The organism is Streptomyces sp. NPDC001480 (assembly GCF_042894725.1).
Classification (GTDB): domain Bacteria; phylum Actinomycetota; class Actinomycetes; order Streptomycetales; family Streptomycetaceae; genus Streptomyces.
This window is the reverse complement of the sequence record NZ_JBIAVX010000019.1, coordinates 1-112,555: the sequence shown is the minus strand read 5'-3', so window position 1 is coordinate 112,555 and position 112,555 is coordinate 1. Positions and strand designations below refer to the sequence as shown.

Here is a 112,555-nt window from a genome sequence, read left to right as displayed (position 1 = left end):
GGCTGTGGGGAGGTGTGCACGGGGCTCGCCTCGGTGACGGCCTGCGCCGCCGAGACCTTGGCGGTGCTGGGGGTGTCCGTGCTCGGGGTGTCCGTGCTCGGGGTGTCGGCGGCCGTGTCCGGTGCGGAGAGGGCCGAGGTGGGCAGTTCGTCGGCGCTGGCGACGGCCGAGCCGAGCGCCCACGCGCCGGTGACACCGGCGGCTATGACGATGGAGCGGCGGATGTTCTTGTTCATTGCGTGCGTCAGTTCCTTCAGGTTCAGGGTTCCGGGATGTCTTGAGCGGCTTCCGTCCGGAGGACTGGGGGATGTCCGGACGGGCGGGCAGACCTGTTCCGCCCCCGCGCGGCAGGTCCACGGCGGAGAAATGGCCGTTTCTGCCTCGGGGAGGGAGCCCTAGCCGGGGAAGACGGGAATGTCCCGGTACCTGTCCCGGGTCCCGGGCGCGTCGGCGCGCGCGATGGCACCGGGCGTCAGACGCAGCGGCGCCCGGTGGTCAGGGGTGACGGCATACGCGTCGGCATGGGGTGACGTGCCGCCGCCGACTACCGCCCGGTTGGCGAGCGCCCCGTCCGGGTCACCGGCGGGCGCGGGGCGGGAGGGGGCGCCGACCCGGTCCGCGGTGCGCAGGCCGCCGGCGTACGCACGAGCGACCGGCGTGCCGAAGCCCGGGGCGACGCGCGGCCCCTGTGGCCCGGTCACCGTCGTACGGGGTTCGGTACGGCGCTCGGTACGGGAGTCCGTACGGGCCGCCGTACCGACGTGGCCGGTGGAGGAGGTCGCCGGGGGCGGCGACGCCATCTCCGGGCCGCCCGTCTGCTGCGGCCCGGGCACCTCGACGACCGGCGGCGCGGGCAGCGAGGGCTGCGCGGGCAGCTTCGGCAGGGTGGACAGGGCGGGCAGCTTCGGCAACGCCGGTGCCTCGGCCTGCGCCTCGCCCAGGTCCCGGGTCGCCGTGCCGACCACGTCACCGACCGGTCGGGTGACGTGAGCGCTGACGGTCCGTACGACATCCTCGGTGGTCACGGTGGTCGCCGACGACACCGGCGACACCGACGACACCGGCGACACCGCGGAAACCGCGGACACCGAAGCAACCGACGGCGTCCCCTCCGCCGCATGTGCCTGCTCGCCGCAGACGAAGCCGAGTGCGAACAAGCCGCCGACCAGCAGCACCAGTTGCAGCGCACGCCGTCCGGCCGCCGTGCGCAACACGCGCACAGCGGCGCCGGGCAGGGCTGCTGGCCAGGTCAAGAGCGGAGGGTCCTCGGTGCGACGGAACGTGCGACGGAACGACTGTCGGGTCGACGGGATACGGCGTCGATCCTCGCACGAAACGCCCGAGGTTGCGCAAGCCCCCTGTTACCGATGGGTAGTCATGTCCCTTTTCACTGCTCCGGTATGGGAATCGGCCGCTTCTCGATCGCCGCCGCCATCACCTCCGGGAACAGATCCGGCGTACAGGCGAACGCCGGTGCGCCCAGCGCGGCGAGCGCGGCCGCGTGCTCCCGGTCGTAGGCCGGCGCCCCCTCGTCCGACAGCGCGAGCAGCGCCACGAACTGCACCCCCGACGCCTTCATCGCCGCGACCCGCTTGAGCATCTCGTCGCGTATGCCCCCCTCGTAGAGGTCGCTGATCAGCACGACCACCGTCTCCGCGGGCCGGGTGATCCGCGACTGGCAGTAGGCGAGCGCGCGGTTGATGTCCGTACCCCCGCCGAGCTGGGTGCCGAAGAGGACGTCGACCGGGTCGTCCAGCTGGTCGGTGAGGTCGACGACGGCCGTGTCGAACACGACGAGCCGTGTGCTGATCGACCGCATGGAGGCGAGCACCGCCCCGAACACGGACGCGTGGACGACGGACGCCGCCATCGAACCGGACTGGTCGACGCAGAGGATCACTTCCTTCTTCACCGACTGCGAGGCGCGCCCGTAGCCGACGAGCCGCTCCGGCACGACCGTCCGGTACTCCGACAGGTAGTGCTTGAGGTTGGCCGCGATCGTGCGGTTCCAGTCGATGTCGTGGTGGCGCGGCCGGCTGACCCGCGCGCTGCGGTCGAGGGCGCCGGTGAGGGTGGACCGGGTACGGGTGGCCAGCCGCTTCTCCAGGTCCTCGACGACCTTGCGCACGACCGCCCGCGCCGTCTCCCTCGTCGTCTCCGGCATGGCCTTGTTGAGCGAGAGCAGCGTGCCGACGAGGTGCACGTCGGCCTCGACCGCTTCCAGCATCTCCGGCTCCAGCAGCAGGGTGGCCAGCCCGAGCCGGTCGATGGCGTCCCGCTGCATGACCTGGACGACGGAGGAGGGGAAGTACGTGCGGATGTCCCCGAGCCAGCGCGCCACGGACGGCGCCGACGCCCCGAGCCCCGCCGCCCGGTCCCGGCCCGTCCGCGGCCGGTCGCCCTTGCCGTAGAGCGCGGTCAGCGCCCCGTCCATCGCCGCGTCCCGCCCGGACAGGGCGTGTCCCGTGCCGTCGGCCGTGTCTCCCCCGAGGACCAGCCGCCAGCGCCGCAGCCGCTCCCGGGCCGGGTCGTCGGCGTACGCCGGCTCGTTCGTCATGTGCCCACCCCCACCGGGTCGTTGTCGTCGGCGTACGCGCCGCCCGCGTCGGCCGTGCCGTCTTCGCGCAGGCCCAGCAGCAGCCGCACCACCGGCAGCACCGCGTCCGCGCGGTCCGGGTCGAGGTCGGCCGCGAAGCCGGGTATGCCCGCGCCGCCGGCCGTCGCGCTCCCCACGGCGCCCGGCCCGCGCCGCACCAGCTCCCCGAGTGTCCTGCGCACCCCCGCCTCGTACGCGGAGAACGTGCGCCGCAGCAAAGGCAGTACGTCCGTGAACGCCTCCGCGGACACCCCGGTCAGCCAGGCGTCGACCAGGCCGAGCAGCCGCTCGTCGTGCACCAGCAGCATCCCGCCCCCGCCGCCGACGAAGCCCTCGATCCACGCGGCGGCGTCCGCGGGTGGCGTCCCCGGTGACAGCACGAGACCCATCAGCCGGGCCGCCGCGTCCTGCCCCAACTCGCCGTCGTCGAGCAGGAGGCGCACCGCGCGACCCCGTATCACCCCGGGCACGGCATCTCGTGCGGACAGGGTCCGCAGCACCGCGCGCCACCGCGGGCGCAGGTCGCCGTGGCCGGGCACGGCCGCCTCGGCGAGCAGGGCCACCGCCCCGTGCACGGCGTCCACATGGCCGCGCATCTCCTCGGCCGCGTCGGCGTCCAGTGCGGCGCAGGCCGGGGGCAGACCGACGAAGACCCGCTCGGCGAGGCCCGCCGCGACCCCGGCGAGGGCCTCGGTGCCGGTGCCTCGCACGTCGCCGTAGCGCAGGGAGCGGACCAGGGCGGGCAGGGCCTGCGCCAGGTGACCGACGTCGGTGTCCAGCGCGGCCCGGTCGGCGAGCACGCGCATCACCACGGGCAGGGCGTCGGGCAGTTCGGCGAGCAGGCAGTGCTCGGCGAGGGCGGTGACGTCGGCGAGGGACGGCACGGCCAGGGCGTCCGCCTCCACCCTGGCCGTCGCGGCGGCGGCCACGGTCGTACCCCACACCCCGGCCTCGGCGACCCGCACGGACAGCTCCGGTTCCCAGCGCAGCCGCCAGGTCTCCCGGAACGTGCCCGTGCTGCCCCGGGAGTCGGCCGGCTCGCCCCAGTCGACGCCGAGCAGCCGCAGCCGGTGCAGCAGCCGGCTCCGTCCGGCGTCGGTCTCCTTGCGCAGGTCGAGCTCCAGCTCCCGCTCCAGCGCCTCGGGTCTGAGCCGCAGCCGGCGCTGCTCCCGGGCCAGGTCGCGCTGCAACGGCACCGCGGGCGCCCCCTCGGGCACCTCGCCCAGCACATCCCCGACCACCAGCCGGTCGCGCACCAGCGCCAGCGGCACGTCCGAGCCCTCGCACATCACCGCGCGCACCGCGTCGGTGGTCTCGCCCAGGCCCGCCAGCGGGCGGCCGCGCATCGCGGCGAGCGTCTCGGCCAGCCGCACCGCCTCTATGACATGGGCCGAGGAGACGATCCGGTCCTCCTCGCGCAACAGCCCCGCGACCTTGGTCAGCCACCGCTCCACCGGCCGGTCGGGGGCGGTGAACAGGTGCCCGTACCAGCCCGGCGAGTCGATGCCCGCGCCGTACCCGCCGGCCCGGGCCATTCTGCGGTGCGTCCACGGCACCCAGGTCATGTCCGCCTTGACCTTGGGCAGTCCTTTCAGCAGGGCCCGGTCCGCGCTGACGGCGGACCTCTCCCGCAGTGCGGGCACATGCCACGCCCCGCAGACCACGGCCACCTCGTCCCCGAACTCCCGCCGGGCGGCCCGCACCTGGAGGCGCATGTACGCCTCCCGCACGGGGTCCCGGGCGTGCCCGCCGGTGCCGTAGCGCTCCCGCAGCGCCCCCATGGCCTCCTCCAGCGCGGCGAACGGCGCGAACGGGTCCCGGTCGCCCCCGCCCCGGTGCTCCACGGCGTCCTCCCACCAGCGCTCGGGGTCGTCGTGGCCGCCTGCCTCGGCGAGGACGGCGAGGGGATCGAGGCGGACGTCATCCACCTCTCCTTCTTCTCCTGCGTCTTCTCCCGCTTCTTCTCCCTCTTCGCCCCCTTCTCTTCCCTCTTCTCTCTCCCACGCGAGCGTGTGGGCGGCGGGCAGGTCGATGAAGCGGGCCGGTACTCCGTGTGCCAGGGCCCAGCGGATCGCCACCCACTCCGGGGAGAACTCGGCCATCGGCCAGAACGCCGAGCGGCCGGGCTCGTCCACGGCGTGGGCGAGGAGCGCGACCGGGGGCCGCATGTGGTCGTCGGCGGCCAGCGGGATGAGGTCGTCGGCCTCGGGCGGCCCCTCGATCAGCACCACCTCCGGCCGGGCCGCCTCCAGCGCGGCCCGCACCGCCCGCGCCGAGCCCGGCCCGTGGTGCCGCACGCCGAGCAGCAGCGGTCCGGCGGCCGATGCCCTCGGCCATGGGGCGTCCTTCACGCGCTCACCTCCCGGCAGGCCCGGTAGAAGTCCTTCCAGCCGTCCCGCTCGCGGACGACCGTCTCCAGGTACTCCTGCCAGATGACGCGGTCTGCCGCCGGGTCGCGGACGACGGCACCGAGGATGCCCGCGGCCACGTCGGCCGGCCGCAGCACGCCGTCGCCGAAGTGCGCGGCCAGCGCGAGGCCGTTGGTGACGACCGAGATGGCCTCGGCGGTGGACAGGGTGCCACTGGGCGACTTCAGCTTCGTCCGGCCGTCGGCGGTGATCCCGTCGCGCAGTTCGCGGAAGACGGTCACGACGCGGCGGATCTCGTCGATGGCGTCGGGCGCGGCCGGCAGGTCGAGGGAGCGGCCGAGCTGGTCGACGCGGCGGGAGACGATGTCGACCTCGGCGTCGGCGCTCTCCGGCAGCGGCAGCACCACCGTGTTGAAACGGCGGCGCAGGGCGCTGGACAGGTCGTTGACCCCCCGGTCGCGGTCGTTGGCCGTGGCGATGAGGTTGAACCCGCGGACCGCCTGCACCTCCTGCCCAAGCTCCGGTATCGGCAGCGTCTTCTCCGACAGGATCGTGATCAGCGTGTCCTGCACGTCGGCCGGGATGCGGGTCAGCTCCTCGACGCGGGCCGTCATGCCCTCGGCCATGGCCCGCATGACGGGGCTGGGCACCAGGGCGTTCCGGCTGGGTCCGTGGGCGAGCAGCTGCGCGTAGTTCCAGCCGTAGCGGATGGCCTCCTCCGGGGTGCCCGCCGTGCCCTGCACCAGCAGGGTCGAGTCGCCGCTGACGGCGGCGGCCAGGTGCTCGGACACCCAGGTCTTGGCGGTGCCGGGCACGCCGAGCAGCAGCAGCGCGCGGTCGGTGGCGAGCGTGGTGACGGCGACCTCGACGATGCGGCGCGGGCCCACGTACTTCGGTGTGATCACCGTGCCGTCCGGCAGCGTGCCGCCGAGCAGATACGTGGCGACCGCCCACGGCGACAGCTTCCAGCGGGCCGGGCGAGGGCGGTCGTCCTGCGCGGCCAGCGCGGTGAGTTCGGCCGCGAAGGCGTCCTCCGCGTGCGGCCTGAGCGCCTCGGCCGGCTGCTCCCCGTGCTTCTGCACGGACTGCACCTGCACGGACTGGGTCTGCACGGACGTCGGTTCCACGGACACAGACATGGCTGAGGCCCCCTCCAGCTCGGCCGGTTCGGATCTGTCACCAACCCTGCACCACACCACTGACAATCGCTCTGACCTGCGCGGACGTGCTCGCAGGGCCGATTGTCAGTGGCGGGATCTACCTTCGGTGGCATGACTGAGCAGGGGGTGCGCTGGACCGCGGAGCAGGTGCTGGCACTGGCGCCTGACGCCGCGTCACGCAAGGCGGGGAGCAGGCTCGGCGTGGCCGGGCCGTGGTCCGGGACGGGCAGTGCCGACGAGGGGACGGTGTGGGGGCTGTGCAAGGGCAGTGGCAGCAGGCCGTATCAGACGGTCGTCGACATCGCGGACGCGGCCGGGCCCGCGTACAAGTGCAGTTGCCCGAGCCGGAAGTTCCCGTGCAAGCACGCGCTCGGTCTGCTGCTGCTGTGGGCGGGTGGGGACGGCGCGGTGCCCAGGGCGGCGGGGGCGCCGGACTGGGCGGAGCAGTGGATCTCCGGCAGACGTAAGCGCTCGGAGGACAAGCGGGCTGGTGACGGCGGCGGTTCCGGTTCGGGGGCCGCCGATCCGGAGGCGGCCCGGCGCCGGGCGGAGCGCCGGGCCGAGCGGGTCACCGCGGGCGCGACGGAGCTGGAGCAGCGGCTGGCGGATCTGCTGCGCGGCGGCCTGGCCTCGGCGGAGTCGGCGGGGTACGGGCTGTGGGAGGAGACCGCGGCCCGCATGGTCGACGCCCAGGCGCCTGGGCTGGCCGCGCGGGTGCGGGAGCTGGGGGCGATACCGGCGTCCGGACCGGGCTGGCCGGTGCGGCTGTTGGAGGAGTGCGCGCTGCTGCACCTGCTCGACCAGGGCTGGTTGCGCCGGGAGCGGCTCCCGGACGGCCTCGCGGCGACGGTCCGCTCCCGCGTCGGCCTGCCCGCCGCCGCGGACGGCCCGCCGGTGCGCGACCGCTGGCTCGTCCTCGCCCAGTACGACACGTCCGACCCGAAGCTGACCACGCGCCGGATATGGCTGTACGGCGCCGAGTCGGGCCGTACGGCCCTGCTGCTGTCGTACGGTGCGGCCGGCCGTGCCCCTGAGCTGGCGCTGCCGGTCGGACTGGTCCTGGACGCCGAGGTGTCCGTGTATCCGGGCGCGGGGCAGTTGCGGGCGGCGCTGGGCGAGCGGTTCGCCGCGCCCGTGTCCGCGGGGGTCCGGCCGCCGGGTCTGACCACGGCCGAGGCTGCCGCGCGGTACGGCGAGGCCCTGCGGGCCGATCCCTGGCTGGACGCGGTTCCGGTCACGCTGGACCGGGTCGTGCCGGCCGCGGCCGGTGATTCCTGGCAACTGGCGGACGCCGACACCGACTCGGCGCTCCCCCTCACCCCCGGCGCGCACTCCCGCCCGGGCCTGTGGCGCCTCGTCGCCCTCTCCGGCGGCGCTCCCGTCAAGGTGTTCGGCGAGTGCGGCCACCGGGGTTTCACTCCCCTGACGGCCTGGCCGGCGGGGGCGGGCGAGGCGGTGGCGCTTTGCTGACGGGGCGAACGCACGCATATCGCCCGCCCCAGGGGACACCCGACGTGGGTAACCCTTCAACCACTTCGCCGGGCCGCCCACCGACCGAGAGGCACGTCATGAACAGCACTCCCGCTGCGACGGGCACTCCCGCTCCAACGGACGCGCCCGTCGCGGGTGTCTGGGAGGAGCTCGTCACCGCGGCCCTGCTCGGTACCGACCGGCGTCCACCGGCCGGGGGCGCGCCGGGGCGGGAGGCGCCGGTGGCGCTGTTGGACGCGGCGGCCGTGGAGACCGTACGGCGGCGGGCCGGGCTGCGTCCGGCACCGGCGGCCGAGCGGCCGGAACCGGCGCCCGAGGATCCGCGCCCCGTACTGCCCGACCCGGCGGCGCGCAGGCTGGCGATGCTGCTGGCCGACCGCCCCGGCACGGGCGGGGGCGGCCGCCGGGGCACCTCGCCCGACCTCATGGAGCTGCTGCCCCAGTGGCTGGCGGCGGCGAACAGGCGCGGATACGCCCCGCCCCCGCAGGCGCTGCCCGCGCTGCTGGACGCGGCCCGGGGCCGTACGGACCTGCGCCCGGCGGTGCTGGAGTTCGCGGGGTCGCGGGCGCTGTGGCTGGCCCGGCTGAACCCGGACTGGCGGTTCGCCCTGCGCGCGGCGCCCGGTGGCGGCGCGGCGCTGCCGGACCCCGACGACGCCGACGGGGTGCGCCGGCTCTGGGAGGAGGGGCTGTTCGCCGAGCGGGTCGCGCTGCTCGCGGCGGTCCGGGCGCACCGACCGGCGGTCGCGCGCGAGTTGCTGGCGGGCACGTGGGCGACGGAGCGCGCGGAGGACCGGCTGATGTTCCTCGACTCGCTGCGCGCGGGGCTCGCCGCGGACGACGAGCCCTTCCTGGAGCAGGCGCTGGCCGACCGCAGCCGCAACGTACGGGCGACGGCCGCGGAGTTGCTGTCCGCGCTGCCCGGGTCGGCGCTCGCCGCACGGATGGCGGTGCGGGCCGGGGCCTGTGTGGCCGTCGATCACACACGGGACAGGGCGACGATCGTGGTCGAAGCACCGCTTGAGTGCGACACGAGGATGGAGAGAGACGGTGTAGTGCCCAAACCTCCTACGGGTAGAGGAGAAAGGTCGTGGTGGCTGGGTCAGTTGGTGGAAGCGGCACCGCTCGGGACCTGGTCGGCACGGCTCGGCGGGCGCACACCTCAGGAGATCGTGGCGCTGCCGGTCGCGGACGACTGGCTGGGCGAGTTGCACGCGGCCTGGTGCCGCGCGGCGGTGCGGCAGCGGGACGCCGAGTGGTCCCGGGCCCTGCTCGGCCGGCCGTCGGCACCCGAGGCGGGTGGGCCCGGGGCGGTCTCGCTGGCCGAGCGGGCCAAGCTGCTGGGCACGCTGGGCGCGGAGGAACGCGCCGCGTGGGTGGCGGGGTTCATCGCGACGCACGGGCTGTCGGAGGCGTTCCAGCTGCTCGGGATGTGCACGGTGCCGTGGGCCGCTCCGCTCGGGCGGGCGGTGGTGGACGCCTTGAACATCGCTCGGGACGCGGGGAGTTACCCATGGAGTTTCAGTGGAGTGATGGGCCTGGCCGAGCGGTGCCTGGACCCGGCGGAGGCCGCACGGCTGGACGGGCTGCTGGCGGTGCCGGACGAGCGGGAGGACGCGTCGCCGGGGGCCGGAGGGTACTGGGCGGAGGCGTTCCAACGGCTCGTCACGACACTGCGCCTGCGCGCGGCGATGGCGGACGAGCTGGGTGCGGGCTAGTGCCCCGGCCGGGCGCCGCGGCGCGGCGAGCATTGCCTGCCGGGGCGCTGCGTCGCCTGGCCGGCGCGCCGCCCCGCCCGGGTCTGCCGTCCGAGGCGCTACGCCTCCGCGGGCTGGCGCACGTTCTCCCGGACCCACTCCACGATCGACGCCGTGGTGGCGCCGGGTGTGAAGATCTCCGCGACGCCCTTCTCCTTCAGGGGGGCGATGTCCGCCTCGGGGATGATGCCGCCGCCGAAGACCAGGATGTCCTCGGCGTCGCGCTCCTTGAGGAGGTCGATGACCGCCGCGAAGAGGGTGTTGTGGGCGCCGGAGAGGATGGACAGGCCGATCGCGTCGGCGTCCTCCTGGATCGCGGTGTCGACGATCTGCTCCGGTGTCTGGTGGAGGCCGGTGTAGATGACCTCCATGCCGGCGTCGCGCAGCGCCCGCGCGATCACCTTGGCGCCGCGGTCGTGGCCGTCGAGCCCCGGCTTGGCGACCACCACGCGGATCGGACCGGCTGCCACACCCATGACTGCCTCCATGAAGCGAGAAGTGAACGAACGTTATCTACAGGATCCCGCAACCGCCAGTTTCACGGCGTGGACCGAGGGGGAAATCACACGGTGGGACACGTTCGGGAGCCGCGGCGTGGTCCACGGGGTCACGAAAGGCACGTTGGACAGGCAGGGCAGGACGCCGCGGGCGCCGCGTGCCCCACGTCTCTCACGCGGGCCACTCGCGCCCCGTCGACCGCGCTTCTCGTGGCATCCCATGAGGGCACACGGGGGGCGGAGCCGTCCTCCGGCGTGCCGACAGGAGGCCGGCCATGATGGTCACCAGGGCACTGGACCCCATACTTCCGCTCTGCCGCCGTCTCGTGCCGGACAGAATCGCCGGCCTGTCCCTGGCGCTCCTGAAGGCGACCGCCCTGGAAGCCGCGATCCTCGCGGGGCATGTGCTGCTGTATCCGACCGGCATCCTCCCGGAGCGCCGCTCCCCCGTCGTGGCGGTGCCGGACGGCGGCGCGAAGCTGCCGGTGCAGGAGCGGCCGCCGGTCGTCCTGCTGCACGGCTTCGTCGACAACCGCTCGGTCTTCTTGCTGCTGCGCCGCAATCTCCTCCAGCACGGCAGGCAGCGGATCGAGTCGCTCAACTACTCGCCGCTGACCCGGGACATCCGTGCCGCGGCGGAGCTGCTGGGCCGGCACATAGAGGAGGTCTGCGAGCGGACCGGCAGTCCGCAGGTCGACGTGGTGGGCCACAGCCTCGGCGGGCTGATCGCGCGCTACTACGTGCAGCGGCTCGGCGGTGACCGCCGGGTCCGCACGCTCGTGACGCTGGGCAGCCCGCACGGCGGCACCCGGGTCGTGCCGCTGGCGAACGCGCACCCGATCGTGCGCCAGATGCGCCCCGAGTCCGAGCTGATCGAGGAGCTCACCCGGCCGGCGCCCGGCTGCCGTACGCACTTCGTCAGCTTCTGGAGCGATCTGGACTCCCTGATGGACCCGCTGGAAACCGCCCGTATCGACCATCCCGACCTGATGGCGCTGAATGTGCCGGTGACGGGGATCGGGCATCTCGCCCTGCCGGTGCATCCGGCCGTCGCGTCCGGGATACGGCAGGCCCTCGACAGCGAGCGGCCGGCGGCACACTCCGGGAAACGAAGGAAGGGACTCACGGTCGCGTCCTGAACCCGGCTCGCCCCGCTCGATCACGGGCGTGCGGGGCGGTGCGACAGCCGTCCGGAGCGGCCCGTCCACCGGGCGGACACCCGTCCGGCTTCGAACGTCCTTCGAACACAAAGCCAAACCCGCGCCCATCGTCCCCCGAAACACGGCCGAATGCCCGTTTCCTACGAACGTGAAACCGGCCGAAGATTGTCGCGCCCGCGTACCGCCGGGTACAGTCGCCGCACTGCTCTGCCAGCCCCTGTTGTCGAGGCGAAAGAGAAGTTGGTGAACGACCGTCACCCGTCGGGGACCATGACCACCCCGGCTCCGGCTTCCGACGCCGCCTCCGCGCACTGTGCGCCCCACGGCGGCCAGGAAACCCAGTACGGCGACTTCACCACGTACGACGGGTACGGCGCCACCGGTTTCGAGACCGGCGCCCACGCCACCACGGCCTACGACTCCGATCCGCTCTTCGGCAGTCTCCCGGGCAACGGCCACACCACCGGCGCCTACGACGCCACGCAGTGGACGACCGGCGCCGGCCAGAACGCGCACTACGACCCGTACGCGGCCCAGCACCACAGCGCTTACGACTCCGGCACCTACGACGCCACCGCTTGGACGACCGGCCAGCAGCAGTTCGTCGGCATCCCGCACCAGGCGACGTCCCCGGACGTCAGCGGCCAGTGGGAAGCGAACGCCTGGCTCCAGCCCGACCAGTCCGGGGCCACGCCCGACCTCACCCAGCAGTGGGAGTGGGGCACGCAGGCCTTCGACACCGGCGCGTACGACGCCACGCAGTGGAACTCCGACGGCACCGCCACGGCCACCGAGCCCGAGTCCTACGAGCAGCCCTTCGACCAGCAGGGGACCGCCACCTTCGAGCAGGTCTCCTACGAGGGGTACGAGGAACAGGTCTCCTACGAGGAGAACGCCGAGGCGGAACAGGTCACGGACGGCGACGAGTTGACCGCGACCGGCGAGCTGCCCGCCGTCGCCACCCTGCTCGACGACCAGGAAGAGGTCACCCCGGCGCCGCCCCGGCCGGGCTCCCGCAGCGCGGCCCGCTCCCGTCGCCGTACACCTCCCAAGCGCTCCGCCCTGCTGACCGTCGCCGTGCCGTCGGTCTGTGTGATGGGGGTCGCCGGGATCGCCGCCGCTTCCGTCGGCAGCCTGACCGACGACGGCGGCAAGGACACCACGGCCAGCGCTTCGGACGCGCATGCGGTGAAACCGTCCATCGCCAACAGCAAGCTGGACTCCCAGCTCAGGACCCTCTCCGCCGGCGCCGACGATTTCGCCGACCGGGCCAGCCGGACGCAGGAGCGCATCGACCTCAAGGCCCAGCAGGCGGCCGACAAGAAGGCGGCGGCCGCGGAGGCGGCCCGCAAGGAGCGGCTGCGCCCCAAGTACGTCCTTCCGGTCGCGCAGAAAGGGCTCAGCGCCTATTTCGGCCAGGCGGGCGTGAACTGGATGTCGGTGCACACCGGCATCGACTTCCCCGTCTCGTACGGCACGACGGTGATGGCGGCGACCGACGGCACCGTCTCGACGAAGTGGAACAGCGCCTACGGCAACATGCTGATCCTGACGGCGAAGGACGGCACCCAGACCTGGTACTGCCACCTCTCCAGTTACCGGGTTCCCGCCGGCACGACCGTCAAAGCCGGGACTCCGATCGCGTACTCCGGGAACTCCGGCAACTCGACCGGCCCGCACCTGCACTTCGAGGTCCGGCCGGGCGGCGGAGCGGCCATAGACCCGCTGCCGTGGCTGCGCAGCCACGGGCTCGACCCGACGTAGGACCCCGGGGGCGCCGAGCCCCCGGAACCCCGGGCCTCGCCCCTACAGCTTCTCCACCGGCGCGTACCGCAGCAGCAGCCGCTTCGGCTTGGTGTCGCCGAAGTCGATCGTCGCCTCGGCGTTCGCGCCCGTGCCCTTCACCCCGACGACCGTGCCCAGCCCGAACTGGTCGTGCGTCACCCGGTCCCCGACGGCCAGCGCCACCACCGGCTTCTCCGAGGACCTGCGGGTGGCGAAGCCGGAGGCGCCCGACGCCGAGGAGCGCGAGCGGCTGGAGGACAGCGAGGCCGCCACTGCGGACGCCGGTCCGGAGGGCGTCGGGGCCGCAGCTCCCTTCCGCTTCCACTCCACGTGGGCGGGCGGGATCTCCTCCAGGAAACGGGAGGGCGGGTTGTAGGAGGGCTGGCCCCACGCGCTGCGCAGCGCCGACCGGGTCAGATACAGCCGCTCCCGCGCACGCGTGATGCCGACGTACGCCAGCCGCCGCTCCTCCTCCAGTTCCTTGGTCTGACCGAGGGCCCGCATGTGCGGGAAGACGCCGTCCTCCATGCCGGTCAGGAAGACCACCGGGAACTCCAGACCCTTGGCGGTGTGCAGGGTCATCAGCGTGATGACGCCGTCGCCGTCCTCCTCGTCCGGGATCTGGTCGGAGTCGGCGACCAGCGCGACCTGCTCCAGGAAGTCGGACAGGCCCACCGACTCGCCCTCGCCGCGCTCCTGCTCGAACTCCAGCGCCACTGCCGCGAGTTCCTGGAGGTTCTCGATGCGGGTCTCGTCCTGCGGGTCGGTGGATGCCTGCAACTCGGCCAGGTATCCGGTGCGTTCGAGTATGGCTTCCAGGACGGTGGCCGGGCCCGCGCCGGACTCGACGATCGTACGGAGCTCTTCCATCAGCACGTTGAACCGCTTGACCGCGTTCGTCGACCGCGCCGCCATGCCGTACGCCTCGTCGACCCGCTTCAGCGCCTGCGGGAAGCTGATCTTCTCCCGCTGGGCGAGGGCGTCGATCATCGCCTCGGCGCGCTCACCGATGCCACGCTTGGGCACGTTGAGGATGCGGCGCAGCGGGACGGAGTCCTCCGGGTTGGCGAGGACACGCAGGTAGGCCAGGACGTCCCGGACCTCCTTGCGCTCGTAGAAGCGGACACCGCCGACGACCTTGTAGGGCAGGCCGACGCGGATGAAGACCTCTTCGAAGACACGGGACTGGGCGTTGGTGCGGTAGAAGACGGCGACGTCCGAGGCCTTCGCCTCGCCCGCGTCCGTGAGGCGGTCTATCTCGTCGGCGACGAACTGCGCCTCGTCGTGCTCGGTGTCGGCGACGTAGCCGGTGATGCGCGCGCCCGCGCCCGCGTTGGTCCACAGGTTCTTGGGGCGGCGGGACTCGTTGCGCTCGATGACCGCGTTGGCCGCGGAGAGGATCGTCTGGGTGGAGCGGTAGTTCTGCTCCAGCAGGATCGTCGTCGCGTCCGGGTAGTCCTCCTCGAACTGGAGGATGTTGCGGATGGTCGCGCCGCGGAAGGCGTAGATCGACTGGTCGGCGTCGCCCACCACGCACAGCTCGGCGGGCGTCAGGTCGTCCGGGCCGGGCGGCACGTCCGCCGGGTGCTCGGAGGTGCCGACGAGCTCGCGCACGAGCGCGTACTGGGCGTGGTTGGTGTCCTGGTACTCGTCGACCAGGACGTGGCGGAAGCGGCGGCGGTAGTGCTCGGCGACGTCCGGGAAGGCGCGCAGCAGGTTGACCGTCGTCATGATCAGGTCGTCGAAGTCGAGGGCGTTGGCCTCGCGCAGCCGCGACTGGTACAGGGCGTAGGCCTGGGCGAGGGTCTTCTCGAAGCCGTCGGCGGCCTGGGCGGCGAAGTCCTCCTCGTCGATCAGCTCGTTCTTCAGGTTGGAGATCTTGGCGCTGAAGGACTTCGGCGGGTAGCGCTTCGGGTCGAGCTCCAGGTCGCGGCAGACCAGGGCCATCAGGCGCTTGGAGTCGGCGGCGTCGTAGATCGAGAACGACGAGGTGAAGCCGAGCTTCTTGCTCTCCCGGCGCAGGATGCGCACGCACGCGCTGTGGAAGGTCATCACCCACATCGCGTTCGCGCGCGGGCCGACGAGCTGCTCGACGCGCTCCTTCATCTCGCCGGCGGCCTTGTTGGTGAAGGTGATCGCCAGGATCTGGCCCGGGTGGACGCCCCGCTCGCCGAGCAGGTGGGCGATGCGGTGGGTGAGCACGCGCGTCTTGCCGGAGCCGGCGCCGGCCACGATGAGCAGCGGGGAGCCGGCGTGGACCACTGCCGCGCGCTGGTTCTCGTTCAGCCCCTCCAGGAGCGCGGCCGCGTCGATCGCCGGGCGCGGGGCACCGTCGCGGTAGTACGCGTCCCGGTCCGGCGGCACGTCGAACTTCCCGCCGAACAGATCGTCCGGAACCGGCTCCGGAGCGTGATCGTCCTCGGGCGGCGGCGGGGGTTCCTCGTCGTGCCCGCGAGGGGCCTGGAGGTCCGCCAGGAAGCTGTCGTCAAAGAGGCTGCTCATCGCTCTCCGAGTCTAGGGCGCCCCACCGACAACCGGCCGCCGCCCTCGGAACTTGGCCGGGGAACGATCTCCTCACCCTGCGGAACCACATGGTCACGACAACGACACACCCGTCTCGTGTCACGAAAATGTATCGGACATATAGTGCACCAACCTTCACATGAGTCACACGAGTTGGCTAGCGTTCCGCCAGGCCGTACGACCCCCACCGGCGAACCCCGCCGGGCCGCGCGGCCTCCGCCGAGTCCGGTGCGCCCCTCGCGGCAGCCGGAGCCGGGGACCCACCGAGACCTTGGGGTGAATCGGCCCGACATCCCCACCGGGGACGACGGCCGTAGGGCAACCCTTCCGAACCACCCGCCCGAACCCGACAGCTAACCCGGTAGGCGGAACATTGGAAGGAGTCGCCTCCCTTGGCGTCGCACCGCAAGCGCCCCTCGGGTGGGGCAGGCATACGCAAGCCCGCCCTCGCCACCGCCGCCCTCACCTCCGTCGCCCTGCTCTCCCAGACGGCCAACGCCGCCCCCTCCACCCCCTCCACCGACGGCAAGCCGAGCATGGAAGAGGTCGAGAAGAAGGTCGACGACCTGTACCGGCAGGCGGGGTCGGCGACCGAGAAGTACAACGCGGCCAAGGAGACGACCGGCAAGCAGCGCCGGCGCGTCGACTCGCTCCTCGACGAGGTGGCCAAGCGCACGGAGAGGCTGAACAAGGCGCGCGAGAAGCTGGGTTCGTTCGCCGCCGCCCAGTACCGGACCGGGGCCGCCGCTCCCGACACCGCCACCTTCCTGCTCGCGGACACCCCGCAGGACTACTTCGACCAGGCCCAGCTGATGAGCCGGCTGACCAAGCGGCAGAAGAACGCGGTCGACGACTACGTCACCGAGCAGTCCGCGACCATGAAGAAGCGGCAGGAGGCCACCGAGAGCCTCCAGACGCTGACCGACTCCCAGCACGACCTCCAGGCCGCCAAGGCGACCGTCCAGAAGAAGCTCGCGACGGCGCGCGAGCTGCTGTCCACACTGACGGCGCAGGAGAAGGCGCGGCTCGCGGCGATCGAGCAGCAGAAGCGGGAGGAGGCCGCGCGCAAGGCGGCGGAGCTCGCGAAGGAGCAGGCGGCGGCGCAGGCGAAGGCGCAGCAGCAGAGCAGCGCCTCGTCGGACACCTCGACCTCGACGGGCTCCGCGTCGGACTCGTCCACGTCGACCTCGCCGTCCTCGCCGACCTCCTCGTCCTCCGCCAAGGCCGCGAACGCGATCGCGTTCGCCCGCGCGCAGATCGGCAAGCCGTACGTCTGGGGCGCCACCGGCCCCGGCTCCTACGACTGCTCCGGCCTCACCCAGGCCGCCTGGAAGGCCGCCGGCGTCAGCCTGCCGCGCACCACCTACGACCAGGTCAACGCCGGAACCACGGTCTCCCTCGCCAACGCCCAGCCCGGTGATCTGGTCTTCTTCTACGACGACGTGAGCCACGTCGGCATCTACATCGGCAACGGCATGATGATCCACGCCCCCAAGCCCGGCGCGTACGTCCGTGAAGAGTCGATCTACTACGGCGGCGAATCGATCATCCACAGCGTGGTGCGTCCGGCCTGAGCCGGCGGGCGCCTAGCATCGGGCTCATGCCGGGCTCCCTCTCACCATTACGCGTCTGGTGGGCCCGGCGTTCACCGGCAGCCGGTGCCGCTGTCATGGCGACCGGGATCGTGTCGGTGGGGTTGCAGCCGGCCGGTCACGAGGTGCTGTCCCGGGCCGCCCTGGGGCTGGCCTGCGCCGCCTGGCTGGGGTTCGCGGCCGGTTTCACCCTGCGGCTGCTGCACGAGCGGGAGCGGTGGGCGGCGGAGGCGGAGACGCCGAGCTCGCTCACCGCGGTGGCCGCCACGGCGGTGCTGGGCACCCGGTTCTCGCTGCTGGGCCGGCCGGTCCTGGCCGAGGCGCTGCTCGCGCTGGCGGTCGTGCTCTGGCCGGTGCTGCTCGTCCACGTCCTGCGGCGGTGGGAGCGGCGCATGCCGGGGGCGGTGTTCCTGGGCTGTGTGGCCACGGAGTCGATCGCCGTACTGGGAGCCGTGCTGGCCGCCGCGACGGCCACGGCGTGGCTCGCGCACACCGCGCTCGTGCTGTTCTGGCTGGGACTGGTGTTCTACGGGTTCGCCCTCGCCCGGTTCGATCCGCGGCAGCTGCTCGAAGGCGCCGGGGACCAGTGGATCAGCGGCGGCGCGCTCGCCGTCTCGGCGCTGGCCGGCGCGCGGCTGGTCGCCGCCGACGGTGGGCGCCTGTACCTGTGGAGCGGCGACGACCAGGGCGTCCTGCGCACCGTGACCGTCGCGCTGCTCGTGCTGGACTGGGCCTGCTATGTCGTCCTGCTGGTCACGGAGGCGGTGCGGCCGCGGCCGGGCTACGACGTGCGGCGCTGGTCGACGGTGTTCCCCATGGGCATGACCGCGGCGGCCACGCTGTCGGTCGGCACCGCCCTGGGGATCCCGTGGCTGCGCGGGCCCGGGGTCGTGCTGGTGTGGATCTCGGTGGCGGCGTGGCTCGTGGTCGGCGTGGGCGCGGTCAGGTCCACAGCACGGCGATGAAGATGTTCGCCGTGGTCAGCAGGCCGACCAGTCCGAAGAGGTTCTTGTCCACCCGCTCCTCGTCCCGCTTCACGTAGACCAGTCCGAGGATCACGATCAGCAGGGCCAGCTTCACACCGATCTTGACGGTGTTGACATGGTGGTCGTCGGCCTCGTTGAGCCCGACCAGGATCACGCCGGTCGCCAGCATGGTGAAGGCGCCGTGCAGCATGGCCGGGACGAAGCGGGCCTCGCCGCGTCCCATCGCCTTCATCTGGGTCAGGAAGCCGCCGAGGAGCGCGGCGATGCCGACGATGTGCAGGCCGACGAAGAGATGGATGAGTACGTCCATGAAGCCGGAGCCTAATGGGCCGCATATATGCGCCCCATAGCACCCCATGGTCGGCACGCGCCCGGGAAACCGCCGCATCGGTCAGCGCATCGCCCGAAGGCGGCGACTGTGGGCCCGGGGCTCGGTCAGGTGCGGACATCCGACGGTCCGGTGGGTTCAGTTGCGTACATCGCGTTACCACCCCGTCACAGTCGGGTTTAGCGTCCTCCACCAGGTGACCGGCTCCCCACCGCCGCCCGGGCCAGGGGCGGCAGTCGGACACCACCGCCGAGAAAGGTCCGGCGGCGGCCCGTTGCCCCTGTGCGGGCCGCCGCCGGGCGCGTGAACCGCTCCCCACGGCGGTCCTACGAGAGGACGTGACGGTCCAGGTGGCAGCGCACCGCAAGCCCAGACAGCGCCCGCTCAGCGGCAACACCGCCCGGACGGCGGTCACCATCGCCCTGGCGGGCGCGGCGACCGCGACGGGCTTCGACGGCACCGGGCACGCCGCGCCGCAGCTGACACCGGCCGAGGTCAAGGCCAAGGTGGACAAGCTGTACCAGGAGGCGGAGGTCGCCACCGAGAAGTACAACGGCGCGCAGGAGCAGGCGGACACGGCCCAGCGACGACTGAACACGCTGCGGGACCAGGCCGCCCGCAAACAGGAGAAGCTGAACTCGGCCCGCGACGCGCTCGGTTCGATCGCCACGGCGCAGTACCGCGGCGGCGGCATCGACCCCGCACTGCAACTGGCCCTGTCCGACGACCCCGACCAGTACCTGGACGGGGCCGCGTTCGCCGAACGGGCCGGCGACCGCCAGGCGCACGCCGTGGCGCGGGTACGGAAGCGGATGCGGGAGATCGAGCAGCTGCGGGGCGCCGCCCACGTCGAGCTGCGGTCACTCAGGTCCCGGCAGGCGGAGCTGAAGCGGCAGAAGAAGTCCGTCACCGAGAAGCTGGCCGAGGCGCGCCGGCTGCTGTCCCAACTGCCCTCGCAGGACCGCGCGTCAGCCCCTCCGGCCGCGGACGAGGCCACCCCGGCGGCGGCCCCCAACTCACGCGCCGCGGCGGCCGTCGCCTACGCCTACCGGGCCCTCGGCAGCCCCTACGTCTGGGGCGCCACAGGCCCCAACGCCTTCGACTGCTCAGGCCTGGCCCAGGCCGCGTACCGCTCCGCGGGCATCTCTCTGCCCCGCACGACCTACGCCCAGATCAACGCGGGCCGCCGTGTCTCACGGTCCGAACTCGCCCCGGGTGACCTGGTCTTCTTCTACTCCGGCATAAGCCACGTCGGCATCTACGTGGGCAACGGCCAGATGATCCACGCCCCGAACCCGTCCGCGCCGGTGCGGTTGGCGCCTGTCGACGAGATGCCGTTCGCGGGGGCTACGCGGGTGGCGTGAGGGCCGCCGAGGCGATGAACGCGGCCCAGGCGGGTCCGGTCACCGTGAACTGGGGGCTGTCGGGGCCGAGCTTCGAGTCCCGGACATGGATGGTGTGGGGGCAGGGGGCGACTTCGAGGCAGTTGCCGCCCTGATCATCGCTGTAGCTGGACTTTCGCCAGTCGAGGGCGGCTTCGAGGCAATTGCCACCTTCGGTGCCGCTGTAGCTTGACTTGAACCACTGCAGGTCCATGTTCATTGCCCCTCCGCCACCTTGCCGATGAATCGCGCGGATTCCAAAAGACTCAGCGCCTGCCGAAGGATCATCGCATGGCGCTGGGTGGCGACGCTGACGCGATCTGGGTCCGAGTAGAGCACGCCGGTCGTCTGCCCCTCTTCGTATCCAAGGTGCTCGTGTTCCGATGTCTCCAGCAAGACGAGCGGCCCGTTGAGCCCCGGATGCGCACCCACGATCGGCAGCACCTGCACGGTCACGTTCCGCTGCTCGGCCACGGCCAGTAGGTGCCGCAACTGACGCAAGTGCGCATCCGTCCCTCCGACCTTGTTCCGCAGCGCCGACTCACCGATGACAAAGCTGAAAGATCGGGTCTGCTTCGCCAGAAGATCCTGCCGCTTGAGCCGGGCTGTCACACGCTCCTCGACCGTTTCGTCATCCAGGGGCGGCCAGTGAGCCTTGAGCAGGGAGCGGGCGGTGTCCTCCGTCTGCAGAAGTCCGGGAATGAGCAACGGCTCGTACGAGCTCAGCGAGATGGCCTCGGACTCATACCGGATGAAGTCCTGCGAGAACGTTGGAAACGGCTCCGGCTTCAGGTACTCCTGCGCGGCAACGAGCTTCCCACCCGCCCCGCACACCTGATCAGCGACCTGCAAGAACCGGAGCGTGGGCCGACGGCGGCCGTTCTCCATCGACTTGACGTACTCATAGTCGTAACCGGCCTCCTTGGCCAGCGCCTCCCGCCCGACGCCTGCCTCCGCACGCCACATCTTGATCTGGCTGCCGCAGTACCGCCAGGCGATCGGCGGCTGGGAGTTCACCTCTGTCGACACGCACACCTCCGCCGGGTCCACGCCGGGTACGTCGCTCGCCGTACCCATGCCGCTACTCGTGAGGCTAGGCACAACCCGAGACCGTGATCTGGCAGAACGTCAGAACTTCCACGCAAGGGATGAACAGCGCATGCAGACCCCGTGGCCCCCACTCCCCACGACGGCCGCCCCGAAGGACATCGAGTGGCGACTGCCGCGTCACGCCCGAAGCGTGGGCAGGGCACGCGCGCTGTTCCGCGAACAGGCAGCGTCCTGGGGGCTCCCTCAGGACGTGACGGACACGGCGGTACTCCTCCTGAGCGAGCTGATGACGAACGCGTACCGCCACGCGAAGGCCCCGGCCGGCCGCGAGATCTGGGCCCGCTGCGTGGTCACGGAGGACCGCCTCCGCGTAACGGTGACGGACGCGAGCGCAACCCTCCCAACCCCGGGCACGGCCTCCCCCGACGACGAGTCGGGCCGGGGGCTCACGCTGGTGGCGGCCCTGGCGGGCGGCTGGGGCGCAGCAGGCAGGGAGTGCGGCGTCGGCAAGGAGGTGTGGTTCGAACTCGACATCGGTCCGGGCTGTTAGGCCGGGGACGCGCCGAGGAATCTCAGCACGGCGAGGACGCGTCGATGGTCGGCGTCGGCGGTGGGCAGGTCGAGTTTGGCGAAGATGTTGTTGATGTGTTTGGCGACCGCGCTGTCGCTGACCACCAGGGCCTCGGCGATCCCGGCGTTGGAGCGTCCCTCGGCCATCAGCGCCAGCACCTCCCGTTCACGCGGTGTCAGCCGCTCCAACGGGTCGCTGTGGCGGCGCAGCAGCAACTGGGCGACGACCTCGGGGTCCAGCGCCGTGCCACCGTCAGCGACCCGCCGCACGGCGGTGATGAACTCCTCCACGTCGGCGACTCGTTGCTTGAGCAGGTAGCCGACCCCGCTGGTGTTGGCGGTCAGCAGATCGGCCGCGTACCGCTCCTCCACGTACTGCGAGAGCAGGACCACCGCCGTCCCGGGCCATTGGCGGCGGATCACCAGCGCGGCACGCACTCCCTCGTCGGTGAAGCCCGGTGGCATCCGGACGTCGACCAGGGCGAGTTCGGGCCGGTGCTGCTCGACCGCGGTCAACAGCGCGTCCGCGTCATCCACGTCGGCTGCGATCTCGAATCCGGCCATCTCGAGCACCTTGACGAGCCCGACGCGCAGCAGCACCGAGTCCTCGGCGATCACGGCTCGCACGGCAGCTCCACGGCGATGGTGGTCGGGCCCCCGGCGGGGCTGCTGATGCGGAACGATCCGTCGACGGAGCCGACGCGTTTGGCCAGTCCGCTCAGCCCGCTGCCGGCGGAGGCGTCGGCACCGCCGATCCCGTCGTCGGTGACGTTCACGCGCAGCACCTTCCTGATCCGTTCGACGGTCACCTCCGCACGCGTGGCGCGGGCGTGCTTGGTGACGTTGGTCAGCGCCTCGGAGACCACGAAGTAGGCGATCGACTCCACGGTGGGCGCTGCGCGCTCCTCGATGTCGACTCGTAGGCGTACCGGCAACGGTATCCGGGCAGCCAGGCCGGAGAGCGCCGCGTCCAGCCCGCGGTCTTCGAGGACCGCGGGATGCAACCCGCGGACGAGTTCGTTGAGTTCGGCGATGGCCTCCTTCGCCTCCCGGTGCGCCTCGTCGATCACGGTGCGGGCATCGTCCGGCAGGTCGGTGAGGGTGGCCTTGGCCAGGCCGAGATTGACCGCGAGGGAGACCAGGCGCTGCTGGGTGCCGTCGTGGAGATCGCGTTCGATGCGGCGGCGCTCGGTGTCGACGGCTTCGATCAGATCCGTGCGGCTTTCAGCCAGGCGTTCGACACGCTGCTGAAGCCGCTGGTTCCGGCTGGGCCCCAGCAGCGCGAGCGCGAGTCGGGCCTCGGCCCGGGCCGTCGCACCGGCCAGCCAGGGCGCGCCGCACAGCAGCACGACGCCACCGACGGTGCAGTACAAACCGAACCACATCAGAGGTACTTGCCCTACTTGCTTCGGCAGCACCCAGCTCCACCCGTACACGGTGGTGCCAGCCACGCCTACGGCCCACGCCGCAAGCGCCAGCAGCTCGAGTACCGCCAGCAACGGCCCGAGCAGGAGGTGGTATCCGGCCTGCCGCCAGGTCTGGGTCGACGACAGCCACCGCAGGGCACGCTTCGGCCACCATCGTTCCGGCGTCGGCGTCAGCCGGGGGACGTCCACACCGAGTAACGCTCGATAACGGTGTCGTTGAACAACGGTGAGCGTCGGGACGCCGACGAGGAACAGCGCGAACGGCATCGGGACCACGGCCCACGCGTTCGCCTCCACGACGGCGGTCACGCCCCAGGACCACAGCGGCACCAGGGCAAGGTGCAGCGGAATCCCGACTGCCACGAAACCGGTGTCCCGCCGCGCTCGAAGAGAGGCGCGTCGCAGCGTCCGGGAAATCCTCATGGCTCGACGGTAAAGCGCCAGGTTATGGACATGCCATGCACCGTGCTACCGGATCGATGGTGAAGCTGGTGCCACCCCCAAGTCGGACCTTCGCGTTACCGACTCGGGCGCGCACCGCAGGAAGGCTTGTCCATGTAAGGCACGCAGCCGGTATCAGGAGGAGACGCATCCCCATGGCCCTTGTCGATTCGGCAGTCCGCGACGCTGCGGACGCACCGGCCGTCGGCCTCGCGGACGTGCTCTCCTTCCCGCGCACCGCTGGTCCGCGTGAGCAAGGGATGAGCGGCAGGACGCGGTGGTCCGGCATCGCGTTGATCGGGTGCGGCATCGCGATGCTGCCCTGGCTTCTGGTGCTGGCGATCTCGCTGCCCGCCACGACCAGCGTCCCTCACTGGTCGGCCGCATGGGTCGGGCTGGATGCGCTGGAGGCCCTGGGGCTGGCCGCCACCGGGGTACTGCTGCTGCGCCGGGATCCTCGGCGCTCGCTCACCGCGGCGGCGACCGCCGCGCTGCTGGTCGTCGACGCCTGGTTCGACGTCGTCACCGCGGCCCCCGGGGCCGAACTCGCCGCGGCGATCGCGATGGCCGCTGTCGCGGAACTACCGATGGCGGCCCTGTGCGTCGCGCTGGCCGCCGCTCCCTTCCACCCCGGATTCCCCCCGCCCACATCACAGGAGGAGACCACCATGCCCCAGCAACCCCCGGCGCCGGCCGAGCACCCCAAGCGCGCCGAGACCCCGGAAGGCGACAGCGAGAACACCATCATGGACCTGTTCGTCGAACGGCTCGGGGACCGGATCGACGATCATGTCGCCGCGTCGTTCGACGAGTTGTACGCCGAGCGGCTGGCGGAGCCCGGCCCCCTCCAGCGGGCTGCGGCCCGCGACCGCAGGGCCGAGCTCAGAGTCGTACTCGCCTCGCTGGTCCTCGGCACCGTCGCGACGATCTTCACTTCCGGCGGGACCACGGTGCTGGTCTCCTGGGCTGGGCTGGTGGTCCTCAACCTCGCCTATCTCTTCCGCCCACGCTGACACCCTCTTCTCGGGGCAACGAGACGCTCACACCAGCCGCCGCGCCGTAGCCCAGCGGGTCAGCTCGTGGCGGTTGGACAGCTGGAGTTTGCGCAGGACCGCCGAGACATGGGACTCGACCGTCTTGACGGAGATGAAGAGCTGCTTGGCGATCTCCTTGTAGGCGTAGCCGCGGGCGATGAGGCGGAGTACCTCTCGCTCGCGCTGGGTGAGGCGGTCGAGGTCCTCGTCGACGGGTGGGGCGTCGGTGGAGGCGAAGGCGTCGAGGACGAAGCCGGCCAGTCGCGGGGAGAAGACCGCGTCGCCCTCCTGGACCCGGAAGATGGAGTTGATCAGATCCGTGCCGGTGATCGTCTTGGTGACGTAGCCCCGGGCGCCGCCGCGGATCACGCCGATCACGTCCTCGGCCGCGTCCGAGACGGACAGGGCGAGGAAGCGGACCGGCTGCTCGGCGTCGGCCATCAACGCGGCGCAGCGGCGCAGCACTTCGACCCCGCCGCCGCCGGGGAGGTGGACGTCGAGGAGGACCACCTCGGGCCGGGTCGCGGTGATCACCGTGACCGCCTGGTCGACGTCGGCGGCCTCGCCGACGACCTCGACGCCGGTCTCCTCGGTCCGGCCGATCTCGGCCTGGACGCCCGTACGGAACATACGGTGGTCGTCGACGAGGACCACGCGCACCCGGCGCTCCCCCGCCGCCCCCGCCGTGCCGTTCGCCTCGGTCGCGTCGCTCATGACGTCTTCTCCGCCCTCTCCATCTCCAGCTCGACCTCCGTGCCGCCGTCCGGCACCGCCCGCAGCCGGGCCGTGCCGCCGTTGCGCTCCATGCGGCCGATGATCGATTCTCTGACACCCATGCGGTCGGCGGGTATCGAGTCGAGGTCGAAGCCCGGGCCGCGGTCGCGGACGGACACGAAGACCGTCCTGCCCTCGACTTCGGCGTAGACCTGCACGGCACCGCCCTCGCCACCGTACTTGGCCGCGTTCACCATCGCTTCGCGCGCGGCCTGCATCTGCGGGCCGATCCGTTCGTCGAGCGGACAGTCGCCGACCACGACGACTTCGATGGGGACGCCGTGCTTGTCCTCCACCTCGGCGGCGTTGCGCTTGACCGCCTCGGCGAGGGTGGCCGGTTCGTCGGCCTCGTCCTTGCCGTTGCCCTCGGGCTTGTAGAGCCAGGCGCGCAGGTCGCGCTCCTGGGCGCGGGCCAGGCGGCGCACCTCGCCCGCGTTCTCCGCGTTGCGCTGGATCAGGGTCAGGGTGTGCAGCACGGAGTCGTGGACGTGCGCGGCGACCTCGGCGCGCTCCTGGGCGCGGATGCGCATCAGGCGTTCCTCGGAGAGGTCCTGCGTCATGCGGACGAGGTAGGGACCGGCGAGCAGCGTTATGCCGACGAGGACCGCGAGGGCGGCCTGGAGGACGGAGCCGAGGTGGGCGGCGGAGCCCTGGAGCACGAACATGCCGGAGACGCCGGCGGTGACGAGCAGGACACCGGCGACCGCGCGCAGGAGTGTGAGGGTGCGGCGGCGTCTGCCGACCTCGACCCAACGGGCCCGGCGGGCGTTGTCCGCCTGGCGCCAGACGAGGGCGACACCCCCGCCGACCAGGACGGCGGGGATGAGGTACGCCTTGGCCGCGCTGCCGAGGTTGACGCTGCCCACGAAGACCACGGCCACGGCGACCATGAGGAGCAGGGCGACGATCTGTCCCCGGTCCGGTCTGCGGGCGACGAGTCTGCGCCGGCCGTCCGGCGCGGTCTCCGTACCGACCAGGGACGGGGGCCGCTGGTCGCCGACGCCGCCGACACCGAGCGGGACGAAGAACCAGAACGCCGCGTACAGCAGCGCACCGAGGCCGTCGGCCAGGAACAGGCCCGCGAACACGAGCCGCACCCAGATGACGGGCAGCCCGAGATGCCCGGCGAGGCCCCGCGCCACACCACCGAGCCAGCGGCCGTCGCTGCTGCGGTAGAGCTTGCGCAGGGGCCGCGGGTCGTCGTGGGGCACTGCTGCGGCTTCCGGCATGCCAACGATGGTCACACGGCCGGAGCAGCGGGGCATCAGGGTCCAGCCCCGAGACAGCCCTGATCTTCGGAAATCTGTCCGTCGAACACCTCACGGGCGCCGTCTCAGGGCCGATATCAGGGTTCGTCCAGGGTCGTACCGACTGCCGCCGCGGCGGCCCGCCCGTCACCATGGACGCATGACGCAACACCACCACGCCGCGACGGGTCCGGGACCCGGCCCCGGCCCGAGCCCCAGCCAGGGCGCCGGGCCGACGGATGCCGCGCCCGCCGCGGCCGAGGCGCCCCGCAGGTTCCGGCGCGACCGGCGGGCCAAGTTGATCTCGGGTGTGTGCGCGGGGCTCGGCCGGCACACCGACATGGATCCCGTGATCTTCCGGATCACCCTCGCGGTGCTGGCCGCGTCCGGCGGCATCGGACTCATCTTCTACGGCTTCGCCTGGCTCTTCGTGCCGTACGAGGACGACGAGGAGAACGAGGTCCGCAAGCTGCTGACCGGCCGGGTGGACGGACAGGCGCTGGCCGCCGTGCTGTTCGCCCTGGTCGGGTGCGGGGTCTTCCTGACCATGCTGAAGAACGGCGCGGTGCTCACCTTCGCCGTGGTCCTCTCCCTGCTCCTGGCCGGCGCCGGGTACTGGTCGCGGCGGCGCGACGCCCCCGATCCCGATCCGCTGGCCGCGCAGGCCGTCGCCGACGCCCCCCCGGAGGCCCAGGCCCCACCGGTCGCCGTCGCGTACCCGTCGTGGTGGCGCGACCCGATCGTCAAGGACGGCACGCACGTCGGCGGCACCGGCTATCTGTGGGGCCCCGGTGACGCGCGGGACCGCGATGTCGCGGCGGCGGTCAACATCGCCCGCGGCGACTCCCCGCTCGCCTACGACGACACACGCGCTCGGCACACCCCGCCCGCCAGGCCGCGCGGCCCCCGCTGGATCGGCGGCTGGGTCTTCCTGCTCGCTCTGCTGGCCGGGGGCCTGGGCACCGGCGCGACATGGGAGGAGCATCCGCTCGCCACCAGCCTCCAGACCGGCCTGGCCTGCGCGCTGGTCGTCTTCGGACTCGGTATAGCGGTCAGCGCCTTCCTGGGGCGGACAGGGGCCGGATCGGTGTTCCTGGCGATCGTGACGGCGGCTCTGCTGGTCGGCACGGCGGCATTGCCGAAGAACATCACCACGCACTGGATACGCACGTCGTGGACGCCCGCCACCGCCGGTGACGTGCAGCGCAAGTACGACCTCGGCACGGGCGTCGGCACCCTCGACCTGAGCCGGGTGCGGCCCGGCAAGGGGCAGACGCTGGAGACGGAGGCCGAGGTCGGTGCGGGACAGCTGAAGGTGATCGCGCCGCCGGACGCGACCGTGAAGATGCACATCGACGTCGGTGTGGGCGACATCCGGCTGCCGGGGGACGACAGGAAGGACGTGGACGTGAAGCCGGACAGGCACAAGGACGTGACGCTGTCGCCGAAGACGGGCGGCAAGAACACCGGCACGCTCGACATCGACGTCCAGGTCGGTGTGGGGCAGGTGGAGGTCACCCGTGCTGCGTCATGAGTTCCAGCCGGGGAAGCTGGTCGCCGGTCTCTTCCTCACCGTCGCGGGCGCGATCTACGCCGGTGACGCGGGCGGCGCCTGGGACGCCCCGTGGTTCGCGGGCATACCCGTCGTCGTGGGCGGCCTGTGCCTGGCGGGCGCGGTGGGCACGCTGACCGGGAGCATACGCAGACGGCGCGCCCGGGGAGCCGCGAAGGCGGCCGAAGCCGCCGGGGCCGACATGCTCGGCTAGACCACGGCTAGACCAGGTCTCCGGTGTTCTGCCGTCGCCTCGCTCGCAGGGCCGCGTCCAGGGAGAGGTACGGTGCGCCGGCGAGGACGAGGGGCAGCCAGGCCATCAGGTAGGCGAGGTCGTTGCCGTAGTAGTAGGGGCTGGAGGTCCAGCTGATCGTCAGCCACAGGCTGAGCGAGATCAGCGCGCCGCCGAGCGCGGCCAGGCGGGCGAGCAGGCCGATCAGGGTGCCGATGCCGACGGCCAGCTCGCCGAGGGCGATGCCGTAGCCGAAGCCGACGGGGTTCTTCAGGGCCAGGTCGACCAGGGCCGGGATGGCCGCGGAGTCCCGGACCGAGCGCATGGTGTCGCCGATCGAGCCGGCGCCGCCGGACTTCATGAAGGCACTGTCGGTGAGTTTGTTCAGCCCGGCATAGATGAAGGTGACGCCGAGGAAGACGCGCAGCGGAAGGAGCGCGTAATGGCCGGCGGCATCCCGCCAGTCCCGACCACCGCCGCCACGATAGGAACTCCGTGTATCGATACGCATGCCGTGAGTCATCGCTCTAGCCGCCTCTCGCCCGCCGTGCCGGGGACCCTCAACAAGACGATACGTACGGCAACTCGGCCCCGTTCAACCCCACCCCGTACAATTTTCCGAATTCCTGCGGAGTGTCTGATGAGCCGGATGGGTCAGATGTGTACCGGTATTCGCGTCACTCGGTCACCTCGACCACGCACCGGTTGGTGGCCACACCGGCCGCCGTCACCACCTGGATCTCCACCGATCCGGGCTCGACCTCGACCGGTACGGGGACGGTCAGCACGGTGTCCGTGGGGTTGCTGAAGCCGCCGGTGACCGGGATCAGGGGGACGTGGACGTTGACCGCGCCGATGCGGACGACCATGCGGGAGAGGCGGTCGGCGGTCTGGGCGCCGGGCGGGACGAAGCCGGTGCCGCGGATCTCGATGTCGTCGCCGGTGCGGATCGGCCCGTCCAGGTCGCCCGCCTCGCGGGCGCGGACCACGGAGTGGATCACCGGACGGCCGCCCTCCGCGTACTTGCCGGCCAGGTAGGTGGCCGCCGACACCAGCACCACCACCGCCAGCCCCCAGGGCAGGTCGGGCAGCTGGTCGGGGCGGCGGGCGAGCCGGACGGCGGCGAACAGCAGGGCGACGGCGCTGATCACGACGTACTGGATGTCGGCGAAGGTGCCCCGCCCGGCGTCGTCGGTGAGCAGGTCGGCCGCCCTCGGCCGGTGCGCGCGCACCTTCTGGAGCCGCTGCCCCGTGACCCGCGTCCCGACCACCCGCCGGACCAGCATCGCGATCCCGCAGACCACGGCGAGCACGGTCACCACGCCCGCCCCGCGCGCGAGGTCGAGGCCGGAGATCAGCGCGTCGCGTTCGGCGTGCCCGGAGGCGACGGCCAGCCGGCCGGCCAGAACCAGTACCGCGTAGGCGACGAACAGCACCCAGGCCGCGGCCACGGTACGGGAGGTGGACATCCGGTTGTCCTCGCCGACGACGGGGGCCAGCGCCCCGCCGCGCGCCCGGTGGAACCAGGACGCGGCGGTCAGCGCCCCGCCCGTCACCAGCGCGGCGAGCAGCCCGGCGGTGCGGGCACTCGTCCAGCCCGTGCCGGTCGCGGTCAGCGACTGGGTCAGCAGCAGCGCGAAGACGGCCGCCCACACCGCGCACGCGGTACGCACCCACAGCCGGGCCAGCCAGGACTCGCCCTCCACCCGGCCGCGCTCGGCGACCACCTCGGCGGACTGCGTCAACTCCTCGGAGACCCACTGCCGGGACGCCGACGCGGAGTGGGCCACCGCCACCGGCAGGCCCTGCCCGGCCGCGAACTCGTCCCGTTTCAGCAGGAATTCCGCGACCGCCCGCCGGTGCCCCTCACGCGCCCCGACCGGACAGTCCCCGCAGGCGCAGCCGCCCGCGTGAACGCCCGCGTCCGCGCCCTGTCTCGCCTCCTGCACCGCCACGCCCGATGCCCGCCTTCCCCACGACCCCACGACACACGACCCCACGACCCCTGCGACGACGCATTGTGCCCTACACCACGCCCTCCCTGTCCGGCAGGTGGTCACCGCGGGTGAAGCGGGTCCCGCACTGTTGACCCGGCTGCGAGAATTCCGATATGGCCGAGATCATCCAGCGCGACGGGACCTGGGCCTTCGACGGCAGCACGGTCCGGATCACGCCGGGACTCCACCGTTCCGTGCCGCTGTTCCGCCAGACCTACGGGGAGATCACGGTTCCCCTGGAAGCCGTCTCGGGCGTCGTCTACGTGCCCGAGCGCAAACGCGGCCGGCTGCGCATGCGGCTGCGCGAGGGCGCCGACCCGCTGCTGCACGCGACGGGCGGGCGGCTGCCGGACGCGGCGGACCCCTACCGGCTGACCGTGGACGCGGACCGCTCCGGGGTGGCGGAGTACGTGGCCGAGGAGATCCGGCACGCCCTGCTGCTGGACCAGGTCCCCAAGGAACCCACCAAGGCCTATCTGCTGGCGGGGCCGCCGGTGCCGGTGTCGGTGCGGTCCTCCGACGGCACGGTCTCCTTCGACGGCGGCCAGGTCCGTATCGACTGGGCGGACACCTCCGACCGGGTCAAGCGGGCCACCGGGCCGCGGATCATCGGCATCGGCGACCTGGCCCAGGTCGAGTGGCTGCCGAACTCGGGGTACGAGGACGGCTTCCTGCGGTTCGTCACCCGGGAGACGGTGTACTCCAAGCTGCCGCCGGAGCGGGACCCCTACACCCTCGACCTGTGGGGCAACGTCCGGCGTGACCTGCTCACCGCCCTGGTCGCGGCCGCCGTCACCGCGCGCCTGCCGCACCCCTCCACCCGTGGCGGCGGTGAGCACACCGACGGGTGGCCGCGGGCGGGGGCGACCGTACCGGCGCCGGCCGACCGGCACGACGTACTGCTGCGCCGGCTCAGGGAGTTGGGTGAGCTGCACCGGGACGGGGTGCTGACGGACGAGGAGTTCGCGATGACCAAGGCGGCGGTGCTGCGGGACTTCAGCTGAGCAGGTCGGGTTCGCTGCGGCTGATGTCCTGCCACAGCGGCTGGTAGTTGATCCAGCCGACCAGGTCGCCGCCGAGCTGCTCACGGGTGGCCACCGCCAGCTTGTGGTCGATGAGCAGCGGTCGGCCCGCCGCCTTCGCCATCAGCTGCACCTGACAGGACCGCTCCATGGACAGGAACCACCAGGCCGCCGCGTCCACCGAGTCGCCGACGGTCAGCAGCCCGTGGTTGCGCAGCACCAGCGCCTTGTGGCTGGCGAGCGCGGACGCGATCCGGCGGCCCTCCTCGGCGTCCACGGCGACGCCCGTGTAGGAGTTGTACAGGGCGTGGTCCTCGTAGAAGGCACAGCTCTCCTGGGTGATCGGGTCGAGCAGGTCGCCGAGCGTGGACAGGGCCCGGCCGTGCACCGAGTGGCAGTGGGCGACGGCGACGACGTCCGGGCGGGCGGCGTGCACCTGGGCGTGCACGGTGAACGCGGCCTGGTTGACGTGGTAGCGGCCCTCGATCACCTGACCGTCCTGGTTGGCCATGACCAGGTCGCTGACGGTGACGTGCTTGAACGGGATCCCGAACGGGTTGACCCAGAAGCAGTTGCTGTACTCGGGGTCGCGGGCGGTGATGTGCCCGGACACCCCGTCCTCGAAGCCTGACCGCCCGAAGATCCGCAGGGCGCCCGCGAGCCTTTCCTTCCGGTGCCGGCGTTCGTCGTCGACCGAGTCGAACATCGGCGGCATGGAGAACCGCAGCTGGTCGGTGGGCAGCGGTGGGGGCGGGGTGGGCCCGTGCAGGGGGCCTGCGGCACTGGGATTGCTCACGGGCCGGAAGTTACCCCCGGTCAGCGCAAAAGGGCAGCGCTGTTCTGTAAAGATGACGCACAGGCTCGAATCCCGACAGAAGACGTCTGGTATCGGCGGAACACTGGCCCGTATGACCTGGGAATCCTTCAGCACCGCCGCGCCCGAGTTCGCCGGGACGGTCCAGGAGTGCTTCGGCGCGCACCGCCATCATGTCCTCGCCACCCTGCGCAAGGACGGCTCCCCCCGCACCTCCGGCCTGGAGGTCCGCTTCCTGGGCGGGGAGCTGTGGCTGGGCATGATGCCGGACTCGCTCAAGGCCCTCGACCTGCGCCGCGACCCGCGTTTCGCGCTCCAGTCGAACCCGGGGCCGGGTACGGACCCGGGTACGGGCGACGTACGGATCAGCGGGCGGGCGATCGAGGTGGAGGCCGGCGCGGCGAAGGACGCGTACGTGAAAGAGGCGGAACCGCCGCAGCCGTTCCACCTCTTCCGCACCGAGCTGACGGAGGTCGTACGGACCTACGTCGAGGACGACACGTATCTGGTCGTCCAGGTCTGGAAGCCCGGTGAGCCCCCGCGCCGCATCAGGCGCAGGTGACCACGCAGGTGACCACGCAGGTGATCACTCCCACTCGATGGTGCCCGGCGGCTTGGAGGTCACGTCGAGGACGACGCGGTTGACGTCGCGGACCTCGTTGGTGATCCGGGTGGAGATGCGGGCGAGCACGTCGTACGGCAGTCGCGACCAGTCGGCCGTCATGGCGTCCTCGGAGGAGACCGGGCGCAGCACGATCGGGTGACCGTAGGTGCGGCCGTCGCCCTGGACACCGACGCTGCGCACGTCCGCGAGCAGGACCACCGGGCACTGCCAGATGTCCCGGTCGAGGCCGGCCGCCGTCAGCTCCTCGCGGGCGATGGCGTCGGCCTCGCGCAGCAGGTCCAGGCGTTCCTTGGTGACCTCGCCGACGATGCGGATGCCGAGGCCGGGGCCGGGGAACGGCTGGCGCTGGACGATCTCCTCGGGCAGGCCGAGCTCCTGGCCGACCATCCGGACCTCGTCCTTGAACAGCTTGCGGAGCGGCTCGATGAGCTTGAACTCCAGGTCCTCGGGGAGGCCGCCGACGTTGTGGTGCGACTTGATGTTGGCGGTGCCGGTGCCGCCGCCGGACTCGACCACGTCGGGGTAGAGGGTGCCCTGGACGAGGAACTCGACCGCCGGGCCCTCGTCCGCGATGATCTCGGCCTGGGCCTGCTCGAAGACGCGGATGAACTCGCGCCCGATGATCTTCCGCTTCTCCTCGGGGTCGGAGACACCCTTGAGCGCGGTGAGGAAGCGCTCCTCGGCGTCGACGACCTTCAGCTGGACGCCGGTGGCCGCGACGAAGTCCTTCTCGACCTGCTCGGTCTCGCCCTTGCGCATCAGGCCGTGGTCGACGTAGACGCAGGTCAGCTGGGAGCCGATGGCCTTCTGGACGAGGGCGGCGGCCACGGCGGAGTCGACACCGCCGGACAGGCCGCAGATGGCCCGCTTGTCGCCGACCTGCTCGCGGATCGCGGCGACCTGCTCCTCGATCACGTTGCCGGTGGTCCAGTCCGGCTTGAGGCCCGCGCCCCGGTACAGGAAGTGCTCCAGCACCTGCTGGCCGTGCGTGGAGTGCATGACCTCGGGGTGGTACTGGACGCCGTACAGCTTCTTCTCGTCGTCCTCGAAGGCGGCGACCGGGACGACGTCGGTGGAGGCCGTGACGGTGAAGCCCTCGGGGGCGGCGGAGCAGGCGTCGCCGTGCGACATCCAGACCGCCTGCTCGGCCGGGGTGCCCTCGAAGAGGGTCGAGGACGACTTCGACACGTGCAGGTCCGTACGGCCGTACTCGCGGGCGCCGGTGTTGTCGACCGTGCCACCGAGGGTCTGCGCCATCAGCTGGAAGCCGTAGCACATGCCGAAGAGGGGGACGCCGGCCTCGAAGAGCTCGCGGTCGAGGCGGGGGGCGCCCTCCTCGTACACGGACGAGGGGCCGCCGGAGAGGATGATCGCCGCGGGGTTCTTGGCGAGCATCTCCTGGACCGGCATGGTGCTCGGCACGATCTCGCTGTAGACCCGCGCCTCGCGGACGCGACGGGCGATGAGCTGGGCGTACTGCGCACCGAAGTCGACGACCAGGACGGTGTCGGGAGCGGCTGCGGGGTTCGCTGATGACACGGGGTGCCTTCCGGCGGTTGGGCGAGGGCTGTACTTCCCGAGTCTACCGGGGTGGCCGTGGACGCCCTCACCGTCTCCGACCGCCGGACGGGCCGGACGGTGCCGGACCCGTGTCATACTGGCCACATGCTCGCGCACACGACCTTCCTCTTTACCTATGGCACCCGGCCCGCCGGCTGCCATGGTCGTGCTGCTTGAGCGAACCGCCAAGCGACTTCCCAGGCGCCCCGGGCCGACAAGGCCCGGGGCGCCTGTCGTTTCCCGGGCACTGCCGCTCCGGGGCACCCCACCCGTACACCTCCGTGAGGAGCCCCGACATGACGACCACCGCCACCACCACAGCGGAACAGACCACCGCAGCGGAACAGACCACCGGCGCGGACCGGACGATCGCGGACGCCCGGGAACGCATCGACGCGCTAGACGACCGGATCATCGGCCTCATCCAGGAGCGGATGGCCGTGTCCGCCGTCGTGCAGCAGACCCGTATCGCCTCCGGCGGGCGGCGCGTGCACCTGTCCCGGGAGATGGAGATCCTCGGCCGTTACAGGGACGCCCTGGGCAAGCCCGGCACCTCCCTCGCCATGACCCTCCTCGAACTGTCCCGGGGTCGCATCTGAGTTCGCCCCGCCTCTCACCCGTACGGCGCGTGACGCCCGGTCGGCCGCTTCGTTGGTCCGGGTGTCCGTGCCAGCCAGGGGCGGCCCCGGTAAGAACCACGCGTGGCTCGCCGGAGCGATGAGGCGTACGGATCGTGCCGTTCGCCGTGGGACCTCGCTCCGGCAAAGTGACCGGACGGCAGGGGACAGCAGACCGGTCACCCAAGAGAACGGCCGGCTCCGGGGACGCCCGGGGCCGGCCGCCGGAACACCCAGAGCACCGGCGCCGCCCTGACGCCGGTGCCGACGGAAGAAGGGCCCCGCGGATCCGTCCCGCGGGGCCCTTCGTCATGCCGTTCCCACGACGGCCCCACAGTTGTGACTCCTGGAGTCGTGCGACTCCCGTGATTCCTGTGACTCAGGCCACATAAAAATTCTGTGAGCAGCGGTGCAACCCTTCACAGACCTCGTGGATCAAACACCACAGCAAAACCAAGGGTCACCCGCGCCCCACACGCGGAGCCACCCTCCGCCAACCGTGCTGCCACCACAGCACCCGGGACTCCCGAGGTCTTCATGAAGCTTCGCCGTGCCATGGCCGCAGCGGCCGCGACGGCTGCCATAGCCCCCCTCGCGCTGCTGTCCGCGCCTGCCGCGTTCGCGGAGGACTCGACGCCGACCCCCACCGACACGGTGACGGCGACCGGCTCTCCCACCGAGACGCCGACGACGGAGACGCCGACCACCCCCACGACGCCGACGGCGCCCACGAGCGAGACCGGCACGCCCACCGGCACCACCGTGCCCACCGACACCACCAGCGCGACGGGCACCCCGACCCAGTCGGTCACGGCCACGCCCACCACGGCCGAGCCCACCACGGCCGAGCCGAGCGAGGACCCGGACCCCGACGTGCCGTACTGCGAGGACCTCGACGAGGACTTCGGCGACGCCAAGGTGTCCGCCGACATCAAGGGCCTGCCGGGCAAGATCGTCGCGGGCGACGGCTTCCACAGCTTCAAGCTGGTCGTCACCAACGAGTCGAAGACCACCGTCGACGGCGTCGCCTTCTACGCCGAGGTGGAGAACTACGAGCTCGACGAGTCCAAGTACCTGAGCCCGTACGTCGACCTGGAGTTCAAGAACCCCGAGGACGGCACCTGGGACCGCATCGGCACCGACGACTGGGCCGGCGACTACTTCTTCTACGTGGAGAGCCTGAAGTCGGGCGCCAGCAAGTCGCTCGACCTGCGCGTCAGCATCGACGCCAAGGCCCCGGCCGGTGACGCCTACTCCTTCGGCTCCGGCGCCTACCTCGACAACGTCGAGGGCCAGGACTGCATCGCCGAGGGCTGGGCGCAGTACGACTTCGAGGTGCTGAAGGCCGGCGCCTCCAACCCCGAGCCCGGTGACGCCACCCCGAGCGACAAGGGCAGCAAGGACCCGGTGAAGAAGCCGCAGGGCAACGTCTCCGACCTGCCGACCGGCAACCTCGCCGAGACCGGCTCCAGCTCCGCCCTGCCCGTCATCGGCCTGGTCGGCGGTATCGCCGTCGTCGCCGGTGCCGGTGCGGTGTACACGGTGCGTCGGCGCAAGGCCCAGGCCGGCGCGTAAGCGAGTACCTGGGTAACACGCCGCAAGGCAAAAGAAGGACCTGCGCTCGGAGGGGGGCGCAGGTCCTTCTTTTACTTCTTCTACGTCTCCCTCTTCTTCTACTTCTCCCGCCTTCTTCTACTTCTTCGGCGGCACCGCCGGTATCCCCAGGAACGGCAGCCGCAGGGCGCCGAACGCGTCGGCCGGGACCACCGGGTTCACCGGCTCCACCGGCTTCAGCCGCTCGTACGGCCGGCCCTGGGCCGGACGCGGGTCCGCCTCGCCCTTGTTGGGCCAGTACGACATCGCCCGCTCGGCCTGCGCGGTGATGGTCAGCGAGGGGTTCACGCCCAGGTTCGCGGAGACCGCCGCGCCGTCGACGACCGAGATGCCGGGGTGGCCGTACAGCCGGTGGTACGGGTCGATCACGCCCGTCTCGCGGGAGTCGCCGATCGGGCAGCCGCCGAGGAAGTGGGCGGTGAGCGGGGTGCCCATCAGCTCGCCGACGTTGCTGCCCGCGAAGCCGTTGATCTCGGCGGCGAGCGCGGAGGCGGCCTCGGAAGCGGCCCTGATCTGCTTGGGGTTGGGCGCGCCGTGGCCCTGGCGTGCGGTCAGCAGGCCCTTGCCGACGCCGTCCGGCTTCAGGTACGTCGTCAGTGAGTTGTCCAGCGACTGCATCACCAGGCCGATGATGGTCCGCTCCGACCAACGGCGGTTGGAGAGCGAGCGGGCGACCAGCAGCGGGTGCCGGGCCGCGTTCGTCAGCCAGGCCAGGACACGGGAGGAGCCCTCCGCGTAGGGCACCTGGAGGATGGACAGGCCGCCCATCGCGTTGGAGCCCTTGCCGTAGCGGACCGGCTCGATGTGCGTGTTCTCGTCCGGGTGGACGGAGGACGTGATCGCCACGCCCCGCGTGAAGTCGGCCCTGGGCGTGCCGTGCGCCTTGCGGTAGCGCCGGTTGTCCGTCTGGGCGCCCACCAGGGCCTCGGAGTTGGTGCGGGTCAGCTCACCCAGCCGGCCGGAGAGGTGGGGCAGCTGGCCGTGGGCCTTCATGCGGTGCAGCAGCGTCTGCGTGCCGTAGGTGCCGGCTGCGAGGACGACCCGGCGGGCCGTGAAGGTGCGGCCCTTGCCCTTCTTCTTCTGGTCCGTCGGCAGGGTGGCGACCGCGTACCCGCCGCGCGAGTCGTCGGTGACGGACATGACGGTCGTCATGGGGTGCACGACCGCGCCCGCCTTCTCGGCGAGGTGGAGGTAGTTCTCGTTGAGGGTGTTCTTGGCGCCGTGCCGGCAGCCCGTCATGCACTCGCCGCACTCGGTGCAGGCTTTGCGGTCCGGACCCGCTCCGCCGAAGTAGGGGTCGGCGACCGGCTCCCCCGGCTTGGCCTTCGCCGTCCCGTCGGCGTCCTCGCCGTCCCCGAAGAACACCCCGACCGGCGCCAGGTGGAAGGTGTCGCCGACGCCCATCCGCTGCGCCGCCGCCTTCAGGTGCACGTCGGAGGGGGTCATCGTCGGGTTGAGCCGCACGCCGAGCATGCGCCGCGCCTGGTCGTAGTACGGCTTCAGCTCCTCCTGCCAGTCGGTGATGTCCCGCCACTGGGGGTCGTCGAAGAAGGCTTTCGGCGGTACGTAGAGGGTGTTGGCGTAGTTGAGGGAGCCGCCGCCGACGCCCGCGCCCGCCAGGACCATGACGTTGCCCAGCAGGTGGATGCGCTGGATGCCGTACATGCCGAGCTTGGGGGCCCAGAGGTAGTTCTTCAGGTCCCAGGAGTTCTTGGGGAGGGACTCCCGGGTGAAGCGGCGTCCTGCCTCCAGGACGCCGACGCGATAGCCCTTCTCGGTGAGGCGGAGGGCGGTCACGGACCCGCCGAATCCCGACCCGACCACGATGACGTCGTAGTCGTACGCGGCGTCGTCCCGCGTGCGGACAGAGTTCTCCTGTGACACGTGCTCTCCTCGTCGAGAACGGGTGCTGTCTGGCGGGCTGGTTGGCGGGGTGGTTGGCGGGTTGGCTAGCGGAAGCGGAACGCCTTCATCAGCTTCAGGCTGGTGCTCATGAACGCCGCGTACTTCTCGTCGTCCATGCCCAGCGACGGCGCCATCGGCAGCAGCCGCTGCTGGGCGATCGTCTGGGCCTCGGTGTACTTGAGGATGCCCTCGGAGCCGTGGCGGCGGCCGAGGCCGGAGTCCTTCATGCCGCCCATCGGGGACTGGACGCTGCCGTAGGCGGGGGCGTAGCCCTCGTTGACGTTGACGGTGCCGGTGCGCAGCCGGGCGGCGATCTCGCGGCCGCGGCGGCCGTCCTTCGTCCAGACCGAGGAGTTCAGTCCGTACGGTGTGGAGTTGGCGAGTTCCACCGCCTCGTCCTCGGTCCTGAAGCGGTAGATGGACACGACGGGGCCGAAGGTCTCCTCCGTGCACACCGACATCGGCTCGGTCACGCCGTCGAGGATGGTCGGCTCGTAGAAGTACGGGCCGATGTCCGGGCGGGCGACCCCGCCGGCGACCACGGTGACGCCCTTGGCGACGGCGTCCTCCACGTGCCGGGTGACGGCCTTCAGTTGCCGGTCGCCGACCAGCGAGCCCATGTCGGCGCCGTAGGCGAGGGACTTGCCCAGCCGCATGGCCTTGGTGCGGGCGGCGAAGCGCTCCAGGAAGGCGTCGGCGACCGACTCGTGGACGTACAGCCGCTCGATGGAGATGCACAGCTGCCCGGCGGAGGAGAAGCAGGCGCGGACGGCGCCCGCGGCGGCCTTGTCCAGGTCGGCGTCCTGAAGGACCAGCATGGCGTTCTTGCCGCCGAGTTCGAGGGAGACGCCGACCAGGCGGGCGGCGGCGCCCTGGGCGACCTCGCGGCCGGTGCGGGTGGAGCCGGTGAAGGAGACGTAGTCGGCGTGCTTGACGACCTCCGGGCCGACGACGGGTCCCTCGCCGAGCACGACCTGGAAGACGTCGGCGGGCAGTCCGGCCTCGATGAGCAGGTCGCGGGCCCACAGGGCGGTCAGGCAGGTCTCGGTGTCCGGCTTCATCACCACCGCGTTGCCCGCGACGAACGCGGGGAGCGCGTCGCCGACCGACAGTTCCAGCGGGTAGTTCCAGGGGGCGATCTGGCCGACGACTCCGCGCGGGTGGCGCAGTTCGGTGACCTTCGTGAGGGTCGGTACGGCGCCGGCGTGCCGCTTCGCCCTCAGGTACGCGGGTGCCTTGCGGCCGTAGTGCCGGGCCGCGACGGCGACGGCCTGGACCTCCTCGTGGGCGTGCAGCCGGGCCTTGCCGGTCTCCAGCTGGATGAGGTCGAGGACCTCGGCCTGGCGTTCCAGCACCAGGTCGTGGAAGCGGAGCAGCACGGCGGCGCGCTGCCGTACCGGGGTCCGGGCCCAGACGGCCTGGGCGGCGCGGGCCCGGTCGAAGGCGTCGGCCACGTCCTCGGGGGTGGACTCGGGCAGGTCGGCCAGCTTGTCACCGGTGAAGGGGGTGTGGCTCTCGGTCTTGCCGGAGCCGACCACGCCCTTGGTGAGCTGCGCTATCAGCTCCGGGGTGACCACGTCGGCGGCGGTACGGGCGCCGTCCGGGGCGGGGGCGAGGGGGTTGGTGCCGGTCTTTTCCGGGGCCTGCGAGTCCGTCATGAGGCGCAGGGTATGCCGGAACCACTCCTTTGGGTACCCGTGGGTAACGGGGATTCACCGACCGCTCACACGACGCCAGTGACCACTGGCAGCGAATGCGCTGATCAGGGCGTTGTGGGGGTGGCGGCCAGCGCCGGCCGGGATTTCCCGGCGCCCTCGACGATCGCGCCCAGCACGGCAGCCACCTCCTCGGCCTCCGGCCGCCCGGCCGGTTCCGGCGTCAGCAGACGGGCCACCAGCGAGTGGAGCCCGGCGGTCTCCCCGGCCGGGACCGGCTCGTCCCCGACGGCGGCGCGCAGCAGTGCGCCGAGGGACCACAGGTCGGAAGCCGGGCCCGCGCCGGGCTCCGCCCTCCGTTCGGGTGCGACGAAGTCGGTGTCGGCCGGGGAGCCGGGGTCGTGGACGTGCCCGACGCCGAAGTCGGTGAGGACGACGCGGTCGGTGCCGGATTCGAGGAGGACGTTGGCCGGTTTGACGTCGCGGTGGACGATGCCGATCGCGTGCGCCGCGCGCAGGGCGCCGAGCACCGCGAGACCGATACGGGCGGCCTCGGGGACCGGCAGCGGCCCCCGCCCCAGGAGCGTGTGCAGGGACTCGCCGAGGACGAACTCCATGACGATCCAGGGAAGCCCGTCCTCCAGGACGACGTCGTGGATGCGCACGGCGGCCGGATGGTCGACGCGGGCGGCGGCGCGGGCCTCGCGGTGCAGCCGGTGGGCGGCCCGCGTGTGCTCCTCGTCCTCCGGGTCGCCTGGCGGCAGGGGCCGCTTGACGGCGACGTACCGCCGGGTGGACTCGTCCAGCGCCCGCCATACGGTGCCGGTGCCCGTGCCGCCGGTGCCGATACGCTCGATCAGCCGGTAGCGCCCACCGAGCAGACGCACGTCGGTCGCACGTTCGCCGTCTTCGCTCATGGTCCCATGAGTACCGTGCGCACCGTGCCCTTGTCGACGCGGGTGGGGTCAGGCCGCCCAGCGACCGAGTGAGAACCGGTCGCCCACCCGTCGCACTTCCACGGCACCGGCCCCCGAAAAGTGCGCCGGGATGACCAACTCCTGCTGATCGGCGGCCCGTTCCAGGACCCGCCGCCTGCTCCGGGCGGCCTGCCGCGGGTCGAGGCAGAAGCAGCTGCTGCACTCCGGATGAAGAACCTGCACCGGATTGTGGAGCAAGTCCCCGACGAACACCGCGCGTTCACCGCGCGAGGCGACCCGGAGCACGGAGGAACCGGGGGTGTGGCCCGGGGCGGCCTCCAGGGTGAGGTGCTCGTCGATACGGTGCTCGCGCTCCCATCGTTCGGCCAGCCCCGCCCGGTGCACGGGCGCCACGCTGTCCTCGTACACGAGCCGGTCGTCCACGCGCACGCCCCCGCCGTACCCGCCGTCCGGCCCGAAGTGGGCGTCGTCGGCAGCCGGCAGGAGGTACCGGGCGCCGGGGAAGGTGGGCACCCACTCGCCGCCCGCGTCGCGGGTGTTCCAGCCGACGTGGTCGGCGTGGATGTGGGTGTTGACGACGACGTCGACGTCTTCGGGGAGCACCCCGGCCCGCTCCAGCCGCCCCGGCAGGTCGCCCTCCCGCCGGTGGAAGAGCGGGTTCCCGGGCCGCTCCCGCCCCCTGCCCACCCCCGTGTCCACCAGCACGGTCCGCCCGCCGCTACGCAGTACCCAGGTCTGCATCGCGGCCACCGCCCGGTCGCTGCCGGGCTCCCAGTGGTCGGGTGCGAGTTGTTCCTCGTACTCCTTCCACAGCTCGGGCGCGACGCCGGGGACGAGGTCGGGCGCGGGCACGAAGGGGCCCTGCCATTCGACGATCCGGAGGACCTCGACATCACCGATCACGAATCTCTGCACGCTGTCTTCAGCCATGACTGGGAGGCTAGGGGCGTGGTGTGAGCGTTCCAATGCCCGCAAGACTCAGGCGGATACGCTTACGTCTCATGGATGTGGTGAGCGACGCGATCTCCGTCGTCCGCACCGGGCGGCCGTCCTCCAACAGGCTGCGGGTGAGCGGGCGCTGGTGCGTGCGCTTGTCGGCATACGAGGGGGCGGGCTTCCACGTGGTCCTCGGTGGCGACTGCGTGCTGCTGCCCGACGGGGGCGGCGAACCGGTGGCGCTGGGCACGGGTGACGTGGTGCTGCTGCCGCACGGGGCGGGGCATGTGCTGGCGGACGGTCCGGTGTCGGCGGGGGATGCGCGGCGGGCGGTGCCGTTCGAGGAGGTGACGGAGGCGGACGTGAGGCAGGTCGGCAACGGACCCCAGGTGGAGCTGCTGTGCGGCAAGTACCGCCTGGACCGGGCCCGGGTGCACCCGCTGATGGCGGAACTGCCCGAGGTGGTCCACCTGCGGAACCGGATCGGCGCCCACCCCGAACTCCGCGCCGCGGTGGACCTCCTGGCCCGCGAACTGACCGGCGACCGCCCGGGCGCGACCCTCGCCCTGCCGAGCCTGCTGGACCTCCTCCTGGTCTACATGGTCCGGGCGTGGCTGACCGAGGCGAGCACCGGCGCCTGGTCGGCGGCCCTGTCCGACCCGGTGACCACAGCGGCCCTGCGCGCCCTGCACGCCGCCCCGTCGGCCCCCTGGACCAACGCCCGCCTGGCCACCGAGGCAGGCGTCTCCCGCGCGACCCTGGCCCGCCGCTTCACCTCCCTCGTGGGCCGCCCGCCCATGGCCTACCTCACCTGGTGGCGCCTGACCCTGGCGGCCACCCGCCTCCGCGACACGGACGCCCCCCTCGCCACCGTGGCCCGCGACGCCGGCTACGCCAGCCCGTACGCCCTTTCGCACGCGTTCAGCCGGGAGTTCGGGGTCACTCCGGGGCGGTATCGGCAGGGCGTTCGGGCTGTCTGAAAACCCCTTGAAGAAGGGCCCTGACAGCCACTCACACTTCCAGGTTGCCCCTGCAAGCGGAGATATGGGTCACAGCCGCTCACCAATTGACAGACATACACCAGGACCGGTCAACAAAACCGCAGGCCAACCGCACTTCCACGCGGCCCGTATCCGCCGATCGCACCCGCCAAATCGGCTTGATATGACCGCTTCGCCGACTCCTCACACTGCAACCATCATTAGTGCATGGTAGGTTCACCTACCGTCAAGTCTCCTCCTGACTCGGATAGTGCCTCCAGGAATATCGGAGCCCCTATCAACTGGAGTACGCCCAGTATTCTCTGGAGAACACCAGATGGCCGAGCCCACCATTTCGGTGATTGTCGCCGCGTACAATGCGATGCCTTATCTCACGCGTTGCGTCACCTCTGTCGCCGAGCAGAGCATCGGCCGTGAGAAGCTCGAGGTCATCGTCGTGAACGACGGCTCGACCGACGGGACGGCGGACGAGCTGGAGCGGCTGAGCGGCCTCTACCCGGGGCTGCTGCGCGTCGTCCACCAGGCGAACTCGGGTGGTCCGTCCGCGCCGCGCAACACCGGGCTGGAGCTGGCCCGCGGTACGTTCGTGTACTTCCTGGACGCCGATGACCACCTCGGCCCCGAGGCCCTGGAACGCATGGTCCGCATGGCCGAGGACAACGGCACGGACGTCGTCCTCGGCAAGATGGTCGGCGTCGGTGGACGCGGCGCACCCAAGTCGATGTTCAAGCGCAACCAGCCCCGCACGGACGTCTTCTCCTCCCGGGTCTACTGGACGCTCAACCCGATGAAGCTCTTCCGCCGGGAGCTGCTGGAGCGGCACGCGCTGCGTTTCCCCACCGACCTGGCCATCGGCGAGGACCAGCTCTTCGTCGGCGCGGCATACCTGCACGCCTCCGGCATCTCCGTGGTGGCGGACTACGACTGCCTGTTCTGGGTGCTGCGCGAGGACGAGGGCAACATCACCCGTCGGCTGAAGGGATCGGAACTCCGGCTGCGGTTCCTGCCACGCATGGTCGACCTGATCCTGGACAACGTGCCGCCGGGCCCTGGACGGGACCACCTGGCCCACCGGCACCTGACCGTGGAGGTCCAGCAGATCCTCGCGGACCAGCTCGTCTTCGAGCCCCGGGAGACCCAGGAGAAGATGCTCGACCAACTGGCTGAGACCATCGAGCCGTTGTGGCATGACGGGCTGAACGACCGGCTCTCGGCGATGGCCCGGCTGCGACTGCACCTCGTCCGCGAGCGCATGCTCGACGAACTGCTGGAAGTCGTCGAGTTCGAGAGGGAGAGCGCCCGGAGCAAGGCTGCCACCCCCCTCCTCGTCGAGAACGGCCGCGCCTACGCCCGCTACCCCTTCCTCCGCGACCCCGCCCACCCCGTCCCCGACAGCTGCTACGACGTCACCGCCCAGCTCGGCACCCGACACCTCGTCACCCGCGCGGAGCTGCACGGCACCACGCTCCACCTGGCCGGCCACGGCTACCTCCACCGCGTCGAGACACGCGAGGTCACCTCCGAGCTGGTCCTGCGGGAGCGGGACAGCAAGGCCGAGTACCGGCTGCCCGTCACGCACACCGCGACGCCCGGGCTGGGGGCGGCGGAGGACCGCGGGCGGTTCGCCTACGACCTCGCCGGTTTCGAGGTCGCCGTCGACATCACCACCGCAGCGGACGGCGAGCCGCTCCCCGACGGGCTGTGGGACGTCTCCCTCGCCATCGGCGCCCAGGGTCTGTCCAAAGAGGTCCGCGTCGGCAGCAAGCGGGCCGAGAATGTCTCCAGCAGGGCCAGCACGCACGTGGTCGCCGGTACCGGCGAGGAGCTGCGCGCCGTCACCCTCTACACCACCAAGCCGTACGGCAACTTCACCCTCGACCTCGGCGAGCGCAAGCACGAGGTGCTGCCCCACCTCGGCCTCGACGGCATCCGCTGGGCCGCCGACGCGCCCACCGAGCTGGAGGTCACCGGGCGGTGCACGCTCGCCTCGTACCCGGAGGGGGCCCTGGTGGTCGGACTGACGGGCGGTGAGAGCGGGGGCACCCTCAACGCCCGTCAGATTTCGTGCGCAGGCGATGACTTCGTGGTGCGGGTACCGGTGGCCGCACTGCCGGCCGGTGTGTGGGGCGGCGAGCTTCGGCTCGGGCCTTGGGTGTTGCCGCTTCCCGAGCTGCCCCAGGGCCTCGCTCCGGCCAAGTGGCGCCGGCATGGCCTGCCCTGGTACGCCAAACCCGTGCCCGACGGCGGCGGACGGTTCGCGCTGGAGGTGGCGAGGACCCAACTCGTGAAGGGGATCGCAAGACGGCTCAGGTAGGCACGACGGGTCAGCCGGAGGGCGTGAACGTGTCGACCGCGACGTCGAAGTACTCCCGCGCCTCCGCGACCTTCCCCACCGGCGCCGACACCCACACGTCGTACATCCGGCCGTCCTCCTCCCAGCACAGGTCGTAGGTGTGCCTGGGGCCCTCCGACGCGCTGAAGCCGTTCCAGGTGAACTCCCAGAGCGCGGCGGGGTTTCCGTCGTGCGTGGTTCGCGTGACCCGGCCGTCGTGGTAACCGGGGTTCGTGCTGCTGCCGCCGGCGGCGGAGCGGCGCATCACCGCCAGCGGGCCGCCGGTCTGCGGGTCGGCCATCTTGATGCCGAGGCGGAAGGTCTCCCACGGCGACATGTAGAAGACGCGCTCGCCCTGCGGGTCCCGGGTGAAGCCGTCCGGCACCGCGAGGGAGAAGCCGGCCGGGTCCCGCACCAGGCGGTAACCGGAAGGCGCGGTGTGGGAGTTCGCGGCGGCCGGGCTGGTGGCGGCGCTCCGGGTCACGGTGACCGTGGGGGTGGGTGAGGCGGACGCACTCGTCGTGGTGCCCGGCGCCGAGCTGGTCGGCGTACCGCCGCCGTCCCCGCCGCCCCCGTGCATCAGCAGCGCCGCCGCCGACACGCCCGCCCCTGCCATCGCGGCGACCAGCAGCGCCGCCACCAGCACGCCCCGCGTGGAGTGCCCGGCCGGAGGCGGCTGCGGCGGGGGCGCGGGCTGCGGGGTGTGGCGGGGGACGTCCCGCTGGGTCGGCGTGTACGCCACCGGAGGCCCCGGTGTGCGGCCCGTCTCCCGGAACGCCCGCAGCATCCGCTCCGCCTCCGCCGCGCCCAGCCGCCGGTCCGGATCACGCTCCAGCAGGCCCCGTACGACGGGCAGCAGCGGCTCGGCCTGCGCGGGCGGGTGGATCTCCGCGGCGACGACGGCGTGCAGGATGCCGCCGAGCGAGTCCCGGCGGAACGGCGACTCGCCACTCAGCGCGGTGCACAGCAGTGCGCCCAGTGACCACAGGTCGGAGGCGGGTCCGGTGCGCGACCCGGACATCCGCTCGGGCGCGGTGTACTCGGGCGAACCCACGAAGGAGCCGGTCTCGGTGAGTGTGGTGGCCCCGGAGACCTGCGCGATCCCGAAGTCGGTGAGGACGACGCGGTCCGTGCCGGACTCGACGAGCACGTTGGCGGGCTTGATGTCCCGGTGCAGGACACCGGCCTCGTGCGCCGTGCGCAGCGCGCTCAGCAGGTCGATGCCGATCCGGGCGGCCTCCGCCGCGTCGACCGGGCCGCGCGCCGCGATCCGGTCGGCGAGCGAACCGCCGTCGATCAACTCCATGACGATGTACGGGCGTTCGCCGTCCTCCACGACGTCGTGCACGACGATGATGTGCGGGTGGCGCAACTGGGCGACCGCCCGCGCCTCGCGCAGGGTGCGGTCGCGCTGCTGCCGTGCCTCGTCGTCCGAGAGGGAGGCCTCCAGGGCGAGTTCCTTGACCGCGACCCGGCGGCCCAGCAACTGGTCGGTCGCCCGCCACACCACACCCATGCCGCCGCGCCCGATCCGTGCCTCCAGACGGTACCGGCCCGCGATCACACGGAAGTCGTCCCCCTCGGTCCCCATGGGCCCATCATGCCCCACACGGACGCGACCGCTCCGGGCCGTACGCCCGGGTGGCCGACAACCGACGCCCGAAAGGTCAGGAGGCGGGCGGCTGCCAGCTCTGGAGCACCCACTTGAACTGCTTGTTCGTCTTCACCCAGTCCTTCTCGGGCGTGGACATGTAGATCGCGTACTCGGTGCCCTCGCGCGAGAAGTACGTCTCCTCGATGGCGTGCCGCGGCCCGGCGACGTACGGGGGGTCCTTCGCCAGCGCGTCCCAGGTGTACTCCCACAGCGAACCCTTGCAGTCGCGGTAGGTGTTGGTCTTCAGGGTGGTCTGCCGGTAGCCGACCAGGTGCTTTTGGAGGTACGCGTCGAGGTCCTTCTGGTGCGAGTTGGCGTCGAGGAAGTCCGGTGAGGTGTCTATGGCGATGCGGACGAAGTGCATGCCGTTGTCGGGCGAGTAGTCGATCTGCTTGATACCGCCGTCCAGGGTGTCCTCCGAGCGCTTCCAACTCCCGGCGGGCAGGGCGATGCTGAAGCCCAGCGGATCGTGTTTGGTGCTCCAGCCGGCCGGGATGCCGCCCTCCGAGGCCGGGGAGGAGGAGGCCGAATCCCCGGGAGCCGGTGCGGCGCCGGAGGCGCTGTCGTCCTGCTGCTGCTCGGAGCCGAACTTCTGCCACGCCACCGCGCCGACCCCGCCGAGGACGGCGGCGAAGGCGACGACGAGGGCGAGCGTACGCAGGCGGCGGCGCCGGGGACGGGCGGCCGCCGGGGGCTGGGCAACGGCCGGGGGCGCGACCGCCGTCGGTGTGGTGACGGGGCCCTGGCCATGACTCTGGCTGTGGCTGTGGTTCTGGCCGTACGGGGGCGCAGCCGCTTCCGGGGAGTACGGCGTCCCCGACCCGCTGGAGTACTGGGACCCCGATCCGGAGGAGTACTGCGGTCCCGTCCGCGTGAACGACCCGTCGTGCTGCGTCGGTACGAACGCCTGAGCCGCGCTCGGCCGTCGCCCCTCCGCGGCCTCCGCGAGCATGTGCTCCGCCTCGTCCGCGCCGGGCCGCTGCGCCGGGTCCTTGCACAGCAGGGCGGTGATGACGGGCCCGAGCGGGCCGGCGTACTGCGGCTCGGTGGCCTCCTCCTCGACGACCGCCTGCATGGTGGTCAGCGGCGAGGTGCGGCGGAACGGAGAGCGGCCCTCGACGGCCGTGTACAGGGTGGCGCCGAGCGCCCACAGGTCGGAGGACGGGCCCGGGTCGTGGCCGCGCACCCGCTCGGGGGCCAGGTAGTCGACCGAGCCGACGACCTCTCCGGTACGGGTGATGGTGGTGTCGCCCTCGATCTGCGCGATGCCGAAGTCGGTGAGCAGGACCCGGCCGTCCCGGCCGAGCAGGACGTTGCCCGGCTTGACGTCACGGTGCAGCACCCCGGCGGCGTGCGCGGCACGCAGCGCGCGCAGCACCCACAGGCCTATGCGGGCCGCCTCCCGCGGCTCCAGGCGCACTTGCTCCTTGACCGCGTCGGCCAGCGAGTTGCCCTCGACCAGCTCCATCACGATCCACGGACGGCCGTCGTGCTCCAGTACGTCGTGCACGGTGACGACGGCCGAGTGGTTGATGCGCGCGGCGGCGCGGGCCTCGGCCCGGGTACGGGCGAGCAGGACCGCCTGGTCGCTCTCGGACACGTAGAGCGCGGCGGTCAACTCCTTGACGGCGACCGTCCGGTGCAGCACCTCGTCGTGGGCGCGCCACACCCGGCCCATGCCGCCGCTGCCGATGGATTCGGCGAGCCGGTAGCGGCCCGCGATGAGCAGGCCCTGCATCTGATTCACGTTGCCCCGCAATGCTCTTGACAGGGTCAGACTAAGGACCTACCTGCCGACAGGGAACAAGCGGGGGGTCATGGAGACAGCACTGTGACGGTTTTCGCTTCGCGGGACCGGAGGCAACCATCGGGCGGTGGTCTCGGCGTCACCCGGTGTACCGGTAGGTGGCCGACGCCTGCTCGTACAGCCGCGTCACCTCGTCACGCTCCGCCTCCGGGCCGCGGACCTGCACGATGTGGTAGCGGCCGTCGATGAGGATCGCGATGTTGCGTACGAACAGGTCGCGTCCGTCGCCGTCGGTCCAGGTGAACTGCCCCTCGGCCATGGTCCGTCCGCCCACCTCGATGGTCCTGAGTCCGGTGGCCGTGGCCCAGCTGGAGTCGCGGTAGGGCTGGAGCTCGCTCTCCTTGTCCCGCTGGTACGCCATCGGGTCGCTGCCGTACTTCGACGCGCCGTCCCGCCCCGATACGACGATGAGCTCGAAGTTCCCGTGGGAGTAGACCACTTCTCCGCGCCCGTTCTTGGGCGTGCGCGTCCATCCCTTGGCGACGGCGACCTGGAAGCCCTCGGAGTCCTTGCTCAGGGTGAATCCGTCGGCGACGTCCGGGTTCGTGGTGGTCTGGGTCTCGGTGGAGGGGGCCGACCGGGAGGAGCCCGGATCCGTGCTCGGCGAGGTCCCGGCCGACGACGGCGAGCCGCTGGGGGTGGGTGCCTGACTCGCGTTCCCCGCGGCTCCCGTGCGGTCGCCGCTCGCCGCTCCGCCGCTGTTCTCGGACTTCGGCATGAAGAGCATGGCGTAGGCGACCGCGCCGGCCAGCAGGAGCAGGATCAGCAACAGCAGGGTGCGGCCGAGGCTGCGGGGCGAGCGCGCCTCCTGCCTGGCCCGCTTGTGCCGGCCGTGCGCGCTGGTCGCGGGCAGCCCGGCGCGCCGCCTGCGCACCAGCTCGCCGCGCCGGCGCACGATCGGCAGCCGGCTGGGGTCGGGGGGCGGCGCCGCTATCACGTGCGTACCGGCCTCCGGCTCGGGCGCGGAGCGCACGAGTGAGCGCAGCCAGCCGCCCAGCTCCTCGAAGTCGAGCCGCTCGGTGGGGTCCTGCCGCAGCAGCGACTCCACCACGGGCCTGAGCGGCCCGCACTCCTCCGCGAAGGCGGGCGGTTCCGCGCACACCAGCTGAACCAGCTCGGCCGTCGACTCCTCCGGGTACGGCGCGTGTCCCTGTACGGCCCGGAAGAGCAGCGCGCCGAGCGCCCACAGGTCGGTGGCCGGGCCGATGGGGGCCGCCAGCTGCCAGTTCTCGTGCACCGGGCCGGCCTGTTCCGGCGCCCACCGCTCGGTCACCGGCCCCACCACGGTCATCCGCACCTGCCGTGCCCGCTCCGCGGCGAGGGGGGTGGCGGGGGCGGAGGGGGTGCGGCGGGCCGGGGCGTCCCAGTGGGGTGCGGTGCCGCCGGTGCCCGTGGTCTCTCCCGTGGTCTCCCCCGGGGGCAGCGCCGTGCGCGGCTGACCGCCGGTCACGGCCGGGGGCACGGCTTCGGGGGCGCTGCGCGGGGCGGCGCCGCGCCAGGGCGCGGCCCGCACACCGTAGGGGTCGGCGATCTGGCCGGGGGGCGTCGTGCCGGTCCGCTGGTCGGTGCCCTGGGCCGGGACGGTGTACGGCGGCTGGGCCGAGCCGTTCGCCTGGGCCGTGACGGCGGTGTCGTCCTCGGTGGGCGGGCGGGCGCCGGGCAGCGCGGCCCGTCCGTTCTGCTGGGCCTCCTGCACGCGCGCCGCGGCCCGCGCGCCCGCGCGGTACGCGGCGATCGCCCCGGCACGCGCGGCCCTGATGTCCCCGCCGCTCTCCAGCTCCCGGCGGGCCGGCGTACCCGGGCCCGGACCGGCGCCCGTCTCCTCCGCGCCGGGAGCGAGCCCCCCGGCAGCGCGTGCCTGGATCGCGGCGCGCCGGGCCGCCTCGGGATCCACCTCTCCGGCGGCCACCCCACCGGGTGCTCCCGGGGGGACGGGACCGGTGAGGCCGTCGGGGCCGTCCCCGGTCGGTCGCTCGGGAAAGCCGTCCTGGGCGGGCACCGGGTCGTACCCGGAGAGCGCCTCCTCCGCCGCGCCGACCGCGAGACCGGTCAGCATCACGCGCCCGTCGTCGCATATCAGTACGGTGCGCGCGGTGATGTTGCGGTGGACCCAGCCGTGGCCGTGCAGCACCCGCAGCGCCATCAGCACGTCGGAGGCGACCTCCGCGGCCCGGTACGGCGTCAGCGGCCGCTCCGCCAGCAGCGCTGCGAGCGGACGCGCCGCCACCAGCTCGCTCACTATCCACAGCGAGCCGCCCTCGGCAAAGACGTCGAAGACCTGGTCGAGCCGCGGGTGGTCGGGGATGCGGGCCGCGGCCTGCGCGGCCTCGACGGCACGCCGCACCGCCGGGTCGGCGGGCTGCCGGGTGGCGGCCCGGGCCGCCGGAGGGCGCCGCGCTCCGCTCTGACGCGCCGTGAAACCGTCGGGCAGCCCTTCCGCGTCGAGCACCTCGGCCTCGACGACCTCCGGCAACGGGACCTGGCGGACCAGGACTTCCTGCCCGCTGTAGGTGTCGAAGGCCCGGGTCTCGGTGAGTTCGTACTCGTCGGAGGGCGGCAGCGGCAGGCGGTAGCGGTCGGCGAGTACCCGACCCGCATAGTCGTCCACAGTGCCTCCCCCGGCCACCCGGTTGGTCAAATCCGCTCGCGGCGCGGCCCGTTCTGTACGCATACGTGGATGCGTACGGTCCGCAACCACTCACGATACGTGCCAGAGGCAACCTGCATTGAGGGATGCCGGATTCTCCCGCCCCGAACCGGCTCCGGATCAGCTCACTTCTTCGGCTGGAAGGACGTCGTCAGGGTCTTCCAGGTGTCCTTGCGCAGCTCGCCGCCCCACTTGGCCGCCTTCGCTGTGTACATGAGCGCGTACGCCTGATGGCTGTTGACGACGAATCCGCGGTCGATCGTCCGGTACTTCGTCCCGCCCTCGGCGTAGGTGAACTCCCAGTCGGCCGTGTTCCACCCGCGGTAGTCCACGGACTCTATGCGGATCCGCTTGTACTGCGCCTTCACCATGTAGCGTTCCTGGTTCTTCCAGTCCGCCACCGGGTCGTTCTTGGGCGTGCTCGTCCAGGCCACGAGCAGCTTCTGCCCGTCGGGCCCGGTGAAACGGTCTCCCGCGGCGTCGCCGGTCTGGAACTTCCAGCCCTTGGGCAGCCCGATCGAGTACCCCTGACCGCCCTTGTAGGTCGACACCGCCGACGCGCTCGATCCGCCGGAACCCGACGAGCCGTTGTCGTCCTCGTTGTCGGCGGTGTTCGCGCTCGCGACCGTGCCCGGCGTCGTGGAGGTGCCGGTCGTGGTGGACCCGGAATCGTCACCGTCCGTACGCGTGCCGCCGCCCTTGTCCTCCTTGGTGCCGGCGCCCGAGCCGCCGCCGGCCCTGCCGCTCGCGCTCGCGCTCGCCACGGCCTTGCCGCCGCCGCTCTTCGCGCCCTTGGAGGAGTCGCTGTCGTCACCGCCGAACACCACGGCCAGCACCGTGCCGAGGACGGCGAGCGCCACGACGACCGCGATGATCACCAGCGTCCGCTTGGGCACCACGTCTGTGAGCGGCGCCCTGGGCACGGTCCTGGGCGGCAGATCCAGGTCCGGCGGCGGCACCACGGGCCACCCCGAACTCGGCTTCTTGGCCCCCTCGCCCGACCGCTGCCCCGGCACGGACGAGGACGGAGACGGGGATGAGGACGAGGGCGAGGGCGACGACGACGCCTTGGCCGCGGCTCCGGCCGCGGCACCGGTCGACTTCCCCGCGGAGGGCTTCCCGGCAGCCGCTCCACCGGTCGCCGCGGCCGCTCCGGACCCGGCACCGGCACCGGCACCCGCGCCGACGGCGCCGCCGTTGCCGCTCTTCGTCCGCGACGCGGAGCCGGAAGTGGCCGTCCCCGACGCCACGGCCTTGCGGACGGAACGCAGCGCCCCGCGCAGCTTCTCACCGGGCTCCTTGCCCGAACCGCCTTCGCCCGCACCACCCTTGTCGTCGGACCCGCCGGGCAGCGCCGGCAGCGGGACGACGCGGGTGGCGTCCAGGACGTCCGGCCCGGGCGCGTTGATCACCGCGTCGAGCAGGGCCCGGGCGCCGGCGTCGGCGAGCCGCTTGTCCGGGTCCTTGTTGAGCAGCCCGTAGATGACGTCCCTGAGCGGGCCGGCGTTCTTGGGCTCTTCCAGCGGCTCGGTCATCACCGCGGTGAGCGTGGCGATGGCCGACCCCTTGTCGTAGGGCGGGGCGCCCTCGACCGCCGCGTACAGCAGGCCGCCGAGCGACCACAGGTCCGCCGCGGGGCCGGGCTTGTGGCCGCGGGCACGCTCCGGGGAGATGTAGGAGGGGGCGCCGACGAGCATGCCGGTCGAGGTGATGGACGGGTCGCCCTCGACCTGCGCGATGCCGAAGTCGGTGAGCACGACCCGGCCGTCCTCGGCGATGAGCACGTTGGACGGCTTCACGTCCCGGTGCAGGATGCCCTCGCGGTGCGCCGAGCGCAGCACGTCGAGGACCGCGAGCCCGACCTCCGCGGCGCGCTTGGGCTTCAGCACGCCGTCCTCGCGGATGACCTCGGCGAGGGACTTGCCCTCGACCAACTCCATCACGATCCAGGGCCGGTCGTCCTCGTCGACCACGTCGAAGACCGTCACCGCGCTGTTGTTGCGGATCCGGGCGATCGCCTTGGCCTCGCGCAGGGTGCGCGTGATCAGGCGCCGCTTCTCCTCCTCGTCGATGTTCGTCGGGAACCGCAGTTCCTTGACGGCGACCGTCCGCCCGAGGGTCTCGTCCTCGGCGCGCCACACCGTGCCCATGCCGCCGCGCCCGAGTACGTCTCCCAGCCGGTACCGACCCGCGAGAAGACGCCCCTCGTTCTTGTCCTGACGAGTCTCCTGACGGGATGTCCCCGCCCGCTCCGCCTCCGACATGCGTCCCCTCATGCAACCCGCCCTGACAGAGCCTCCATTGTCCCTCACCCGACAAGTGCTCGACGCCCAGGGGGCCCCGGACTCGGCCGGAGGCCCGTGGAACGTGCGGGCCGGGTGAGGTGGGGTTCGGCATATCGGGATGAGGGCGGCGACAAAGGGCCGGACGGCACCAGGCCGTACGAATCGCGCGGGCCTCCCGTCGGCCTACAACGGCACGATGTCCGGCGCCCCCAGCCGCGCCGCGTCCGCCGTCAGGTCGTCAGGCTGACGCTGCGACTCCCGCTCGGCCTCGACCCGCTTCTCGTAGTGCTGGACCTCGCGATCGATCTGGTCCTTGTCCCAGCCGAGCACCGGCGCCATCAACTCGGCGGCCTCGCGGGCGCTGCGGGTGCCCCGGTCGAAGGTCTCGATGGAGATGCGGGTGCGGCGGGTGAGTACGTCGTCCAGGTGCCGGGCGCCCTCGTGGGAGGCGGCGTACACCACCTCGGCGCGCAGATAGTCGTCGGCGGCCTGCAACGGCTCGCCGAGGCCGGGGTCGGCGGCGATGAGGTCCAGTACCTCCTCGGCGTTCGAGCCGTACCGGTTCAGCAGGTGCTCCACCCGCACCACGTGCAGCCCGGTCCGCGCGGCCGTGCGGGCACGCGCGTTCCACAGCGCCCGGTAGCCCTCCGCGCCCAGCAGTGGGACGTCCTCGGTGACGCACTCGGCGACCCGCATGTCGAGCCCGTGCACCGCCTCGTCGACGGCGTCCTTCGCCATCACCCGGTACGTCGTGTACTTGCCGCCCGCGACGACCACCAGCCCCGGCGCCGGATGGGCCACGGTGTGCTCCCGCGACAGTTTGCTGGTCGCGTCGGACTCCCCGGCGAGCAGCGGGCGCAGTCCCGCGTACACGCCCTGGACGTCGTCGCGCGACAGGGGCACCGAGAGCACCGAGTTGACGTGTTCCAGCAGGTAGTCGATGTCGGCGCTGGAGGCGGCCGGATGGGCCTTGTCGAGGTCCCAGTCGGTGTCGGTGGTCCCGACGATCCAGTGCCGGCCCCACGGGATGACGAACAGGACCGACTTCTCCGTGCGCAGGATCAGCCCCGTCGTGGAGTGGATGCGGTCCTTGGGGACGACCAGGTGGATGCCCTTGGAGGCGCGGACGTGGAACTGCCCCCGCTCGCCCACCAGTGCCTGGGTGTCGTCGGTCCACACCCCGGTGGCGTTGACGACCTGCTTGGCGCGGACCTCGTACTCGCCGCCGCCCTCGACGTCCTGCACCCGGGCGCCGACGACCCGTTCGCCCTCGCGCAGGAACCCGGTCACGCGCGCGCGGTTGGCGGCAAGGGCGCCGTACGACACCGCCGTGCGCACGAGGGTCGCCACGAAGCGGGCGTCGTCCATCTGGGCGTCGTAGTACTGGAGGGCGCCGACCAGCGCGTCCTTGCGCAGGGCGGGCGCCACCCGCAGGGCGTGACGGCGGCTCAGGTGACGGTGCATGGGCAGGCCCCGGCCGTGGCCGCGGGCCATCGACATCGCGTCGTAGAGGGCGACGCCCGACCCGGCGTACCAGCGCTCCCAGCCCTTGTGCTGGAGCGGGTACAGGAACGGCACCGGCTTGACCAGGTGCGGGGCGAGGCGCTCCAGCAGCAGCCCGCGTTCCTTCAGGGCCTCCCGGACGAGCGCGAAGTCGAGCATCTCCAGATAGCGCAGGCCTCCGTGTATGAGCTTGCTGGACCTGCTGGAGGTGCCCGACGCCCAGTCGCGGGCCTCGACCAGTCCCGTGGACAGGCCGCGGGTGACGGCGTCCAGCGCGGTGCCCGCGCCGACCACTCCGCCACCGACGACCAGTACGTCCAGTTCACGCTCGGCCATGGCCGCCAGGGACTCGGCGCGCTGCGCCGGCCCCAGTGTCGCTGTCCTCACCGCTGCCTCCCGCTACTCCGTCATCGGTTCGCGTAGGCCGCACCCGCTGGGCGAAGCCCGGTTCCTCTCCCCCCCATGCCCAAAATTCTGACCGGCTTGCCCCACTTCAGCCACCACGTACCCCCAGCCTGTGGACAACCGGCGCGTGACCAGCGGAAGACGCGGAAGACACAAGAACGCAATCCCGCATCAAGGTCATATTTACTCCTAGTCTGACATTGCGCCCGTCCATCTTGTCCACCGGGCTTGCGCACCTGTCCCGCTTCGGCTACTGGGAAGGACGGCTCACGCCACATGCCCGCAGACCTCGCCGTCATCGGACTCGGCCCCTACGGACTCCCCCTGGCCCAGGCCGCCGTAGCCGCCGGCATCCCCACGCTCGGATACGCCGCCGGCCCCGACTCCGGCTCCCTCAGCCCCGCCGAACTGCGCCGGATGCTCGCGCGGGGCTTCCGGCCGACCGACGACCCCGCGGCGCTGGGCCGGGTGCGCACCGCCGTGATCTGCGCGCCGACCCCGCGCGGGGCGGACGGCGGGCTCGGCCTCGGCCAGGTCGAGACGGCCGCCCGCACCCTGGCGCAGCGGCTGCGCCCGCACACCACGGTGATCCTGGAGTCGCCCGTGCACCCCGGCACGACCGAGGAGTTCCTCCGCCCCCTGCTGGAGGAGGGCTCGGGACTGCGCGCGGGCCGCGACTTCCACCTCGCCTACTCGCCCAGCCGCGTCGACCCCGGCAGCCGTGACTTCACCCCGGCCAACACACCCAAGGTCATCGGCGGCCTCACCCCCGCCTGCACCGAGTCGGCCGCCGCCTTCTACGGGCGGCTCACCGACAAGGTGGTACGCGCGCGTGGCCCGCGCGAGGCGGAGACGGTGCAGCTGCTCGAGACCAACTACCGGCACGTGAACATCGCCCTCGTCAACGAGATGGCGGTGCTCTGCCACGACCTGGGCGTCGACCTGTGGGACGTCATCCGCTGCGCGGAGACCAAGCCGTTCGGCTTCCAGGCCTTCCGGCCGGGCCCCGGCGTCGGCGGCCACGGGCTCGCACAGGACCTGACCGGGCACACCGGCCGCAATCTGCGCATGGTGGAACTGGCCCAGCAGGTCAACAGCCGGATGCCCCGGTACGTCGTCCAGCGCGCCGCCGCGCTGCTCAACGAGCACGGCAAGTCGGCCCGCGGCGCGCGGGTGCTGCTGCTGGGCGTCACCTACAAGGCCGACCTGGCCGACCAGCAGGAAACGCCCGCGCAGGAGATCGCCGTCCGGCTGATGGGGCTGGGCGCCGCGGTCAGCTACCACGACCCGTACGTGGGCTCCTGGAGCGTCCTGGACCGTCCGGTCCCACGCGCGGACGCCCTCTACGAGGCCGCCGCCGAGGCCGACCTCACGATCCTGCTCCAGCAGCACCGCACGTACGACCTCCAGGGCCTGTCGGTGAAGGCCCAGCTGCTGCTGGACACACGGGGGGCGACACCGGCGGGGACCGCGCACCGGCTCTGAGCGGACCGAGCGGGGATCCCGGGCCGATAACGCCGTCGTTCCGGGCGCATAACGCCGTCGTTCCGGGCGAAAAACGCCGTCGGTGTTGTCGTCGGTGCCTGCTAATGTCCCCACTCGTCGCACAGCCGTGCGCGCCTTACTTCGGGGGGATTCCTGTCATGAGCCAGTCAGCTCCGCCGCCGCACTCCGAGTCGCAGCCCCAGCCGGCCGACGCCAACCCGTACGCCCAGCAGGCCCCCGCCGGGGCCCCGTTCGCCCCGCCGGTGCCGCCCGCGCCGCTCCAGAAGGACAACGTCGCCCTCGGCCTGGCGGCCGCTCTCGGCGCCGCCCTGGTCGCCGCCGCCCTCTACGGCGTGATCATCGGCCTCACCAAGCACGAGATCGGCTGGGCCGCGGTCGGCGTCGGCTTCGTCATCGGCCTCACGGCGGGCAAGGTGGGCGGCCGCAACCCCGCCCTCGGGGTCGTCGGCGCGGCGCTCGCGCTGGGCTCGGTCTACATCGGCCAGCTGGTCGGCGAGGCCATGATCGGCGCCGACCAGGTCGGCGTGAGCTTCTCGAAGCTGTTCTTCCAGCACTTCGGCCTCGTCCAGGAAGCTTGGAAGGCAGACGCCGACCCGCTCACCTTCCTCTTCTTCGCCCTCGCCGCGTTCGCCGCGTTCTCCGGCGCCAAGAAGGCTGCCGCCTGACAGCAGGGCAAACGAAGGGCCCGTCCACCCGAGGTGGACGGGCCCTTCACGTCACACGCGCGCAGCAACCGAGCCCCGAAAGGGGCGCGGGGCTGTTCCGACATGCGGCTGCCGCCGCGTGGGCGCGACCAGCCCCCACCGGCCCGCGCTGAACGAACCGCCAAGCCAGCGCAGCGTCACCGCCGGTGCTGGCTGTCCGCCACCGTCACCTCGACCCGCTGGAACTCCTTCAGCTCGCTGTAGCCGGTCGTGGCCATCGCACGACGCAGCGCGCCGAAGAAGTTCATCGAACCGTCGGGGAAGTGGGACGGGCCGGTGAGGATCTCCTCGATGGTGCCGACCGTGCCGAGGTCGACCTTCTTGCCGCGCGGCAGCTCCTCGTTGACGGCCTCCATGCCCCAGTGGTGGCCCTTTCCGGGCGCGTCCGTCCCGCGGGCCAGCGGGGAGCCCATCATCACCGAGTCCGCGCCGCAGGCGATCGCCTTCGGGAGGTCTCCGGACCAGCCGACGCCACCGTCCGCGATCACGTGCACGTACCGGCCGCCGGACTCGTCCATGTAGTCGCGGCGGGCGGCGGCCACGTCGGCCACGGCCGTGGCCATCGGGACCTGGATGCCCAGCACGTTGCGCGTGGTGTGCGCGGCGCCGCCGCCGAAGCCGACCAGGACGCCGGCCGCGCCGGTGCGCATCAGGTGCAGGGCCGCGGTGTAGGTGGCACAGCCGCCGACGATCACCGGGACGTCGAGTTCGTAGATGAACTGCTTCAGGTTCAGCGGCTCGTGCGAGGACGAGACGTGCTCCGCCGACACCGTGGTGCCGCGGATGACGAAGATGTCCACGCCCGCGTCCACGACCGCCTTGGAGAACTGGGCCGTGCGCTGCGGGGAGAGCGCCGCGGCGGTGACCACGCCGGAGTCGCGCACCTCCTTGATGCGCGCGCCGATCAGCTCCTCCTTGATGGGCGCGGCGTAGATCTCCTGGAGGCGGCGGGTCGCGGCCTCGGCGGGCAGCTCCGCGATCTCGTCGAGCAGCGGCTGCGGGTCCTCGTACCGCGTCCACAGGCCCTCGAGGTTGAGCACGCCCAGACCGCCGAGCTCACCGATGCGGATCGCGGTGGCCGGGGAGACGACGGAGTCCATGGGGGCGGCCAGGAAGGGCAGCTCGAAGCGGTAGGCGTCGATCTGCCAGGCGATCGAGACCTCCTTCGGGTCCCGCGTACGGCGGCTGGGGACGACGGCGATGTCGTCGAAGGCGTACGCCCGGCGGCCGCGCTTGCCGCGCCCGATCTCGATCTCAGTCACGTCTGTGGCCTTTCCACGAAAGCGTTCAGCGCCTTCCAGTATCGCCGACGGGTACGACAAGGGCGGCCCCGGATGCTCCGGGACCGCCCCCGATGCGCCTTACGCCACGCCTCACGCGCGCGTGCGCGTCACTTGCGGCTGTAGTTCGGTGCCTCGACCGTCATCTGGATGTCGTGCGGGTGGCTCTCCTTCAGGCCCGCGGAGGTGATCCGCACGAAGCGGCCGTTCTCCTGGAGGTCGGGCACCGTCCGGCCGCCGACGTAGAACATCGACTGGCGCAGACCGCCGACCAGCTGGTGGACGACCGAGGAGAGCGGGCCGCGGTAGGGCACCTGGCCCTCGATGCCCTCGGGGATCAGCTGCTCGTCGGAGGCGACGCCCTCCTGGAAGTAGCGGTCCTTGGAGAACGACCTGCGGTCGCCGCGGGTCTGCATGGCACCCAGGGAGCCCATGCCGCGGTACGACTTGAACTGCTTGCCGTTGATGAACAGCAACTCGCCCGGCGACTCCTCGCAGCCCGCGAGCAGCGAGCCCAGCATCACCGTGTCGGCGCCCGCGACCAGGGCCTTGGCGATGTCGCCGGAGTACTGGAGACCGCCGTCGCCGATGACCGGGACACCGGCCGCCTTGGCGGCGAGGGCGGCCTCGTAGATGGCGGTGACCTGCGGGACGCCGACGCCGGCGACCACACGGGTCGTACAGATCGAACCCGGGCCGACGCCGACCTTGATGCCGTCGGCGCCCGCGTCGACCAGCGCCTGCGCGCCGTCGCGGGTGGCGATGTTGCCGCCGATGACGTCGACGCCGGAGGAGTTGGACTTGATCTTGGCGATCATGTCGCCGACCAGCCGGGAGTGGCCGTGCGCGGTGTCGACGACGATGAAGTCGACCCCGGCCTCGATCAGGGCCTGGGCGCGCTCGAAGGCGTCACCGGCCACACCGACCGCCGCGCCGACGAGCAGGCGGCCCTCGGCGTCCTTCGCGGCGTTCGGGTACTTCTCCGCCTTGACGAAGTCCTTGACCGTGATCAGACCCTTGAGGACGCCCTCGTCGTCGACCAGCGGCAGCTTCTCGATCTTGTGCTTGCGCAGCAGCTCCATGGCCTCGACGCCGGAGATGCCGACCTTGCCGGTGACCAGCGGCATCGGCGTCATGACCTCGCGCACGCGGCGCGAACGGTCGGTCTCGAAGGCCATGTCACGGTTGGTGACGATGCCGAGCAGCTTCTTGGCCGGGTCGGTGACCGGCACGCCGCTGATCCGGAACTTCGCGCACAGCGCGTCGGCCTCGGCGAGGGTGGCGTCCGGGTGCACCGTGATGGGGTCCGCGACCATGCCGGACTCCGAGCGCTTCACCAGGTCGACCTGGTTGGCCTGGTCCTCGATGGAGAGATTGCGGTGCAGCACGCCGACGCCGCCCTGGCGGGCCATCGCGATCGCCATCCGCGACTCGGTGACCTTGTCCATGGCGGCGGACAGCAGCGGGATGTTGACCCGTACGTTCTTGGAGACGTACGAGGCGGTGTCGATCTCGTCGGGTGCCATGTCCGACGCGCCAGGCAGCAGCAGCACGTCGTCGTAGGTCAGCCCGAGTGTCGCGAATTTACCGGGCACTCCGTCGACGTTTGCAGTCATGACACCTTCCCCAAATGGCCTTGATCGGTGCGGATGTCCATGCTAACGGGAAGCTTGGCTAGCAAATTCCACGGTTCTGTGTGACCGCGGTCTTCGTATGTTCGTACTGAACCAGAGCGGCGCCCGTTCAAAGAACGTACTCGCCGCAGGGCGGTTCACTGCTCGGCGAGCGCCCGCAACCGGCTCAGCGCCCTGTGCTGTGCCACCCGGACCGCGCCGGGTGACATTCCCAACATCTGGCCCGTCTCCTCCGCCGTCAAGCCCACCGCGATGCGCAGCAGCAGCAGCTCGCGCTGGTTCTCGGGGAGGTTGGCCAGCAGTTTCTTCGCCCACTCGGCGTCGCTGCTGAGCAGGGCGCGCTCCTCGGGGCCGAGGGAGTCGTCCGGGCGCTCCGGCATCTCGTCCGAGGGGACGGCCGTGGACCCGGGGTGGCGCATCGCGGCGCGCTGGAGGTCGGCGACCTTGTGCGAGGCGATGGCGAAGACGAAGGCCTCGAAGGGACGGCCGGTGTCCCGGTAGCGCGGCAGGGCGAGCAGGACCGCGACGCAGACCTCCTGCGCGAGGTCCTCCACGAAGTGGCGTGCGTCGCCCGGGAGCCGGGACAGACGGGTGCGGCAGTAGCGCAGCGCGAGGGGGTGGACGTGGGCGAGCAGGTCGTGCGTGGCCTGCTCGTCGCCGTCGACGGCGCGATGCACGAGCGCACCGAACGTCCCCTGAGCCGTGCCCGCCTCGTCGTCGCGCATCGGTCCATGGTGCCTTGCGGCCGTCCGGTCCGTCGCATCGTGCTCGTGGTTGTGCACCGAAGCGTTATGAGCAGGTGCGCCGGCACTCATTCCCTGCGCCCTCCCCTTCCGCTCGACCGACTCGTCCCCGAGGAACTCCACAACTCAAGGATGCGGCATCCGCGACGAAACGAGCGTCGGTCAACCGACAGGCCTCTTCACCGGGCGGCTCGGACAGCCGCCGGGCACCCCCGTCAGAGCCTGTCGCGAAAGTCCCTGCGGGTGCGGGACCTGCACGTCGGCACGCCCCCAGCCGTCGGCCGGGGGCACCCCCGTCGTGACGGGTGCCTCGCCCGCCCTTCGTGCGGGCGACGGGACTTTCGTCACAGGCCCCAGGGCTCACCGTCCTACCGGACCAGTCCCCACCGGAAACCGAGCGCGACCGCGTGCGCCCGGTCCGAGGCGCCGAGCTTCTTGAACAGGCGCCGGGCGTGGGTCTTGACGGTGTCCTCGGAGAGGAACAGCTCGCGGCCGATCTCGGCGTTCGAGCGGCCGTGGCTCATGCCCTCCAGGACCTGGATCTCGCGCGCGGTGAGGGTGGGCGCGGCGCCCATCTCGGCGGAGCGCAGCCGGCGCGGGGCCAGCCGCCAGGTCGGGTCGGCGAGGGCCTGGGTCACCGTGGCCCGCAGCTCCGCACGGGAGGCGTCCTTGTGCAGGTAACCCCGGGCGCCGGCGGCGACGGCGAGGGCCACGCCGTCGAGGTCCTCGGCGACGGTGAGCATGATGATGCGCGCGCCGGGGTCGGCGGACAGCAGCCGGCGCACCGTTTCCACGCCGCCCAGGCCGGGCATGCGCACGTCCATCAGAATGAGGTCCGAGCGGTCCGCTCCCCAGCGGCGGAGGACTTCCTCGCCGTTGGCCGCGGTCGTCACGCGCTCGACGCCGGGCACGGTCGCGACCGCGCGGCGCAGCGCCTCTCGGGCAAGCGGGGAGTCGTCGCAGACGAGGACGGATGTCATGGCCGCCCTCCGCAGCTGATGCGCGTCACCTTGAGCCTCCAGGCTGGTACGGAATCGTCACCTGTGCGGTCGAACGTCTCGGACGCCTGCCCGAGCACTTGTGTTTTCAACCGCCTCCGCACTCTCAACGACGGTCACTCGAAAGAGTTACGGGGCTGCATGCCATCTTCGGCACTCTACGTGAGGGTGCCGACACGGTGCAGACATGCCCGGCGGACCTTCGACTTTTCATCACAACCTATGCCCCATTCAGTCCTTTTTCGTACCGTTTTTCGGTGTCTGGGGCTAGATTCTCAATGAGTCATATTTTCATCTCCTTAGACCGGAGATGTACGGTCGTTGGCACGGTATCCGCCCAGAACGGTTACAAGGGGTCACGCAATGGCAGATTTCTCCCGCCTTCCCGGACCGAACGCGGACCTGTGGGACTGGCAGCTCCTGGCTGCCTGCCGCGGGGTCGACAGCTCGCTCTTCTTCCATCCGGAGGGCGAGCGCGGGGCGGCTCGGAGCGCTCGAGAGAACTCGGCCAAGGAGGTCTGCATGAGGTGCCCGGTCCGCGCGCAGTGCGCGGCACACGCTCTGGCGGTGCGCGAGCCGTACGGCGTGTGGGGCGGCCTGACCGAGGACGAGCGCGAGGAGCTCATGGGGCGGGCACGGAACCGGCTGGTGTCGGCGTCGTCGACCAGCGGGGACACCGCCCCGAACAACTGAAGGAACGTTTCTGCATATTTCTGCCCCAGCCCCATGGGCACGCGGACGCGTGCCCATTTCTCTGCGATTCTCCGCTCAGGGGCGCCTCAGCGACGCGCCGCCCGGGCCAGCTGCTCCAGCGTGGCCGCCACCGCCGGCACCTGTGCCAGGTCGGGCAGGGTGAGGGCGACGATCTCCCGGCGCACCGCCGGTTCCAGCGCGAGGACGCGGGCACCCCTCGGCCGTACGGACTCGATCGCGAGCTGGGGCAGCACGGCGACCCCCAGACCCGCGCCCACCAGTCCGACCACCGCCGGGTAGTCGTCGGTGGCGAAGTCGATGCGGGGCGTGAAGCCCGCGCTCTCGCAGACCTCGACCAGTTGCCCCCGGCAGCGCGGGCAGCCCGCGATCCAGGGTTCCCCGGCCAGTTCGCCGATGGCCACCGACTCCGCGCGCGCGAGGCGGTGCCGTTCGGGTACGAGACCCACCAGGCGGTCCGTCAGCAGCGGCCGTACGACGAGGTCGGCCCACTCGGCCCGCTCCTCGGCGCCCGTGGCCCCCTCGTACCGGAAGGCGAGCGCCACATCACAGTCGCCCTCGCGCAGCAGTTCGACGGACTTCGGGGGCTCGGCCTCCTCCAGGGAGACCCGGGTGCCGGGGTGGGCGGCGCGCAGGGCGGCGAGGGCGGTGGGCACGAGGGTGGAGCTGCCGCTGGGGAAGGAGACCAGCCGTACCCGGCCCGCCCGCAGCCCGGCGATCGCGGCGACCTCCTCCTCGGCGGCGGTGAGCCCCGCCAGGATCCCGGTCGCGTGCCGGACGAGCGCCTCGCCGGCCTGGGTCAGGCGCATCTCCCGGCCGCTGCGGACCAGCAGCGGGGTGCCGACCGACGCCTCCAGGGCCTTCATCTGCTGACTGACCGCGGGCTGGGTGCAGCCCAGTTCACGCCCCGCCGCCGAGAAGGAGCCGGTGGTGGCGACGGCGCGCAGGACGCGGAGATGACGGGCCTCTATCACGCCACGAGCATAAGCCCGCCTTGGGGCAGGCTCCCAATATTGCGTGGACGCTTTGAGGAGCGCTCCCGTACCGTGCGGGCATGAAGCTTCTCTCGGTCAATCTGGGCCGTCCGCGGGCCGTGCCGTACACGGACCAGCCCGAGGGCGTGACGGGCATCGACAAGCGCCCGGCCGACGGGCCGGTGCGGGTGGCGGCCCCGGGCCCCAAGGGGGTGGGCGGGAGCGGCCTCGCCGGGGACACGGTCTGCTCGCTGCGCCACCACGGCGGGGACGACCAGGCGGTGTACGCGTACGCGCGGGAGGACCTCGACGCCTGGGAGCGGGAGCTGGGCCGGTCGCTGGCCGACGGGCGTTTCGGCGAGAACCTCACGACGAGCGGTCTGGACGTCTCCGGGGCGCTGATCGGCGAACGCTGGCGGATCGGTTCCGAGGTGATCCTGGAGGTGACCTCGGGACGGATCCCCTGCCGTACGTTCCAGGGCCACCTGGGCGAACGGGGCTGGGTGAAGAGGTTCACCCGGAAGGGCGCGACGGGTGCCTACCTGCGGGTGATCGAACCGGGTGAGATACGGGCGGGCGATCCGATCGAGATCGTGCACCGGCCGGACCACGAGGTGACGGCGGCGATGCAGTTCCGTGCGGTCACCACGGAGCGGGAGCTGCTGCCGCGCCTGCTCGCCGCCGGCGCGGCGCTGCACCCGGAGTCGCTGGCGGCGGCCCGTAAGTACGTGGCCGGTCAGGGCGGCTGAGGGCCTGTCACCGTAGCGGACGCCGTCAGTCCGGGTAACTACCCTTGGGCCATGACAACGGCTCTGATTACGGGATCGACCGCGGGCATCGGTGCCGCGTTCGCACGGCGGCTGGCGGCGGACGGGCACGATCTGGTCCTGGTGGCACGGGACACCAAGCGGCTGCGCGAACAGGCGACCGAGCTGCACGACCGGCACGGCATCGAGGCGGAGGTGCTGACCGCCGACCTGGCGGCCGACGACGGCATCGAGGCGGTCGCGGCCCGCCTGGGCGACCGGAGGAACCCGGTCGACCTGCTGGTCAACAACGCGGGCTTCGGCAACAAGGGCCGCTATCTCGACGTCTCGATGGCCGACGAGCTGCGGATGCTGAAGGTGCACTGCGAGGCGGTGCTCCGGCTGACCTCGGCGGCGGCCGAGGCGATGCGGGAGCGCGGGCGCGGCGGCGTGGTCAACGTGGCCTCGGTGGCGGCCTTCGTCCCGCGCGGCACGTACGGCGCGTCCAAGGCGTGGGTCGTGCAGTTCACCCAGGGCGCGGCGAAGGACCTGGCGGGCAGCGGCGTACGGCTGATGGCGCTGTGCCCCGGCTTCGTGCGCACGGAGTTCCACGAGCGGGCCGGCATGGGCACGGACAACATCCCGAACTGGATGTGGCTGGACGCCGACAAGCTGGTCGCGGCGGCGCTGGCCGATCTCGCGCGCGGCAAGTCGCTGTCCATCCCCGACCCGCGTTACAAGGCGCTGATGGGTCTGGTGAAGGTGGCGCCGCGCGGGCTGCTGGGCGGGATCAGCTCTCGGACGGGACGCAGGTACGGGCCCCAGTAGCGGACGGGTGGCGCCGTCGGTCCGGTGCGAAAATAGGACATGACGGAACACGGAACCGGACCAGGGGGCCGGAGGCGGCGTCATGACCTTCGTACAGCTCATCGAGTGCAGGACCAGCCGGTTGGACGAGATGAACCGGCTGCTGGACGACTGGGTCGAGCAGACCAAGGGGAAGCGGACCGCGATGCACACGGTCCTCGGCAAGGACCGCTCGGACGCGTCGCACATCGTCGAGGTGGTGGAGTTCCCGTCGTACGAGGAGGCGATGCGGAACTCGAACCTCCCGGAGACCGACCGGATCTTCCGGGGCATGGTCGCCCTGTGCGACGAGATGCCCACGTTCACCGACCTGGACGTGGTGCGGGACGAACCGTTGTACGCGCAGACCGTCCGCCGCTTCTACGAGGCGCTCGCCACCCCGGGTGACCTGCCGCCGCTCAACGACCTGCTGGACGAGGACATCCACAGCCACGATCCGGTCAACCCACAGGACACGATCGGGCTGGACGCAGCCCGGAGCGAGTACCGGATGTGGCGGGGCGCCTTCGACTTCACCTTCACGGTCGAGGACGTGATCGCCCAGGGCGACCGGGCCTGCGCGCGGTGGACCTGGAACGCCACGCACACGAAGGACTTCCTGGGGATCCCCGCCACCGGAAAGCCGGTCACCATGACCGGGACGACCATGTTCCGCTTCGGCGACAACGGCAAGATCGCCGAGCTCTGGTGGCAGCACGACCAGTTGGGCCTGATGCAGCAGCTGGGGGCGCTGGACGGGCTGGAGCGATAGGTCCCTCCAGCCCACCGGGTTGCCGGGCTCTGACTTTCGTCACGCCTACGGTTACGCCGCCCGTCAGCCGTCCTGGTCGGCCAGCATGACGTGGCAGCGCGACCAGTGCACGGTCCACTCGCCGTCGAAGTCGTAACCGGCCTCGCTCACCTGCTCGGTCGCCCGTTCCAGGACACGGCGCAGTCCCTCCAGGGTCCCGGTGTCCGGCAACTCGCCGCCGGGTTCCGAGACGGGCTCGCTGTAGAAGACGTGCTGTTCTCCGCAGCGCGTCCCCATGACCTGGACGGTGGGGGTGTCATCGTCGTTCTCGATCGAGGCGTCGTAGCGGATCTCGTCCGACTCCTCGTCCAGGTCGTCACCGGAGGAGCCGAAATCCCCGTCGACGTACAGGGGATCCCGCTCACAGCGGAACCAGTCCACACGCCATGGGCCGCCCGTGTCCCAGCTCTCCGTGTCCAGCTTCCTCTGGGCGACTTCGGTGAGGACGGTGAGGCCCTGGATCGAGTCCGCGCGGTAGTCCGGCGGGAGTTCGCCGCTCAGACCGAAGGACGGGTCCTCTCCCATCCCTCCGGCGTAGGCGTTCACGAGTTCGAGGGTGCAGGGATCGTCGTCGCCGCTCTCGTCGGCCTCGTCACCTCGATGGCGGTCGACCTTCGCGTAGCGCTCCACCTCCGGCTCACAGTCCCAGCAGAGGCCGGGCATGCCGTTGCAGCCGCCGGTGTACGTCTCGTCGGTCTCGTCGGTCTCGTCGGTCTCGTCGGTCTCGTCGGTCGGCCCGGTCTCCGTGGACGCCTCGGCCGGCTCCTCGTCCGGAGGGGGAGGAGTGGGCCGCGACGGGTTGAGGCAGACGGCCTCAAGTGGTGCTCTTCCGCCGACACGGGTGGTGTACAGCCATTCCGGTACCTCGCCGCTCCTGCTGACGGGGCGTGCCTGTAGGGGCCGGTCCGTGCTGCGGTAGAAGGCGATGTCGCAGAGGTCGTCGAGCCACTGGTCGAAGATCTCGTCGGTCCCCGGCCGGCCGAGGCCGCTCGACTCGGCCGTGCGGAACAGTTCCCGTGCGGCGGCGAGGTCGATGACCGGAATGCCGGAGCGGCCCGGCTCGGTCTCGGAGGGAACGGGCATGACGGGAGCCTCCCGGAGTCGAAAGGACCCCGGTAGCGCACTGCCGCACCCCGGTGATCTGCACTTTCCCGCGCCCTTCGCGCGGGTCGGACGTGATCGTCCGACACTGGAACGCACGACCGAGCGGGAAGCTAACACCGGTTTCGATCTTCCGCAAGATCTTCACGACCCCTTGATTTCGCAGCCGTGATCATGAAATCTTCCGGCCGGTACCCGCACTGATCTCCCTGCACGACGCGTAAGGGGGTCTTCGTTCCACAGGAGGCCCTTGTGCACGCGCACGACACCGACGCAGCAGTCACGCCCCGTAACTGGAACCTCTACCGGACCACGGTCATGGACATCCGGTTCCCGGGCCGAACCATTCGGATCGAACCACGGCCTTCGGGCGCGGCCGAGGGTTCCTTCCCGGAACCGGCCGGCAGCGCCACCATCCATGTGATCACCGCCTGGAACCCCCTCGGCCACACCGCGCCGGCCGGCGACAACGCCCGTGCCCAGTCCCGCTTGCTCGACGAGATCCGCCGCCGTCGTCTCACCTCGTGGTCCGCGGTGGGAGGCGACGCGCGCGGCACTCACCGCGAGGACAGCGTCGCCGTCGTCGGCCTGAGCGATGTCGCGGCGCGCGACTTGGGACACCGCTTCGGCCAGGACGCGATCTTCGCCTGGACGCCCGACGCCTGGCGCCTCCTGGCGTGCGGCACCGGTGCCACGGCGGTCAGCGGATGGGCGGCGTCCGACAGGGGCTGGTCCACCGGCCCGGGTCAGCGTTGACGCGGGCAGGAGAAGAGCGATGGGCATGTACCCCATGCGTACCCCGGACCACTGTCCGCGCTGCGGCAGGCGTCTCGCCGGTCCACCGGCCGAACGGGTGAGAGCCGACGGCTTCCCGGCCGAGGTGACGTACGCGACCGATCCGGTGTGCGGCGCGCGCTGGCACGTGTGGGACAGGACGTCACCCCTGCGCCGTCTGGCCCGCCCTCACGTGGACGGAACGGACGACGGCACGGACGGCCAGAGCTGACGTCGCGCCGCGTCGTGGGCCTTCGTTCGTTCGGGCGGCGACAACGTCGGTGTCGCCGTAAGATCATTCGTTACCGTCTCGTGACCGTTTGAGCTCGTGGCCATCATCTGAAATGACCATTTTGAGCTGTCATGCATTCGGCACGAGAACGGGACTCCGCATCGCCCACCGGCAGCGCCGCGGCATCGCGCCGCGGTGGCCGCCGCCGGTCCTCCCACCGCCGGGGCGGTCCGCGCCGCCGGGGCCGGGCCTACCTGGTCGCCGCGTTGGTGACCGCCGGTCTGCTGGGCTCGACGGCGTTCTTCCTGGACGGCGGACGAAGCGACGCGTCGAGCGCCGCACCGCGCGCCCGGCGCACGGTGCACATCAGCCCCACGCCCACACCGACCCCCACCCCCAAGCCCAAGCCGACACCCAAGCCCAAGCCGAGCGCGCCCCCGCCTCCGGCCCCCACCAAGAGCGATGTCCCCTCGACCGGCACCGGCACGTTCGTCACCGCACAGGCGAGAGGCGCGAAGGTCGGTCAGGGCAAACACCTGCTCCGCTACACGGTGCAGGTCGAGACCGGGCTCGGCATCTCTCCGGACCAGGCGGCGCACGAGATCGCCGGCATACTCGCCGCTCCCCGGGGCTGGACCCGAAGCGGGGTTTCCTCGTTCCAACTGGTGGGCGCGGGGCAGCCCTATGACCTCAAGGTGAAGATCGCGACCCCGGGGACGGCGGACGCCCTGTGCTGGGCGGGCATTCACCAGGACACGCACGGCGAGTACAACTGCGAGATTCCCGACGGGGTGGTCGTGAACCTCAAACGCTGGGTGCGGGGCTCGCCCACCTTCGACGGTCCGATCCATGACTACCGGGCGCTGATCGTCAACCACGAGATGGGGCACTTCCTGGGCTACACGCACACGACCTGCCCGGGTCCCGGGCGACTGGCCCCCGTGATGATGCAGCAGATCAAGGGCCTGCACGGATGCGTCGCAAACGCCTGGCCCTACGACAAGAACGGCGCCTTCGTCTCCGGACCGCACGCGTAGCCCATATCCACCATGGAGTCGTCGGATTCCTGTGAATCTTGACCGATCAACGCATTCGTCCCCTACGATCCGCCCCTCAATGGATGCGGGCCTCTGGGGCGCGCCGAGGGGGAGGGCTGGGGGATGGCCGAAGACTGGCGGGGTGTGGTGAGCGGGGTCGCGTACTGCCTGATCTTCGATCGGGAGCTCGACGACGCCGTGGTCGAACGGGTCACCGGGTTCCTGCTCAGGCAGCCCCTGTACCGGCTGGAGCCGGAGGAGCAGTACCAGGCGCTCCTCCAAGCGGTCGAGTCCGGCGCGGATCTCGCCTCCCCGATCGCCGAGCAGCACAGCGGCGAGGACCTCCGGGACTTCCTGCGGCGGGTGCTGGCCCGGATGGACGCCCTGCGCCCGTGGCCCGTTCCGCCCTACCTGCGGCTGGACGGACACCGCTTCCCGGAGGAGTTCTCCGGCACCCGGACCATCGCCCGGATAGCGGTGGACCGCAACCACATCGGCGCGCGGATCGGCTGGTGGGACACCGTCCAGCGGGACGGCAGGGAGTGGGACGTCCTCCTGCTACGACTCGCCTCCGGCGATGAGGTCGCCCTGGTCGTCGCCGCGGGTGCGGCGGGCCCCGTCGAGCTCCGCCACGCCGACCCGGGCCGCCCGGCCCGCTCGGTCCTGAAGGCGTTCTGCGCGGCGACCGGCTTCACCCGGCGAGAGGTCCGGCCGACCGGCCTGGCGGCCCTGCCGTGGTTCTTGGGCTGACCGGCTGAGGGGCGGTCGGCAACCGACCGCCCCTCCTGCGCGGCCTCCCCGACGACGGCGCCCCCGTCCACCGCCCCGGCGGCCTACTGCGCTACCTCCTCCGCGAGGTACCGCCCCTGCCCTCACCCCAACCGTCGCCCGCCCGTAAGGAGTCCGCCCCCACCGGCCTCTCCACACGCCTGTCCGAACTTCGCGAATGCGAGGGCGACCACGTACAGGCGACCCTGTTCCGGCCGGTCGAGGACGAAACGCGCTGCCCGCGCTGCGCCGACGCGAGAACAGAGGCACCCACGTTCAAAACGCCTGATCACAACGGGAGTTGGAGTGTTATCGTCCCCGCATGGCTGAACTGATCGCTCCCACGGCACGGTTGCGTTCCTCGTGGCTCGCGGCGCGTGACGAGTGGCAGCCCGGTGCTCACCAGGACGGGACCGGCCTGCGTCTGGCCGGTGACGACGACCTCGACAGCCCGGACGGGTTCGCCGCATGGGTCGAGCGTCTGCGGCAGCAGTCGGACCGGTCGCTGCCTGTCGGGGAGGGACGCGTCCACGCCACCCACTGGTGGATCGTCGACGGCGAGACGTACCTCGGGGCCATCGACCTCCGGCACTACCTGAACGCCGTGCTGCTGGAAGGCGGCGGACACATCGGCTACAGCGTCCGGCCTTCCGCCAGACGACGCGGACTGGCCACGTGGGCGCTGGGAGCGGTTCTGCGCAAGGCGCCGGCGCTCGGCCTGGACCGGGTCCTGCTCACCTGTGACGACGGCAACGTCGGGTCGGCGCGCACCATCGAGAGCAACGGTGGCGTCCTCGAAGAGGTACGCAGCACCGGGATCGGGGTCAAGCGCCGCTACTGGATCACTCTCGACTAGCCGCAGTCGACGGCGTGCCGGGGCTTCCAGCCGTCCTCCGGGGGACCGACAGCCCCCACAGCCCTCGGCGTTGCCTCTACAGAAACCCGCTGTAGTCCCGTTTCGCCTGGTCAGTGCCCTGACGGCGCCGGAACCATCGGGCCATGACCACGTTCACCCTCCGCTTCACCTCCACCCCGCGCGGCGCCCGCCTCGCCCGCCGTCTCGCCTCCCACCAGATGGACGCCTGGGGCTGGGCGTACGGCACGCCGGTCCACGACACCGTGGAGCTGATCGTCGCCGAGCCGGCCGCGAACGCCGTCACCCACGGCAGGGTCCCCGGCCGAGACGCCGAGCTGCGGCTGATCGAGGAGAACGGGCAGGTGAGGGTGGAGGTGAGCGACACGCGTGGCGAGCGGCTGCCCGCGGTGCAGGACGCCGGCGGCGAGGAGGACGGCGGGCGGGGGCTCGTCCTGGTCGCGGCACTGGCCAAGGAGTGGGGTGTCACGTCACGCGCCCACGCTCCCGGCAAGACCGTCTGGGCCGTCGTCCGTCAGTAGTGGTACCGGGCCTTGACGATCACGACTTCCTTCTCGGTGGCCCGGTAGACAAGCCGGTGCTCATCGTCGATCCGGCGAGACCGGTAGCCGGACAGGTCACCCTTCAGCGGTTCCGGTTTGCCAATGCCCGTGAACGGGTCACGCTGGATCTCACCGATGAGGCGGACGAGCTTACGGAACAGCTTTTTGTCCGCGTCCTGCCGGTACAGGAGGTCCTCCCACCGGGTGGGACGGAACCGTACGTCCCTCACAACCCCGACGAACCCGCACCCGGCAACGAACCCGCCCCGGCAGACGCAACCCCGCCGGGGAAAACGCCGAGTGCCCAGCCCCCCGCAGGGGACTGGGCACCGACGGCAAAAGCCAAGCGCAGCGCTTAGTGGGCGTGCCCGTGGCCGTGGCCCGCGGCGGCCGGCTCTTCCTCTTCCTTCTTCTCGACGACCAGGGTCTCGGTCGTGAGGAGGAGGGAGGCGATGGAGGCGGCGTTCTCCAGGGCGGAACGGGTGACCTTCACCGGGTCGATGACGCCGGCCTTGACCAGGTCGCCGTACTCGCCGGTGGCGGCGTTGTAGCCGTTGCCCTTCTCGAGCTCGGCCACCTTGGAGACGATGACGTAGCCCTCGAGGCCGGCGTTCTCGGCGATCCAGCGCAGCGGCTCGACGGCGGCCTTGCGGACCACGGAGACGCCGGTGGCCTCGTCGCCGGTCTTGTCGAGGTTGCCCTCGAGGACCTTGACGGCGTGGACGAGCGCGGAGCCACCACCGGAGACGATGCCCTCCTCGACCGCGGCGCGGGTCGCGGAGATGGCGTCCTCCAGACGGTGCTTCTTCTCCTTCAGCTCCACCTCGGTGGCGGCGCCGACCTTGATCACGCACACGCCGCCGGCCAGCTTCGCGAGGCGCTCCTGGAGCTTCTCGCGGTCCCAGTCGGAGTCGGTGTTCTCGATCTCGGCCTTGATCTGGTTGACGCGGCCCACGACGTCCTCGGAGTTGCCGGCGCCGTCGACGATGGTCGTGTCGTCCTTGGTGACCGTCACGCGGCGGGCGGAGCCCAGCACGTCCAGACCGGCCTGGTCGAGCTTGAGGCCGACCTCCTCGGAGATGACCGTGGCGCCGGTGAGGACCGCCATGTCCTGGAGCATCGCCTTGCGGCGGTCACCGAAGCCGGGGGCCTTGACCGCGACCGCGTTGAAGGTGCCGCGGATCTTGTTCACGACGAGGGTGGAGAGGGCCTCGCCCTCGACGTCCTCGGCGATGATCAGCAGCGGCTTGGAGGCACCCGCCTGGATGACCTTCTCCAGCAGCGGCAGCAGGTCCTGGATCGAGGAGATCTTGCCCTGGTTGATGAGGATGTACGGGTCCTCGAGGACGGCCTCCATGCGCTCCTGGTCCGTCACGAAGTACGGCGACAGGTAGCCCTTGTCGAAGGCCATGCCCTCAGTGAAGTCCAACTCCAGACCGAAGGTGTTGGACTCCTCGACGGTGATGACACCGTCCTTGCCGACCTTGTCCATCGCCTCGGCGATGAGCTCGCCGACCTGCTGGTCCTGGGCGGACAGCGCGGCGACGGCGGCGATGTCGGACTTCTCGTCGATCGGGCGGGCCGAGGCGAGCAGGTCGTCCGAGACGGCCTTGACCGCGGCGTCGATGCCCTTCTTCAGGGCGGCCGGGGAGGCACCGGCGGCGACGTTCTTCAGGCCCTCGCGGACCAGCGCCTGGGCCAGCACGGTGGCGGTGGTCGTACCGTCACCCGCGATGTCGTTGGTCTTGGTCGCCACCTCCTTCACCAGCTGGGCACCGAGGTTCTCGTACGGGTCCTCGATCTCCACCTCACGGGCGATGGTGACGCCGTCGTTGGTGATGGTCGGGGCGCCGAACTTCTTGTCGATGACGACGTTGCGGCCCTTGGGGCCGATCGTCACCTTGACCGTGTCGGCGAGCTTGTTGACGCCGCGCTCAAGGGCGCGACGGGCGTCCTCGTCGAACTTCAGGATCTTCGCCATGGGAGCGTAGCCCTCTCGGGAAATCTAGGGTGCAAAAAAAGCGGTCGGTCAAACGAGATGCGCCCCCGGCGCCCGGCTTGTTAACGGTCGCGGGGGCCGAGGGCGCAGCTCGAAGCAGGAATGCTCGAGGTGATTACTTCTCGATGATCGCGAGCACGTCGCGAGCCGAGAGAACGAGGTACTCCTCGTTGTTGTACTTCACCTCGGTGCCGCCGTACTTGCTGTAGAGCACGACGTCGCCGACGGAGACGTCGAGCGGAAGACGGTTACCGTCCTCGAAGCGGCCCGGGCCCACGGCCAGGACGACGCCCTCCTGGGGCTTCTCCTTGGCGGTGTCCGGGATGACCAGGCCAGAGGCCGTGGTCTGCTCGGCGTCCAGCGGCTGGACCACGATGCGGTCCTCGAGCGGCTTGATGGCAACCTTGGAGCTGGCGGTCGTCACGATCCGACCTCCCCCTTCGGAGATCTCACGGGGTTAACTGTCTGAGGTGGCGACCAGGTCGATCCGTCGTCGCGGGTGCCGGACCTGCCCGTCGCTGTGTTGGCACTCTCCTGTGTCGAGTGCCAGAGCCGAGACTATGACTGCGATTAGCACTCGGTCAAGCGGAGTGCCAATTGCCGTGCGGCGCGTCTGCTGTGGGGTGGGTTCAGTGGGCGTCTGCTGGGGGCTGCGCCCCCAGGCCCCCCTTCGGCCTGAACGGCCTCGTCCTCAAGCTCCGGACGGGCTGAGTTGTGCCGGCCGGGCTTGGAAGTCCCCCCGGAGAATCCCCCAGAGACTCCCTCCAGAGAAGTCCTCAGATGTAGTCCTCCAAGCGGGCCACTGTCAGGCCCCGGGACTGGACCTTGTGCAGGACCCGCAGGGCGGTGGGCTCTTCGGGGGGCAGCTCGATGATGTCGCCGGGGCGGAGGTGGTGGGGGCCCCTGGTGTAGGTGGGGGTGTCGTGCCAGACGACTCGGGGGCGGAAGGCGCTGTCGGCGCGGAACGCGGTGACCGGGAGGCGCAGTTCGCGGACCATGTCGACGAAGCGCGGGGCCTTCTCGGCGGTGTCGTCGTAGATGAGGAAGACGACCTTGTCGGGGGTGGGGACGCGGTCGACGACGGGGGGCAGGGAGGCGCCCCTGCGGCGGGGCGCGCGGCGGCGGAGCGGAACGCGGGCCGGGGGGTTCGGGGCGGGGGCGAGCGGGGTCCGCAGGCCCCAGTGGCGGTACGCCTGGTCGCGGGCGGGCGCGGGCTGCCGTACCCGCTGGGCCGCTTTCTCGCCCAGCCGTTCGATGGGGTCGACGGACTGGGCGCAGCCGTTGAGGAGGAGCGCGGCCCCGGTGAGCGCGGCGGCGGCCAGGGCCCGGTGTCGCCGCCACCGCCGCATCACAGGTAGTCCTCCAGGCGGGCCACCGCGTACCCCTCGCGGGTGACCTTGTCCAGGAACCGGCGCATGTCGTCGATCATCGTGCCGTTCCAGTCGTCGCGTCCCCGGAAGTGGGTCAGGACGATGTCGCCGGGGTGCAGGCTCTGGTCGTCCTCGCGGTACTCCCAGTGGTCGACGAAGACCTCCTCGTCCCAGATGGGCGCGTACTTGATGCCGCAGGACTTGGCTGCGACGAGGGTGTCGCGGTTGTAGTTGCCGTAGGGCGGGCGGAAGACGGTCGGGGTCCTGCCGAACTGCTTGCGCATGATCCGCTGCATGCCGCAGATCTCGTCCCGCTGCTCCTCGTAGGACAGGCCGGGCAGGTAGGGGTGGGTGAGGGTGTGGTTGTTGAGGGTGACGCCCTTGGCCTGCATCTTGCGGAAGTAGCCGTAGTCGTCCTCGACCAGGTAGTTGCTGAGGAACGCGGTGTAGGGGATCTTCAGGTCGCTCATCATGCGCAGGAAGGCCGGGTCCTTCTCGGCGCCGTCGTCGATGGTGAGGAAGACGACCTTCTGCTTGGTGGGGATCGTGGTGAAGACGGGGGGCAGGTTGAGTTCCTCCTGGTCGTGGACCTCGAATCCGGCGCGGGCGGTGATCCGCGGTTTGCGGGCGGGGGGCGGCGGGGGTGTCAGGGGAGCCGCGTCCAGGCCCCAGCGTTTCGCGGCGGCGACCAGGGCGGCGTGGGAGGCGCGCAGCCGGGAGGCGTAGGAGTCCAGGGCCTCGGCGGGCGCCTGGTGGTGCTGCTGGCCGGGGGCCGGACGGACGTCCGGGCTCTTGCCCGGTGCCGTACAGCCGGAGACGACACCGCCGGAGACGACGGTGGCCACGGCGAGCGCGACCAGGCCGGACCGGGTGGCCCCTCGCCTCCATCGCGCACCATTTTTGTCATTTTGTACTACTAGTCGCATGGTGTTGGATCTTCGCAGGGCTCCCGCCCCGAACCCGCCCGACACCGCCGCCGCGGGCACACCATCCACCGACTGGCCCACAATGACCCGGTGAACGACCTGCGCCCCTTCCACTCCCTGCTCACCCCCGAGGGCCGCGCCCTCCTCGACGAGGTGCGCGGCACGGCACCGGCCGAGGAACTCGCCGTCGCCACCCGCCTGCGCCGCGACCACCCCGCCGACCTGGTCTCGGCCGCCCTCGGCCAGGCCCGGCTGCGGCAGCGGGCGGCGGCGAAGTTCGGGGCGGAGGACGCGGAGCGGATGTACTTCACGCCGAACGGGGTCGAGCAGTCGACCCGCACGAGCGTGGCGGACTACCGGGCCGGCCGGCTGAGGGATCTGGGGGTGACGTCCGTCGCCGACCTGTGCTGCGGCATCGGCGGCGACGCGATCGCCCTCGCCCGCGCCGGGATCCGCGTCCTCGCCGTGGACCGCGATCCGCTGACCGCGGCCGTGGCCCGGGCGAACGCTCAAACGCTGGGGCTCGCGGACCTCATCGAGGTGCGGGAGGCCGATGTCACGGAGGTCGACACCGCCGGGTACGACGCGGTGTTCGTCGACCCCGCCCGGCGTGGCGGACGGGGCCGGATCTTCGACCCCGAGGCCTACTCGCCGCCCCTGTCCTGGGCCGTCGGCGTGGCGTCCGCCGCCCGGGTGGCCGCCCTGAAGATCGCCCCTGGTATCCCGCACGAGGCGGTCCCCGCGCAGGCCGAGGCCGAGTGGATCTCCGACGGCGGGGACGTGAAGGAGGCGGTGCTGTGGTTCGGCACCGGCGCCGGCGGCGCGGCCGTGCGGGCCACGCTGCTGCCGGGGCCTCGCTCGCTGCTCTCCCGGGGCCTCCCCGACCCCGAAATGCGGCCCGTGGGACGGTACTTGTACGAGCCCGACGGCGCCGTCATCCGGGCGCACCTGGTCGCCGAGGTCGCAGAGGAGGTGGACGGCGGGCTGATCGACCCGACCATCGCCTACATCACGGCGGACGCCCTACGGCCGACGGTGTACGCCTCCGCGTACGAGATCACCGACCGGCTCCCGTTCAACCTGAAGAAGCTGAAGGCCCTGCTCAGGGAGCGCGAGGTCGGTGTCCTGACCGTGAAGAAGCGCGGCTCGGCCGTCGAACCCGAGGAACTCCGCAAGAAGGTCAAACCCCAGGGACCGAACTCGGCCACGGTGTTCCTCACCCGGGTGGCGGGGGCGCCGACGATGCTGATCGGCCACCCGCTGGGGTGACGCCCGTGCACTCCCCCGCCCGCCGCAGCAGCATCTCCCGTTCCCGCTCGTTGCGGGTCAGCCCTGCCGCGCGTTCGAAGTGCGCGCGTGCTTCCGCCGGGCGGCCGAGGCGGGCGAGGAGGTCGCCGCGGACGCTGGGGAGCAGGTGGTAGTCGCGGAGGGAGGGTTCGGCGGCCAGGCGGTCCACGATCTCCAGTGCCGGGGCCGGGCCCCACGCCATCGAGACGGCGACCGCGCGGTTCAACTCCACGACGGGGGACGGGGCGCGGGCGGCGAGCAGGTCGTACAGGGTGGCGATGGCCGGCCAGTCCGTCTCCTCGTACGTGTAGGCGTGCGCGTGGCAGGCCGCGATCGCCGCCTGGAGGGCGTACGGGCCGGGGGCGCCGGTGGCCGTGGCCCCGGCGCGGCCGAGGGCGGTGATACCGCGGGCGATGAGCATGCGGTTCCAGCGGCGGCGGTTCTGGTCCTTCAGCAGGACCGGCTCGCCCTGCGGGCCGGTGCGGGCGGCGGCGCGGGAGGACTGGAACTCCAGGAGGGCCGTCAGGGCGTGCACCTCCGGTTCCTTGGGCATCAGGGCGGACAGCACGCGGGCCAGCCGTAGGGCGTCCTCGCACAGGCCGGGGCGCAGCCAGTCGTCGCCGCCGGTGGCCGCGTACCCCTCGTTGTGGATCAGGTAGATGACGTCGAGTACGGAGCCCAGGCGGGCCTCGCGGTCGGGACCGTAGGGGACCTCGAAGGCGATGTTCCGCTTCGCGAGAGTGCGCTTGGCGCGGACGATGCGCTGGGCGATCGTCGGCTCCGCCACCAGGAAGGCGCGGGCGATCTCGGCCGTGGTCAGGCCGCCCAGCAGGCGCAGCGTGAGCGCGGTGCGGGCCTCGGGGGACAGCACGGGGTGGCAGGCGGTGAAGACCAGGCGGAGCAGGTCGTCGTCGATGTCGTCGGGGTCGGCCGGTTCCGGCGGCCCGGCCGTGGTCTCCAGATCGCGGCCGATCTCGGCGAGCTTGCGGGCGTAGTTCTCGCGGCGGCGGATCAGGTCGACGGCACGGCGCCGGGCGGTGGCCATGAGCCAGGCCCCTGGGTTGTCCGGTACGCCGTCCCTCGGCCACTGCTCCAGAGCGGCCACCAGCGCGTCCTGCGCCAGCTCCTCGGCGATCCCGATGTCCCGCACGATCCGCGCCACACCGGCGATGAGGCGCGGCCACTCCAGCCGGAAGACGGTCTCGACGGCGACCTCGACGGCGGGCTCGACGGCGGGTTCGACGGCGGTCTGGGCGGCGGGCTCAACGGCGAGCTCGACGGCCGGGGCGGCGGCCTGGGCGGCAGGCTCGACAGCCTCGGCTGCGGCTGCGGCTGGGGCTGCGGGCTCGGCAGGCTCGACAGCGACCGGGGCGGCGACCGCGGCGGTCTCGGCTGCGGGCGCTTCGACGGTCTCGGCGGCGGCCGGAGCGGCGAACTCGACGGCGAACTCGACAGCCTGGGCGGCGGCCTCGACGGCAGGATCGACAGCCTCGGCTGGGGCTGCGGGCTCTGCGGACTCGACGGCGGGCTCGACAGCCTCGGCAGCGGGCGGAGCGGCAGGCTCGGTGGGCTCGGTGGGCTCGGTGGGCTCGGTGGCGGCCGGGGTGGCGGTGGGCTGTTGTTCCACAGCCCACCATGCAACACCCCCGGCGGGGTCTGCGCCAATGAGCGATCAGCCCTCGGCGATCTCCCGGACCTCGCAGGTCACGGTCCAGAAGTCCTCGTGGACCTTCAGGAAGCGCTTCGTCCACTCCAGCGCCTCGGCCTTGTCCTTGCACTGCATGAGGGCGTAGCCGCCGATGACCTCCTTGGTCTCGGTGAAGGGCCCGTCGGTGACGGAGAGCTGCCCGTTCTCCCAGTGGACCCGGGTGCCCTGCGCGGAGGGGGTGAGCCCGGCGGTGTCCAGCATCACGCCGGCCTTGGTGATCTCCTCGATCAGCTCCCCCATCCGCTGCATCAGCTCGGGGCTGGGGCCCTCGGCGGGGGCGGTGGACTCGTCGATGCGCACGAGCGACAGGTAGCGGGGCATGGTGACTCCTTCGGCAGGACGGCGGGGGCTCTCCCCGCCTTCTCACCCCTGCGTCGAACGGGAGACGCCCGGATCGACACGCTCACCGAAATTCCCCGAAGATTTTTTTCCGCCCCGTCGGCGGCCTAGCGCAGCGACTTCCACAGCGCGCTCGCCGCCGGTTCCTTCGCGACGACCCGGTTGGGGTCGGAGGGCGCCGTGACGACCGGCATCATCACCGTCTTCACCCGGTCGGCCGTGAGGCCCTTCAGGCTCTGGCCCAGGCGCATGAGCTCGCTCAGCGAGTTCAGGCCGGTGTCCGTCGTCAGGCTGCCGGTGACCGCGTCGGCCACCCGGTAGAGCTTGGCGGGGTCGGTGAGGAGGTCGGTGGCGGCGATCTGCTCCAGCAGGGCCTTCACCAGTTTCTGCTGGAGGCCTATGCGGCCGAGGTCGCTGCCGTCGCCTATCCCGTGCCGGGTGCGCGCCAGGGCGAGGGCCTGCTTGCCGTTCAGGTGGTGGGTGCCGGCCGCGAGGTGGAGGTGGCTCTTGTCGTCGTCGATGTCCTGGCCGGTGGTGACGGTGACCCCGCCGAGGGCGTCGACCAGTTTGGCGAAGCCGGAGAAGTCGATCTCGATGTAGTGGTCCATGCGGACGTCGGTGACGGACTCGACCGTCTTCACCGCGCACACCGGCCCGCCCAGCGAATAGGCGCTGTTGAACATGGAGTCGTACGCCACCGAGGTCGAACCGCCCGACGACAGCGGGCAGGAGGGGCGGGTGACCAGCGTGTCGCGCGGGATGCTGACGACCGTGGCCCCGGTGCGGCCGGCGTCGATGTGCACGACCATCGCCGTGTCGGAGCGGGCGCCGGAGCTGTCACCGCCGCCGAGTTCCTCGTTCGCCTTGCCGCTGCGCGAGTCGGAGCCGAGGACGAGGATGTTCAGTGCCCCGGTCGGCAGCGGGGACACCGAGGCGGAGGCGGACGGGGTGACGACCGGCTTCGCCGGACGGTCGTCGCCGAGCGCGCTGTTGATGTCGACGCTCCGGATGTTGTTGTTCAGGTGCCAGTACGCCCAGCCCGCCGCCGCGCCGCCCAGCACCAGAGCCGCCGCGAGGGTGAGGCCGACGGCCTTCAGCACCGCCGGCCGCCGGCCCGCCCGTCTGTCCCCGTCGTGTCCCGCGCCTCTGTCCCCGTCGTGTCCCGTCACAAGGAGGAACGTAAGTCCGAATTATTAGGGGAGTGTTAGCGAGATCCGCCCGAGGCGGTTTTCTTCGGAGAATCTCACGCTTCTCATCTCCCGCTCAGCTCAGCTGTCCTCAGCTCAGCCGTCCTCAGCTCACGGTCACCGTGGGCACCGGATTGCTGCCGCTCCAGGACGCGTTGAACCCGAAGGTCACCGAGCCGCCGTCCGCGACCGACCCGTTGTACGAGGCGTTCGCGCAGGTCACGGTAGAGCCCGACTGGGTGCAGGAGGCGTTCCAGGCCTGGGTGATCTGCTGGCCCGCGCCATAGGTCCAGCTCGCCTTCCACGAGGACAGCGAGGCTCCGGCACAGGCGATCTTCACCTGGCCGGTGAAGCCGGTGTTCCACTGGCTGGTGACGCTGTACGTCGCCGTGCAGGCGCCGTTCGTCGGCGGCGGGGTGGTGGAGCCGCCGCCGAGCGCCTCGGCGATGCCGTAGTAGGCGGGCTTGGGGCCGTAGTTCTCGTCGTACGGTGTCGCCGCCCCGTACCCGGGGAAGGTGCTCGGCACCCAGGAGTCGGAGTCGGTGAAGCCCCACACGGTGACGTTCACGCAGCGGGTGACCGCCGCGCAGGCGGCCACGACCGACTTGAAGTCGGCGGCCTGCTGGGCGAGTTTCGCGCTGTCGGCGGGCAGTGCCATCCGTATGTCCAGCTCGGTGATCGCCACGTCCACGCCGAGGTCGGCGAAGCGCTGGATGTTCTGCTGGAGGGTGGAGGGGACCTGGCCGAGGATCAGATGGGCCTGTAGGCCGACGCCGTCGATCGGAACGCCCTGCTGCTTCAGGGACTTGACCAGGTTGTAGAGGGCGGTGCTCTTGGAGTTGACGCCTTCGACGTTGTAGTCGTTGATGTACAGCTTGGCGTCCGGGTCGGCCGCGTGGGCCCAGGTGAGCGCGTTCGCGATGTAGTTGGCGCCGAGGCCGTTGTACCAGAGCGTCGAGCGGTAGGTGCCGTCCTCGTTGAAGGGCTCGTTGACCACGTCCCAGGCCGCGATCTTCCCCTTGTACCGGCCCACCTCGGTGCTGATGTGGTTCTGGAGCAGGCTGCTGAGCTGCGCGGACGTCCAGCTGCCGTTGGTCAGCCAGCTCGGGTTCTGGCTGTGCCAGACCAGGGTGTGGCCGCGCACCTGCTGGTTGTGGGCCTGCGCGAAGGCGACGATCTGGTCGGCCTCGGTCCAGTTGAAGCTGCCCTGGGTGGGCTCGACCGAGCCCCACTTCATGGCGTTGCCCGGGGTGAGCGAGCTGAACTGCGACCCCGCGACGTCGCCGTAGGTCCCGGTGAGCTTGGAGCCGGTGACCGCCGTGCCGATGACCTTGCCCTTGGCCGCCGCGAGATCCCTCAACGGGGTGTCAGCGGCGTGGGCGGGTGCCGCGACCAGCACGGCGCCGAGCGTCGCGACGCCCGTCAGGAACGACGCGAGGGACAAGCCTTTTCTCAGAGAACGCATGCGGGTGCCTCCGAAAGTTTCGGTTGAACAACCGATTGGCTTCGGAGGAGTGTGGGCGCGCCCGCACCACCCGTCAATACGTCAACTTCCGGCCACGTCCGTCACCGCGCGCCGGGGGCCGCCGTACTGCTGCGCACCACCAGGCTCGTCGCCAGCTCCACCCGGGTCGCCGCCGTGGACGCGTCCTCGCGCCCGAGGTCCAGCACCAGCTTGGCCGCGGCCTCGGCCATCTCGGTCAGCGGCTGCCGTACGGTCGTCAGCGGCGGCCCCACCCAGCGGGCCACCGGCAGGTCGTCGAAGCCGACGACGCTGAGGTCCTCCGGGATGCGCAGCCCCAGCTCACGGGCGGCCTCGTACAGTCCGAGCGCCTGAAGGTCGTTGCCCGCGAAGACGGCGGTGGGCCGGTCGGGGCGGCCGAGCAGTTCCAGGCCCAGCCGGTAGCCGGCCTCGTGGTGGAAGTCCCCGGCCTTGATCATGCCCTGGTCGACGGGCAGCCCGGCGGTCTCCAGCGCGGCCCGGTAGCCGTCGACCCGGGCGCGGCTGCACATCATCCTCGACGGTCCGCTGATCGCGCCGATGCGGGTGTGGCCGAGCTCGACGAGGTGGCGGGTGGCGGCGAGGCCGCCCTGCCAGTTGGTGGCGCCGATCGAGGGCACGTCGGCGCCCGGGTCCCCGGCCGGGTCCATCACCACGAACGGGATGGACCTGCTGGTCAGCAGGGCGCGCTGGGACTCGTCGAGCCCGGAGAGGACCAGGATCACGCCGTGCGGGCGGCGGGCGGCGACCTGGTCGGCCCAGGTCCGGCCGGGAGTGAGCCGGCCCGCGCTCTCACTGAGCACGACACTCAGCCCCGCGTCCCGAGCCACGTTCTCCACCCCCCGGATGACCTCCATGGCCCAGGCGCTCTCCAGCTCGTGGAAGACCAGGTCGATCAGGGGGGAGCGGGAGGCCTCGGCGCGGCGGCGCCGGTAGCCGTAGGCGCGCAGGAGTTCCTCGACGCGGGTGCGGGTGGCGGGGGCGACGTCGGCACGGCCGTTGAGCACCTTCGAAACAGTCGGAGCGGAGACACCGGCCTGACGAGCGATTTCGGCGAGGGTCGCGGTCTGCGTTCCTGCGGGCTTCGGAGGCTTCATGCGGGCGATCGTATCCCTGCACCCCCTCTTGACGAAGACCTTGTCCCGCCATAGGTTCCCGGAACATTCGATGTTAGGACCGAAACATTCGTGACGAGACATCCGTGAGCAGAGACGGGAGTTACATGACAACCGCTCCTTGGCGCGACCCCGCCCTGCCCGCCGCCGCCCGCGTCGACGACCTTCTCGCGAGAATGACCCTGGAGGAGAAGGCCGCCCAGCTGTACGGCGTATGGGTGGGTGCCGCCACGGACGGCGACGGCGTCGCCCCGCTCCAGCGCGAGATGACCGCCGACTACGACTGGGACGAGCTGATCACCCTCGGCCTCGGCCAGCTGACCCGCTCCTTCGGCACCGCCCCCGTCGACCCGGCGCTGGGCGCGCAGGCACTGGCCCGCGCCCAGCGCCGCATCGCCGCGGCGGGCCGCTTCGGCATCCCGGCGGTCGCCCACGAGGAGTGCCTGGCGGGCTTCACCGCCTGGGGCGCCACCGCCTACCCGGTGCCGCTGGCCTGGGGCGCGACCTTCGACCCGCCGCTCGTCGAGGAACTGGGCCGGCGCATCGGCCGCGACCTGCGCTCGGTCGGCGTCCACCAGGGTCTCGCGCCCGTCCTGGACGTCGTACGGGATCCGCGCTGGGGCCGCGTGGAGGAGACGATCGGCGAGGACCCGTACCTGGTCGGCACGGTCGGCACGGCCTATGTGCGGGGCCTGGAGTCGGCCGGGGTCGTCGCCACGCTCAAGCACTTCGCCGGGTACGCGTCCTCGGCGGGCGCCCGGAACCTGGCGCCCGTGCGGGCCGGGATCCGGGAGTTCGCCGACGTCACCCTGCCGCCCTTCGAGATGGCGCTGCGCGAGGGCGGGGCGCGCTCGGTGATGGCGGCGTACACCGAGACGGACGGCGTCCCCGCGTCGGCCGACCCCGGCCTGCTGACCGAACTCCTGCGCCAGGAATGGGGGTTCACGGGGACCGTGGTCGCCGACTACTTCGGCATCGGCTTCCTCGAGACCCTGCACCGGGTCGCCGGCAGTGAGGCCGAGGCGGCCCACCTGGCGCTGGAGGCGGGCATCGACGTGGAGCTGCCCACCCTCAAGTGCTACGGAAAGCCACTCGTGGCGGCGGTACGGGAGGGCAGGGTCCCGGAGGCGCTGGTGGACCGGGCGGCCCGCCGGGTGCTGACGCAGAAGTGCGAGCTGGGCCTGCTCGACGAGGACTGGCGGCCGGAGCCGTCCGGCCCGGTCGACCTGGACTCGGCGGCGAACCGGGCACTGGCCCGCCGGCTGGCCGAGGAGTCGGTGGTGCTCCTCGACAACCCCGACGGCCTGCTGCCGCTGGCCCCCGGCACCCGTGTCGCGGTGGTCGGCCCGCGCGCGGCCGACGCGCTGGCCATGCTCGGCTGCTACTCCTTCCCGTCCCACGTCCTCACGCACCACCCCGAGGTGCCGACGGGCATCGGCATCCCGTCGGTCCTGGAGGCGCTGCGCGCCGAACTCCCCGACGCCAAGGTGACGTTCGCGGAGGGGTGCGGGGTGTCCGACCCGGACACCTCCGGCTTCGAGGAGGCGGTGGCCCGGGCGGCGGAGGCCGACGTGTGCGTGGCGGTGCTCGGCGACCGGGCCGGGCTGTTCGGCCGGGGCACCTCGGGCGAGGGCTGCGACGTGACGGACCTGCGGCTGCCCGGCGTGCAGGGCGATCTGCTGGACACGCTGGTCGCCACCGGGGTCCCCGTGGTGCTGGTCCTGCTGACCGGCCGCCCGTACGCCCTCGGCCGCTGGCACGACCGGCTGGCCGCCGTGGTCCAGGCGTTCTTCCCGGGGCAGGGGGGCGGTCCGGCCGTGGCGGGAGTGCTGTCGGGCCGCGTGAACCCCTCGGGCCGCCTCCCGGTGAGCGTCCCGCACGTCCCCGGCGGCCAGCCGTGGACGTACCTCCAGCCGCCGCTGGGCCTGGCGGACGAGGTCAGCAACCTCGACCCGACGCCCATGTACCCCTTCGGGCACGGGCGTTCCTACACGACGTTCGGGTGGGAGGACTTCGCGGGCACGGATCCGGAGATCGGTACTGACGGCTCGTACGACCTCACGCTCACGGTCCGCAACACCGGCGACCGCGCCGGAGCGGAGGTCGTCCAGCTGTACCTGCACGACCCGGTGGCCTCGGTGACCCGCCCGGACGTCCGCCTGATCGGCTACCGGAGGGTGGAACTGGAGCCCGGGGAGGCGGCCCGGGTGACCTTCCGCTTCCACACCGACCTCTCGGCGTTCACCGACCGCTCGGGCCGCCGGGTGGTCGAACCGGGCGCCCTGGAACTGCGGGTGGCGGCATCCAGCGCGGACGTACGGCACACGGCACGGCTGAACCTCACGGGCCCGGTACGTCCGGTCGGCACCGACCGGCGGCTGCGGTGCGAGACAGCGGTGACGGCGGTGACGGGGTGACGGCGGTCGACTGACGAAAAACCCCCGCCCCGGAGAACCGGGGCGGGGGTGAAACGGAGCGCCGGGCAGGCCTTGCACCTGCATTTCCCCGCAGGAAGCGGGGCGTCTTTCCTTGGACCACCAACGCACTGTGTCCGGACCGGTGTTCCGGCCGTTCACGTGTGATGATCATAGCGCACGGACGGCTGTGCGCACCACTCGGCGACGGTCCGGGCGGTCAGGGACCGACACCGACCGACTCGAACCGCCAGCGGTGCACGGCCCGGGTGACCAACTCGTCTTCGGGGTCCGGCAGTTCGGGCAGCTCCGCGTCGTACTCCGCGTCCCACCAGGTGATGACGAGGACGCGGTCCTGCGGGGCGCGCAGGGTCTCCCGGCGCAGCGGCTCCCGGGCGAGCCGCTGGGCCCGGGCCCAGGCCAGCAGCGCGTCGCCGCGCCCCGCCACCGCCCGGGCCTCCCACATCAGGGCGACCGTCACGAGTAGAGGTTCTCCTTGCTGACCTCGTGGACGTGGTCGTGGTCGTGGCCGGGGACGTGCGGATCGGTCACCGGCAGCGAGGAGTCCGCGGACAGGTCCCAGCTGGAGGCGGCCCGGTTCCGGGCGACCATCTCGGCGCCGAGGGCGGCCACCATCGCGCCGTTGTCCGTGCACAGCTTGGGGCGCGGGACGCGCAGCCGGATGCCGGCGGCCTCACAGCGCTCCTGGGCGAGGGCGCGCAGCCGGGAGTTGGCGGCCACGCCGCCGCCGATCATCAGGTGGTCGACGCCCTCGTCCTTGCAGGCGCGCACGGCCTTGCGGGTCAGCACGTCCACCACGGCCTCCTGGAAGGAGGCGGACACGTCACGGACCGGGACCTCCTCGCCCGCCGCCCGCTTGGCCTCGATCCAGCGGGCCACGGCCGTCTTGAGCCCGGAGAACGAGAAGTCGTACGCCGGGTCCCGCGGGCCGGTCAGGCCGCGCGGGAAGGCGATGGCCTGCGGGTCGCCCTCGCGCGCGTACCGGTCGATGACCGGGCCGCCCGGGAAGCCCAGGTTCAGCACGCGGGCGATCTTGTCGAAGGCCTCGCCCGCCGCGTCGTCGATGGTCGAGCCCATCGGGCGCACGTCCGAGGTGATGTCCGTGGACAGCAGCAGCGAGGAGTGGCCGCCGGACACCAGCAGCGCCATCGTCGGCTCCGGGAGCGGGCCGTGCTCCAGCTGGTCGACGCAGATGTGGGAGGCGAGGTGGTTCACGCCGTACAGGGGCTTGCCGAGGGCGTAGGCGTACGCCTTCGCCGCCGAGACGCCGACCAGCAGGGCGCCCGCGAGCCCCGGGCCCGCCGTCACCGCGATGCCGTCCAGGTCCCTGGCGGAGACACCGGCCTCCGTCAGCGCGCGCTCGATGGTGGGCACCATCGCCTCCAGGTGGGCCCTGGAGGCGACCTCGGGCACCACCCCGCCGAAGCGGGCGTGCTCGTCGACGCTGGAGGCGATGGCGTCCGCCAGCAGGGTGGTGCCGCGGACGATGCCGACGCCGGTCTCGTCGCAGGAGGTCTCGATGCCCAGGACCAGGGGTTCGTCAGCCATTGCTCTCTGTGCCCTCTGTGCTCTCTGTGCTTTCTGTTCCCGGTGCGCGGGTGGAACCGGCGGCGGGGCCGCCGTCGGGTTCCGTGGTGAGGCGCATTACCAGGGCGTCCACGTTCCCCGGCTGGTAGTAGCCGCGCCTGAAGCCGATGGGTGTGAAGCCGAAGCGCTCGTACAGCTTCTGCGCGCGGACGTTGTCCACGCGGCACTCCAGCATCACTTCGGTGCACTCGAAGGCGGTCGCGGCCCGCAGCAGTTCGGCCAGCAGCAGGCCGCCCAGGCCGGTGCCCTGGAGGTCGCGGGTGACGGCGATGGTCTGGATGTCGGCCAGGTCGCCCTGCGCGGCCAGGCCGGCGTAGCCGACGATCCGGCCGCCGGTCTCGGCCACGACGTATCGCCGGGTCGCCTCGGAGCCCCGGGAGTGGGCCAGCTCGGACCAGAACATGCCCCGCGACCAGGCGTCCTCGGGGAAGAGGTCCTTCTCCAGCTCCAGCACGGGGTCGATGTCCCACCAGCGCATCTCGCGCAGTCGGGGGGTTGCGGGCTCGGTCACTTGGGGGTGACCACCTTGTAGTTCTTGGGGACCTGGGCGTCGGGGCGGCGCAGATACAGCGGCCGGGGAGCCTGGAGCTCCTCGCCCGCGGCCAGCTTCCCTGCGGCGAGCGAGGCGAGGGCGGCGGCGGAGACGTGCTCGGGCGCGTGCGCCTGCGGGAAGGCGTCGGGGTAGAGCAGGGCGCCCGCGCCGACGGCCGGGAGCCCCGCCACCCGCTCGGCGATGTCGGCGGGCCGGTCGACGGCGGGGTCGGTCAGCCGGGTGCGGGAGTCGGCGTATTTCGCCCAGTAGACCTCCTTGCGGCGGGCGTCGGTCGCCACGACGAAGGGGCCCTTCTCGATGTCGGCCGCGAAGGCGAGGGCGTCGAGCGTGCACAGGCCGTGCACGGGCACGCCGAGCGCGAGCCCGAACGTGTCGGCGGTCATCAGGCCGACGCGCAGCCCGGTGTAGGGGCCGGGCCCGATGCCTACGACGATCCCGGTGACGGCGTCGAGCTTCAGTCCGGCCTCGGCGAGCACGCGGTCGACGGCCGGCAGCAGCAGCTCGCCGTGCCGGCGCGCGTCCACCTGGCTCGAGGAGGCGATGACGTCCGTGCCGTCGTGCAGCGCGACGGTGACGGCGGGGGTGGCGGTATCCAGAGCGAGCAAGAGCACGCGAACAGCCTACGGCTCCAGCGCGTACGCGGTGGCCGTCCCGGTCAGGTGGTCACCGACTGCTACCGTCTGCATAAAGTTCTGTACGAAGTACGACAAATGATGTGTTACGACGATGCGGGACAGAGGTGGACGGACGTGGCAGGGACCAGCGCGGCACTCGTGGCCGCCCTCACCGCGGCGGCCGTCGGTACGGTCGGCTTCCTCGGCTACCAGGCCTCCGCCACGGTCCCGGCCGACCTCGGCGACAAGCCCCGGGCGAGCGCGTCACCCCTGGCCAAGGCACCCCGGGACAGAAGGAACCCGACCGCGCTGCCCGCCGTCTCCGGATCGGGTGAACGGGTCGTGTACTCGGTGGACGACGACCGGGTGTGGCTGGTCGGCGAGCGCAACCGGGTGCTGCGCACCTTCCGGGTGAGGCCAGGCCGGGTGGACCCGCTCCCGGGCGCGTACGTGGTGACGTCCCGCTCACACGCGGTCACCGGCACGGACGGCGTTCCCGTCGAGCACGTCGTCCGCTTCACCACCGTGGACGACGTCGCCATCGGCTTCAGCGCCGCCGTGCACCCGGACCTCACCCCGGCCCCGGACCCGACCGTACGGACCGGCGGCATCAGGGAGACCCGGGCGGACGGACAGGCGATGTGGATGTTCGCGACGATCGGAGTACCGGTCGTCGTGGTCCGCTAGGCCACGAGAACCGTCCCGCCGGGCCGACACGCAGGCCCTGCCGGTCCGGCTCGACGGCCCGTAGCGGCCCCGGGATCACCCCAGGCATCACACCCGCCCAGTCCCGGCAACGCCGGCTCACGCCGTCCTGGCCGCGCTCGGCCGGGTGGCGCGGGCACCGGGCCCGAGCGTCGCGTACTCGCCACGCGCCCCACCCCACGACCTGCGGGCCCCGGCTCAGGCCACCTCGCGGCGCCGCTTCGGTTCGGGCTCCCGCGGCGGCCTCGGGGGTCACGCCCACGCAACCCCTGACGGCGTCGGCATGGGATCGCCGGGTGCCCGGTCTCGGGCGCCCACCCGTCCGTAGACCCCCGCTCAGACCGCGTCGCGGTGCCGTTCCACCGGCCCCTGCCGGTCAGGTACGGGCTCTCGTGGTGGCCTCGCGATCGTCTCTGGCGTCACGCCCGCCCAGCCCCGGCGGCGCCGGCTCACGCCGTCCTGGCCGCGCTCGGCCGGGTGGTGCGGGTGCCGCCGGGCGTGAGTGTCGGCATGGGATCGCCGGGCGCCCAGTTGTTCGCGGGTGTCGGGCTCAGGCCGCGTCGCGGTGTTGTTGCGTCGGGTTCTGGTGGTCCGGGTCGGGGGTGTGCGGGGGGTTCGAGATCGCCTTGGCTGCCGCGCAGGAGGCCAGCAGGTCGCGCATGGACACCCCGGCCGGCAACACGGGCGGCCGCCACGGCGCCGTGGGCTGAGAAGCGGACATGGGACGCCTCCTGAGGTGCGGGGGCGGGCGTGGTTAGGCACACCTAACTACGGGCTGGATACCATGTCATCACGGCTGCCAGGCCCGGCGCAATATGTTGCCGACGGCTTGTCGGAAAGTGTCGGGCGGTCTCAGGCCGCCAGTGCCTCCAGGCCCACGGACGCCCACCGCTCCCCCTGACCGGTGAGGGTCACGTGCCGTACCTCGTCGGTGGTGTCTCCGACGGCACGGTGGATCACGACCTGCAACCGGTCCTCGGTCAGCTCCTCGACCTTGCCCTCGCCCCACTCCACGACGATCACCGAGTCGGGCAGCGAGACGTCCAGGTCGAGGTCCTCCATCTCGTCCAGGCCGCCGGACAGCCGGTAGGCGTCGGCGTGGACGAGCGGCGGGCCGTCGCCCAGCGAGGGGTGCACGCGGGCGATCACGAAGGTCGGCGAGGTGACCGCGCCGCGCACGCCGAGCCCCTCGCCCAGCCCGCGGGTGAGCGTCGTCTTGCCCGCGCCGAGCTCACCGGTGAGCATCACCAGATCGCCCGCGCGCAGCAGCTTGGCCAGGCGGCGGCCCAGTTCCCGCATCTGCTCCGGGGAGGTGACGGTCAGCTGGGTCTCAGCGGGGTTGTGCGGTGCTGCTGGTGCTTCCATAGCCACTTACCGTAGCCCCTGCGGGCACGGCACCCGCGCGGGTGAGGAGGTCGGCGAGGCGGTCGGTGACCACTTCCGGGTGTTCCAGCATGACCAGGTGCCCGGCGTCCGGCACGAGGACCAGCTCCGCCTCGGGCAGCAGGTCGGCGATGACCTCGCTGTGCTCGCTGGGCGTGACGAGGTCCTGGACCCCGGCCAGCACGAGCACCGGCATGTCGGTGAAGCAGCCGAGGGCCTCGGTCTTGTCGTGGTCGGTGAAGGCCGGGTAGAACTCGGCGACCACGTCGATCGGCGTGGACTCGATCATGCGTTCCGCGAACCGGGCGATCGCCGGGTCGACGTCCCGCCCCGCGAACGAGTACCGCTTGATGATCCCGGCGAACAGATCCGCGGTGGCCCGCCGCCCCTTCTCCACCAGTGCCGCCTGCTGCCCGAGCGCCTTCAGCACTCCGGGGAGCACCCGGCGCACCGCGTTGACGCCCGCGACGGGCAGCCCGAAGTTGACCTCCCCGAGCCGCCCGGACGACGTACCGACGAAGGCGGTGGCGACCACCCGGTCCCGGATCAGCTCCGGGTACTGCGCGGCCAGCGCCATCACCGTCATCCCGCCCATGGAGTGCCCGACCAGCACGATCGGCCCCTCGGGCACGGCCGCGTCGATGACGGCCTTCAGGTCGCGCCCGAGCTGGTCGATGGTGAGCGGCACCCCGTCCTGCATCTGGCCCACGCCCCGCGCCGAGCGGCCGTGGCTGCGCTGGTCCCAGTGCACGGTGCGTACGACGCCGCGCAGGGCGGCGCGCTGGAAGTGCCAGGAGTCCTGGCTGAGGCAGTAGCCGTGGCTGAAGACCACGGTGACCGGGGCGGGCGCCTTGCGGCCGAAGAGCCTGCGCCGGCGCGGGGAGAGGTTCGGGCCGCCGGCGTCGGGCTCGACGTCGTCGACCTCGTAGTACAACTCGGTGCCGTCGTCGGCCCGCGCCTTGCCCGGGGTGCCGCGCAGCGCCCCGTACGGGCCCGCCGAGTCCAGCGCCAGCCGGGCCTTCCTGCGCATCCCCCGGCCGACGGTCATCCGTTCGATGGCGACACCGGCCGCCGCGCCCGCGGCGAGCACACCTATCGCGGCACCGGCGAAGCCGGTCGCCCTGCGCCAGCTTCCGGCCGCCCCCGCGGCGGAGGCGACGACGGCCGCGGCGGCGACGTCCGCCACGTCAGCCACGACCTCCGCACTGCTCTCGCTCACGTACCGCTCCTCATCACGACTGCTGTTGCCGACCAGGTGTCACAGGTCTCACGGGTCTCACAGGTGGCGCAGGTGTCACCAGGGCCACACCACGGCGAGTACCCTCCGTGCGGGTCACCCGTCCTGCCGGTCCGGTTCCTCGTTCACATAGACGCGGGGAACGCGCGTTCCGATGCGCGTGACGATTTCGTACGCGATCGTGCCGGACGCCTGCGCCCAGTCCTCGGCCGTGGGCTCGCCCCGGTCGCCGGGCCCGAACAGCACGGCCTGCGCTCCCGCCTCGGGTTCGTCTCCCCCGAGGTCGACCACGAACTGGTCCATCGCGACCCGCCCGGCGACCGTACGCCACTTGCCGCTGACCAGGACGGGGCCGCTGCCGGAGGCGTGCCGGGGGATGCCGTCCGCGTAGCCGACCGGCACCAGGCCGAGGGTCGTCTCGCCCGGGGTGACGTAGTGGTGCCCGTAACTGACGCCGTGCCCGCCCGGTACGTGCTTCACCAGCGCCAGCGACGCCGACAGCGTCATCACGGGACGCAGCCCGAAGTCCGCCGGGGTGCCGATCTCCAGGCTCGGCGAGACCCCGTACAGGGCGATGCCGGTCCGGACGAGGTCGAAGTGGGTCTGGGGCAGGGTGAGCGTGGCCGGGGAGTTGGCGATGTGCCGCACCTCGGGCCGCACGCCCCGCCCCTCCGCGTACGCCAGCATCTCCCGGAAGCGCAAGAGCTGGGCGTCGATCGAGGGATGCCCGGGCTCGTCGGCGCAGGCGAAGTGCGACCACAGCCCGGTGATCCGGATGAGCCCCTCGCGCTCGGCGTGCAGGGCCTCGGCGACGAGTTCGGCCCAGTCGGGTCCGGGCTGGCAGCCGTTGCGGCCGAGCCCGGTGTCGGCCTTGAGCTGCACGCGCGCGGGCCGGCCGGCCTGCCGGGCCGCCTCGACGGCCTCCCGCAGCGCCCACATACCGCTGACCGAGACGTCGATGCCGGCCTCGATCGCCTCTCGCCACGGCCCGCCCGGGGTCCACAGCCAGCACAGGATCGGCCCCGGCAGCCCGGCCGCGCGCAGCGCGAGCGCCTCCTCGGGCGTGGCGGTGCCGAGCCAGCTCGCGCCCGCCTCGACGGCCGCGCGGGCGCAGGGCACCGCCCCGTGGCCGTACCCGTCGGACTTCACCACGGCCATCAGGGCCGACTTGGGCGCGCGGGCGCGCAGGGCCCGCACATTGGCCCGCAGGGCGGCCAGGTCGATCTCGGCGCGGGCGCGCAGGGGCGCGGTCGGCGCAGGTGGTCTCTCAGTCATGGCGCCCCCAGTGTCTCAGAGGCCCCCGGCGACCTCCGGGCGCAGGCCCCTCGCACGGCCTAGGAGCCGGGCCGGCGGCCCCAGACGAATACCCGGTCGCCCTTCTTCAACACGCCCCACAGCCTGCGCGCGTCGGCCAGCTTGAGGTTCACGCAGCCCCAGGAGCCGACGGTGGTGTGGATGCTGCCGTAGACGGCGTGGAAGGCCTGGCCGCCGTCGAAGAACTGGGCGTACGGCATCGGTTGGTTGTAAAGGGTCGACCAGTGGTTCTTGTGCCGCCAGTACACGGTGTGCCAGCCGGCCCGGGTGGCGTACCCCTTGCGTCCGCTGCGCATCGGCACCGGCGCGAACACCACCTTCTTGCCCTTCTGCACCCAGGTGACCTGCCGGTCGAGGTCCACGCAGGCGACCCGGTAGGTCCGAACCGGGCACTTCTTGGCCGCGTTGGGGTTCTTCCTCGCCGAGATGAGCATCATCTGTGCCCAGGTGACGGGTCCGGCGAAGCCGATCGCGGGCTTGATCCCGTGCTTCTTCTGGAAGTTCCGGATGGCCTTGCAGTCCGCCGCGGACTGCTTCCCGTCCACCTTCAGCCCCAGCCAGCGCTCGACCTGCCGCTGGTAGGGGCCGGCCTGCTTGCTGCACGCCACCTTGGCGACGGCGTCACCGAGCGGCACGTACTCGATGAGGTCGTACGTCCCCGGCGCCGCGTCCCGCGGCTCGACGGCGTCCTCCTCGCGGGTCGGCGTGTACACCTTCGGCGGCAGCATCTGGTCGGGGGTGTCGAACTGCCAGGGCTGCTGCGGGCCCGGCGGGACCCCGGGCACCAGTTCGGTCGTGGCGCCCGGGGCGGGCGGCGGGGACGCCGGGGTGGCGGCCCGGATGGTCCCGGCCGTCGGGAGGACGGTGGCGGCGGCCAGGAGCACGGCGACGACCCGGAAGGCGGTGACCCGGAAATCGAAAATTCGGTAAGCGATATGTCCGTATTTCACACGATCAGCCAAGCGGCCCGCTCCCCCGAATCCCGGCAGCCGCGCGGGCAGGTCACCCGACGGGTGGACGCCACCCGCCGGGAGACACCGGCCCGTACGTCAGCCGCGTACGTCAGTCGGTGACGTCCCGCCAGGCCTCCGGAATGGCCGCCGCCACGTCATGCGCCCCGGCCGGCGCACCGTCCGCCGCGTACCGCCCGGCGAGACCGTGCAGATACGCCGCCGCGCTCCCCGCGTCCAGCGCCGGCAGTCCCGACGCCAGCAGCGACCCGGCCAGCCCCGACAGGACGTCCCCGCTGCCGGCCGTGGCCAGCCAGGGCGTGCCGGTGGCGTTCACCCGTACGGCCCCGCCCCCGGCGTCCGCGACCAGCGTGGTCGACCCCTTCAGCAGCACGGTCGCCCCGTACAGCAGCGCCAGCTTCCGCACGGACTCCAGCCGAGCCCCCTCGACCTCCTCGCGGGCCACACCGAGCAGCGCGGCGGCCTCACCGGCGTGCGGGGTCATCAGCGTCGGCGCGGTACGGGCCCGTACGGCGTCCCGGTCCGCGAGGCGCAGCCCGTCCGCGTCGATGAGCACCGGCACGTCCGTCTCCACCACCTCGGCGACGGTGGCGGCGTCGTCCCCGGCGCCAGGCCCGACCACCCACGCCTGCACCCGCCCCGCCTCGTGCGGCCCCTGGTCGGAGACGAGGGTCTCGGGGAAGCGCGCGATCACGGTGTCCCCGGCGGGTCCGACGTACCGCACGGCGCCCGCCCCGCCGCGCAGGGCGCCCGACACCGCGAGGACGGCCGCGCCCGGATACCGCGCCGACCCGGCGGCGATGCCGACGACACCCCGACGGTACTTGTCGCTCTCGGCGGCCGGCCGGGGCAGCAGCCGGGCCACGTCGCCGTGCTGGAGGGCCTCCAGTTCGGCCTCGGGGGGCAGCTCGAGACCGATGTCGACGAGGCGGACGGTTCCGGCGTACTCACGGGCGGGGTCGATCAGCAGGCCCGGCTTGTGCGTACCGAAGGTCACCGTCAGGTCGGCGCGGACCGCGGCCCCGTGCACCTCGCCGGTGTCCGCCTCGACCCCGCTCGGCAGGTCCACGGCGACGACGGCGGCACGGGAGACGCGGGCGGCCTCCGCGAGCGCCTCGGCGTCGGGGCGCAGGCCGCCCTTCCCGCCGATCCCGACGATGCCGTCGACGACGAGGTCGGCCCGGGCGACGAGGTCCTCGGCCGAGCCGCCGGGGCCGGTGACGGTGCCGCCCGCGCGGCGCAGGGCCGCGAGGCCGCCCGGGTGGGTGCGGTCGGGGCTCAGCAGAACGGCCGCGACGCCGGCGCCGCGCCGGGCGAGCCGGGCGCCGGCGTACAGGGCGTCCCCGCCGTTGTCTCCGCTGCCGACGAGGAGCACCACCCGGCGCCCGTACACCCGCCCCAGCAAGTCCGCACAGGCGGCGGCCAGTCCGGCGGCGGCCCGCTGCATGAGGGCGCCGTCGGGGAGCCGTGCCATGAGCTCACGCTCGGCTGTCCTTACCGTCTCTACGCTGTACGCGGTACGCATGCGACCGAGTCTGCCCCGGATCCGGCCGAGCCTGCACCCCGAGGCACCCCGGTCCCGGGCCCGCTCACCCCTCCGCGACGACCACCGCTGACGCGACTCCCGCGTCGTGACTGAGCGACACATGCCAGGACCGCACCCCGAGTTCGGCCGCCCTGGCCGCCACCGTGCCCTTCACCCTCAGCCGGGGCTGACCACTGTCCTCGACGTACACCTCCGCGTCCGTCCAGTGCAGCCCCGGCGGCGCACCGAGGGCCTTGGCGAGCGCCTCCTTGGCCGCGAAACGCGCGGCGAGCGAGGCGATGCCCCGGCGCTCCCCGCTGGGCAACAGCAACTCGCTGGCGACGAAGAGCCGGTCGGCCAGCCCGGGCGTACGGTCCAACGACACCCGGAACCGGTCGATCTCGGCCACGTCGATACCGACGCCGATGATGGTCATGGCGGGCAGCCTATGGCGGCGGACGGCTCCGCGGGGCGCGGAACCTACTCCACCGTCACCGACTTGGCGAGGTTGCGGGGCTGGTCCACCTCGTTGCCCCGGGCGGTCGCCAGCTCGCACGCGAACACCTGCAACGGCACCGTCGCCACCAGGGGCTGGAGCAGCGTCGGGGTCGCCGGGATGCGGATCAGGTGGTCCGCGTACGGGACCACCGCCTCGTCGCCCTCCTCCGCGATGACGATCGTGCGCGCGCCCCTGGCCCGGATCTCCTGGATGTTGGAGACGATCTTGTCGTGGAGGACGGAACGGCCCCGCGGGGAGGGCGCCACCACGACCACCGGCAGATCGTCCTCGATGAGCGCGATCGGGCCGTGCTTGAGCTCGCCCGCCGCGAAGCCCTCGGCGTGCATGTAGGCGAGTTCCTTGAGTTTCAGGGCGCCTTCGAGGGCGACCGGATAGCCCACGTGCCGCCCCAGGAACAGCACCGTGTTCTTCCCGGCCAGGGAGCGCGCGAGCGACCGTACCGGCTCCATCGTCTCCAGCACCCGCTCGACCTCGGCGGAGATCTGCGACAGGTCGCGGATGACGGCCCCGATCTCGTCGCCCCACTTGGTGCCCCGGACCTGGCCCAGGTACAGCGCGACCAGGTAGCACGCCACCAGCTGGGTGAGGAACGCCTTGGTCGACGCCACCGCGATCTCCGGGCCGGCGTGCGTGTAGAGCACCGCGTCCGACTCCCGGGGGATCGTCGAGCCGTTGGTGTTGCAGATGGCCAGCACCTTGGAACCCTGCTCGCGGGCGTGGCGCAGCGCCATCAGCGTGTCCATGGTCTCGCCGGACTGCGAGATGGCGATCACCAGCGTCTGCGCGTCCAGGATCGGGTCCCGGTAGCGGAACTCGCTGGCCAGCTCCACCTCACACGGGATGCGCGTCCAGTGCTCGATGGCGTACTTGGCGATCAGGCCGGCGTGGAAGGCCGTACCGCAGGCCACGATGACGACCTTGTCCACCTCGCGCAGCTCGGAGGCGCTGATCCGGACCTCGTCCAGGGTCAGTGAGCCGGCCGCGTCGATGCGGCCCAGGAGCGTATCGGCGACCGCCTTGGGCTGCTCGGCGATCTCCTTGAGCATGAAGTAGTCATAACCCCCCTTTTCCGCGGCCGAAGCGTCCCAGTCGATGTGGTACGAACGGACGTCCGCGGGACGGCCGTCGAAACCGGTCACCGTCACGCCGTCGCGGCGCAGCTCCACCACCTGGTCCTGACCCAGCTCGATCGCCGACCGCGTGTGGGCGATGAACGCGGCGACGTCCGAGGCGAGAAAGGCCTCACCCTCTCCAACGCCCACCACCAGCGGGGAGTTCCGCCGTGCGCCCACGACCACGTCCGGTTCGTCCGCGTGCACCGCGACCAGCGTGAACGCCCCCTCCAGACGGCGGCACACCAGCCGCATGGCCTCCGCGAGGTCGGCGCTGGAGGAGAACTCCTCGGCGAGCAGATGGGCGACGACCTCCGTGTCCGTCTCCGAGGAGAGGTCGTGGCCCCGCTCCGCGAGTTCGGCGCGCAGCGCCGCGAAGTTCTCGATGATCCCGTTGTGGACGACGGCGACCCGGCCCGCGTTGTCCAGGTGCGGGTGCGCGTTGGCGTCCGTCGGGCCGCCGTGCGTGGCCCAGCGGGTGTGGCCGATGCCCGTGGACCCCGTCGGGAGCGGCCGGTCGACGAGCTCCTTCTCCAGGTTGACCAGTTTCCCGGCCTTCTTCGCGGCGGCCAGGCCGCCGTCCGCCAGCACGGCGACGCCCGCCGAGTCGTAACCCCGGTACTCCAGCCGCTTCAGCCCGGCCATCACGACCTCTAGCGCCGACTGCGACCCCACGTATCCCACGATTCCGCACATGCGCCGCAGCCTACGACCCGAAGCCGATCGAAAACTGTCTCCGCGTGCCCGAAATCGGAAATTCTCAGGGCACTTCCCACCCTCGCAGGATCGATTGCGGCCATGTGCCGCACTAGAGCCTCGGCTGGGCGTGACCGACCCCACCCGCCACGCCGTTCAAACTCCGTTAACAATGGAATGTGATCTCTCCGGTCTCCTCGATGCCCCGGAGCGCCCACCGGCACAGGCCGGAGGCGACTCCCTACGTCGACCTCACCCGCGCCGAGTGGAGCGCGCTGCGCGACAAGACGCCGCTGCCGCTCACCGCCGAGGAGGTCGAGAAGCTGCGCGGTCTCGGCGACGTCATCGACCTCGACGAGGTGCGTGACATCTACCTCCCGCTGTCCCGGCTGCTCAACCTCTACGTCGGCGCCACGGACGGACTGCGGGGTGCGCTGAACACGTTCCTCGGCGAGAAGGGCTCCCAGTCGGGCACGCCCTTCGTCATAGGCGTCGCCGGTTCGGTCGCCGTCGGAAAGTCCACCGTCGCCCGTCTGCTCCGGGCGCTGCTGTCCCGCTGGCCGGAGCATCCGCGCGTCGAACTGGTGACGACGGACGGGTTCCTGCTGCCGACGAGGGCGCTCCAGGCCCGCGGCCTGATGTCGCGCAAGGGCTTCCCGGAGTCGTACGACCGCCGGGCCCTCACCCGCTTCGTCGCCGACATCAAGGCCGGCAAGGACGAGGTGACCGCGCCCGTCTACTCCCACCTCATCTACGACATCGTGCCCGACCAGCGGCTCACCGTCCGCCGGCCCGACATCCTGATCGTCGAGGGGCTCAACGTCCTTCAGCCCGCGCTGCCCGGCAAGGACGGCCGCACCCGGGTCGGCCTCGCCGACTACTTCGACTTCAGCGTGTACGTCGACGCGAGCGGCGAGGACATCGAACGCTGGTACCTCAACCGGTTCAAGAAGCTGCGCCAGACCGCCTTCCAGAACCCCTCCTCCTACTTCCGCAAGTACACCCAGGTCTCCGAGGAGGAGGCCCTCGACTACGCGCGGACGCAGTGGCGGACCATCAACAAGCCCAACCTGGAGGAGAACATCGCGCCCACCCGGGGCCGCGCCACCCTCATCCTCCGCAAGGGCCCGGACCACAAGGTGCAACGCCTGAGGCTGCGGAAACTCTGACCGCTACCCTGCGGGCATGCTGCATCTGCGCCTGATCACACCGGCCGACAGGACGGACGACGTGGTGCGCCTGGTCGAGCGGACGGTCGGCACCACACATCTCGCCGTCTTCCCCGGCGCCGCCCGCAACCCGGCCGGGGACATCGTGATGTGCGACGTGGCCCGGGAGGCGGGCGACGAACTGCTGACCGGGTTGCAGCGGCTGGGCATCGACAGCACCGGCTCCATCGCCGTGGAGAACATCGACCTGTCGCTGTCCAGGCGGGCCGACAAGGCCGAGGCGGAGGCGCCCGGCGAGGGCGCGGACGCGGTGCTGTGGGAGCACCTGACCGAGGCGACGCACGAGGAGTCGACGCTGTCGGTGACCTACGTCGCCTTCATAACCCTGGCCACGATGATCGCGGCCTGCGGTGTGGTGCTCGACAACGCGATCCTGATCGTGGGCGCGATGGCGGTGGGCCCGGAGTTCGGTCCCCTCGCAGGCATCTGCACGGCCCTCGTGCGGCGCGCCCGTCTGGCGGCGCGCTCGCTGACCGCGCTGCTGGCGGGCTTCGCCTTCGCGATGCTGGTGACCGTCGGCTTCACGTACTTCATGGACGGCGTCGGCCTGTTCACCAAGGTGCAGTTGGAGGCCGAGCGGCCCAACACCAACTTCATCTACCGGCCGGACGCCTTCTCGTTCGTCGTGGCCGTCCTCGCCGGCGCCGCCGGCACCCTGTCGCTGACCTCGTCGAAGTCGGGGGCGCTGGTGGGCGTGGCGATCTCGGTGACCACCGTACCGGCCGCCGCGAACGCGGCCGTGGCCTGCGCGTTCACCGAGTACCACCAGGCCTGGGGCTCGACCGTGCAGCTCCTGCTGAACCTGCTCGGCATCGTCCTGGCGGGCACGCTCACCCTGCTGGCCCAGAAGTGGTTCTGGGCCAGGCAACGCGAACGCGCCCCCGAACTCGGCTAGCCCAGCGCCGACTTCACCGCGTCGGCCAGTCGGCCGGCGACCGAGCGGGCCTGGTCGAGGTCGGCGGCCTCCACCATGACGCGCACCAGCGGCTCCGTGCCGGACGGCCGCAGCAGCACCCGGCCGGTGGAGCCCAGCTCACGCTCGGCCTCGCTCACCGCGGCGGCGAGGTCCGCGGAGGTCTTCACCCGGGACTTGTCGACGTCGCGGACGTTGATCAGCACCTGCGGCAGCCGCTCCATGACCGAGGCGAGGTCCCTCAGCGTACGGCCGGTCTGGGCGACGCGGGCGGCGAGCAGCAGGCCGGTCAGCGTGCCGTCGCCGGTGGTGGCGTGGTCGAGGATGATGACGTGGCCGGACTGCTCGCCGCCGAGGGCGAAGTCGTGCTCCTTCATCTCCTCCAGGACGTACCGGTCGCCGACGGCGGTCTGCACGAGGCGGATGCCCTCGCGCTCCATGGCCAGCTTGAAGCCCAGGTTCGACATCACGGTCGCGACGACGGTGTCGGAGCGCAGCGCGGAACGCTCCCGCATCGCCAGCGCGAGCACGGCCAGGATCTGGTCGCCGTCCACCTCCTCACCGGTGTGGTCCACGGCGAGGCAGCGGTCGGCGTCGCCGTCGTGGGCGATGCCGAGCCCGGCGCCGTGCTCGACGACAGCGGCCTTGAGTTTGTCCAGATGGGTGGAGCCGCAGCCGTCGTTGATGTTGAGGCCGTCCGGCTCGGCGCCGATGGTGACGACCTCGGCACCGGCCCTGGAGAAGGCCTCGGGCGAGACCCCGGCGGCCGCGCCGTGCGCCTCGTCGAGGACGATCTTCAGCCCGTCGAGCCGGTTCGGCAGCGCCTCCAGCAGATGACCGACGTACTGCTCGAAGCCCTCGTCGTACGACCGCACGCGCCCGACGCCCGCGCCGGTCGGCCGCTCCCACGGCTCGCCGTGCCGGTGGGCCTCGTACACGGCCTCGATCTTGTCCTCCAGCTCGTCGGCGAGCTTGTGGCCGCCGCGGGCGAAGAACTTGATGCCGTTGTCGGGCATGGCGTTGTGGCTGGCGGAGAGCATGACGCCGAGGTCGGCGCCGAGCGCGCCGGTGAGGTACGCCACCGCGGGCGTCGGCAGCACGCCGACGCGCAGGACGTCCACGCCCGCGCTCGCGAGGCCCGCGACCACGGCGGCCTCCAGGAACTCCCCGGACGCGCGCGGGTCCCGTCCGACCACTGCCTTCGGCCTGTGGCCCGCGAAGGTACCCGCCTCGGCCAGCACGTGCGCGGCGGCGACGGAGAGCCCGAGCGCCATCTCGGCCGTCAGATCCGCGTTGGCGACACCGCGCACGCCGTCCGTGCCGAAGAGTCGTCCCACTTGTCCTCCTGAGGAAGCGTCAGTTGCGATGGCGGTCGCCGCCTGAACATCGGATCACACTAGCCTTTGAGCGTCTTGTGTCGTTATACGCCGTTGGGCTCGGATAAACGAACGCCCCGACGGCACAGTGGCGTGCCGCCGGGGCGTTCGGAGTACGTGCAGGCAGCTGTGATTAGCGCTTGCTGTACTGCGGGGCCTTGCGGGCCTTCTTCAGACCGGCCTTCTTGCGCTCGACCGCACGGTCGTCGCGCTTGAGGAAGCCGGCCTTCTTCAGCGGGCCGCGGTTGTTGTCGACGTCGGCCTCGTTCAGCGCGCGGGCGACACCGAGACGGAGCGCACCGGCCTGACCGGAGACACCGCCACCCGCGATGCGGGCGATGACGTCGTAGCGGCCCTCGAGCTCGAGCACCTTGAAGGGCTCGTTGACTTCCTGCTGGTGCACCTTGTTCGGGAAGTAGTCCTCGAGGGTGCGACCGTTGATCTTCCACTTGCCGGTGCCCGGGACGATCCGGACGCGGGCGATGGCGTTCTTGCGACGGCCCAGGCCGGCGGCCGGCTGGGGCTCGCCGAAGCGGGAGGCCATGGACTCCGAGGTGTACTCGCCCTCGACGGGGACCTCGGACTCGGTGGTGTAGCTGTCGATGTCAAGCTCTTCGAGCGGCTGCTCGGCAGTGGTCTCGGCCACGATTCTCCTCAGATTCTCTTCAGTCTTAGGGGGTGGCCGGACTTACTGCGCGACCTGGGTGATCTCGAACGGCTGCGGCTGCTGCGCGCCGTGCGGGTGCTGGTCACCCTTGTAGACCTTCAGCTTCGAGAGCATCTGACGGCCCAGGGAGTTCTTGGGGAGCATGCCCTTGACGGCCTTCTCGATGGCCTTCTCGGGGTTCTTGTCGAGCAGCTCGTCGTAACGGACGGAGCGCAGACCACCCGGGTAGCCGGAGTGGCGGTACGCCATCTTCTGGGTCCGCTTGTTGCCGGACAGGTGCACCTTGTCGGCGTTGATGATGATGACGAAGTCACCAGCGTCGACGTGCGGCGCGTAGATCGGCTTGTGCTTGCCCCGGAGAAGGGTCGCTGCGGTGGTGGCGAGACGGCCCAGGACAACGTCCTGAGCGTCGATGACGTGCCACTGGCGCGTCACATCGCCGGGCTTGGGGCTGTACGTACGCACGGTTCGTAGCCTTCGCTTCGAGTGAATGGTCCTGAACAGGTCACCGAAACGATCACGACAGCCTGGACCGCACGGCGGCGACGCATACCGCGTACGTGGGTCGCTGGTCATCGGCCCGGTGGACCGGTGTAAGGGCCCGTCCCGTGAGAATGAGCAAGCCAATACACAACGAACAGGCAGGATACCCGTGGCGCCGCGCCCCGGTCAAAACGGGCTCGCTGCCGCTGGGCTCCGCCGGTCCTTGGCCTCCAGTGTAGGCCGCTTCGCCCCTGGGGGCTGCCGCCCCCAGACCCCCGCATCGGCCCTGAACGGGCCTCGTCCTCAAACGCCGGACGGGCTGAGTAATGCGGACCGGGGTCGGAGGGGCGGGTGAGCGCTGAGGCGCCAGCCCCGCGAGGGGCGCAGGGGCGGAGCCCGAAGGGGTGCAGGGGCGGAGCCCCACCGGGGTCTGGGGCGGAGCCCCAGGATGGGGTCACTTCCCAGCTGGCCGTCACGGGTGGGTGGGTGGGAAACCCCCGGGGTCTGGGGCGGAGCCCCAGGGGCGGCAACCTTCCAGTTGGGCGTCATGGGTGGGTGCGAAACCCCGGGGTCGAGAGGCGGAGCCCGCCGGCTTCGGCCGGAAACAGGGGCCGCCGGCAAGCCGGGCGTGGGTGGGGTTGGACCGAAAGGTCCCCTATCGCACCTAGTAGCAGCGCACCAGCACCCCCCGTCCCCCGTCTAAGATGCGCCCCATGAGCTATGGGCAGGGGGGACCCCAGTCCCAGTGGGATCCCTGGAAACCGAACTCGCAGCAGCCGTGGAGCAGCGACAGCGGCGACCAGTCGCCGGACTGGGCCGCGCTCGCCGACGCCTCGGAAGCACGGCACAAGCGGCGCAAGGTGCTGCTCATCGGCGGCGGCGTCGTCGCCACGGTGGCGATCGGCGCTGCCGTCGCGATGAGCGTCGTATCGGCGAACAAGGACAACAACGCCTCGGGCCAGCCCTCCAGCCTGCCCGCGAGCGCCTCGCTGCCCAGCGACTCCGCGTCGGCGCCGTCCTTCGAGCCCACCAGCGCGCCGCCGCCGCTGGACCCGAAGGACTTCATAGCCAGCGCGAAGAAGGACACGGCCCCGCTCAGCGCGCAGACGCTCTTCCCGGGCACCCAGCTGACCATGGGCGAGACCGTGTACAAGAAGGGCCCCACGGCCGACACCACGAACTGCGCCTCGGCCGCCGGCAACACCCTCCCCAAGGTGCTCACCGCCAACGGCTGCACCCGCCTGCTGCGGGTGAGCTACACCAAGGACGATGTCGCGGTGACCGTCGGCGTCGCCGTCTTCGACACCGAAGCCAAGGCCCTCAAGGCCAAGGGCGAGGCCGACAAGAAGAGCATCGTGAAGTCGCTGTCCGGCAAGGGCGTCAAGTCGTTCTGCGACTCCGCGGTCTGCCGCTCGACGACCAACACCCTGGGCCGCTACGCCTACTTCACGATCGCCGGTTTCACCGACGGCAAGAACGTGACCACCAAGGACACCAAGGTCTTCCGCATCGGTGACGACCTGGCCGAGTTCACCTTCCGGCAGATCCGCCGCCGGGGTGAGGCACAGGCCTCCGCGGCGGCGAACCAGTAGCCGGTCGGCGGACCAGGGACCAGAAGCTAGGGCCGCCGCTTCAGGCGCAGCCTGATCGGCACGACCGCCGACTCCAGCTGCGTACGCAGGGTCATCTTCGAGACGCCCTCCGTGCGCTCCTCGAAGCGGATCGGGACCTCGACGGCCCGGTGGCCCGCCCGCACGGCCTTGTACTTCAGCTCCACCTGGAAGCTGTAGCCCGCGCTGTCCAGCGAGGACAGGTCCACGTCACGCAGGGTGTCGGCCGACCACAGGTTGAAGCCGGCGGTGATGTCGTGGATGGGCGTGCCGAGGATGGTGCGCGCGTAACGGTTGGCGAACCGGGAGAGCAGGACGCGGTGCGCGCCCCAGTCCTCGTCCAGCGAGCCGCCCTCGACGTACCGGCTGCCGACGACCAGGCCCGCGCCGGAGGTCACGGCCGCCTCCAGCATGCGCGGCACGGCCTCCACCGGGTGGCTGCCGTCGGCGTCCATCTGGACGACGTACTCGGCGCCCTCCTCCAGCGCGGCGGTCATGCCCGCGGTGTAGGCCCGCCCGAGCCCGTCCTTCTCGGTGCGGTGCAGCACGCTCATCCGGCGCCGGCCGGTCCCGTCCGCGTTGTACTTCTCCGCCAGTTCCTCGGCGATCCGTCCGGTGCCGTCCGGGCTGGAGTCGTCGACGATCTTCAGATGCAGCCCGTCCAGCGGCAGCCCGAGCACCGCCTCGGCCATCCGCGGCACGTTCGCCGCCTCGTTGTACGTCGGCATCACCACGGTGATCGGTGTGCCGTTGCCCTGCCCCGTCATGCCTTCTCCCCTCGCGGCGCCGGCCTGCCCAGCGCCCGGAACCGCCAGCCCGCCGCGGTCCAGCGGTCCGCGTCGAGTACCCCTCGGCCGTCCACGATGTTCGGCCGGTTCACCAGCGCGGCGGCCCTCTCGGGGTCGAGCGCGCGGAACTGCGGCCATTCGGTCAGGTGCAGGACGATATCGGCCCCGCGCAACGCGTCCTCGGCCGACACGGCGTAGCCGAGCAGCGGAAATGCCTTGCGGGCGTTGTCCATGGCCTCGGGGTCGTAGACGTTCACTTCGGCGCCGTCCAGGCGCAGCCGGGCGGCCACGTTCAGCGCGGGCGAGTCGCGGATGTCGTCGGAGCCCGGCTTGAAGGCGGCGCCGAGCACGGCGACCCTGGCGCCCAGCACGGCTCCCCCGCACAGTTCGCGGGTCAGCTCCACCACCCGGTCGCGGCGCCGCATGTTGATCGCGTCGACGTCCCGCAGGAAGCCCAGGGAGACACCCAGCTCGTCGGCGCGGTGGGCGAAGGCCCGGATGTCCTTGGGCAGACAGCCGCCGCCGAAGCCGACGCCGGCCCGCAGGAACCTGGCCCCGATCCGGTCGTCGTGCCCGAGGGCCTGGGCCAGGGTGCCCACGTCGCCGCCCGCGGCCTCGCAGACCTCCGCCATGGCGTTGATGAAGGAGATCTTGGTGGCGAGGAAGGCGTTGGCGGCCGTCTTGACCAGTTCGGCCGTCGGGAAGTCGGCGGTGACCAGCGGGGTGCCGGTGGCGAGGACGGGGGCGTACACCTCGCGGAGGATCGTCTCCGCCCGCGCGGAGCCCACCCCGAACACCAGTCGGTCCGGCCGCAGGGTGTCCTCGATCGCGAAACCCTCCCGCAGGAACTCGGGGTTCCAGGCCACCTCGGTGTCGTACGTCTGCGCGAGCCGCCCCGCCGTTCCGACCGGCACGGTCGACTTGCCCACCAGCAGGGCGTCCGGCGCGGCGTGCGCCGCGATCGCCGCGAAGGCCGCGTCCACGTACGTCAGGTCCGCGCCCTCGGAGTCCGCCCGCTGCGGGGTGCCGACGCACACGAAGTGCACGTCCCCGAACGCCCCCGCCTCCGCGTACGACGTGGTGAACCGCAGCCGGCCGCTCGCCGTGTGCTCGGCGAGCAGCTCGGGCAGTCCCGGCTCGTGGAAGGGCACCTGTCCGGCGGCCAGCGCGGCGGCCTTGTCCGGGTCGACGTCCACGCCGAGCACCTCGTGCCCGAGCTCCGCCATGCAGGCGGCGTGGGTGGCACCGAGGTAACCGGTGCCTATGACGGTGAGCCGCATGGAGCACGGCCTTTCGTGTTCAGGGGTGAAGACGTTCAGGGGTGATGACAGGGAGCGGGGAACGGGAGCGGGCGCGGGGTGTCAGGAGGTTTTCGCCCACACCCGGTACGCGCCGGTGCCGCCCGAGCTGAGCCGGAACGGGATCTTCCCGACCAGGCGGTAGTGACCGCTTTCGGTGACCTGCCGCTCGATGTACGCGTCGACGCCGGGCGTCCCGACCCCGTCGAGGACGACGAGGTCGAAGTAGCCGGCCTTCAGGGCGCGGCGGTACCCGTCGTTCCCGTGGTGGACGACGCCCTTCTTGTCCGCGTAGCCGATGCCGTAGGTGGAGGTCCACCGGGAGTGGTCCGTCCTGTCCCGCAGGTAGTAGACGGGCACCTCGTAGGTCTCGCCGAGGTAGCGGCCCTTGGGCTTCATGTACGGCTCGACCGCCTTGACCAGGCCCGTGGAGTCGGGCCACAGCCCGAACCGCCACTCGGACTGCGAGACACCGAGGCACAGGGCGGCGACCCAGATCATGATGCCCAGCTGCGGGTAGCGGAAGTGCTTGCCGACCAGCCGGATCACGCCGATGCCCGCCATGGGGGCGGCGAACAGCAGGCCGAAGTCGAGGTGCTTGTAGAGCGAGACGGCGGTGTGCAGGTGGATCTGGTACGCCGGTGCCAGCAGCGCGGTCCCGGCCAGCGTCAGGCCGAGCAGGGTGCGCCAGCGCCGGCCGGGGCCGTGCAGGCCGTATGAGCGGGGCGACTCGTTCATCCGGCCGCGCAGCCCGTAGGCGATGGCGCCCGCGACGGCGGTGGCGAACATCAGGCCGCCCCACTCCGCGGACTTCTGAAGCAGGGCCGAGGCGGTGTCGGTGCCGTGGGCGCGGTCGGTGGTGGTCTGGCGGACGCCGGCGAGCACGTCGGTGTACATCAGGCCGACCCCGGCCAGTGCGGCGGTGCCGATGCCGAGCAGGAGCGCGCGCGGGACGCAGCGCAGGCCGCGGTGGTGCCAGGCGGTCAGCGCGGCGAGCACGAGCAGCGTGGGGACGTAGAGCGCGGAGGCGTACTTCACGGCGACGGCCAGCACCATGACCGGCGCCGCGAGCAGCACGGCGAGCACGGGGGCGCGGTCGGTGCGGACGATGATCCACGCCGACAGGGCCAGCAGGAAGATCGCCGGGGCGTCGTAGGTGGCGAACCAGCCGAGCACGATCGTCGGCTGGGTGACCGCGAACAGCGCGGCCGCCACCAGGGCGACCCGTTCGTTGAACAGCCGCCGGGTGAAGGAGTACAGCAGCGCCGTGGCGCCCAGCATGCACAGCAGGCTGAGCAGACGGGCCCCGGACAGTCCGAACCGGCCGTCGACGAAGGCCGCCGCCACCGGGTAGAGCATCGGCGACCCGGAGAAGTACGACTCGTAGCCGCTGTGCAGCGGGGTGCCGTTCGCCCAGTGCTCGATGATGTCGTGGCCGGCCGCCAGGTACAGGGCCTCGTCCTGGAAGGCGGTGTTGGACAGCCGCAGCGACAGCAGCGCCTGGACGGCGAGGAGGATGAGGAGTACTCCCCGGCTGACCCAGGCCCGCCGCCGGCTCGGGGTGTCGTCCCAGCCGGCCTCCGGGGTTTCCGGGACGTGGTACCCCGGCTCGGCCGGTGCCGGCTGCTCCACCGTGCGCAGCGCGAACGTCGGCTGGTCGTCCTGCTGCTGGTACGGATCGGTCCGCTGGTACGGATAGGTCCGCGGGTCGTAGTCGTATCCCTGGGGGGTCTCGTAGCCCTGCTGCCGCGGGACGTACCCGTCGGAGTCGAACCAGCCGCCGTGCGCGTCCTCGTCCGCGTAGGGGTCGTAGGGCTGGGGCGTGTGGTACTCGGGTCGGGAGGTCATGACGGCTTCCGTACGTCGAAGCCGAAACGGTCGTCGGCGGCCAGGCGCTTGAACTCCTTCAGCGCCAGCGGGCTCGCCTCCAGCCGCCAGTCGGCGCGCTTCCTGTGGTTGAACCAGATGAAGCCGATCATGTCGTCGTCGGTCTCGACGCCCGCGAACAGGTTGCGGACGTCGGCACGGCGCCGCTCGCCGGGAACGGCGGCGGTCTCCAGCAGGAGCATCGGCTTCTTGGCGAAGGTGCGGATCTGATCCCTGGTGGGCCCGAACACGCTGTCGAAGGCGTTGTCCGCGCCGGTGGTGAAGTAGCCGATCAGACCGACCCAGTCGACGTAGGCGTCGCCCGGGTAGTACGGCTTGAGCTTCACGTCCGGGACCGGGTTGACGATGTTCGGCGCCCAGGCCCAGATGACGTTGGAGGCGCCGGCGTCGAGGAACGTCTTGTGGATGTGCCGCCAGGCGGCCACGTACTGCCGCGGGGTCACGTACTTCGTGCCCCACTTCTCCCAGTGGCCGTTGAACTCGTCGGCGAAGTCGATCACGACGGGCAGGTTCAGCTTCCGGACCGCCGTCGCGTACTCCTTGATGTACGCGTCCGACTTGCCGGCCGCGACGTCGGCGATCGAGGTGTCGAAGGGCTCCCAGGACATCAGCGTCATGGCGCCCTCGGCCCAGGCCCTGCGCACCCCGCTGGCGTCGAAGCCGTCGCCCCAGCCCGCGTAGTACTCGATCAGGTCGGGCTGCTTGCCGACCATCCGGGTGTAGGCGTCGACGCCCTTCATGGAGGTGGGCGCGCCGGCGACGGCGGCCCCGAAGTACTTCCTGGCGGGCTTCAGCAGGGGTACGACGTCGTAGGGGACGTCGGAGCCGGTACCCCGGGAGGAGCCTGCCCCGGACCCGGCGGTCTCGCCCTGCCCGGTCTTCGGTGAGTCGCCGCCGCCGAGGAGGGAGCAGCCGCTGAGGGCGAGCACCAGGAGCAGGCAGGCGGCGAGGAGGGCCCGCGGCCGCGCCCACACACGGGAGAAACGTTTCGGCGGATGCATCAGACAACCGCCTCGGAGCGGGGCTGCACCAGGACCCGGGCCACGACCAGGGCGTAGAAGAGCCCGGAGGACAGGATCAGCGCGAAGTCCGGGGCGTTCATGGTGAAGGTCCGGTACACGGCCGCGCTGACCCAGACCAGGGCCGTACCGCCGCTCCACACCCACATGCCGATCCAGAAGCGCCGGGTCTTGTTCTTCTTGGCGCCGGAGGAACCGGTCGGCTGCCAGCCCATGCGGTTCTTGCGCAGGATGTCCCAGATGGCGAAGACGTGCGCCCAGCCGTACATCATGCGGGCCGCCCAGGCCTCCAGGCGGTAGGGCGCCTTGTGCCACATCGGGAAGATGACCGTGGTGTAGAGGATGCTCGGCAGCACCAGGAGCAGGTGCTCGACCTTGAGCTTCTCCGGCATCATCAGCAGCAGCACGATCGGGATGACCGGCGCCGCGAAGGTGAACAGCGCGGTGTGGATGTAGTAGAAGAACCCGGACATGTAGCACAGGCGGCTGGACAGCCTGATCTCGCGCTGCCAGAACTTCCGGCTGCCGAGCAGGCTCATCGAACCCGAGCACCAGCGGTACTGCTGGTTGAAGAAGGCACCCGCGCTGTCCGGGCACACGCCCGTGGAGACCGCGACCGGCACGTAGCGCAGATCCCAGCCGAGGCCGCGCAGGTCGAAGCCCGTGTGCACGTCCTCGGAGTGCTCGATCAGCGTCGTGCCGCCGTTGGTCTGAAGGGCCGCGCGCCGGTAGACCGCGCAGCTGCCCACGCAGATCGCGCCGTCGCTGCCCTGCCGGGAGACCTGCACGGAACGGTAGAACAGCTCCTGCACCGCGCCGGCGCCGCGCTCGATCCAGTTCTGCGAGTCCAGCACCCGGAAGTACTGCGGCGACTGGACGATGCCGATGCGCGGGTCGTCCGCCATGTACGGCAGGAGTTCCTCCAGCAGGTCGGCGCGCGGGGTGAAGTCGGCGTCCAGGATGAGGATGAACTCGCCGTCGGACTGGCCGAAGCCGAAGTGCAGGTTGCCGGCCTTCTTGAACCAGCCGCGGTTCTCCCGCGTGCCGTAGCGGAAGCCGAAGTCGCGGGCCATCGCCTCCAGCTCGGGGCTGGCGCCGTCGTCGAGGACGAAGGGCACACAGACGCCCGGGTAGCGGTCGGCCATCGCGCGCACGTGCCGCCAGGTGTTGTGCAGCACCTCGATGGGCTCGCCGCACACCGGCAGGAACACGTCGACCGTGGGATGGACCTCCGGCCGCCAGTTCTGCACCAGCCGCCGGTGGTACGCGATGTCGAAGTCCCGGGTGAAGCCGTTCACCCGCAGCGACACCAGGTAGTAGACGACCGTGAAGACCAGCAGCGGGGTGTAGATCCACAGCACCGGCGTGGACTGCGCCAGCTTGAACTGGCTCACCACCAGACAGCAGAAGCTGACCAGCGAGCTGATCGTCAGGATCCACAGGTTCCGGCGCGCGTAGGAGTACTTCTCCTTGTCGGTCGGCGGCAGCGGCAGCAGCCCCAGCGAAGCGTTCGCACCACGACCGGCCCGCCGCCGCCCGCCGCTCTGGCGCGCGGCACGACGCCCCCCGGTCCGCACGGGACCCACTGCACTCATCCTGATGTCACCCCTGGCCGAAAACGACCTGTCGACCCCCCTGGCCAATCCTGGTCAATCCTGTTGAACCTTTGACCAGGAGGCGCAACTGTAACCGAGAGGTATGAAAGAGGTAAGTGGCGGCAAGAAGAGTTACGCCAGGTAAGTCCCGACATGGGGCATATCTATTGCGAAATGCGGTGTAACTAACAAGTTTCGCAGCCTGGCACGCCTGCCGTGCCCGGCAACGACCGCTTGTTCCGCGCCTCCCTGCTCCGCGCGGCCAGCAGCTCGTCCGCGGGATAGCCGACCTCCTCCAAGGTCAGCCCGTGCGGCCGCACGACATGCACCGCCGAGTCCCGCACCCCGGCCGCGAGCACCTTGCCCGGCCAGTCCGGCGTGCGGTGCCCGTCCCCCACGAACAGCAGCGCCCCGATGAGCGAGCGCACCATGTTGTGGCAGAAGGCGTCCGCACGGACGGTCGCGGTGATGATCCCGTCAGCGCCCTTTTCCAGCCACAGCTCCTGGAGCGTACGGATCGTGGTCGCGCCCTCGCGCTTCTTGCAGTACGCGGCGAAGTCGTGCTCGCCGAGGAGGTGCCGGGCCGCCTCGTTCATGGCGTCGACGTCCAGCGGCCAGTCGTGCCAGAGGACGTGGGTCCGCAGCAGCGGGTCGACGCCTCCGGGGTTGTCGGTGACGCGGTAGGCGTAGCGGCGCCAGATCGCGGAGAAGCGGGCGTTGAAGCCGCTGGGCGCTTCCCTGAGCGCCCACACCCGCACGTCCCTGGGCAGGCGGCCGGCGAGCCGCTTGAGCAGCTTCCCGTGGTGCTCGGCCCACACCTCCCTCGGCAGATCGACATGGGCGACCTGCCCGCGTGCGTGCACGCCGGCGTCCGTCCGGCCGGCCACGGTCAGCTCGTACGTCTCCCTGGACCGCGTGACCGTACGCAGGGCGTCCTCGATCTCGCCCTGCACGGTCCGCCGGCCTCCGGCCTGCTTGGCCCAGCCGGAGAACTCCGAGCCGTCGTAGGACAGGTCGAGGCGGACACGGACGCAACCGGGCTGTACTTCGTCACTCACGTACAGATCCTTTCAGGTACGCGAAAGCGGGCCCGCCCCGAAGGACGGACCCGCTCAGCGCGAGGTGATGCCTCAGGCGTCCTTCGACTCCTCGGCGGCGGCCTCCTCGGCCGGAGCCTCGGTGGTCTCCTGCGCCTTGGCCTCGTCGGCTTCCTTGACCGCACGCTTGGTGGCGGCCTCGGCCTCACCGGTCGCCTGCTGCGCCACGGTCAGCGCCTCGACCAGCTCGATGACAGCCATGGGCGCGTTGTCGCCACGGCGGTTACCGATCTTGGTGATGCGGGTGTAGCCACCCGGACGGTTCTCGTAGCGCGGGCCGATCTCGGTGAAGAGCGTGTGGACGACGCTCTTGTCCGTGATGACCTGGAGCACCTGGCGGCGGTTGTGAAGGTCGCCCTTCTTCGCCTTGGTGACCAGACGCTCGGCGTACGGGCGCAGGCGGCGAGCCTTCGCCTCGGTGGTGGTGATGCGGCCGTGCTCGAAGAGCGCCTTCGCGAGGTTCGCGAGGAGCAGCTTCTCGTGCGCGGCGCTGCCGCCCAGACGGGCACCCTTGGTGGGCTTCGGCATTGTTCTTCTCCTGTGTGTCTGCCCCGGCCGTATCAGGTACCGGGGTCAGTATCCGAGCAGGCGGTCGCCTGTCGGAGATCCGGGGGTCTCTGCGAGACCCCCGGAGGTGGAACCGGTCAGTACTGCTCGGTCTCCACGAAACCCGCGTCCGCGTCGTCGTCGGCGCCGAAGGCGTCGGCAGCGGCGGTCGGGTCGAATCCGGGCGGGCTGTCCTTGAGGGCCAGGCCCATGCCGGCCAGCTTCGCCTTGACCTCGTCGATGGACTTCGCACCGAAGTTGCGGATGTCCAGCAGGTCGGCCTCGGAGCGGGCGACGAGCTCACCCACGGAGTGGATGCCCTCACGCTTGAGGCAGTTGTACGACCGAACGGTGAGCTCCAGCTCCTCGATCGGCAGCGCCAGGTCGGCGGCGAGGGCGGCGTCCGTCGGGG

General features: G+C 71.7%; 101 protein-coding genes and 1 riboswitch (1 of these 102 cut by a window edge). Of the genes, 35 read left to right on the top strand and 66 right to left on the bottom strand.

Annotated features, from left to right (window positions below; genetic code table 11):
• The 5 genes from ACFY01_RS37480 to ACFY01_RS37460 form a co-directional block, all read right to left on the bottom strand.
• Positions 1-236, bottom strand: partial view of a hypothetical protein gene (locus ACFY01_RS37480; protein WP_390740241.1) — the start only. The gene continues 886 nt to the left of window position 1, outside the view; 236 of the gene's 1,122 nt are visible here — the first part of the coding sequence; its start codon is at positions 234-236; the stop codon falls past the left edge of the window.
• Between the two features lie 159 nt (positions 237-395).
• The gene (locus tag ACFY01_RS37475) at positions 396-1,253 is read right to left on the bottom strand and encodes a hypothetical protein (protein WP_390740240.1); all 858 of its coding nucleotides are present in this window, start codon (positions 1,251-1,253) and stop codon (positions 396-398) included.
• A gap of 134 nt (positions 1,254-1,387) precedes the next feature.
• Positions 1,388-2,557 carry a VWA domain-containing protein gene (locus ACFY01_RS37470; protein ID WP_390740239.1) on the bottom strand — a complete coding sequence of 390 codons (1,170 nt, stop codon included), beginning with the start codon at positions 2,555-2,557 and terminating at the stop codon, positions 1,388-1,390.
• Positions 2,554-4,947, bottom strand: a complete 2,394-nt coding sequence (locus tag ACFY01_RS37465) for a DUF5682 family protein (RefSeq protein WP_390740238.1) — start codon at positions 4,945-4,947, stop codon at positions 2,554-2,556. The genes ACFY01_RS37470 and ACFY01_RS37465 overlap by 4 nt, the downstream gene beginning before the upstream one ends.
• Entirely contained in the window at positions 4,944-6,104 is a 1,161-nt protein-coding gene (locus tag ACFY01_RS37460; protein WP_390740237.1) for an AAA family ATPase, read from the bottom strand. The genes ACFY01_RS37465 and ACFY01_RS37460 overlap by 4 nt, the downstream gene beginning before the upstream one ends.
• Before the next feature lie 132 nt (positions 6,105-6,236).
• Between ACFY01_RS37460 and ACFY01_RS37455 the strand changes: the two genes are divergently transcribed.
• Together ACFY01_RS37455 and ACFY01_RS37450 are read left to right on the top strand one after the other, a co-directional pair.
• Positions 6,237-7,595, top strand: a complete 1,359-nt coding sequence (locus tag ACFY01_RS37455) for an SWIM zinc finger family protein (RefSeq protein ID WP_390740236.1) — start codon at positions 6,237-6,239, stop codon at positions 7,593-7,595.
• Positions 7,596-7,693: 98 nt separating this feature from the next.
• Positions 7,694-9,334, top strand: a complete 1,641-nt coding sequence (locus ACFY01_RS37450) for a DUF5691 domain-containing protein (protein WP_390740235.1) — start codon at positions 7,694-7,696, stop codon at positions 9,332-9,334.
• A gap of 98 nt (positions 9,335-9,432) precedes the next feature.
• Here ACFY01_RS37450 and ACFY01_RS37445 read toward each other — a convergent pair whose 3' ends face one another.
• Positions 9,433-9,849 (bottom strand): cobalamin B12-binding domain-containing protein, encoded by a 417-nt coding sequence (locus ACFY01_RS37445; RefSeq protein ID WP_390740234.1) that lies wholly within the window; start codon positions 9,847-9,849, stop codon positions 9,433-9,435.
• 296 nt (positions 9,850-10,145) lie between these two features.
• Here ACFY01_RS37445 and ACFY01_RS37440 point away from each other — a divergent pair, with 296 nt between their 5' ends.
• A complete protein-coding gene (locus ACFY01_RS37440; RefSeq protein WP_390740233.1) occupies positions 10,146-11,009 on the top strand; it encodes an esterase/lipase family protein in 864 nt (287 codons plus the stop codon).
• 264 nt (positions 11,010-11,273) lie between these two features.
• A complete protein-coding gene (locus ACFY01_RS37435) occupies positions 11,274-12,794 on the top strand; it encodes a M23 family metallopeptidase (RefSeq protein ID WP_390740232.1) in 1,521 nt (506 codons plus the stop codon).
• A gap of 42 nt (positions 12,795-12,836) precedes the next feature.
• Here ACFY01_RS37435 and pcrA read toward each other — a convergent pair whose 3' ends face one another.
• Entirely contained in the window at positions 12,837-15,317 is a 2,481-nt protein-coding gene (gene pcrA, locus ACFY01_RS37430) for a DNA helicase PcrA (RefSeq protein WP_390740231.1), read from the bottom strand.
• Between the two features lie 228 nt (positions 15,318-15,545).
• Positions 15,546-15,723: riboswitch (cyclic di-AMP (ydaO/yuaA leader) on the top strand.
• A 7-nt stretch (positions 15,724-15,730) separates the two neighbouring features.
• On the opposite strand from pcrA, the gene ACFY01_RS37425 reads away from it, so the two are divergent.
• Both ACFY01_RS37425 and ACFY01_RS37420 read left to right on the top strand, forming a co-directional pair.
• Positions 15,731-16,912, top strand: a complete 1,182-nt coding sequence (locus ACFY01_RS37425; RefSeq protein WP_390740230.1) for an NlpC/P60 family protein — start codon at positions 15,731-15,733, stop codon at positions 16,910-16,912.
• Positions 16,913-16,938: 26 nt separating this feature from the next.
• On the top strand, positions 16,939-17,895 hold the full coding sequence (locus ACFY01_RS37420; protein ID WP_390740229.1) for a tellurite resistance/C4-dicarboxylate transporter family protein: 957 nt from the start codon (positions 16,939-16,941) through the stop codon (positions 17,893-17,895).
• On the opposite strand, the gene ACFY01_RS37415 is transcribed toward ACFY01_RS37420, so the two are convergent.
• Positions 17,873-18,226 (bottom strand): hypothetical protein, encoded by a 354-nt coding sequence (locus tag ACFY01_RS37415; protein WP_132856166.1) that lies wholly within the window; start codon positions 18,224-18,226, stop codon positions 17,873-17,875. The genes ACFY01_RS37420 and ACFY01_RS37415 overlap by 23 nt on opposite strands.
• 368 nt (positions 18,227-18,594) lie before the next feature.
• Here ACFY01_RS37415 and ACFY01_RS37410 point away from each other — a divergent pair, with 368 nt between their 5' ends.
• The gene (locus ACFY01_RS37410; RefSeq protein ID WP_390740314.1) at positions 18,595-19,608 is read left to right on the top strand and encodes an NlpC/P60 family protein; all 1,014 of its coding nucleotides are present in this window, start codon (positions 18,595-18,597) and stop codon (positions 19,606-19,608) included.
• Here the strand turns inward: ACFY01_RS37410 and ACFY01_RS37405 are convergent.
• Both ACFY01_RS37405 and ACFY01_RS37400 read right to left on the bottom strand, forming a co-directional pair.
• Positions 19,592-19,846, bottom strand: a complete 255-nt coding sequence (locus ACFY01_RS37405; protein WP_390740228.1) for a DUF397 domain-containing protein — start codon at positions 19,844-19,846, stop codon at positions 19,592-19,594. The genes ACFY01_RS37410 and ACFY01_RS37405 overlap by 17 nt on opposite strands.
• Positions 19,843-20,703, bottom strand: a complete 861-nt coding sequence (locus tag ACFY01_RS37400; protein ID WP_390740227.1) for a helix-turn-helix domain-containing protein — start codon at positions 20,701-20,703, stop codon at positions 19,843-19,845. The genes ACFY01_RS37405 and ACFY01_RS37400 overlap by 4 nt, the downstream gene beginning before the upstream one ends.
• An 82-nt stretch (positions 20,704-20,785) precedes the next feature.
• Between ACFY01_RS37400 and ACFY01_RS37395 the strand changes: the two genes are divergently transcribed.
• Positions 20,786-21,226: an ATP-binding protein gene (locus tag ACFY01_RS37395; protein WP_390740226.1), complete on the top strand. Its 441-nt coding sequence runs from the start codon at positions 20,786-20,788 to the stop codon at positions 21,224-21,226.
• On the opposite strand, the gene ACFY01_RS37390 is transcribed toward ACFY01_RS37395, so the two are convergent.
• Entirely contained in the window at positions 21,223-21,873 is a 651-nt protein-coding gene (locus ACFY01_RS37390; RefSeq protein WP_390740225.1) for a response regulator, read from the bottom strand. The two genes, ACFY01_RS37395 and ACFY01_RS37390, sit on opposite strands and share 4 nt — an antisense overlap.
• Positions 21,861-23,096, bottom strand: a complete 1,236-nt coding sequence (locus tag ACFY01_RS37385) for a histidine kinase (protein ID WP_390740224.1) — start codon at positions 23,094-23,096, stop codon at positions 21,861-21,863. The genes ACFY01_RS37390 and ACFY01_RS37385 overlap by 13 nt, the downstream gene beginning before the upstream one ends.
• Positions 23,097-23,269: 173 nt before the next feature.
• On the opposite strand from ACFY01_RS37385, the gene ACFY01_RS37380 reads away from it, so the two are divergent.
• The gene (locus tag ACFY01_RS37380; RefSeq protein WP_390740223.1) at positions 23,270-24,127 is read left to right on the top strand and encodes a hypothetical protein; all 858 of its coding nucleotides are present in this window, start codon (positions 23,270-23,272) and stop codon (positions 24,125-24,127) included.
• Positions 24,128-24,154: 27 nt separating this feature from the next.
• Here ACFY01_RS37380 and ACFY01_RS37375 read toward each other — a convergent pair whose 3' ends face one another.
• Both ACFY01_RS37375 and ACFY01_RS37370 read right to left on the bottom strand, forming a co-directional pair.
• Complete coding sequence (locus ACFY01_RS37375; protein WP_390740222.1) at positions 24,155-24,862, bottom strand: LuxR C-terminal-related transcriptional regulator; 708 nt, start codon at positions 24,860-24,862, stop codon at positions 24,155-24,157.
• Complete coding sequence (locus ACFY01_RS37370) at positions 24,859-26,151, bottom strand: PspC domain-containing protein (RefSeq protein ID WP_390740221.1); 1,293 nt, start codon at positions 26,149-26,151, stop codon at positions 24,859-24,861. The genes ACFY01_RS37375 and ACFY01_RS37370 overlap by 4 nt, the downstream gene beginning before the upstream one ends.
• A gap of 178 nt (positions 26,152-26,329) precedes the next feature.
• On the opposite strand from ACFY01_RS37370, the gene ACFY01_RS37365 reads away from it, so the two are divergent.
• Both ACFY01_RS37365 and ACFY01_RS37360 read left to right on the top strand, forming a co-directional pair.
• Positions 26,330-27,703: a PspC domain-containing protein gene (locus ACFY01_RS37365; protein WP_390740220.1), complete on the top strand. Its 1,374-nt coding sequence runs from the start codon at positions 26,330-26,332 to the stop codon at positions 27,701-27,703.
• Entirely contained in the window at positions 27,690-27,935 is a 246-nt protein-coding gene (locus ACFY01_RS37360; protein ID WP_390740219.1) for a hypothetical protein, read from the top strand. The genes ACFY01_RS37365 and ACFY01_RS37360 overlap by 14 nt, the downstream gene beginning before the upstream one ends.
• A 7-nt stretch (positions 27,936-27,942) precedes the next feature.
• Here the strand turns inward: ACFY01_RS37360 and ACFY01_RS37355 are convergent, their stop codons facing one another.
• Positions 27,943-28,476 carry a DoxX family protein gene (locus ACFY01_RS37355; protein ID WP_390740218.1) on the bottom strand — a complete coding sequence of 178 codons (534 nt, stop codon included), beginning with the start codon at positions 28,474-28,476 and terminating at the stop codon, positions 27,943-27,945.
• A 154-nt stretch (positions 28,477-28,630) separates the two neighbouring features.
• Entirely contained in the window at positions 28,631-29,908 is a 1,278-nt protein-coding gene (locus ACFY01_RS37350; RefSeq protein WP_390740217.1) for a hypothetical protein, read from the bottom strand.
• 155 nt (positions 29,909-30,063) lie between these two features.
• Here ACFY01_RS37350 and ACFY01_RS37345 point away from each other — a divergent pair, with 155 nt between their 5' ends.
• On the top strand, positions 30,064-30,954 hold the full coding sequence (locus tag ACFY01_RS37345) for a DUF4429 domain-containing protein (protein ID WP_390740216.1): 891 nt from the start codon (positions 30,064-30,066) through the stop codon (positions 30,952-30,954).
• Here ACFY01_RS37345 and ACFY01_RS37340 read toward each other — a convergent pair.
• Positions 30,947-31,741 (bottom strand): class II aldolase/adducin family protein, encoded by a 795-nt coding sequence (locus tag ACFY01_RS37340; protein ID WP_390740313.1) that lies wholly within the window; start codon positions 31,739-31,741, stop codon positions 30,947-30,949. The genes ACFY01_RS37345 and ACFY01_RS37340 overlap by 8 nt on opposite strands.
• Positions 31,742-31,880: 139 nt before the next feature.
• Here ACFY01_RS37340 and ACFY01_RS37335 point away from each other — a divergent pair, with 139 nt between their 5' ends.
• Complete coding sequence (locus ACFY01_RS37335; protein WP_390740215.1) at positions 31,881-32,348, top strand: pyridoxamine 5'-phosphate oxidase family protein; 468 nt, start codon at positions 31,881-31,883, stop codon at positions 32,346-32,348.
• 24 nt (positions 32,349-32,372) lie between these two features.
• Here the strand turns inward: ACFY01_RS37335 and guaA are convergent, their stop codons facing one another.
• Positions 32,373-33,950 carry a glutamine-hydrolyzing GMP synthase gene (gene guaA, locus ACFY01_RS37330; RefSeq protein ID WP_390740214.1) on the bottom strand — a complete coding sequence of 526 codons (1,578 nt, stop codon included), beginning with the start codon at positions 33,948-33,950 and terminating at the stop codon, positions 32,373-32,375.
• Between the two features lie 317 nt (positions 33,951-34,267).
• On the opposite strand from guaA, the gene ACFY01_RS37325 reads away from it, so the two are divergent.
• Positions 34,268-34,570, top strand: a complete 303-nt coding sequence (locus ACFY01_RS37325) for a chorismate mutase (protein ID WP_390740213.1) — start codon at positions 34,268-34,270, stop codon at positions 34,568-34,570.
• Positions 34,571-35,125: 555 nt separating this feature from the next.
• Positions 35,126-36,163 (top strand): LAETG motif-containing sortase-dependent surface protein, encoded by a 1,038-nt coding sequence (locus tag ACFY01_RS37320; RefSeq protein WP_390740212.1) that lies wholly within the window; start codon positions 35,126-35,128, stop codon positions 36,161-36,163.
• A gap of 117 nt (positions 36,164-36,280) precedes the next feature.
• Here ACFY01_RS37320 and ACFY01_RS37315 read toward each other — a convergent pair whose 3' ends face one another.
• The 4 genes from ACFY01_RS37315 to ACFY01_RS37300 form a co-directional block, all read right to left on the bottom strand.
• On the bottom strand, positions 36,281-38,086 hold the full coding sequence (locus ACFY01_RS37315) for a GMC family oxidoreductase N-terminal domain-containing protein (protein WP_390740211.1): 1,806 nt from the start codon (positions 38,084-38,086) through the stop codon (positions 36,281-36,283).
• Between the two features lie 65 nt (positions 38,087-38,151).
• Complete coding sequence (locus tag ACFY01_RS37310; RefSeq protein WP_390740210.1) at positions 38,152-39,765, bottom strand: succinic semialdehyde dehydrogenase; 1,614 nt, start codon at positions 39,763-39,765, stop codon at positions 38,152-38,154.
• Positions 39,766-39,869: 104 nt separating this feature from the next.
• Positions 39,870-40,679 (bottom strand): serine/threonine-protein kinase, encoded by an 810-nt coding sequence (locus tag ACFY01_RS37305; RefSeq protein ID WP_390740209.1) that lies wholly within the window; start codon positions 40,677-40,679, stop codon positions 39,870-39,872.
• A 48-nt stretch (positions 40,680-40,727) separates the two neighbouring features.
• Complete coding sequence (locus ACFY01_RS37300) at positions 40,728-41,630, bottom strand: MBL fold metallo-hydrolase (RefSeq protein ID WP_390740208.1); 903 nt, start codon at positions 41,628-41,630, stop codon at positions 40,728-40,730.
• A gap of 71 nt (positions 41,631-41,701) precedes the next feature.
• Between ACFY01_RS37300 and ACFY01_RS37295 the strand changes: the two genes are divergently transcribed.
• Together ACFY01_RS37295 and ACFY01_RS37290 are read left to right on the top strand one after the other, a co-directional pair.
• Entirely contained in the window at positions 41,702-42,616 is a 915-nt protein-coding gene (locus ACFY01_RS37295) for an AraC family transcriptional regulator (protein ID WP_390740207.1), read from the top strand.
• A 337-nt stretch (positions 42,617-42,953) separates the two neighbouring features.
• Entirely contained in the window at positions 42,954-44,951 is a 1,998-nt protein-coding gene (locus ACFY01_RS37290) for a glycosyltransferase family 2 protein (RefSeq protein WP_390740206.1), read from the top strand.
• 10 nt (positions 44,952-44,961) lie between these two features.
• Here ACFY01_RS37290 and ACFY01_RS37285 read toward each other — a convergent pair whose 3' ends face one another.
• From ACFY01_RS37285 to ACFY01_RS37265, 5 genes are all read right to left on the bottom strand, one after another.
• On the bottom strand, positions 44,962-46,560 hold the full coding sequence (locus ACFY01_RS37285) for a serine/threonine-protein kinase (protein ID WP_390740205.1): 1,599 nt from the start codon (positions 46,558-46,560) through the stop codon (positions 44,962-44,964).
• 76 nt (positions 46,561-46,636) lie between these two features.
• On the bottom strand, positions 46,637-48,361 hold the full coding sequence (locus ACFY01_RS37280) for a serine/threonine-protein kinase (protein WP_390740204.1): 1,725 nt from the start codon (positions 48,359-48,361) through the stop codon (positions 46,637-46,639).
• Positions 48,362-48,509: 148 nt separating this feature from the next.
• Positions 48,510-51,038, bottom strand: coding sequence for a protein kinase (locus ACFY01_RS37275; RefSeq protein ID WP_390740203.1), 2,529 nt, complete (start codon positions 51,036-51,038; stop codon positions 48,510-48,512).
• Positions 51,039-51,202: 164 nt separating this feature from the next.
• The gene (locus ACFY01_RS37270; RefSeq protein WP_390740312.1) at positions 51,203-53,341 is read right to left on the bottom strand and encodes a serine/threonine-protein kinase; all 2,139 of its coding nucleotides are present in this window, start codon (positions 53,339-53,341) and stop codon (positions 51,203-51,205) included.
• 204 nt (positions 53,342-53,545) lie between these two features.
• Positions 53,546-55,252 (bottom strand): glycerol-3-phosphate dehydrogenase/oxidase, encoded by a 1,707-nt coding sequence (locus tag ACFY01_RS37265; RefSeq protein WP_390740202.1) that lies wholly within the window; start codon positions 55,250-55,252, stop codon positions 53,546-53,548.
• Between the two features lie 294 nt (positions 55,253-55,546).
• Between ACFY01_RS37265 and ACFY01_RS37260 the strand changes: the two genes are divergently transcribed.
• Entirely contained in the window at positions 55,547-56,755 is a 1,209-nt protein-coding gene (locus ACFY01_RS37260) for a nucleotide sugar dehydrogenase (RefSeq protein ID WP_390740201.1), read from the top strand.
• Positions 56,756-56,913: 158 nt separating this feature from the next.
• Entirely contained in the window at positions 56,914-57,441 is a 528-nt protein-coding gene (locus ACFY01_RS37255) for a hypothetical protein (protein ID WP_390740200.1), read from the top strand.
• 176 nt (positions 57,442-57,617) lie between these two features.
• Here ACFY01_RS37255 and ACFY01_RS37250 read toward each other — a convergent pair whose 3' ends face one another.
• The 4 genes from ACFY01_RS37250 to ACFY01_RS37235 form a co-directional block, all read right to left on the bottom strand.
• Entirely contained in the window at positions 57,618-58,742 is a 1,125-nt protein-coding gene (locus tag ACFY01_RS37250) for a GuaB3 family IMP dehydrogenase-related protein (RefSeq protein WP_390740199.1), read from the bottom strand.
• 128 nt (positions 58,743-58,870) lie between these two features.
• Entirely contained in the window at positions 58,871-60,376 is a 1,506-nt protein-coding gene (gene guaB / locus ACFY01_RS37245; protein ID WP_390740198.1) for an IMP dehydrogenase, read from the bottom strand.
• 155 nt (positions 60,377-60,531) lie between these two features.
• The gene (locus ACFY01_RS37240; protein WP_361447966.1) at positions 60,532-61,119 is read right to left on the bottom strand and encodes a sigma-70 family RNA polymerase sigma factor; all 588 of its coding nucleotides are present in this window, start codon (positions 61,117-61,119) and stop codon (positions 60,532-60,534) included.
• A 386-nt stretch (positions 61,120-61,505) separates the two neighbouring features.
• A complete protein-coding gene (locus ACFY01_RS37235) occupies positions 61,506-62,117 on the bottom strand; it encodes a response regulator transcription factor (RefSeq protein WP_003948568.1) in 612 nt (203 codons plus the stop codon).
• Between the two features lie 381 nt (positions 62,118-62,498).
• Here ACFY01_RS37235 and ACFY01_RS37230 point away from each other — a divergent pair, with 381 nt between their 5' ends.
• Positions 62,499-62,828 (top strand): WhiB family transcriptional regulator, encoded by a 330-nt coding sequence (locus tag ACFY01_RS37230; protein WP_132856135.1) that lies wholly within the window; start codon positions 62,499-62,501, stop codon positions 62,826-62,828.
• An 86-nt stretch (positions 62,829-62,914) separates the two neighbouring features.
• On the opposite strand, the gene ACFY01_RS37225 is transcribed toward ACFY01_RS37230, so the two are convergent.
• Positions 62,915-63,820 (bottom strand): LysR family transcriptional regulator, encoded by a 906-nt coding sequence (locus ACFY01_RS37225; RefSeq protein ID WP_390740197.1) that lies wholly within the window; start codon positions 63,818-63,820, stop codon positions 62,915-62,917.
• Between the two features lie 80 nt (positions 63,821-63,900).
• Here ACFY01_RS37225 and ACFY01_RS37220 point away from each other — a divergent pair, with 80 nt between their 5' ends.
• The 3 genes from ACFY01_RS37220 (at position 63,901) to ACFY01_RS37210 (ending at position 66,184) form a co-directional block, all read left to right on the top strand.
• Entirely contained in the window at positions 63,901-64,569 is a 669-nt protein-coding gene (locus ACFY01_RS37220) for an MOSC domain-containing protein (RefSeq protein ID WP_390740196.1), read from the top strand.
• Positions 64,570-64,620: 51 nt separating this feature from the next.
• Positions 64,621-65,394: an SDR family NAD(P)-dependent oxidoreductase gene (locus ACFY01_RS37215; protein ID WP_390740195.1), complete on the top strand. Its 774-nt coding sequence runs from the start codon at positions 64,621-64,623 to the stop codon at positions 65,392-65,394.
• An 82-nt stretch (positions 65,395-65,476) separates the two neighbouring features.
• Positions 65,477-66,184: an ester cyclase gene (locus tag ACFY01_RS37210; RefSeq protein ID WP_390740194.1), complete on the top strand. Its 708-nt coding sequence runs from the start codon at positions 65,477-65,479 to the stop codon at positions 66,182-66,184.
• Positions 66,185-66,247: 63 nt separating this feature from the next.
• Here the strand turns inward: ACFY01_RS37210 and ACFY01_RS37205 are convergent, their stop codons facing one another.
• Positions 66,248-67,306, bottom strand: a complete 1,059-nt coding sequence (locus ACFY01_RS37205) for a hypothetical protein (RefSeq protein WP_390740193.1) — start codon at positions 67,304-67,306, stop codon at positions 66,248-66,250.
• 270 nt (positions 67,307-67,576) lie between these two features.
• Here ACFY01_RS37205 and ACFY01_RS37200 point away from each other — a divergent pair, with 270 nt between their 5' ends.
• The 6 genes from ACFY01_RS37200 (at position 67,577) to ACFY01_RS37175 (ending at position 71,530) form a co-directional block, all read left to right on the top strand.
• Positions 67,577-68,080 (top strand): DUF3293 domain-containing protein, encoded by a 504-nt coding sequence (locus ACFY01_RS37200; protein WP_390740192.1) that lies wholly within the window; start codon positions 67,577-67,579, stop codon positions 68,078-68,080.
• A gap of 19 nt (positions 68,081-68,099) precedes the next feature.
• The gene (locus tag ACFY01_RS37195; RefSeq protein WP_390740191.1) at positions 68,100-68,330 is read left to right on the top strand and encodes a hypothetical protein; all 231 of its coding nucleotides are present in this window, start codon (positions 68,100-68,102) and stop codon (positions 68,328-68,330) included.
• Between the two features lie 131 nt (positions 68,331-68,461).
• A complete protein-coding gene (locus ACFY01_RS37190; protein ID WP_390740190.1) occupies positions 68,462-69,367 on the top strand; it encodes a DUF3152 domain-containing protein in 906 nt (301 codons plus the stop codon).
• 123 nt (positions 69,368-69,490) lie between these two features.
• Entirely contained in the window at positions 69,491-70,117 is a 627-nt protein-coding gene (locus ACFY01_RS37185; RefSeq protein ID WP_390740189.1) for a hypothetical protein, read from the top strand.
• 340 nt (positions 70,118-70,457) lie between these two features.
• Positions 70,458-70,991, top strand: coding sequence for a GNAT family N-acetyltransferase (locus ACFY01_RS37180; protein WP_390740188.1), 534 nt, complete (start codon positions 70,458-70,460; stop codon positions 70,989-70,991).
• Between the two features lie 143 nt (positions 70,992-71,134).
• Positions 71,135-71,530 (top strand): ATP-binding protein, encoded by a 396-nt coding sequence (locus ACFY01_RS37175; protein ID WP_390740187.1) that lies wholly within the window; start codon positions 71,135-71,137, stop codon positions 71,528-71,530.
• Here ACFY01_RS37175 and ACFY01_RS37170 read toward each other — a convergent pair.
• The 5 genes from ACFY01_RS37170 to ACFY01_RS37150 form a co-directional block, all read right to left on the bottom strand.
• On the bottom strand, positions 71,524-71,781 hold the full coding sequence (locus tag ACFY01_RS37170) for a Txe/YoeB family addiction module toxin (protein ID WP_390740186.1): 258 nt from the start codon (positions 71,779-71,781) through the stop codon (positions 71,524-71,526). The genes ACFY01_RS37175 and ACFY01_RS37170 overlap by 7 nt on opposite strands.
• Positions 71,782-71,906: 125 nt before the next feature.
• Positions 71,907-73,532: a chaperonin GroEL gene (gene groL / locus ACFY01_RS37165; protein WP_390740185.1), complete on the bottom strand. Its 1,626-nt coding sequence runs from the start codon at positions 73,530-73,532 to the stop codon at positions 71,907-71,909.
• 133 nt (positions 73,533-73,665) lie between these two features.
• Entirely contained in the window at positions 73,666-73,974 is a 309-nt protein-coding gene (gene groES, locus ACFY01_RS37160; RefSeq protein ID WP_132856129.1) for a co-chaperone GroES, read from the bottom strand.
• 352 nt (positions 73,975-74,326) lie between these two features.
• Positions 74,327-74,899, bottom strand: a complete 573-nt coding sequence (locus ACFY01_RS37155; protein WP_390740184.1) for a hypothetical protein — start codon at positions 74,897-74,899, stop codon at positions 74,327-74,329.
• A complete protein-coding gene (locus tag ACFY01_RS37150; protein WP_390740183.1) occupies positions 74,899-75,846 on the bottom strand; it encodes a polysaccharide deacetylase family protein in 948 nt (315 codons plus the stop codon). The genes ACFY01_RS37155 and ACFY01_RS37150 overlap by 1 nt, the downstream gene beginning before the upstream one ends.
• Positions 75,847-75,936: 90 nt before the next feature.
• Here ACFY01_RS37150 and ACFY01_RS37145 point away from each other — a divergent pair, with 90 nt between their 5' ends.
• Positions 75,937-77,115 carry a methyltransferase domain-containing protein gene (locus ACFY01_RS37145; protein ID WP_390740182.1) on the top strand — a complete coding sequence of 393 codons (1,179 nt, stop codon included), beginning with the start codon at positions 75,937-75,939 and terminating at the stop codon, positions 77,113-77,115.
• Here the strand turns inward: ACFY01_RS37145 and ACFY01_RS37140 are convergent.
• The 5 genes from ACFY01_RS37140 to ACFY01_RS37120 all read right to left on the bottom strand — a co-directional run bounded on the left by ACFY01_RS37140 (position 77,063) and on the right by ACFY01_RS37120 (position 82,965).
• The gene (locus tag ACFY01_RS37140) at positions 77,063-78,322 is read right to left on the bottom strand and encodes an RNA polymerase sigma factor (RefSeq protein WP_390740311.1); all 1,260 of its coding nucleotides are present in this window, start codon (positions 78,320-78,322) and stop codon (positions 77,063-77,065) included. The two genes, ACFY01_RS37145 and ACFY01_RS37140, sit on opposite strands and share 53 nt — an antisense overlap.
• Before the next feature lie 483 nt (positions 78,323-78,805).
• A complete protein-coding gene (locus tag ACFY01_RS37135; protein ID WP_390740181.1) occupies positions 78,806-79,162 on the bottom strand; it encodes a YciI family protein in 357 nt (118 codons plus the stop codon).
• Between the two features lie 125 nt (positions 79,163-79,287).
• Positions 79,288-80,349 carry an LCP family protein gene (locus tag ACFY01_RS37130; protein ID WP_390740180.1) on the bottom strand — a complete coding sequence of 354 codons (1,062 nt, stop codon included), beginning with the start codon at positions 80,347-80,349 and terminating at the stop codon, positions 79,288-79,290.
• A gap of 124 nt (positions 80,350-80,473) precedes the next feature.
• A complete protein-coding gene (locus ACFY01_RS37125) occupies positions 80,474-81,832 on the bottom strand; it encodes an endo-1,4-beta-xylanase (protein WP_390740179.1) in 1,359 nt (452 codons plus the stop codon).
• A 101-nt stretch (positions 81,833-81,933) separates the two neighbouring features.
• Positions 81,934-82,965 carry a LacI family DNA-binding transcriptional regulator gene (locus tag ACFY01_RS37120; RefSeq protein ID WP_390740178.1) on the bottom strand — a complete coding sequence of 344 codons (1,032 nt, stop codon included), beginning with the start codon at positions 82,963-82,965 and terminating at the stop codon, positions 81,934-81,936.
• A gap of 125 nt (positions 82,966-83,090) precedes the next feature.
• Here ACFY01_RS37120 and ACFY01_RS37115 point away from each other — a divergent pair, with 125 nt between their 5' ends.
• Positions 83,091-85,400 carry a glycoside hydrolase family 3 N-terminal domain-containing protein gene (locus tag ACFY01_RS37115; protein ID WP_390740177.1) on the top strand — a complete coding sequence of 770 codons (2,310 nt, stop codon included), beginning with the start codon at positions 83,091-83,093 and terminating at the stop codon, positions 85,398-85,400.
• 217 nt (positions 85,401-85,617) lie between these two features.
• Here ACFY01_RS37115 and ACFY01_RS37110 read toward each other — a convergent pair whose 3' ends face one another.
• From ACFY01_RS37110 to tsaB, 4 genes are read right to left on the bottom strand one after another with little or no spacing between them, the layout of a single operon-like run.
• A complete protein-coding gene (locus ACFY01_RS37110; protein WP_390740176.1) occupies positions 85,618-85,878 on the bottom strand; it encodes a hypothetical protein in 261 nt (86 codons plus the stop codon).
• Positions 85,875-86,966, bottom strand: a complete 1,092-nt coding sequence (tsaD, locus tag ACFY01_RS37105) for a tRNA (adenosine(37)-N6)-threonylcarbamoyltransferase complex transferase subunit TsaD (RefSeq protein WP_390740175.1) — start codon at positions 86,964-86,966, stop codon at positions 85,875-85,877. The genes ACFY01_RS37110 and tsaD overlap by 4 nt, the downstream gene beginning before the upstream one ends.
• Complete coding sequence (gene rimI, locus ACFY01_RS37100) at positions 86,959-87,516, bottom strand: ribosomal protein S18-alanine N-acetyltransferase (RefSeq protein ID WP_390740174.1); 558 nt, start codon at positions 87,514-87,516, stop codon at positions 86,959-86,961. Before rimI ends, tsaD begins: the two co-directional genes overlap by 8 nt.
• Positions 87,513-88,169 carry a tRNA (adenosine(37)-N6)-threonylcarbamoyltransferase complex dimerization subunit type 1 TsaB gene (gene tsaB, locus ACFY01_RS37095; RefSeq protein WP_390740173.1) on the bottom strand — a complete coding sequence of 219 codons (657 nt, stop codon included), beginning with the start codon at positions 88,167-88,169 and terminating at the stop codon, positions 87,513-87,515. The genes rimI and tsaB overlap by 4 nt, the downstream gene beginning before the upstream one ends.
• 138 nt (positions 88,170-88,307) lie before the next feature.
• Here tsaB and ACFY01_RS37090 point away from each other — a divergent pair, with 138 nt between their 5' ends.
• Positions 88,308-88,859 (top strand): hypothetical protein, encoded by a 552-nt coding sequence (locus ACFY01_RS37090; protein WP_390740172.1) that lies wholly within the window; start codon positions 88,308-88,310, stop codon positions 88,857-88,859.
• 568 nt (positions 88,860-89,427) lie between these two features.
• Here the strand turns inward: ACFY01_RS37090 and ACFY01_RS37085 are convergent.
• The 8 genes from ACFY01_RS37085 to glmS form a co-directional block, all read right to left on the bottom strand.
• On the bottom strand, positions 89,428-89,598 hold the full coding sequence (locus ACFY01_RS37085; RefSeq protein WP_390740171.1) for a hypothetical protein: 171 nt from the start codon (positions 89,596-89,598) through the stop codon (positions 89,428-89,430).
• Positions 89,599-89,729: 131 nt separating this feature from the next.
• Positions 89,730-90,242, bottom strand: a complete 513-nt coding sequence (gene tsaE, locus ACFY01_RS37080) for a tRNA (adenosine(37)-N6)-threonylcarbamoyltransferase complex ATPase subunit type 1 TsaE (RefSeq protein WP_390740170.1) — start codon at positions 90,240-90,242, stop codon at positions 89,730-89,732.
• The gene (locus tag ACFY01_RS37075; protein ID WP_390740169.1) at positions 90,208-91,479 is read right to left on the bottom strand and encodes an alpha/beta fold hydrolase; all 1,272 of its coding nucleotides are present in this window, start codon (positions 91,477-91,479) and stop codon (positions 90,208-90,210) included. Before ACFY01_RS37075 ends, tsaE begins: the two co-directional genes overlap by 35 nt.
• A 114-nt stretch (positions 91,480-91,593) precedes the next feature.
• Positions 91,594-92,772 (bottom strand): alanine racemase, encoded by a 1,179-nt coding sequence (gene alr / locus ACFY01_RS37070; protein WP_390740168.1) that lies wholly within the window; start codon positions 92,770-92,772, stop codon positions 91,594-91,596.
• A gap of 59 nt (positions 92,773-92,831) precedes the next feature.
• The gene (locus ACFY01_RS37065) at positions 92,832-93,695 is read right to left on the bottom strand and encodes a L,D-transpeptidase family protein (protein WP_390740310.1); all 864 of its coding nucleotides are present in this window, start codon (positions 93,693-93,695) and stop codon (positions 92,832-92,834) included.
• Between the two features lie 178 nt (positions 93,696-93,873).
• On the bottom strand, positions 93,874-95,307 hold the full coding sequence (locus ACFY01_RS37060) for an NAD(P)H-hydrate dehydratase (RefSeq protein WP_390740167.1): 1,434 nt from the start codon (positions 95,305-95,307) through the stop codon (positions 93,874-93,876).
• Positions 95,308-95,371: 64 nt separating this feature from the next.
• Positions 95,372-95,743 (bottom strand): holo-ACP synthase, encoded by a 372-nt coding sequence (locus tag ACFY01_RS37055; RefSeq protein ID WP_361447875.1) that lies wholly within the window; start codon positions 95,741-95,743, stop codon positions 95,372-95,374.
• 44 nt (positions 95,744-95,787) lie between these two features.
• On the bottom strand, positions 95,788-97,635 hold the full coding sequence (gene glmS / locus ACFY01_RS37050) for a glutamine--fructose-6-phosphate transaminase (isomerizing) (RefSeq protein WP_390740166.1): 1,848 nt from the start codon (positions 97,633-97,635) through the stop codon (positions 95,788-95,790).
• Positions 97,636-97,835: 200 nt separating this feature from the next.
• On the opposite strand from glmS, the gene coaA reads away from it, so the two are divergent.
• A complete protein-coding gene (gene coaA / locus ACFY01_RS37045) occupies positions 97,836-98,804 on the top strand; it encodes a type I pantothenate kinase (protein WP_390740309.1) in 969 nt (322 codons plus the stop codon).
• A 16-nt stretch (positions 98,805-98,820) separates the two neighbouring features.
• Positions 98,821-99,759, top strand: a complete 939-nt coding sequence (locus ACFY01_RS37040; protein ID WP_390740165.1) for a DUF389 domain-containing protein — start codon at positions 98,821-98,823, stop codon at positions 99,757-99,759.
• Here the strand turns inward: ACFY01_RS37040 and glmM are convergent.
• The 3 genes from glmM to rplM all read right to left on the bottom strand — a co-directional run bounded on the left by glmM (position 99,756) and on the right by rplM (position 102,285).
• Positions 99,756-101,114: a phosphoglucosamine mutase gene (gene glmM / locus ACFY01_RS37035; RefSeq protein ID WP_390740164.1), complete on the bottom strand. Its 1,359-nt coding sequence runs from the start codon at positions 101,112-101,114 to the stop codon at positions 99,756-99,758. The two genes, ACFY01_RS37040 and glmM, sit on opposite strands and share 4 nt — an antisense overlap.
• A 172-nt stretch (positions 101,115-101,286) precedes the next feature.
• Positions 101,287-101,799 carry a 30S ribosomal protein S9 gene (gene rpsI, locus ACFY01_RS37030; protein WP_004927169.1) on the bottom strand — a complete coding sequence of 171 codons (513 nt, stop codon included), beginning with the start codon at positions 101,797-101,799 and terminating at the stop codon, positions 101,287-101,289.
• Positions 101,800-101,841: 42 nt separating this feature from the next.
• Positions 101,842-102,285, bottom strand: coding sequence for a 50S ribosomal protein L13 (gene rplM / locus ACFY01_RS37025; RefSeq protein WP_019329618.1), 444 nt, complete (start codon positions 102,283-102,285; stop codon positions 101,842-101,844).
• A gap of 731 nt (positions 102,286-103,016) precedes the next feature.
• Between rplM and ACFY01_RS37020 the strand changes: the two genes are divergently transcribed.
• Positions 103,017-103,895, top strand: coding sequence for a hypothetical protein (locus ACFY01_RS37020; RefSeq protein ID WP_390740163.1), 879 nt, complete (start codon positions 103,017-103,019; stop codon positions 103,893-103,895).
• Positions 103,896-103,921: 26 nt separating this feature from the next.
• Here the strand turns inward: ACFY01_RS37020 and ACFY01_RS37015 are convergent, their stop codons facing one another.
• The 8 genes from ACFY01_RS37015 to ACFY01_RS36980 form a co-directional block, all read right to left on the bottom strand.
• Positions 103,922-104,680: a polyprenol monophosphomannose synthase gene (locus ACFY01_RS37015; protein ID WP_390740162.1), complete on the bottom strand. Its 759-nt coding sequence runs from the start codon at positions 104,678-104,680 to the stop codon at positions 103,922-103,924.
• Entirely contained in the window at positions 104,677-105,981 is a 1,305-nt protein-coding gene (locus ACFY01_RS37010; RefSeq protein WP_390740161.1) for a UDP-glucose dehydrogenase family protein, read from the bottom strand. The genes ACFY01_RS37015 and ACFY01_RS37010 overlap by 4 nt, the downstream gene beginning before the upstream one ends.
• Positions 105,982-106,062: 81 nt before the next feature.
• A complete protein-coding gene (locus ACFY01_RS37005; protein WP_390740160.1) occupies positions 106,063-107,847 on the bottom strand; it encodes an ArnT family glycosyltransferase in 1,785 nt (594 codons plus the stop codon).
• On the bottom strand, positions 107,844-108,887 hold the full coding sequence (locus tag ACFY01_RS37000; protein WP_390740159.1) for a glycoside hydrolase family 26 protein: 1,044 nt from the start codon (positions 108,885-108,887) through the stop codon (positions 107,844-107,846). Before ACFY01_RS37000 ends, ACFY01_RS37005 begins: the two co-directional genes overlap by 4 nt.
• Positions 108,887-110,302, bottom strand: coding sequence for a glycosyltransferase family 2 protein (locus ACFY01_RS36995; protein ID WP_390740308.1), 1,416 nt, complete (start codon positions 110,300-110,302; stop codon positions 108,887-108,889). The genes ACFY01_RS37000 and ACFY01_RS36995 overlap by 1 nt, the downstream gene beginning before the upstream one ends.
• 383 nt (positions 110,303-110,685) lie before the next feature.
• Positions 110,686-111,558: a tRNA pseudouridine(38-40) synthase TruA gene (truA, locus tag ACFY01_RS36990; RefSeq protein WP_390740158.1), complete on the bottom strand. Its 873-nt coding sequence runs from the start codon at positions 111,556-111,558 to the stop codon at positions 110,686-110,688.
• Between the two features lie 72 nt (positions 111,559-111,630).
• The gene (rplQ, locus tag ACFY01_RS36985; RefSeq protein ID WP_390740157.1) at positions 111,631-112,125 is read right to left on the bottom strand and encodes a 50S ribosomal protein L17; all 495 of its coding nucleotides are present in this window, start codon (positions 112,123-112,125) and stop codon (positions 111,631-111,633) included.
• A 116-nt stretch (positions 112,126-112,241) separates the two neighbouring features.
• Positions 112,242-112,555: DNA-directed RNA polymerase subunit alpha C-terminal domain-containing protein (locus ACFY01_RS36980; RefSeq protein ID WP_308812713.1), on the bottom strand; the 314-nt coding region annotated here is incomplete at its 5' end.

What these genes read in the sequence shown, in the direction of transcription:
- ACFY01_RS37470 (WP_390740239.1), bottom strand. Translation starts at nt 2,557, where the DNA reads ATGACGAACGAGCCGGCGTACGCCGACGACCCGGCCCGGGAGCGGCTG.
- ACFY01_RS37460 (WP_390740237.1), bottom strand. Translation starts at nt 6,104, where the DNA reads ATGTCTGTGTCCGTGGAACCGACGTCCGTGCAGACCCAGTCCGTGCAG.
- ACFY01_RS37455 (WP_390740236.1), top strand. Translation starts at nt 6,237, where the DNA reads ATGACTGAGCAGGGGGTGCGCTGGACCGCGGAGCAGGTGCTGGCACTG.
- ACFY01_RS37450 (WP_390740235.1), top strand. Translation starts at nt 7,694, where the DNA reads ATGAACAGCACTCCCGCTGCGACGGGCACTCCCGCTCCAACGGACGCG.
- ACFY01_RS37445 (WP_390740234.1), bottom strand. Translation starts at nt 9,849, where the DNA reads ATGGGTGTGGCAGCCGGTCCGATCCGCGTGGTGGTCGCCAAGCCGGGG.
- ACFY01_RS37440 (WP_390740233.1), top strand. Translation starts at nt 10,146, where the DNA reads ATGATGGTCACCAGGGCACTGGACCCCATACTTCCGCTCTGCCGCCGT.
- pcrA (WP_390740231.1), bottom strand. Translation starts at nt 15,317, where the DNA reads ATGAGCAGCCTCTTTGACGACAGCTTCCTGGCGGACCTCCAGGCCCCT.
- ACFY01_RS37420 (WP_390740229.1), top strand. Translation starts at nt 16,939, where the DNA reads ATGCCGGGCTCCCTCTCACCATTACGCGTCTGGTGGGCCCGGCGTTCA.
- ACFY01_RS37415 (WP_132856166.1), bottom strand. Translation starts at nt 18,226, where the DNA reads ATGGACGTACTCATCCATCTCTTCGTCGGCCTGCACATCGTCGGCATC.
- ACFY01_RS37405 (WP_390740228.1), bottom strand. Translation starts at nt 19,846, where the DNA reads ATGAACATGGACCTGCAGTGGTTCAAGTCAAGCTACAGCGGCACCGAA.
- ACFY01_RS37400 (WP_390740227.1), bottom strand. Translation starts at nt 20,703, where the DNA reads ATGGGTACGGCGAGCGACGTACCCGGCGTGGACCCGGCGGAGGTGTGC.
- ACFY01_RS37395 (WP_390740226.1), top strand. Translation starts at nt 20,786, where the DNA reads ATGCAGACCCCGTGGCCCCCACTCCCCACGACGGCCGCCCCGAAGGAC.
- ACFY01_RS37385 (WP_390740224.1), bottom strand. Translation starts at nt 23,096, where the DNA reads ATGAGGATTTCCCGGACGCTGCGACGCGCCTCTCTTCGAGCGCGGCGG.
- ACFY01_RS37380 (WP_390740223.1), top strand. Translation starts at nt 23,270, where the DNA reads ATGGCCCTTGTCGATTCGGCAGTCCGCGACGCTGCGGACGCACCGGCC.
- ACFY01_RS37375 (WP_390740222.1), bottom strand. Translation starts at nt 24,862, where the DNA reads ATGAGCGACGCGACCGAGGCGAACGGCACGGCGGGGGCGGCGGGGGAG.
- ACFY01_RS37370 (WP_390740221.1), bottom strand. Translation starts at nt 26,151, where the DNA reads ATGCCGGAAGCCGCAGCAGTGCCCCACGACGACCCGCGGCCCCTGCGC.
- ACFY01_RS37365 (WP_390740220.1), top strand. Translation starts at nt 26,330, where the DNA reads ATGACGCAACACCACCACGCCGCGACGGGTCCGGGACCCGGCCCCGGC.
- ACFY01_RS37355 (WP_390740218.1), bottom strand. Translation starts at nt 28,476, where the DNA reads ATGACTCACGGCATGCGTATCGATACACGGAGTTCCTATCGTGGCGGC.
- ACFY01_RS37345 (WP_390740216.1), top strand. Translation starts at nt 30,064, where the DNA reads ATGGCCGAGATCATCCAGCGCGACGGGACCTGGGCCTTCGACGGCAGC.
- ACFY01_RS37335 (WP_390740215.1), top strand. Translation starts at nt 31,881, where the DNA reads ATGACCTGGGAATCCTTCAGCACCGCCGCGCCCGAGTTCGCCGGGACG.
- ACFY01_RS37325 (WP_390740213.1), top strand. Translation starts at nt 34,268, where the DNA reads ATGACGACCACCGCCACCACCACAGCGGAACAGACCACCGCAGCGGAA.
- ACFY01_RS37320 (WP_390740212.1), top strand. Translation starts at nt 35,126, where the DNA reads ATGAAGCTTCGCCGTGCCATGGCCGCAGCGGCCGCGACGGCTGCCATA.
- ACFY01_RS37310 (WP_390740210.1), bottom strand. Translation starts at nt 39,765, where the DNA reads ATGACGGACTCGCAGGCCCCGGAAAAGACCGGCACCAACCCCCTCGCC.
- ACFY01_RS37305 (WP_390740209.1), bottom strand. Translation starts at nt 40,679, where the DNA reads ATGAGCGAAGACGGCGAACGTGCGACCGACGTGCGTCTGCTCGGTGGG.
- ACFY01_RS37300 (WP_390740208.1), bottom strand. Translation starts at nt 41,630, where the DNA reads ATGGCTGAAGACAGCGTGCAGAGATTCGTGATCGGTGATGTCGAGGTC.
- ACFY01_RS37295 (WP_390740207.1), top strand. Translation starts at nt 41,702, where the DNA reads ATGGATGTGGTGAGCGACGCGATCTCCGTCGTCCGCACCGGGCGGCCG.
- ACFY01_RS37290 (WP_390740206.1), top strand. Translation starts at nt 42,954, where the DNA reads ATGGCCGAGCCCACCATTTCGGTGATTGTCGCCGCGTACAATGCGATG.
- ACFY01_RS37285 (WP_390740205.1), bottom strand. Translation starts at nt 46,560, where the DNA reads ATGGGGACCGAGGGGGACGACTTCCGTGTGATCGCGGGCCGGTACCGT.
- ACFY01_RS37280 (WP_390740204.1), bottom strand. Translation starts at nt 48,361, where the DNA reads ATGCAGGGCCTGCTCATCGCGGGCCGCTACCGGCTCGCCGAATCCATC.
- ACFY01_RS37270 (WP_390740312.1), bottom strand. Translation starts at nt 53,341, where the DNA reads ATGTCGGAGGCGGAGCGGGCGGGGACATCCCGTCAGGAGACTCGTCAG.
- ACFY01_RS37260 (WP_390740201.1), top strand. Translation starts at nt 55,547, where the DNA reads ATGCCCGCAGACCTCGCCGTCATCGGACTCGGCCCCTACGGACTCCCC.
- ACFY01_RS37255 (WP_390740200.1), top strand. Translation starts at nt 56,914, where the DNA reads ATGAGCCAGTCAGCTCCGCCGCCGCACTCCGAGTCGCAGCCCCAGCCG.
- guaB (WP_390740198.1), bottom strand. Translation starts at nt 60,376, where the DNA reads ATGACTGCAAACGTCGACGGAGTGCCCGGTAAATTCGCGACACTCGGG.
- ACFY01_RS37240 (WP_361447966.1), bottom strand. Translation starts at nt 61,119, where the DNA reads ATGCGCGACGACGAGGCGGGCACGGCTCAGGGGACGTTCGGTGCGCTC.
- ACFY01_RS37235 (WP_003948568.1), bottom strand. Translation starts at nt 62,117, where the DNA reads ATGACATCCGTCCTCGTCTGCGACGACTCCCCGCTTGCCCGAGAGGCG.
- ACFY01_RS37230 (WP_132856135.1), top strand. Translation starts at nt 62,499, where the DNA reads ATGGCAGATTTCTCCCGCCTTCCCGGACCGAACGCGGACCTGTGGGAC.
- ACFY01_RS37220 (WP_390740196.1), top strand. Translation starts at nt 63,901, where the DNA reads ATGAAGCTTCTCTCGGTCAATCTGGGCCGTCCGCGGGCCGTGCCGTAC.
- ACFY01_RS37215 (WP_390740195.1), top strand. Translation starts at nt 64,621, where the DNA reads ATGACAACGGCTCTGATTACGGGATCGACCGCGGGCATCGGTGCCGCG.
- ACFY01_RS37210 (WP_390740194.1), top strand. Translation starts at nt 65,477, where the DNA reads ATGACCTTCGTACAGCTCATCGAGTGCAGGACCAGCCGGTTGGACGAG.
- ACFY01_RS37205 (WP_390740193.1), bottom strand. Translation starts at nt 67,306, where the DNA reads ATGCCCGTTCCCTCCGAGACCGAGCCGGGCCGCTCCGGCATTCCGGTC.
- ACFY01_RS37195 (WP_390740191.1), top strand. Translation starts at nt 68,100, where the DNA reads ATGGGCATGTACCCCATGCGTACCCCGGACCACTGTCCGCGCTGCGGC.
- ACFY01_RS37190 (WP_390740190.1), top strand. Translation starts at nt 68,462, where the DNA reads ATGCATTCGGCACGAGAACGGGACTCCGCATCGCCCACCGGCAGCGCC.
- ACFY01_RS37185 (WP_390740189.1), top strand. Translation starts at nt 69,491, where the DNA reads ATGGCCGAAGACTGGCGGGGTGTGGTGAGCGGGGTCGCGTACTGCCTG.
- ACFY01_RS37180 (WP_390740188.1), top strand. Translation starts at nt 70,458, where the DNA reads ATGGCTGAACTGATCGCTCCCACGGCACGGTTGCGTTCCTCGTGGCTC.
- ACFY01_RS37175 (WP_390740187.1), top strand. Translation starts at nt 71,135, where the DNA reads ATGACCACGTTCACCCTCCGCTTCACCTCCACCCCGCGCGGCGCCCGC.
- groL (WP_390740185.1), bottom strand. Translation starts at nt 73,532, where the DNA reads ATGGCGAAGATCCTGAAGTTCGACGAGGACGCCCGTCGCGCCCTTGAG.
- ACFY01_RS37155 (WP_390740184.1), bottom strand. Translation starts at nt 74,899, where the DNA reads ATGCGGCGGTGGCGGCGACACCGGGCCCTGGCCGCCGCCGCGCTCACC.
- ACFY01_RS37150 (WP_390740183.1), bottom strand. Translation starts at nt 75,846, where the DNA reads ATGCGACTAGTAGTACAAAATGACAAAAATGGTGCGCGATGGAGGCGA.
- ACFY01_RS37135 (WP_390740181.1), bottom strand. Translation starts at nt 79,162, where the DNA reads ATGCCCCGCTACCTGTCGCTCGTGCGCATCGACGAGTCCACCGCCCCC.
- ACFY01_RS37125 (WP_390740179.1), bottom strand. Translation starts at nt 81,832, where the DNA reads ATGCGTTCTCTGAGAAAAGGCTTGTCCCTCGCGTCGTTCCTGACGGGC.
- ACFY01_RS37120 (WP_390740178.1), bottom strand. Translation starts at nt 82,965, where the DNA reads ATGAAGCCTCCGAAGCCCGCAGGAACGCAGACCGCGACCCTCGCCGAA.
- ACFY01_RS37115 (WP_390740177.1), top strand. Translation starts at nt 83,091, where the DNA reads ATGACAACCGCTCCTTGGCGCGACCCCGCCCTGCCCGCCGCCGCCCGC.
- tsaD (WP_390740175.1), bottom strand. Translation starts at nt 86,966, where the DNA reads ATGGCTGACGAACCCCTGGTCCTGGGCATCGAGACCTCCTGCGACGAG.
- ACFY01_RS37085 (WP_390740171.1), bottom strand. Translation starts at nt 89,598, where the DNA reads ATGTCCGCTTCTCAGCCCACGGCGCCGTGGCGGCCGCCCGTGTTGCCG.
- tsaE (WP_390740170.1), bottom strand. Translation starts at nt 90,242, where the DNA reads ATGGAAGCACCAGCAGCACCGCACAACCCCGCTGAGACCCAGCTGACC.
- alr (WP_390740168.1), bottom strand. Translation starts at nt 92,772, where the DNA reads ATGACTGAGAGACCACCTGCGCCGACCGCGCCCCTGCGCGCCCGCGCC.
- ACFY01_RS37060 (WP_390740167.1), bottom strand. Translation starts at nt 95,307, where the DNA reads ATGCGTACCGCGTACAGCGTAGAGACGGTAAGGACAGCCGAGCGTGAG.
- ACFY01_RS37055 (WP_361447875.1), bottom strand. Translation starts at nt 95,743, where the DNA reads ATGACCATCATCGGCGTCGGTATCGACGTGGCCGAGATCGACCGGTTC.
- glmS (WP_390740166.1), bottom strand. Translation starts at nt 97,635, where the DNA reads ATGTGCGGAATCGTGGGATACGTGGGGTCGCAGTCGGCGCTAGAGGTC.
- coaA (WP_390740309.1), top strand. Translation starts at nt 97,836, where the DNA reads ATGCCCCGGAGCGCCCACCGGCACAGGCCGGAGGCGACTCCCTACGTC.
- ACFY01_RS37040 (WP_390740165.1), top strand. Translation starts at nt 98,821, where the DNA reads ATGCTGCATCTGCGCCTGATCACACCGGCCGACAGGACGGACGACGTG.
- ACFY01_RS37020 (WP_390740163.1), top strand. Translation starts at nt 103,017, where the DNA reads ATGAGCTATGGGCAGGGGGGACCCCAGTCCCAGTGGGATCCCTGGAAA.
- ACFY01_RS37015 (WP_390740162.1), bottom strand. Translation starts at nt 104,680, where the DNA reads ATGACGGGGCAGGGCAACGGCACACCGATCACCGTGGTGATGCCGACG.
- ACFY01_RS37010 (WP_390740161.1), bottom strand. Translation starts at nt 105,981, where the DNA reads ATGCGGCTCACCGTCATAGGCACCGGTTACCTCGGTGCCACCCACGCC.
- ACFY01_RS37005 (WP_390740160.1), bottom strand. Translation starts at nt 107,847, where the DNA reads ATGACCTCCCGACCCGAGTACCACACGCCCCAGCCCTACGACCCCTAC.
- ACFY01_RS37000 (WP_390740159.1), bottom strand. Translation starts at nt 108,887, where the DNA reads ATGCATCCGCCGAAACGTTTCTCCCGTGTGTGGGCGCGGCCGCGGGCC.
- rplQ (WP_390740157.1), bottom strand. Translation starts at nt 112,125, where the DNA reads ATGCCGAAGCCCACCAAGGGTGCCCGTCTGGGCGGCAGCGCCGCGCAC.